General features: G+C 40.3%; 92 protein-coding genes and 3 pseudogenes. 47 read left to right on the top strand and 48 right to left on the bottom strand.

What is annotated here, in order from left to right:
* The 3 genes from ACTJJQ_RS16610 to ACTJJQ_RS16600 all read left to right on the top strand — a co-directional run.
* The coding region (locus ACTJJQ_RS16610) for a BclA C-terminal domain-containing protein (RefSeq protein WP_440600414.1) at window positions 1-811 on the top strand (811 nt) is incomplete at its 5' end.
* A gap of 245 nt (window positions 812-1,056) precedes the next feature.
* Window positions 1,057-2,169 (top strand): tetratricopeptide repeat protein, encoded by a 1,113-nt coding sequence (locus ACTJJQ_RS16605; RefSeq protein WP_008343950.1) that lies wholly within the window; start codon window positions 1,057-1,059, stop codon window positions 2,167-2,169.
* Window positions 2,170-2,631: 462 nt separating this feature from the next.
* A complete protein-coding gene (locus ACTJJQ_RS16600) occupies window positions 2,632-2,853 on the top strand; it encodes a hypothetical protein (protein WP_008343948.1) in 222 nt (73 codons plus the stop codon).
* Between the two features lie 39 nt (window positions 2,854-2,892).
* Here the strand turns inward: ACTJJQ_RS16600 and ACTJJQ_RS16595 are convergent, their stop codons facing one another.
* Both ACTJJQ_RS16595 and ACTJJQ_RS16590 read right to left on the bottom strand, forming a co-directional pair.
* The gene (locus ACTJJQ_RS16595) at window positions 2,893-3,588 is read right to left on the bottom strand and encodes a YoaK family protein (RefSeq protein WP_008343947.1); all 696 of its coding nucleotides are present in this window, start codon (window positions 3,586-3,588) and stop codon (window positions 2,893-2,895) included.
* A 34-nt stretch (window positions 3,589-3,622) separates the two neighbouring features.
* A complete protein-coding gene (locus ACTJJQ_RS16590; protein ID WP_008343946.1) occupies window positions 3,623-5,488 on the bottom strand; it encodes a DNA ligase D in 1,866 nt (621 codons plus the stop codon).
* 115 nt (window positions 5,489-5,603) lie between these two features.
* Between ACTJJQ_RS16590 and ku the strand changes: the two genes are divergently transcribed.
* Window positions 5,604-6,452 (top strand): non-homologous end joining protein Ku, encoded by an 849-nt coding sequence (gene ku / locus ACTJJQ_RS16585; protein ID WP_242730464.1) that lies wholly within the window; start codon window positions 5,604-5,606, stop codon window positions 6,450-6,452.
* A gap of 28 nt (window positions 6,453-6,480) precedes the next feature.
* Here ku and ACTJJQ_RS16580 read toward each other — a convergent pair whose 3' ends face one another.
* Window positions 6,481-6,924 (bottom strand): DUF2188 domain-containing protein, encoded by a 444-nt coding sequence (locus ACTJJQ_RS16580; RefSeq protein WP_007499382.1) that lies wholly within the window; start codon window positions 6,922-6,924, stop codon window positions 6,481-6,483.
* A gap of 159 nt (window positions 6,925-7,083) precedes the next feature.
* Here ACTJJQ_RS16580 and ACTJJQ_RS16575 point away from each other — a divergent pair, with 159 nt between their 5' ends.
* The 8 genes from ACTJJQ_RS16575 (at window position 7,084) to ACTJJQ_RS16540 (ending at window position 14,998) form a co-directional block, all read left to right on the top strand.
* Window positions 7,084-7,557: a VOC family protein gene (locus tag ACTJJQ_RS16575; RefSeq protein WP_366968809.1), complete on the top strand. Its 474-nt coding sequence runs from the start codon at window positions 7,084-7,086 to the stop codon at window positions 7,555-7,557.
* A gap of 48 nt (window positions 7,558-7,605) precedes the next feature.
* Window positions 7,606-8,019: an Rrf2 family transcriptional regulator gene (locus tag ACTJJQ_RS16570; protein WP_008343943.1), complete on the top strand. Its 414-nt coding sequence runs from the start codon at window positions 7,606-7,608 to the stop codon at window positions 8,017-8,019.
* 135 nt (window positions 8,020-8,154) lie between these two features.
* On the top strand, window positions 8,155-9,006 hold the full coding sequence (locus tag ACTJJQ_RS16565; RefSeq protein ID WP_440600413.1) for an SDR family oxidoreductase: 852 nt from the start codon (window positions 8,155-8,157) through the stop codon (window positions 9,004-9,006).
* Between the two features lie 223 nt (window positions 9,007-9,229).
* Window positions 9,230-10,828 (top strand): M48 family metalloprotease, encoded by a 1,599-nt coding sequence (locus ACTJJQ_RS16560; RefSeq protein ID WP_440600412.1) that lies wholly within the window; start codon window positions 9,230-9,232, stop codon window positions 10,826-10,828.
* Window positions 10,829-11,075: 247 nt separating this feature from the next.
* Window positions 11,076-11,792: a (Fe-S)-binding protein gene (locus tag ACTJJQ_RS16555; RefSeq protein ID WP_007499377.1), complete on the top strand. Its 717-nt coding sequence runs from the start codon at window positions 11,076-11,078 to the stop codon at window positions 11,790-11,792.
* Between the two features lie 21 nt (window positions 11,793-11,813).
* On the top strand, window positions 11,814-13,238 hold the full coding sequence (locus ACTJJQ_RS16550) for a LutB/LldF family L-lactate oxidation iron-sulfur protein (RefSeq protein WP_440600411.1): 1,425 nt from the start codon (window positions 11,814-11,816) through the stop codon (window positions 13,236-13,238).
* Complete coding sequence (locus ACTJJQ_RS16545) at window positions 13,235-13,957, top strand: LutC/YkgG family protein (protein WP_242730469.1); 723 nt, start codon at window positions 13,235-13,237, stop codon at window positions 13,955-13,957. Before ACTJJQ_RS16550 ends, ACTJJQ_RS16545 begins: the two co-directional genes overlap by 4 nt.
* 132 nt (window positions 13,958-14,089) lie before the next feature.
* Window positions 14,090-14,998: a DMT family transporter gene (locus ACTJJQ_RS16540; RefSeq protein WP_081114949.1), complete on the top strand. Its 909-nt coding sequence runs from the start codon at window positions 14,090-14,092 to the stop codon at window positions 14,996-14,998.
* Between the two features lie 13 nt (window positions 14,999-15,011).
* On the opposite strand, the gene ACTJJQ_RS16535 is transcribed toward ACTJJQ_RS16540, so the two are convergent.
* Entirely contained in the window at window positions 15,012-15,203 is a 192-nt protein-coding gene (locus ACTJJQ_RS16535; protein ID WP_081114950.1) for a hypothetical protein, read from the bottom strand.
* A 112-nt stretch (window positions 15,204-15,315) separates the two neighbouring features.
* On the opposite strand from ACTJJQ_RS16535, the gene ACTJJQ_RS16530 reads away from it, so the two are divergent.
* From ACTJJQ_RS16530 to ACTJJQ_RS16495, 8 genes are all read left to right on the top strand, one after another.
* A complete protein-coding gene (locus tag ACTJJQ_RS16530) occupies window positions 15,316-17,532 on the top strand; it encodes an RNA ligase (protein WP_440600410.1) in 2,217 nt (738 codons plus the stop codon).
* 64 nt (window positions 17,533-17,596) lie between these two features.
* The gene (locus ACTJJQ_RS16525) at window positions 17,597-18,307 is read left to right on the top strand and encodes a DUF421 domain-containing protein (RefSeq protein WP_017359590.1); all 711 of its coding nucleotides are present in this window, start codon (window positions 17,597-17,599) and stop codon (window positions 18,305-18,307) included.
* A 228-nt stretch (window positions 18,308-18,535) separates the two neighbouring features.
* Entirely contained in the window at window positions 18,536-19,117 is a 582-nt protein-coding gene (locus ACTJJQ_RS16520) for a TetR/AcrR family transcriptional regulator (protein ID WP_017359589.1), read from the top strand.
* Between the two features lie 21 nt (window positions 19,118-19,138).
* A complete protein-coding gene (locus tag ACTJJQ_RS16515) occupies window positions 19,139-22,282 on the top strand; it encodes a bifunctional cytochrome P450/NADPH--P450 reductase (protein ID WP_440600409.1) in 3,144 nt (1,047 codons plus the stop codon).
* A gap of 244 nt (window positions 22,283-22,526) precedes the next feature.
* Window positions 22,527-23,435, top strand: a complete 909-nt coding sequence (locus ACTJJQ_RS16510) for a trypsin-like serine peptidase (protein ID WP_017359587.1) — start codon at window positions 22,527-22,529, stop codon at window positions 23,433-23,435.
* A 146-nt stretch (window positions 23,436-23,581) separates the two neighbouring features.
* Entirely contained in the window at window positions 23,582-25,576 is a 1,995-nt protein-coding gene (locus ACTJJQ_RS16505; protein WP_440600408.1) for a glycosyltransferase family 39 protein, read from the top strand.
* A 227-nt stretch (window positions 25,577-25,803) separates the two neighbouring features.
* Window positions 25,804-26,184: a NucA/NucB deoxyribonuclease domain-containing protein gene (locus tag ACTJJQ_RS16500; protein ID WP_224559893.1), complete on the top strand. Its 381-nt coding sequence runs from the start codon at window positions 25,804-25,806 to the stop codon at window positions 26,182-26,184.
* Window positions 26,185-26,327: 143 nt separating this feature from the next.
* Window positions 26,328-27,176 (top strand): STAS domain-containing protein, encoded by an 849-nt coding sequence (locus ACTJJQ_RS16495; protein ID WP_008343823.1) that lies wholly within the window; start codon window positions 26,328-26,330, stop codon window positions 27,174-27,176.
* 34 nt (window positions 27,177-27,210) lie between these two features.
* On the opposite strand, the gene ACTJJQ_RS16490 is transcribed toward ACTJJQ_RS16495, so the two are convergent.
* Window positions 27,211-27,753 (bottom strand): IseA DL-endopeptidase inhibitor family protein, encoded by a 543-nt coding sequence (locus tag ACTJJQ_RS16490; RefSeq protein WP_008343822.1) that lies wholly within the window; start codon window positions 27,751-27,753, stop codon window positions 27,211-27,213.
* Between the two features lie 296 nt (window positions 27,754-28,049).
* On the opposite strand from ACTJJQ_RS16490, the gene ACTJJQ_RS16485 reads away from it, so the two are divergent.
* Complete coding sequence (locus ACTJJQ_RS16485; protein WP_008343821.1) at window positions 28,050-28,493, top strand: hypothetical protein; 444 nt, start codon at window positions 28,050-28,052, stop codon at window positions 28,491-28,493.
* Between the two features lie 48 nt (window positions 28,494-28,541).
* On the opposite strand, the gene lexA is transcribed toward ACTJJQ_RS16485, so the two are convergent.
* Window positions 28,542-29,162: a transcriptional repressor LexA gene (lexA, locus tag ACTJJQ_RS16480; RefSeq protein ID WP_007499350.1), complete on the bottom strand. Its 621-nt coding sequence runs from the start codon at window positions 29,160-29,162 to the stop codon at window positions 28,542-28,544.
* Between the two features lie 159 nt (window positions 29,163-29,321).
* Between lexA and yneA the strand changes: the two genes are divergently transcribed.
* The 6 genes from yneA (at window position 29,322) to ACTJJQ_RS16450 (ending at window position 33,738) form a co-directional block, all read left to right on the top strand.
* Window positions 29,322-29,633: a cell division suppressor protein YneA gene (yneA, locus tag ACTJJQ_RS16475; RefSeq protein ID WP_007499348.1), complete on the top strand. Its 312-nt coding sequence runs from the start codon at window positions 29,322-29,324 to the stop codon at window positions 29,631-29,633.
* Window positions 29,634-29,650: 17 nt separating this feature from the next.
* Entirely contained in the window at window positions 29,651-30,298 is a 648-nt protein-coding gene (locus tag ACTJJQ_RS16470) for a YneB family resolvase-like protein (protein ID WP_019744126.1), read from the top strand.
* Window positions 30,299-30,367: 69 nt separating this feature from the next.
* Complete coding sequence (locus ACTJJQ_RS16465; RefSeq protein ID WP_008343816.1) at window positions 30,368-30,598, top strand: DUF896 domain-containing protein; 231 nt, start codon at window positions 30,368-30,370, stop codon at window positions 30,596-30,598.
* A gap of 188 nt (window positions 30,599-30,786) precedes the next feature.
* Window positions 30,787-32,790 carry a transketolase gene (tkt, locus tag ACTJJQ_RS16460; RefSeq protein WP_440600407.1) on the top strand — a complete coding sequence of 668 codons (2,004 nt, stop codon included), beginning with the start codon at window positions 30,787-30,789 and terminating at the stop codon, window positions 32,788-32,790.
* A gap of 198 nt (window positions 32,791-32,988) precedes the next feature.
* A complete protein-coding gene (gene sirA, locus ACTJJQ_RS16455) occupies window positions 32,989-33,435 on the top strand; it encodes a sporulation inhibitor of replication protein SirA (RefSeq protein ID WP_007499339.1) in 447 nt (148 codons plus the stop codon).
* Between the two features lie 84 nt (window positions 33,436-33,519).
* A complete protein-coding gene (locus ACTJJQ_RS16450) occupies window positions 33,520-33,738 on the top strand; it encodes a YneF family protein (RefSeq protein ID WP_003212379.1) in 219 nt (72 codons plus the stop codon).
* Window positions 33,739-34,006: 268 nt separating this feature from the next.
* Here the strand turns inward: ACTJJQ_RS16450 and ACTJJQ_RS16445 are convergent, their stop codons facing one another.
* Window positions 34,007-34,180, bottom strand: a complete 174-nt coding sequence (locus tag ACTJJQ_RS16445; RefSeq protein WP_369810454.1) for an aspartyl-phosphate phosphatase Spo0E family protein — start codon at window positions 34,178-34,180, stop codon at window positions 34,007-34,009.
* Between the two features lie 208 nt (window positions 34,181-34,388).
* Between ACTJJQ_RS16445 and ACTJJQ_RS16440 the strand changes: the two genes are divergently transcribed.
* Together ACTJJQ_RS16440 and ACTJJQ_RS16435 are read left to right on the top strand one after the other, a co-directional pair.
* The gene (locus ACTJJQ_RS16440) at window positions 34,389-35,096 is read left to right on the top strand and encodes a cytochrome c biogenesis CcdA family protein (protein ID WP_008343813.1); all 708 of its coding nucleotides are present in this window, start codon (window positions 34,389-34,391) and stop codon (window positions 35,094-35,096) included.
* A 94-nt stretch (window positions 35,097-35,190) separates the two neighbouring features.
* Window positions 35,191-35,673 carry a CcdC family protein gene (locus ACTJJQ_RS16435; protein ID WP_007499337.1) on the top strand — a complete coding sequence of 161 codons (483 nt, stop codon included), beginning with the start codon at window positions 35,191-35,193 and terminating at the stop codon, window positions 35,671-35,673.
* A 21-nt stretch (window positions 35,674-35,694) separates the two neighbouring features.
* Here ACTJJQ_RS16435 and ACTJJQ_RS16430 read toward each other — a convergent pair whose 3' ends face one another.
* From ACTJJQ_RS16430 to sspO, 4 genes are all read right to left on the bottom strand, one after another.
* On the bottom strand, window positions 35,695-36,123 hold the full coding sequence (locus ACTJJQ_RS16430) for a DUF2621 domain-containing protein (RefSeq protein ID WP_007499335.1): 429 nt from the start codon (window positions 36,121-36,123) through the stop codon (window positions 35,695-35,697).
* Window positions 36,124-36,382: 259 nt separating this feature from the next.
* Window positions 36,383-36,772 (bottom strand): Hsp20/alpha crystallin family protein, encoded by a 390-nt coding sequence (locus tag ACTJJQ_RS16425; RefSeq protein ID WP_024719083.1) that lies wholly within the window; start codon window positions 36,770-36,772, stop codon window positions 36,383-36,385.
* Between the two features lie 102 nt (window positions 36,773-36,874).
* A complete protein-coding gene (locus tag ACTJJQ_RS16420; RefSeq protein WP_003211331.1) occupies window positions 36,875-37,021 on the bottom strand; it encodes a small acid-soluble spore protein P in 147 nt (48 codons plus the stop codon).
* A gap of 17 nt (window positions 37,022-37,038) precedes the next feature.
* Window positions 37,039-37,185: a small acid-soluble spore protein O gene (sspO, locus tag ACTJJQ_RS16415; RefSeq protein ID WP_008343809.1), complete on the bottom strand. Its 147-nt coding sequence runs from the start codon at window positions 37,183-37,185 to the stop codon at window positions 37,039-37,041.
* A gap of 220 nt (window positions 37,186-37,405) precedes the next feature.
* On the opposite strand from sspO, the gene acnA reads away from it, so the two are divergent.
* The 7 genes from acnA to ACTJJQ_RS16380 all read left to right on the top strand — a co-directional run bounded on the left by acnA (window position 37,406) and on the right by ACTJJQ_RS16380 (window position 42,197).
* Window positions 37,406-40,135, top strand: a complete 2,730-nt coding sequence (gene acnA, locus ACTJJQ_RS16410) for an aconitate hydratase AcnA (RefSeq protein ID WP_008343808.1) — start codon at window positions 37,406-37,408, stop codon at window positions 40,133-40,135.
* Between the two features lie 66 nt (window positions 40,136-40,201).
* Window positions 40,202-40,705: a TlpA family protein disulfide reductase gene (locus ACTJJQ_RS16405; protein ID WP_008343807.1), complete on the top strand. Its 504-nt coding sequence runs from the start codon at window positions 40,202-40,204 to the stop codon at window positions 40,703-40,705.
* A 75-nt stretch (window positions 40,706-40,780) separates the two neighbouring features.
* A complete protein-coding gene (locus ACTJJQ_RS16400) occupies window positions 40,781-40,906 on the top strand; it encodes an FbpB family small basic protein (protein ID WP_003211002.1) in 126 nt (41 codons plus the stop codon).
* Window positions 40,907-40,957: 51 nt separating this feature from the next.
* Window positions 40,958-41,101, top strand: coding sequence for an acid-soluble spore protein N (locus ACTJJQ_RS16395; RefSeq protein WP_008357830.1), 144 nt, complete (start codon window positions 40,958-40,960; stop codon window positions 41,099-41,101).
* 15 nt (window positions 41,102-41,116) lie between these two features.
* Entirely contained in the window at window positions 41,117-41,359 is a 243-nt protein-coding gene (gene tlp, locus ACTJJQ_RS16390; RefSeq protein WP_017359579.1) for a small acid-soluble spore protein Tlp, read from the top strand.
* Between the two features lie 103 nt (window positions 41,360-41,462).
* Window positions 41,463-41,885 (top strand): acyl-CoA thioesterase, encoded by a 423-nt coding sequence (locus tag ACTJJQ_RS16385; protein WP_178930214.1) that lies wholly within the window; start codon window positions 41,463-41,465, stop codon window positions 41,883-41,885.
* 3 nt (window positions 41,886-41,888) lie between these two features.
* Entirely contained in the window at window positions 41,889-42,197 is a 309-nt protein-coding gene (locus ACTJJQ_RS16380) for a hypothetical protein (RefSeq protein WP_024719080.1), read from the top strand.
* Window positions 42,198-42,238: 41 nt separating this feature from the next.
* Here the strand turns inward: ACTJJQ_RS16380 and ACTJJQ_RS16375 are convergent, their stop codons facing one another.
* Together ACTJJQ_RS16375 and plsY are read right to left on the bottom strand one after the other, a co-directional pair.
* Window positions 42,239-42,526: a HesB/YadR/YfhF family protein gene (locus ACTJJQ_RS16375; RefSeq protein WP_008343795.1), complete on the bottom strand. Its 288-nt coding sequence runs from the start codon at window positions 42,524-42,526 to the stop codon at window positions 42,239-42,241.
* Window positions 42,527-42,622: 96 nt separating this feature from the next.
* Window positions 42,623-43,204 carry a glycerol-3-phosphate 1-O-acyltransferase PlsY gene (gene plsY, locus ACTJJQ_RS16370; protein ID WP_008343794.1) on the bottom strand — a complete coding sequence of 194 codons (582 nt, stop codon included), beginning with the start codon at window positions 43,202-43,204 and terminating at the stop codon, window positions 42,623-42,625.
* 154 nt (window positions 43,205-43,358) lie between these two features.
* Between plsY and ACTJJQ_RS16365 the strand changes: the two genes are divergently transcribed.
* The 3 genes from ACTJJQ_RS16365 (at window position 43,359) to parC (ending at window position 48,599) form a co-directional block, all read left to right on the top strand.
* A complete protein-coding gene (locus ACTJJQ_RS16365; protein ID WP_440600406.1) occupies window positions 43,359-43,772 on the top strand; it encodes a CoA-binding protein in 414 nt (137 codons plus the stop codon).
* 415 nt (window positions 43,773-44,187) lie between these two features.
* The gene (gene parE, locus ACTJJQ_RS16360) at window positions 44,188-46,155 is read left to right on the top strand and encodes a DNA topoisomerase IV subunit B (protein WP_007499323.1); all 1,968 of its coding nucleotides are present in this window, start codon (window positions 44,188-44,190) and stop codon (window positions 46,153-46,155) included.
* A 2-nt stretch (window positions 46,156-46,157) separates the two neighbouring features.
* Window positions 46,158-48,599 carry a DNA topoisomerase IV subunit A gene (gene parC, locus ACTJJQ_RS16355; protein ID WP_322536410.1) on the top strand — a complete coding sequence of 814 codons (2,442 nt, stop codon included), beginning with the start codon at window positions 46,158-46,160 and terminating at the stop codon, window positions 48,597-48,599.
* Between the two features lie 53 nt (window positions 48,600-48,652).
* Here parC and ACTJJQ_RS16350 read toward each other — a convergent pair whose 3' ends face one another.
* The 3 genes from ACTJJQ_RS16350 to ACTJJQ_RS16340 all read right to left on the bottom strand — a co-directional run bounded on the left by ACTJJQ_RS16350 (window position 48,653) and on the right by ACTJJQ_RS16340 (window position 50,522).
* Window positions 48,653-48,778 carry a hypothetical protein gene (locus tag ACTJJQ_RS16350; protein ID WP_008343787.1) on the bottom strand — a complete coding sequence of 42 codons (126 nt, stop codon included), beginning with the start codon at window positions 48,776-48,778 and terminating at the stop codon, window positions 48,653-48,655.
* 28 nt (window positions 48,779-48,806) lie between these two features.
* On the bottom strand, window positions 48,807-49,154 hold the full coding sequence (locus ACTJJQ_RS16345; protein WP_008343786.1) for a hypothetical protein: 348 nt from the start codon (window positions 49,152-49,154) through the stop codon (window positions 48,807-48,809).
* 195 nt (window positions 49,155-49,349) lie between these two features.
* A complete protein-coding gene (locus tag ACTJJQ_RS16340; RefSeq protein WP_440600405.1) occupies window positions 49,350-50,522 on the bottom strand; it encodes an MFS transporter in 1,173 nt (390 codons plus the stop codon).
* 77 nt (window positions 50,523-50,599) lie between these two features.
* Between ACTJJQ_RS16340 and ACTJJQ_RS16335 the strand changes: the two genes are divergently transcribed.
* Both ACTJJQ_RS16335 and ACTJJQ_RS16330 read left to right on the top strand, forming a co-directional pair.
* Window positions 50,600-51,763, top strand: a complete 1,164-nt coding sequence (locus ACTJJQ_RS16335; protein WP_440600404.1) for an isocitrate/isopropylmalate dehydrogenase family protein — start codon at window positions 50,600-50,602, stop codon at window positions 51,761-51,763.
* A gap of 78 nt (window positions 51,764-51,841) precedes the next feature.
* Window positions 51,842-52,084 (top strand): annotated as a pseudogene (locus tag ACTJJQ_RS16330) (acetyltransferase); the annotation flags it as partial.
* Window positions 52,085-52,294: 210 nt separating this feature from the next.
* Here ACTJJQ_RS16330 and arsC read toward each other — a convergent pair.
* The 9 genes from arsC to ACTJJQ_RS16285 form a co-directional block, all read right to left on the bottom strand.
* Entirely contained in the window at window positions 52,295-52,714 is a 420-nt protein-coding gene (arsC, locus tag ACTJJQ_RS16325; protein ID WP_098680458.1) for an arsenate reductase (thioredoxin), read from the bottom strand.
* 14 nt (window positions 52,715-52,728) lie between these two features.
* Window positions 52,729-54,033 carry an arsenic transporter gene (locus tag ACTJJQ_RS16320; RefSeq protein ID WP_440600403.1) on the bottom strand — a complete coding sequence of 435 codons (1,305 nt, stop codon included), beginning with the start codon at window positions 54,031-54,033 and terminating at the stop codon, window positions 52,729-52,731.
* A gap of 6 nt (window positions 54,034-54,039) precedes the next feature.
* Window positions 54,040-54,387 (bottom strand): ArsR/SmtB family transcription factor, encoded by a 348-nt coding sequence (locus ACTJJQ_RS16315; protein ID WP_440600402.1) that lies wholly within the window; start codon window positions 54,385-54,387, stop codon window positions 54,040-54,042.
* A gap of 466 nt (window positions 54,388-54,853) precedes the next feature.
* Window positions 54,854-55,189: a hypothetical protein gene (locus tag ACTJJQ_RS16310; protein WP_227820632.1), complete on the bottom strand. Its 336-nt coding sequence runs from the start codon at window positions 55,187-55,189 to the stop codon at window positions 54,854-54,856.
* Window positions 55,190-55,316: 127 nt separating this feature from the next.
* Window positions 55,317-56,420 (bottom strand): threonine synthase, encoded by a 1,104-nt coding sequence (locus ACTJJQ_RS16305; RefSeq protein WP_058213721.1) that lies wholly within the window; start codon window positions 56,418-56,420, stop codon window positions 55,317-55,319.
* 72 nt (window positions 56,421-56,492) lie between these two features.
* On the bottom strand, window positions 56,493-56,867 hold the full coding sequence (locus ACTJJQ_RS16300) for a RidA family protein (RefSeq protein ID WP_058213720.1): 375 nt from the start codon (window positions 56,865-56,867) through the stop codon (window positions 56,493-56,495).
* A gap of 11 nt (window positions 56,868-56,878) precedes the next feature.
* Window positions 56,879-57,529 carry a helix-turn-helix transcriptional regulator gene (locus ACTJJQ_RS16295; protein ID WP_017359563.1) on the bottom strand — a complete coding sequence of 217 codons (651 nt, stop codon included), beginning with the start codon at window positions 57,527-57,529 and terminating at the stop codon, window positions 56,879-56,881.
* Between the two features lie 162 nt (window positions 57,530-57,691).
* A complete protein-coding gene (locus tag ACTJJQ_RS16290; protein ID WP_440600416.1) occupies window positions 57,692-58,351 on the bottom strand; it encodes a TetR/AcrR family transcriptional regulator in 660 nt (219 codons plus the stop codon).
* Window positions 58,352-58,414: 63 nt separating this feature from the next.
* Window positions 58,415-59,584: an FAD-dependent oxidoreductase gene (locus tag ACTJJQ_RS16285; protein WP_440600401.1), complete on the bottom strand. Its 1,170-nt coding sequence runs from the start codon at window positions 59,582-59,584 to the stop codon at window positions 58,415-58,417.
* A gap of 257 nt (window positions 59,585-59,841) precedes the next feature.
* Here ACTJJQ_RS16285 and ACTJJQ_RS16280 point away from each other — a divergent pair, with 257 nt between their 5' ends.
* Window positions 59,842-60,039, top strand: a complete 198-nt coding sequence (locus tag ACTJJQ_RS16280; protein WP_440600400.1) for a hypothetical protein — start codon at window positions 59,842-59,844, stop codon at window positions 60,037-60,039.
* A gap of 62 nt (window positions 60,040-60,101) precedes the next feature.
* On the opposite strand, the gene ACTJJQ_RS16275 is transcribed toward ACTJJQ_RS16280, so the two are convergent.
* The 3 genes and pseudogenes from ACTJJQ_RS16275 to ACTJJQ_RS16265 form a co-directional block, all read right to left on the bottom strand.
* Entirely contained in the window at window positions 60,102-60,449 is a 348-nt protein-coding gene (locus tag ACTJJQ_RS16275; RefSeq protein ID WP_058337222.1) for a DoxX family protein, read from the bottom strand.
* 155 nt (window positions 60,450-60,604) lie between these two features.
* The gene (locus ACTJJQ_RS16270; protein WP_061407997.1) at window positions 60,605-61,030 is read right to left on the bottom strand and encodes a MarR family winged helix-turn-helix transcriptional regulator; all 426 of its coding nucleotides are present in this window, start codon (window positions 61,028-61,030) and stop codon (window positions 60,605-60,607) included.
* A 72-nt stretch (window positions 61,031-61,102) separates the two neighbouring features.
* Window positions 61,103-61,672: pseudogene (locus ACTJJQ_RS16265) on the bottom strand (TetR/AcrR family transcriptional regulator).
* 183 nt (window positions 61,673-61,855) lie between these two features.
* Between ACTJJQ_RS16265 and ACTJJQ_RS16260 the strand changes: the two are divergent.
* The 3 genes from ACTJJQ_RS16260 to ACTJJQ_RS16250 all read left to right on the top strand — a co-directional run bounded on the left by ACTJJQ_RS16260 (window position 61,856) and on the right by ACTJJQ_RS16250 (window position 64,127).
* Window positions 61,856-62,779: a DsbA family protein gene (locus tag ACTJJQ_RS16260; protein ID WP_440600399.1), complete on the top strand. Its 924-nt coding sequence runs from the start codon at window positions 61,856-61,858 to the stop codon at window positions 62,777-62,779.
* Window positions 62,780-62,790: 11 nt separating this feature from the next.
* Window positions 62,791-63,102, top strand: coding sequence for a monooxygenase (locus ACTJJQ_RS16255; RefSeq protein WP_440600398.1), 312 nt, complete (start codon window positions 62,791-62,793; stop codon window positions 63,100-63,102).
* A gap of 257 nt (window positions 63,103-63,359) precedes the next feature.
* Complete coding sequence (locus tag ACTJJQ_RS16250; RefSeq protein ID WP_440600397.1) at window positions 63,360-64,127, top strand: pentapeptide repeat-containing protein; 768 nt, start codon at window positions 63,360-63,362, stop codon at window positions 64,125-64,127.
* Window positions 64,128-64,170: 43 nt separating this feature from the next.
* Here ACTJJQ_RS16250 and ACTJJQ_RS16245 read toward each other — a convergent pair.
* From ACTJJQ_RS16245 to ACTJJQ_RS16235, 3 genes and pseudogenes are all read right to left on the bottom strand, one after another.
* Window positions 64,171-64,594, bottom strand: a pseudogene (locus ACTJJQ_RS16245) (cytidine deaminase).
* Window positions 64,595-64,817: 223 nt separating this feature from the next.
* The gene (locus ACTJJQ_RS16240) at window positions 64,818-65,744 is read right to left on the bottom strand and encodes an alpha/beta hydrolase fold domain-containing protein (protein ID WP_440600396.1); all 927 of its coding nucleotides are present in this window, start codon (window positions 65,742-65,744) and stop codon (window positions 64,818-64,820) included.
* Window positions 65,745-65,770: 26 nt separating this feature from the next.
* Window positions 65,771-66,172 carry a MerR family transcriptional regulator gene (locus tag ACTJJQ_RS16235; RefSeq protein ID WP_017367349.1) on the bottom strand — a complete coding sequence of 134 codons (402 nt, stop codon included), beginning with the start codon at window positions 66,170-66,172 and terminating at the stop codon, window positions 65,771-65,773.
* A 384-nt stretch (window positions 66,173-66,556) separates the two neighbouring features.
* On the opposite strand from ACTJJQ_RS16235, the gene ACTJJQ_RS16230 reads away from it, so the two are divergent.
* Complete coding sequence (locus tag ACTJJQ_RS16230; RefSeq protein WP_058015632.1) at window positions 66,557-66,865, top strand: DUF4870 domain-containing protein; 309 nt, start codon at window positions 66,557-66,559, stop codon at window positions 66,863-66,865.
* Window positions 66,866-66,919: 54 nt separating this feature from the next.
* Here ACTJJQ_RS16230 and ACTJJQ_RS16225 read toward each other — a convergent pair whose 3' ends face one another.
* The 10 genes from ACTJJQ_RS16225 to ACTJJQ_RS16180 all read right to left on the bottom strand — a co-directional run bounded on the left by ACTJJQ_RS16225 (window position 66,920) and on the right by ACTJJQ_RS16180 (window position 79,747).
* On the bottom strand, window positions 66,920-68,323 hold the full coding sequence (locus ACTJJQ_RS16225) for a sensor histidine kinase (protein WP_181891097.1): 1,404 nt from the start codon (window positions 68,321-68,323) through the stop codon (window positions 66,920-66,922).
* Between the two features lie 2 nt (window positions 68,324-68,325).
* Window positions 68,326-69,033 (bottom strand): response regulator transcription factor, encoded by a 708-nt coding sequence (locus ACTJJQ_RS16220; protein ID WP_008343743.1) that lies wholly within the window; start codon window positions 69,031-69,033, stop codon window positions 68,326-68,328.
* A gap of 131 nt (window positions 69,034-69,164) precedes the next feature.
* Window positions 69,165-70,433, bottom strand: a complete 1,269-nt coding sequence (locus ACTJJQ_RS16215; RefSeq protein ID WP_026050098.1) for a glycoside hydrolase family 30 beta sandwich domain-containing protein — start codon at window positions 70,431-70,433, stop codon at window positions 69,165-69,167.
* 41 nt (window positions 70,434-70,474) lie between these two features.
* Window positions 70,475-72,019 (bottom strand): glycoside hydrolase family 43 protein, encoded by a 1,545-nt coding sequence (locus ACTJJQ_RS16210; protein ID WP_035391887.1) that lies wholly within the window; start codon window positions 72,017-72,019, stop codon window positions 70,475-70,477.
* Between the two features lie 223 nt (window positions 72,020-72,242).
* Window positions 72,243-73,703 carry a CoA-acylating methylmalonate-semialdehyde dehydrogenase gene (locus ACTJJQ_RS16205; protein WP_025207429.1) on the bottom strand — a complete coding sequence of 487 codons (1,461 nt, stop codon included), beginning with the start codon at window positions 73,701-73,703 and terminating at the stop codon, window positions 72,243-72,245.
* Between the two features lie 373 nt (window positions 73,704-74,076).
* Window positions 74,077-75,408: an alpha-glucosidase/alpha-galactosidase gene (locus ACTJJQ_RS16200; protein WP_007499268.1), complete on the bottom strand. Its 1,332-nt coding sequence runs from the start codon at window positions 75,406-75,408 to the stop codon at window positions 74,077-74,079.
* A 31-nt stretch (window positions 75,409-75,439) separates the two neighbouring features.
* On the bottom strand, window positions 75,440-76,270 hold the full coding sequence (locus ACTJJQ_RS16195; RefSeq protein WP_440600395.1) for a carbohydrate ABC transporter permease: 831 nt from the start codon (window positions 76,268-76,270) through the stop codon (window positions 75,440-75,442).
* Entirely contained in the window at window positions 76,270-77,202 is a 933-nt protein-coding gene (locus tag ACTJJQ_RS16190) for a carbohydrate ABC transporter permease (RefSeq protein WP_407968818.1), read from the bottom strand. Before ACTJJQ_RS16190 ends, ACTJJQ_RS16195 begins: the two co-directional genes overlap by 1 nt.
* A gap of 30 nt (window positions 77,203-77,232) precedes the next feature.
* Window positions 77,233-78,489 carry an ABC transporter substrate-binding protein gene (locus ACTJJQ_RS16185; RefSeq protein WP_281201423.1) on the bottom strand — a complete coding sequence of 419 codons (1,257 nt, stop codon included), beginning with the start codon at window positions 78,487-78,489 and terminating at the stop codon, window positions 77,233-77,235.
* 217 nt (window positions 78,490-78,706) lie between these two features.
* Window positions 78,707-79,747 (bottom strand): LacI family DNA-binding transcriptional regulator, encoded by a 1,041-nt coding sequence (locus tag ACTJJQ_RS16180; protein ID WP_342462598.1) that lies wholly within the window; start codon window positions 79,745-79,747, stop codon window positions 78,707-78,709.
* Between the two features lie 276 nt (window positions 79,748-80,023).
* Between ACTJJQ_RS16180 and ACTJJQ_RS16175 the strand changes: the two genes are divergently transcribed.
* Window positions 80,024-81,376, top strand: coding sequence for an IS1182 family transposase (locus ACTJJQ_RS16175; RefSeq protein ID WP_249670023.1), 1,353 nt, complete (start codon window positions 80,024-80,026; stop codon window positions 81,374-81,376).
* Window positions 81,377-81,503: 127 nt separating this feature from the next.
* Here ACTJJQ_RS16175 and alsE read toward each other — a convergent pair whose 3' ends face one another.
* The 7 genes from alsE to ACTJJQ_RS16140 form a co-directional block, all read right to left on the bottom strand.
* Window positions 81,504-82,196 carry a D-allulose 6-phosphate 3-epimerase gene (gene alsE / locus ACTJJQ_RS16170; RefSeq protein WP_039167812.1) on the bottom strand — a complete coding sequence of 231 codons (693 nt, stop codon included), beginning with the start codon at window positions 82,194-82,196 and terminating at the stop codon, window positions 81,504-81,506.
* Window positions 82,197-82,213: 17 nt separating this feature from the next.
* Entirely contained in the window at window positions 82,214-83,476 is a 1,263-nt protein-coding gene (locus tag ACTJJQ_RS16165; RefSeq protein WP_046527326.1) for a PTS ascorbate transporter subunit IIC, read from the bottom strand.
* Window positions 83,477-83,502: 26 nt separating this feature from the next.
* Window positions 83,503-83,769 carry a PTS sugar transporter subunit IIB gene (locus ACTJJQ_RS16160; RefSeq protein ID WP_017359544.1) on the bottom strand — a complete coding sequence of 89 codons (267 nt, stop codon included), beginning with the start codon at window positions 83,767-83,769 and terminating at the stop codon, window positions 83,503-83,505.
* A 15-nt stretch (window positions 83,770-83,784) separates the two neighbouring features.
* The gene (locus ACTJJQ_RS16155) at window positions 83,785-85,857 is read right to left on the bottom strand and encodes a BglG family transcription antiterminator (protein WP_440600415.1); all 2,073 of its coding nucleotides are present in this window, start codon (window positions 85,855-85,857) and stop codon (window positions 83,785-83,787) included.
* A 397-nt stretch (window positions 85,858-86,254) separates the two neighbouring features.
* The gene (locus ACTJJQ_RS16150) at window positions 86,255-86,554 is read right to left on the bottom strand and encodes a contact-dependent growth inhibition system immunity protein (protein ID WP_396467039.1); all 300 of its coding nucleotides are present in this window, start codon (window positions 86,552-86,554) and stop codon (window positions 86,255-86,257) included.
* Between the two features lie 160 nt (window positions 86,555-86,714).
* Window positions 86,715-87,179 (bottom strand): hypothetical protein, encoded by a 465-nt coding sequence (locus ACTJJQ_RS16145; protein WP_440600394.1) that lies wholly within the window; start codon window positions 87,177-87,179, stop codon window positions 86,715-86,717.
* 6 nt (window positions 87,180-87,185) lie between these two features.
* Window positions 87,186-87,963, bottom strand: a 778-nt coding sequence (locus ACTJJQ_RS16140) for a pre-toxin TG domain-containing protein (protein ID WP_440600393.1), incomplete at its 5' end; no start/stop codon positions are given.

Below are 87,963 nucleotides of genomic sequence, written 5' to 3'. Positions count from 1 at the left end.
TTCAACCGGAATAACTGGTCCAACCGGAGCTACGGGTTCAACCGGAGTAACCGGTCCAACCGGGGCCACAGGTTCAACAGGAATAACTGGTCCAACGGGAGCCACGGGTTCAACAGGAATAACCGGCCCGACTGGAGCCACGGGTTCAACCGGTGCAACGGGTTCAACCGGAGTAACTGGCCCAACGGGAGCCACGGGTCCAACGGGAGTAACTGGCCCAACGGGAGCCACGGGTTCAACCGGAGTCACGGGTCCAACGGGAGCCACGGGTTCAACAGGAATAACCGGCCCGACTGGAGCCACGGGTTCAACCGGTGCAACGGGCACAACTGGTGCCACAGGTCCAACGGGAGTAACTGGTTCAACCGGAGCCACAGGTGACACAGGTCCAACCGGTACTAGTTTAACAACTAACTCGATGTACGCATCCAATACGTCGGGAAGTACGGTGCTGGTTGTTTTAGGCGGAACGGCAGTGACGCTGCCTAATAACCAAAGTTTAGATGGATTTACTGTAAGTGGTGGGAATACGGTGTTTACTGTACCTGTTTCAGGGAGGTATTTCATCACGTATCAAATAAACACAAACGCTTCACTGCTTGCAGGAGCAAGGGTAATTAACAACGGAACACCCATAGCAGGGTCTATTTTATCACCCGCTTTATCTACATCTACCTACAACGTATCTCTCATTACAACACTTGCAGCAGGGAATCAAATTTCTCTTCAAATATTCGGTTTAGTCGCAACCGTAGTATTACTTGGCGGGGGATCTGTTGGAGCGGCATTAACCATTATCAGATTGGAATAAATCCAAAAAGCCCAATAAGGGCTTTTTTTTCAATTCAACCGTGTCCTTTAATAGAAAAAAGACGGAATTTTTAGTGTATGCATCATTGACTAGGAGAAAGAAACGCAATAACGAAGGAATCGGTTATTGAAGATTCAAGTGATTCATATTAAAATGATGTCAAATGGACTAATTAGCAATTGCTAATAGAAGTTCCATATTTAGTGAAATCATGTGGTGTAGCTGAAGGTGATTGGGGGTGTAGAATGAGCAAAGTTCCTGTGGCGGAATTGGCATCACTATTAAATGACTGGAACATGGAAATCAAAAAAGATCATGCAGATGAGGCAGAACGGCTATTTGCTAAAGCGAAACAGGCAGTAGAGGAAATTGATGATGCTGACATCCTCATGTATTATTCTCTTCTAGAGAAAAGGCATCATATTCTGATGTACAATTTAAGAGGGCAAAAAGGCAATGTTTCAACGAAAAGTATAGAAGGCCATTATGGGAAAAAAGATGATGATTTGTCTAATCGCCTTGCTTATTATTTTGATTTTTATGAGGGTGTGTATGAACAGCATCAGGGGAATTATGAGGTTGCATTACAGATGTATCAAAGTGCGGAAAAGCTCTTAGATAAAATTCCGAGTGAAATTGAACGCGCTGATTTCGATTTTAAGGTCGCGTGGCTTTACTATCGCCTGAGTCATATTATGCTTTCATTAAGTTATATTCGCAGGGCTCTACACGTCTATAAACGTCACAAGCAATATGAAAGAAGAACTGCACTTTCATATTCTCTTATTGCAGCCAACCTTACAGAGATTGGCAGGTACGAAGAAGCGCTTGAGAATTATCGTTTGGCGGAAGAGGTGTTGACGAGCGAACAGGATGATTTTATGCTGGCTCAGCACCATCATAATGTGGCCATTTTATATTCATTTTGGAATAAACCGAAAGAATCCATCAGCCATCTTGAAAAAGCATTGTCTCATCAAGAGTATTATGATTCAGATTTCTTTTTCCATTCTACGTATCTGATCAGCCGGGAACTCTGTGTGATTGGTGAAAAGCAGCGCGCAAGCCAGTATATAGAGGCTGCATATGCACGAATAAAAGATGCTTCTCATGAAGTGTTTCAGCTCAAAATAGGCATCGTACATGATCTTTACTTAACGAATGTGCCACAAAGATTTCAGCAAATTAATGAGAAATTAAGAAAGTTAGAAGAAAAGAATGAATATCATGAAGTGAAAGAGCTTTCTCACTTTGCTGCAAAGTATTGTGAAAAGCAAGCACTTTATGAGCAGTCTGTTTTTTACTTGAATAAAAGTTTAGAAGCGGATTTACATATGAAAAGAATGGGGTTGATATAAGATGAAAACAGGATTAAAAGTATTATTCGTTGTGGGTTTAGCGGTCGCTGCGGCTGTTTTAACTGAAAATGTAGCGGGTTCTTTCGAAGTAGCAGAAAAAATCATTGGTGGTTAATCACCCAATCATATCTCGCCCTTGTTGATGATCATCAGCAAGGGTTTTTTATATGGGTGAAAATAGGCTCTTCTTATTAAACGCTGCAAGAACGTTTAATAAGAAGAATTCGCAACAAAGGGGGTGTGCAAATTTGTTACCTGCTCCATTATTCTAAATAAACATAGGGCAGAGCAACAAGTTAAAAAGGTCACCTTTCTTTGCTTAATTTAATTTTTTGCAGGACTTTTCATTCAAATTTCATCAAATTGGTCTATAGTACATAGAAATTGTTACAAAAGAGGGAACACCGCTCCATTTGTCACGCATATGATGAGATGAAGTGTAAGTTGAAGGCAGGTGATTGTATGGATCCACGGGTGTATGGAGGCTTTCATGGCGGCGGTTTTAGCGGCGGAGCAGTGGGACCTCATATTGGCTTTGGCGGGTATTATGTGAGCCCTGGCGTGTTCTCGGGCTTAGGAGGTTACCCTGGATATGGAGGGTTCGGGACGTTTTCTGGATATTCTCCATATGGCTCCACATTCATTATGGGGCGTCCTCCTGGTTTTTATGTAAGAAGTTATTAATGTTTCATCACAGTGATTGAAATAGCCATCTAAGATTGGCTATTTCAATTGGTGAAAGTGCTTAAATGTAGCTGTGATCACAATAACCCCTAGGATGCAAATAGGCAGCCAAATGATGATAAACGGATCGTAAGCATCTGTATACGCAGCTAAAGCAGCACCTAGGCAGTAAAAGACAATAGAACCGATTCGCAGCAAGCTCACATGCTGAATAGGGGCTTTTCTTTTTTCCCGATTTGATAAGCGTTGCGCCAAATCTTCAAATAAGTTAGCAAGTGTACTCGTTAAAACTGTTGTAGAAATGCCAGCGACATTTAATTTGCGTGCGGCCGCCGTTTGCATGCCCATCGCCATACTTAAAAGGATAATCAGCATAAAATAAGCACCTTGCGTATAAGGAAAAATGGTCATAAGAGCAAATAGAAGCAAGATGATGACTTCTATGATAAAGATGCGTGTAACGGCTTTTGGCCAAAATGTTTTTTCTTGTTTTCCACCTATGACAACAGCTAGTAAAACACCTAGAACAAATCCGCTAAGTGCCGTGATGGAATGAAGAGCGGTTAACTGCAATGAACTGCCTGCTGCAATGCCAAGCAGTACAATATTTCCCGTCATATTTGCTGTAAACACATGCCCCAGGCTTAAATAGCCAATAACATCCACTATTCCTGCGGTAAGACATAAGAACATCAGTGCAATGTTTCGTATTGAGTGTGCGGTCAAAATGGTCATCCCTTTCTTCCTCTCTAATGAATAAGTGTAACGCTTAATGACCGCGTGTGTCCATTTTATGAGCTGGTAATATGTCCTGCAGCTGATATAAAACTTGTCGAAAAGAATCATCATTCACATGGTGCCTCATTTTCCGGAATGGATCGCCTTTTTCCTTTAGACGTTTTATAACAGCCGGCATCGTAAATAAAGAAGGGTGACATTCTTCGCTATTTAATTCTTCCCATTCAATCGGTGTTGCAACAAGTCCGAGCTCGTTTCCTCTCGGGGAATACGGGGCGATGATTGTTTTTCCAGCATCATGTTGAAGGTAGTCTAAATATAAACGGTTGCCGCGGTTTTTCTTTAGACGCTCTAGCGTAAACAGCTCGGGTGCTTGTTCGCATAAAAATTGGCAGATGAACGCAGTGAATTGTCTAGTTTGTTCATATGTGAAGGCATTTTTCTTCAATGGGATATAAACTTGTAGCCCTTTCCCACCACTTGTTTTAATAAATGCGGTGAGAAAGAGTCCATCTAAAATGGCCTTGATTCGTTTGGCTGCTTCTATTGCTAGGTGAAACTCTTTAACAGAAGGCGGATCTAAATCAAATACAATTTCTACAGGCCGATCTGTATCTCTCGTTTCAAAAGGAATATGAAATTCCATCGCCAGCTGGTTACCAAGCCAAAGCAACGTATTAGGATCATTACAGATTGTGTAAGACATATCGTGCGCTTGATCTGTCTCAACAAAATCAGGCGCATAATCGGGCGTTGCCTTTTGATAAAAAGATTCTCCACCAGTGCCATGAGGAAAGCGTATTAACGTAAGACGTCTTTCACGTAAAAAAGGTAATAAACAGGAAGCGGCTTGCCTCAAATAAAGTAAGTAATCTGCCTTTGTGATATGAAGGGCAGGTACAACCGGTTTCTCTGGGTGGGTGATATCAATCATAGCTGGGAGTGGATAAAGTTGTTTGAGCATGTGTTGAAAGGTACACGTTGCTGGATCTGCATCGAATAAAAACGAAGAAAACCGGGGCTCTCGTAAGGCTGATCCATCAAAAGAGATACAGGCAATCTTTGCGACAATGGATGGTGGGATTTCATAATGTGATGCTTCAGTCATTTGACCTTTGGTTAGAAATAAGGTACGCAGGGTTTGTTCTTCTTCTTTAGAAAAACCATGCTTAAATTGGACAACCTCTATGAGATTCGTTTCTTGATAAAGACATCCTTGAAAATAGCCATTGTCTTTATCAAAACGAGTCACGATGACAGATACATACCGCCAATTTTTGATTTTGAGCCATTCTTTCGATCGGGTATGTTCCTGCCATTTACTCATCTTCTTTTTAGCAACTAATCCTTCCGCTAAATATGTCAGCATGATTTTTTTCATGTCATCAGGGCTGCTATCGGTTTGGATGATTTGAAGAAGAGAGGGGTGATTCAGCTGAACGGAGGGAGGAAGATTTGCTGCTTGGAACACCTCATGCAGCTCAGCTTTTCTTTCAATCAGCGGTAAATCAACGAGGGATTTCCCTTTGCATCTCAATAGATCAAATGCAATCAAATGACATGGAAACCGCTTAGCCTGGCGTTGAATGGTTTCTGTGTTTTTCAGGCGGCCTCTTTGCTGAACCTTTGTAAAGTCGCTTTCTTGTTCACTCAGTAAAAAGACCAATTCTCCATCTAGGGTCAGCGGTAAAAAAGGTGCAAGCTGCTTTGTTAGTTGCTGGCACTGATCAATGACTTCAGGAAATTGTTTGTTTAATCGTTTTCCCGCTCTGCTCTCTAAATGGATGGTGTCTATTTCCCAAATAAGAATGGCCCTAAAGCCGTCATATTTTAATTCATACAGCCAGTCTGCTCCAACAGGAATATCATGTGCAGACGTTAAACGCATCGGTTTCATTGTGTTTTTCACTTCCTTACATCATGTGTTCTTATGGTGGGATGAAATTTTCATAAACATACATAACTCTGATGAAAACATTACATAGTAAGGAGAAAAGAACGGAGGCGTTACGATGCATACAGTATGGAAGGGCGGCATTAGCTTCGGACTGGTGAATATTCCAGTCAAGCTGTTTACCGCTACAGAAAACAAAGATATTAAATTAAGACAGCTTCATAAGGAATGCCATACGCCGATTAACTACAAAAAGGTTTGTGCTAACTGCGGCGAGGAGGTAGCGCCAGAGCAAATTGTAAAATCGTACGAGTATGCCAAAAATAAATTCATTGAATTGGATGAGGAAGAACTCGAAAGGCTGAGAAAAGAAAATGAAGAAAAAGCCGTCGAAATTATTGATTTTGTGAAGATAGAAGAAATCGACCCCATCTATTATGAAAGAAGTTATTTTCTATCTCCAGATACCGGCGGAGCAAAGGCTTATTCTTTATTAAGAAAAGCGTTGCAAGAATCAGGGAAAATCGGTGTAGCCAAGATCATGATTCGCTCAAAGGAGCAATTAGCGATTGTTAGGTGCTACGAACATATTTTACTAATGGAAACCATTCATTTCCCTGACGAAATTAGACAAGTATCAGACGTCCCGAATATCCCGCAAGAGGAAAACATCGTGAAGAAAGAGTTAGACACAGCACTCCTTTTAATTGAGCAGCTGACCACCACATTCGATCCAGCCGCTTATCGCGATGAATACAGAGAGCAGCTGATGAATGTCATTGGAGACAAAATCTCTGGAGAACATACCGTTCAACCAGCAACGACAGGTAAAAAAGAGGCTTCATCCAATGTCACCGATTTAATGGCCGCTTTGCAGGCTTCTATCGATCGATCAAAACCAGAAAAAACGAAAAAAGCAGCACCTAAGAAAAGAAAAGCACCCGCTAAAAAAGAAAAGAATGCATAAAGAAAAGACCGCTCGCCAAAGGGCGGTCTTATTTTGGCTTCACTACATCCTGAATCGTCCCGTCTGTTCGGTGGATGACAACTGCTGTTCCTTTTTTAGATGAAATCTCTTTCGCGCGGTCGATGGCTTCCTGTTTCGTTTCTTTTACCTCACTTGCACGCTTCGCTTTTTCAGTTTGAACCGCCCAGCCTTCATCATGTTTCACGACATGCTGCGCATGATCCATGAGCTCAGGTCGTGCAGAGCTGCTTTTCTTAGAAGGAGTCACAGAACCATGAGAGTGAAAGTCCTCCATTTCTTTTTCCGTCGCATTCTTTTTCCACTCTTTCGCTTGATTGATCGCAATTGGAATCGCTCTACCTTCTTCATAGCCTTCCTGCACCATTTTGTTGGCAATCTCAAGTGCTTTTTTTCGAATGACTTTGTCTAGTGATTGGAATGAAGCTGGATAATCTTCCATTGTCCAAGGCATATTGAACGCTCCTTTCTTTTATTTGAACACCTTCCCCCATATGCAATGGATCAAACATTTAACCATCTCAATCCAATGGCTTGGTTGAAATACATCGTTTTGCTGAGGAAGAATGTTTTCAATTCCTGCACAATAGAAGATAGTAAAGGAGTGATTGAAATGATGATGAAAGGCTTGTATGAAGCACATTTACCTGTGAGTGATTTGAAGGCATCCATTTCTTTTTTTGAAAAATTGGAATTAACGCTTGCTCATGAAAATGAACGAGTGGCCTTTTTATGGATTGAGAAAGGAAAGAGCTGGCTTGGTCTTTGGAAGGTTGATATGTCCACTGTTCCATATCATCCAGCGACGCGACATGTCGCCTTCCAAATAGAAACATCCAGCATTGACCAGATCAAAGAATGGCTGATAGAAAAAGGGATCGGCATTCATCCGATGTTTGGTTTTTCGGAAGAGCAGCAGCCTTTAGTTCTTGATAATCCACCACAATTTCATGCTGCCATTTACTTTCTTGACCCAGATGGCAATTTGCTTGAATGCATAGCACCGCTTGAAATTGATGCAGGAGAACATCATGAGATGATGACATTTGAAGATTGGGAAAGAAAGAAACATCCGTTTATTGATTGACAAAACCGCTTATTGTAACTATATTGATTACAACGGTGGTGAAGGAATGTGAAACAAATTAGCAGCAGGTATACCATTGCTGTTCATATCTTGTCTTTTATTGCGGGTGTTTCAAAAGAGTGCACAGGGGATTTTATTGCAGAAAGTGTTAATTCAAATCCAGTCATTATCAGAAAAATGATGGCTATGCTCAAAAAGGCGGATCTCATTGAGATTCGCCGAGGAGTTGGCGGTGCTTCCTTAAAAAGGCCGGCAGAGGACATTACTCTACTAGATGTGTACCGGGCTGTGGATGTAAGCGCAGATGAAGAGTTATTTAACTTTCATCAACCAGTCATTGCATGTCCAATTGGTCAAGCCATGGATACGAGACTGCGGCAAGAACTTAAAGAAGCACAGTCCGCACTTGAGCATCACCTTAAACAAGTGACAATTAAGCAATTATTAATCGAGGCGGAGTAGAAAAAGCTCATACATAGAGCTTTTTTTACCCCTTCGTTGTAACCATTTCGATTATAACGAATGATCTGATGCAAGAAACTAGCTGCTTCATACATGAAACATCACCGTTGAACGAAAAATGAGGAGGTCAAATCAATGACATTATTAGTGACAGGTGCAACAGGACAACTTGGATCGCTCGTCGTCAAACATTTGCTCGCGAAAGTGCCAGCTGAACAAATTGCGGTCAGTGTTCGAGATCCGCAAAAAGCAGTTCATCTAAAGGAAGCTGGGGTGGATGTGCGCAAGGGAGACTTCACACAGCCGGATACACTTCAATCAGCGTTTCAAGGGATTGATCGCCTTTTGATCATTTCGTCTGGGGATGGAGACCGCGTGAAGCAGCATATCAATGCCATCCAAGCAGCGAAAGCAGCGAATGTGTCATTTATTGCTTATACAAGTGTTGTCAATGCAAGAGAAAGTCAGCTTAACCTAGCACATGACCATGCAAAAACAGAAGAAGCAATTTTGGCCTCTGGCATACCTCATGTTTTTCTAAGAAACAATTGGTATGTGGAAAATGAAAAAGATACGATTCTGGCATCAGTGAACGGAGCGCCGTTTATCAGCCCAATTGGTGAAGGTAAAGTCGGCTGGGCAACAAGAGATGACTATGCAGAAGCAGCAGCAAATGCGTTAACAATGCCGGCACATGATCAGGAAATCTATGAATTGTCAGGTCCGCTTCGCACACACACTGAACTTGCACAAATGGTCAGCAACGTGAGCGGGAAAGAAATCAAAGTAGAGCACATGGATATAGACGCATTTGGAGAATTTTTAGCGTCAAATGGTGTGCCAAAAGAAGTCGTTCCATTTTTCAAAGCGATGCAAAGCGGAATTCGTGATGGTGCGTTAACAGTCGAAAGCAATGATTTCGAAAAATTATTAGGCCGTTCTTTAACACCTATTGAAGATAGAATACGAGAAATGATATCAAACTAAACAATTAAAAACGCCCTGTAAAAGGGCGTTTTTTCTATCCTTGTTGATCCGTTATTTTGAAAAAATAGGTGTAATGTCCATTTTGTCGTACATATTCTTGTATGTAGATGTTAGAATTTTATGAGATGATTCCAGCAAATGAATGACGCTTACTTTATTATGAAATACATTATTCAAGATATTCATTTTGTTTTAGTCCTATTAAACAGCAGGATGTGATGACATGTTACGCAAAGCCTTCCTCTCTTATTTGACTGCCAGTATGATCACAATCATCGTCATTATGATTGAACTCGGCTTTCGTTCAGCCGTTGTTTCACCATTTGTTTTACTTGATTCGAACGAAGAAAGCAACCCAAAAGTATTCGTCGCTCATTCGCTATATCAGGGTGACGTTTTATTAACCTATCAAGACGGTTCTTTCAATGGCCCTTCAGAAGCATCCCTTCAATTAAGTGGAAAGAACATAAATCTCACACAGATCCCATCTACGAATGGAATCAGTATGATTGAAACAGACAAAATAATGAATGATAAGGCATTGGTTTTTCTAAGAAAAGGTTTTGTACCTATCCATGATGAGACGATCATGATGGAACAGGTAACGCAAAATCCCTTCTTTTCTACATACAATCTAACAAATCTAACAGAAACAACTAAGATCAACACAAACTTTAAGTATAGCATCACATTTGTTACATTCATGACTCTAATGGGAATTCTTTTGCCCGCTTTGTTATTTTTCCTTTTTAACCTTCATGAATCGATGAAAAACCTATTCACATTATTCATTCCCTTTGTTCTAGCCATTTTTCTTCCCTTGGGATTAAATTATTATTTTTTAATGGGATACGTGCTATCAGTTACAGGATCTTATGTGTTGAGTATGATTCTCTCTATACTTGTGCCTAGTTTCCTGTCAGTCTTATTGACAGCTTATTCATTTGAGTATGTGACAAAAAATTCTTCTGATGTATTAGGAGAAAATGAAGACACTTTAGGAAATTCATTCTTTCTAAACGTTAGGGAGCAAGCCGTTTTATTTGGTGCTATCACATTATCCTTGATATATTTCGGCTCTTATTTAGTCATGCCTTTGTCGTTTCAAGCGAAGGTTATGAATCATCTTTTTCTATTTTGTGCTTGGTATTTCGCCCTAGTAATCTTATTTATCATGGGTCACTCATTCATTCAAAAAATGATAAATAAGTATGAAGTCTTACGGACGGACGAATTCATAAATATTTGCAAAGATATTGAGCATCAAACGAACCAAAAGGTAAAAATATGGGTAAAAAAAGACTCACAACATGATGTGAATGCATGGATATATTCATTTCAACTTCCATTTAGAAGAAAAGTCAATCTATATGTGACGGAAGGGTTATTAGATAAGTTTGATACAGAGGAAATTCGTGCGATCTTATTCCATGAAATGGGACATGTAAAATTAAAACATGCGCATTTCACCATTTACCTCACTGTGATTGTCACTTTACTTATGGGAATCAGTATGTATTATGCCAGACAGGTGATGCTTGCCAATGGTTGGTGGCAATATATTTTGTTGTTCCCAGTAGGGGTATTAATCATAATATTTATGACGGAGTGGTTGCCAAAGAAAATGAGTCGGTTATTTGAGATTCAGGCGGATCGCTTTGCTGTTCACCATCTTGAGAATCAAACTCTATATCTCAATACTTTGATAAAATTAAGTCATTTGATTGAAGAAGATGGAGATGACGGAAGAAAATCTGAATGGCGTGAAAGTCATCCTTCTTTTGAAAAACGAATTCATCACATAAAGAAAATCATGAAGTGAAGGCGGTTTGTGTGAAAGACGACACTTCCTTCGGTAGTATGAAGAAATAAAAACATGAATGTTCTCAAACGCCCTGTAAAAAGGGCGTTTTTTTCATGTACCTTCACAAGCACAATATCCAAACTTTAAACAAATCCGTTCGTTGAAATTTCAGAAATTTGGGATTAAAATGAAATGAAGGTCCATTATTTAGTCATCAGATGACCAGACATAAATCAAGGTGCAGCAAAAGAAAGGAAGTTCGCCGATGAGAGTCAGTTTATTTGTCACCTGTTTAATTGACACGATGCAGCCACATGTAGGAAAGGCGACTGTTGAGGTATTAGAGCGGCTCGGTGTTGAAGTAGAATTCCCTGAGGCACAAGTGTGCTGCGGGCAGCCCGCCTTTAACAGCGGCTATACAAAAGAAACAATCAAAGCGGCCAAAAATATGATGAAAGCCTTTGAATCAGCTGAATATGTCGTCACACCATCAGGTTCTTGTAAGGCCATGTTTTTAGAATATCCGCACCTTTTTAAAGAAGACCGAGCGTGGTTCGCCCGTGCTCAGGCACTTGCTGCGAAAACATATGAATTAACGGAATTTATTGTTGATATATTACATGTAACAGATGTAGGAGCGAGTTTGAAAGGAAAAGCCACCTATCATACCTCCTGCCATATGACGAGACTGCTTAGAATTAAAGAAGCGCCTTTCACACTGTTGTCAAATGTCAAAGATTTGGTGATGGAACCATTGCCTCGCGCTGAAAATTGCTGCGGATTTGGAGGAACTTTTTCAATCAAAATGACACCCATTTCTGAGCAGATGGTTGATGAAAAAGTACAAAGCATAGAGGAGGCAGGCGCTGAATATATCATCGGTGCTGACTGTGGATGTCTGCTCAATATCGGAGGAAGGCTGAATCGTCTTCATAAGCCAGTTAAAGTGATGCATATCGCAGAAGTGTTGAATAGCCGCTGAAGCTAAGAGGGGGAACGGCACATGAGTATGAAAATTGGAGAGAAGGCTTTTAAAGAGCGGATCGGCGAAGGATTAGAAGACGCTGTGATGAGAGGAGCTGTTTCCTCAGCACAGGAGCGTCTGTATAAAAGGCGGATGACCGCAAGTGAAGAGCTTGGAAACTGGGAAAAGTGGCGTGAACTTGGAGAGGACATCAGGCAGCATACACTTGCCCATCTTGATGACTACTTATATCAATTAAGTGAGAACGTGAGTAGACGTGGAGGTCATGTGTTTTTTGCAAAAACAAAGGAAGAGGCATCGGCGTACATTCAAGATGTAGCACAAAAAAAAGCAGCAAAAAAAATCGTGAAATCAAAATCAATGGTCACAGAAGAAATTGAAATGAATGAAGCGCTAGAAGAGATTGGCTGCGAGGTAGTTGAAAGCGATCTTGGAGAATATATTCTTCAAGTTGATGACCATGAACCACCTTCACATATCGTGGCACCAGCCCTTCATATGACGAAAGAACAAATACGGGAAGTTTTTCACGAAAAGCTTGGATATGATATGTCAGAGACTCCTGAAGAAATGACCAAATTTGTAAGAGCTTTGTTACGAGAAAAATTTCTTGAAGCAGATATTGGTGTGACGGGCTGTAACTTTGCTGTGGCTGACACAGGATCGATTTGTCTTGTGACGAATGAAGGGAATGCGGATCTTGTCACGTCCATTCCAAAGACACATATCGCAGTCATGGGAATGGAGCGGCTTGTACCAACGATGGAGGAGCTCGATGTCCTTGTCGGTCTATTGTGCAGAAGCGCAGTCGGTCAAAAGTTAACAAGCTATATCTCTGTCGTGGGACCAAAAGGAGAAGGAGAGGTCGATGGACCAGAAGAGTTTCATTTGGTCATTGTGGATAACGGACGGTCAAATATATTAGGGACGGAATTTCAGCCAGTTTTGCAATGTATTCGGTGTGCAGCCTGTATTAATGTGTGCCCCGTTTACCGGCATGTTGGCGGTCATTCGTACGGATCAATTTACCCGGGTCCGATTGGCGCTGTTCTTTCGCCGCTACTTGGAGGATATGACGACTACCAAGAGCTTCCTTTCGCCTCAAGTTTATGCGCAGCCTGTACAGATGCTTGTCCAGTGAAAATTCCACTTCACGAATTATTAATCAAACATCGACAAGCCATCGTTGAAAAAAAGGGGAGAGCGCCTAAAGCGGAAATGATGGCAATGAAAATGTTCGGAATGGGCGCATCCACTCCTAGAATGTATCGATTTGGAACAAAAGCAGCCCCTGTGCTCTTGAAACATATGGCTTCAAACGGACAGATTTCAAAAGGTGCGGGTCCTTTAAAGAATTGGACAGAAATTCGTGACCTCCCAGCGCCAAGCAAAGAAAGGTTTCGGGATTGGTTTAAAAAGAAACAAAAGGAGGAGCGGCAATGAAAGGAACCATTTCTCATCGAGATCCATTTTTAGCACATATCCAGCAACAATTAGGCAAAAGCTCCTCCAAGCCTGCATCTATTCGGCGTCCGGCTTGGAAGAATCGAGTCAATTGGGAAACAAATGAAGGTCTGTCGAAAGAAGAATTGATAGAGCAATTGAAGGTGCAATGTCAGCAAATTCATACGAGAGTGGTAGAAACAACGCCAAAAGAAGCACCCTCAACGTTACGATTATTGATGAAAGAGTATGGAGAAGGTCCTGTGATGACTTCGAGCGATAGACGTTTTGCACAATATGAATGTCATCCTATGTTTCAAGCTTTGCAGAAAGAAGGAATCTCAGTCACTAGCTGGAATGCAGATACATCAAGAGAAGAAAATATAAGGCAGGCAGAACAAGCGAAATATGCAGTGGTATTCAGTGATTACACACTTGCAGAATCCGGAACGGTTGTTCTTTCCTCCCATCAAGGTCAAGGGAGAGCACTTCATTTTTTACCGATGATGTATATCGTATGTATTGAAAAAAGCACAATTGTCCCGCGGATGATTCATGCTGTTTCAGCTCTTCATCGCTTAGTAGAAGAAGGAGAGCAGACGAAAGGCGCCATTCATTTTATATCAGGTCCAAGTAATTCTGCCGATATTGAAATGAATTTAGTGGTTGGTGTTCATGGGCCGGTGCGGGCTGTTTATGTATTAATAGATGATGAATGAGGCTTTCGTGAAGAAAGCCTTTTTTATGTAAACATTCTTAAAATTCATCTTGCCTCTAGGCGAATAGTCATAGTAAGATGACGTCATATAAGATGAGAAGCTCATCTACTGCTGATGTAAAGGAAGCTGCTAATGGAAATGAAGACAAATGCTCCAAAGAAGTCGATTGCGGTGCCGCTTGTGATCTCCATCATTGCGATTTCGTTTTCGGCCATTATTGTGAAGTGGTCAAGTGCGCCTGCTGCTATTTTAAGTATGTATCGAATGATATTTGCGGCGGTTTTGATGCTTCCCTTTATTCTGCCGCGTCAAAAAGAGCTTGTCTCGTTAAAGCGGAGAGACTGGTTTTTCTTATGTATGTCAGGTTTCTTTTTAGGGCTCCATTTTGTTTTGTGGTTCGGCTCATTGAAGCTCACCACAGTGGCGAGCTCTACAATCATCATTGCACTTCAGCCGATGGTGTCATTATTAGGCGGATTTCTCATTTTTCGTGAACGAACAACGAAGTCAGCCATTTTCACAATGTGTGCGGCGATTGTTGGTGCGCTCATGATTGGATGGGGGGATATCGGACATAACCAAGACGCCATTATAGGAGACATTTTATCCTTTTTCAGTGTAATCGCTGTTGTTTGTTATTTATTAATCGGTCAACAAGCTGTGAGAAAGATATCTCATTGGATTTATAGTTTTTGTGTATTTGGTTTTGCCGGCCTTTTTTTAATTTTATTTAACCTTATACAGCAAACGCCTTTTGTAGGCTATTCGGGTAAAGAATGGGGGATTTTCTTACTGCTCGCCATTATCCCTACCATGTCCCATGTGATTAATAACTGGCTGTTAACCTATGTGAATGCGACAACTATTTCAATGAGTATTCTAGGCGAACCTGTTGGGGCAACGATACTCGCTGTTTTACTGCTTGGAGAGAAAGTCACGCTGCTACAAATGTTCGGTGGTCTTCTTGTCCTTTTAGGTGTCTTTTTCTTTTTGATGCAGCAGCGACAAGGGATCGTGATGAAAACAAAAAAATCCGGTTAACTCCCGGATTTTTTTACTCTTTTAAATGATTTTTTTCAATTACTTTGTTTAATCTAGCCTCGACTTTCTTCAATTCCACTTGTTTTCTTCTTATCATTCGAATCGCGATGACAACGATGGTCACGATCAATGCGATGAATAGAAGAGAAAATACTTGAAATACAATATCCCCAATATTGAATGCAGCCCTCTCTTCATTAGACATATGTAACCCCTCCCTTTCGATATCTATATATTACCATATTCAATAAAAGATTGAGATTTATCCATAATTTATCTATAATAGGTAAAATATCACTCATTAAAGGAGAACCATTATGAGAACTTTAGTCCTTTTACGAGGTCTCCCAGGTGCAGGTAAATCAACTTGGATCAAAGAACAAGGCTTAGAACCATATACATTATCAGCGGATCAGATCCGTCTGTTAACCCAGCCTCCGCAGTTATCAGTCAATGGGAAACCAGAAATTTCAAGCAAACATGATCATAAAGTCTGGTCTTTATTATTTGAACTCCTCACAGCCCGAATGGAACGAGGAGACTTTACTGTCATTGATGCAACACATGTCACAAGTAAGTCCATTTCGCAGTATAAATCATTAGCTACTTCATACCGCTATAGAGTGTATGTCGTCGATTTTACGCAAGTGCCTCTTGAAACAGCCCTGCTGCAAAATCGCGGTCGAGAGCCGCACAAAGTAGTGAAGGAATCTGTGTTATATCAAATGAATGAACGGTTAAAGACAGAGAAGGTGCCTTCATGGGTAACCGTTTTGACGCCTGAGGAATATCCAGTCATTATGACGTATCAGCCCAGGTCTTTTGATCAGTATGAGGCCATTCACGTCTTCGGTGATATTCACGGCTGTTACACAGCTCTAAATACTTATTTGCAAGGAGACTTGAAAGAAAACGAGCTTTATATCTTTGCAGGTGATTTGCTTGATAGAGGAATAGAAAACAAGGAAGTTTTAGAATGGATGCTGGCACATAGAGAATGCCGCAATGTGATCGTCATTGAAGGAAATCATGATCAGCATCTTTACAAATATGCACATGAAGAAAAAGTGAGAAGTAATATGTTTAACCGTCATACTGCGCCTGAAATTGCGGAAGCAGGTTTTGACCTAAAAGAATTAAGGAAGTTTGTCAGAACATTTCATCAGCTCACCTATTTTACGTATCATGGTCAGACATTTCTTGTCACCCATGGTGGGCTTGCCCATTTGCCAGAAGAGCTTCTGCATGTCTCAACGCAGCAGCTTATTCACGGAGTAGGTGAATATTCAGATGACATTGACCACTTATTTGTGCAAAATACTTCTGGATTAGATATCATTCAAATTCACGGTCATCGCAATTTATATAGACTGCCTATCCAAGCGGCGGAAAGATCTTATAACCTCGAAGGTCAGGTTGAATTTGGTGGACAGTTGCGTGTGTTAAAAATTACAGCAGGCGGGATTGAGACACATGAAATTGACAATCCTGTCTACAGAGCTTCTGAAAACAAGCAACCGGTCTTTGTTCAGCCCAATTTGACGCTGGGTGATTTTTTAGCCCATTTAGATCAGCATGAATATGTACAGGAATTAAAGCTGCCACACGATATTTCATCTTTTAATTTCACGAAAAAAGCATTTAGTGAAAGACAATGGGATGAAATAAATGTCAAAGCAAGAGGGTTGTTTATCAATATGACTTCAAAGCAGATTGTGTCTAGAAGTTATAATAAGTTCTTTAATATTGATGAACGTCCTGAAACAAGAATGCAGCATTTAGTGAATCATCTTCAATTTCCTGTGACGGTCTATGATAAAGCAAATGGATACTTAGGCACGGTTGGGTTTAACGACATAAAAGATGAGCTGGTGTTTACGTCCAAATCGTATACGTCACATGTGAAGCAAAATCAGCATGCTGCTTGGGTCGAAGAGCTATTTTATGCGACCTTTGACGATGTGCAGGTCGACTACATCAAATCATACGTACGCGACAACCATGTATCCCTTGTATTTGAAGTCATTTTGCCAGAGAAAGATCCGCATATTATCACATATGATCATGATCAACTCATTTTACTTGATATCGTGAAGCGTCAGCTGAGCTATCAAAAAGAACCATTTGCTGAAGTGAAAAGGCTCAGTGAACAGCTTGGCATGCGGTGCAAACAGCAAGTGGCAGTGTTTCATGATTGGACCTCTTTCTATAAATGGTATCAATCTGTATCACATGATGACACAATCAAAGAAGAAGGCTATGTCATTGAGGATAATAGCGGCTTTATGACCAAGTTAAAGCTTCCTTATTATCAATTTTGGAAGCAAATGCGATCCATTAAACAGCGTGTTGCAGATAAGCGCTCCACCCAAAAATATATGCAGGCTTTGCAAACAGCAGAGCAAGCAAGATTTTATACATGGCTACTCGAGCAAGATCCAGTAAACGTGAGAAACAGCTCAATCATTGAGCTGCGTTCACAATTTGAGCAAACGGAAGCGGGCCATTTGAATAATGACGGAATAAATGCATAGTCTAACAAAGAGTCTTTTCTAGAGAAAAGGCTTTTTTTCATGAAATCGAAAGGTGGAAGCTGAAATGCCAGATCATATTGAAGTCATACTTCGAACCATATTTGCTTTTGCTATTTTATTCGGCGGTGCCCGTCTTCTTGGAAAGCAAACCATTGCACAAATGAATATTTTTGATTTCATTGCGGCGATCAGTCTAGGTTCAATTGCGGCGAACTTGGCGTTTAATACTACGCTTCCGCTTCATCACACAACCATTTCTTTTGTGACACTTGTGATCATTATTTATGTGATTTCTTTACTTGCTTTAAGAAGCCGGAAGGTGAGAGGTTTTATGGCCGGTAAACCAACGCTTGTGATTCAAAATGGCAAAATCCTTGAAGAGAATATGAAAGGAATGAGGTATACACTTGATTATTTAAATCAACAGCTCAGAGAAAAGAATGTGTTTGACATTAGTGAAGTTGAATTTGCAATGATTGAAACAGATGGGCATATGTCGGTGAAAAAATACCCTTCATTTGATTATGTCACGCGAAAAGATCTTAACCTATGGATGCAGGCAGAGCGTTACATGCCCATTGAAGTCATTATGGACGGAAAGCTCATTTTGAAAAACCTTCATGAAAACCAATTAACGGAGCAGTGGATATATGAAGAAATTCAAAAAAGGCAGCTGTCTTTAAAAGACATTGTTTATGCGGTTCGTTCAAGTAATGGCAGTTTATATATTGATACATATGACGATCACATCCATTCTCCAATTGACCAAGAATGAACATATAGTTCAGTCGACACCCGCGCGTCACAGAACTGCCAATATTTATAAGTCGTTTGGATGTCATCTATCTAGGTATCATTTCTCAATTATTATTATTTTCAAAAAATGTAGTGACGGAGAAAAATAAGTATGTTTAAGTATAAATAGAAGAATTTAAAATATTAATATAATATACACCAAGCGGAATGAATATTCATTCCTGATAAAACGAAAGGAGAGGATGAAATGCCCGCAGCAACTACTGATAAACAGGAGCAGATTATGAAGGCTTCTCTGGACTTATTTATTGAACGGGGTTTTGACGGTACAACGATGCCGATGATTTCGAAAAGAGCCAATGTTGGAGCAGGAACCATTTATCGTTATTTTGATAGTAAAGAGGCTCTTGTGAACATTTTATACCAGCGAAGCCTGACTGCATTTATCGACAAGGTGAATACAAACAGTCCAGACCCTAAAGCAAGCATTAGGGCTTATTTCAAACATGTCTTTTATTGCTTAGTGCTCTTTACAAAAGAGAATCCAAGTGGTCTGTACTTCTTAGAAATTGACAAACGCTCACACTATTTAGATGAGAAAAGTAAAGAGAAGATGCAGCAGCTATTAAATGAGCTATTTCATATTTTTGAAGAAGGCAAAAAGGATGGAATTCATCCAAATCTTTCAGGGAGAACGATTTTATCCATTGTATTTGGAGCGTTCGTTCAGCTTCATAAACAGATTCTAGCAGAGGAAATTGAACCAACGATTGAATTTTTAGAAGATATTGAGCAATGCTTATGGCGTGCCATTAGCGTTGCATCATAAAGAAATAAAGGGAGTGGGCACATGCAACAAACATCAATCATTCCAAAACCAAAAACATACGGACCTTTAAAAAATATTCCTCATATCAAAAAAGGAGAGCTTTCTCAAACTTTTTGGCGGCTGGCAGATGAATTAGGGCCGATCTTTCAGTTTGAATTTTCAAAAGCAACAAGTATTTTTGTTTCCAGCCATGAACTTGCCAAAGAAGTATTTGATGAGAGGCGTTTTGATAAATTCATTGGAAGCAGTCTCAATAAAGTGAGAACATTTTCAGGGGATGGGTTATTTACAAGTTGGACAGAAGAGCCGAATTGGAGAAAGGCTCATCACATCTTGATGCCGGCGTTTAGCCAGCAGGCCATGAAGGGCTATCATGAGATGATGCTCGATATTGCCACACAGCTTGTACAAAAATGGCAAAGAACGGGCCGTGATGAAGAAATTGAAGTAGCAGAGGATATGACAAAGCTCACTTTAGATACGATCGGGCTATGCGGTTTTGATTTTCGATTTAACAGCTTTTATAAAGAAAATCAACATCCATTTATTGAAAGCATGCTGAATGGTTTAAATGAAGCGATGGATCAAGCAAGCAGATTGCCGGTCGCAGATAAATTAATGATCAAAAGAAGAAAAGAATTTGAACAAGATGTTGATTTTATGAAGCAATTAGTAGATGACATTATTCAAGAACGGAAAAAACAAGATAAAACGGGCAATGATTTACTATCTCTCATGCTACATGCAAAGGATCCTGAAACAGGTGAACGCCTGTCGGATGAAAATATCCGTTATCAAATCATTACCTTCTTAATAGCAGGTCATGAAACAACAAGTGGATTGTTGTCATTTGCGATTTATTTTTTACTAAAGAATCCAGACAAATTAAAAAAAGCCGTACAAGAAGCAGACAACGTGCTACAAGGCGGACTGCCGACATTTAAGCAGGTTCAAAAACTAAGTTATACGCGTATGGTCTTAAATGAAGCACTTCGCCTCTGGCCGACGGCGCCTACGTTCTCTCTTTATGCGAAAGAGGATACAGTCATTGGAGGAAAATATCCGATCCAAAAAAACCAAAGTGTCAATGTGCTGCTTCCTAAATTACATCGGGATCAAGCGGTTTGGGGGGAGGATGCAGAAGAATTCAAGCCTGAACGTTTTATGCATCCTGAAAAGATTCCACAGCATGCCTATAAACCGTTCGGAAATGGCCAGCGTGCATGTATTGGGATGCAATTTGCCCTTCACGAAGCCACGATGGTTCTGGCGATGGTTCTGCACAACCTTGAATTGATTGACCATACGTCGTATGAACTGGATTTAAAAGAATCCCTGACGATTAAGCCGAATGATTTTAAAATCAAAGTGCGGCCAAGAAAGCAGCAATTCTTTATGGCGCCTCCGAAAGAAGAACCAACAAAAAGCACGGCATCTGCTGAAGTGAAAATAGCAAGTCATGGAACACCGCTATTGGTCTTGTACGGATCAAATCTGGGCACAGCAAAGCAGATGGCAAACGAATTTGCTGAAGACGGGAAAGCAAAAGGGTTTGACGTGACAACGGCACCGCTTGATGATTATACTCGAAAGTTACCAGAGTCAGGCGCAGTTTTAATTGTAACGGCTTCATACAACGGTCATCCGCCTGATCATGCGAAACAGTTTGTGGATTGGGTAACGCAGGATGAGGAGCAGGATCTATCAAATGTGACATTTGCAGTCTTTGGGTGCGGGGATCGAAATTGGGCGAGCACGTATCAGCGTATTCCTCGTCTGATTGATGAAGCACTTGAAAGAAAAGGGGCGAAGCGTGTAACGGATATTGGTGAAGGCGATGCGGGCGGTGATATGGATGAAGATAAAGAAACATTCCAGAAGACAGTCTTCAATGAGCTTGCAAAAGAATTCAAATTAACCTTGCAGGAGAAACGTCAAGAAAAGCCAAACCTATCCATTGCATATACGAATGAGCTAGTGGAACGTCCTGTTGCTAAAACATACGGTGCCTTTTCAGCTGTTGTATTGAAAAATCAAGAATTACAATCTGAAAAAAGTACCCGCCAAACAAGGCATATCGAACTTCAATTACCTGAAGGCAAGCACTATAAAGAAGGAGATCATATCGGAATCGTGCCAAAAAATAGTGCAACACTCGTTCAGCGAGTGACCGATCGTTTTAAGCTGGATCCAGAGCAGCACATGATACTCTCTTCGGAAAAAGAAGCAAGTCATTTACCATTAAATCAGCCAATTCAAGTCGGAGAATTGCTGGCGTCACATGTAGAGCTACAAGAGCCTGTGACACGTACTCAGCTAAGAGATCTTGCAAAATATACGGTATGCCCACCTCATCGTATTGAACTTGAACAAATGGCGGGAGAAATTTATCAAGAAGCTGTATTAAAGAAGCGTGTGACCATGCTTGATTTACTAGAACAGTACGAAGCATGTGAACTGCCATTTGATCATTTCTTAGCCCTTTTACCAGGATTGAAGCCTCGTTATTACTCGATCTCCAGTTCGCCAAAGATAGATGAAAAGAGGCTTAGTATCACAGTAGCTGTTGTGAAAGGAAAATCATGGAGCGGACGCGGTGAATATGCAGGCGTCGCATCAAACTATTTATGCGGACTGCAAGAAGGAGATGAAGTGGCCTGCTTCCTTCATGAAGCTCAAGCAGGATTCGAATTGCCGCCTTCTCCTGAAATACCAATGATCATGATTGGACCAGGAACAGGTATCGCCCCGTTTAGAGGGTTCATTCAGGCAAGGGAAGCATGGCAAAATGAAGGGAAGTCGTTAGGTGAAGCCCATCTTTATTTTGGCTGCCGCCACCCGCATGAAGATGATCTGTATTATGACGAAATGCAGCTTGCACAAGAAAAAGGAGTCGTCACCATCCACCGTGCTTACTCTCGCTACGAGGAGCAAAAAGTGTATGTCCAGCACTTCATTAAAAATGATGGAGCCAAGCTCATTGAATTGCTCGACAAAGGCGCCTATCTGTATATTTGCGGGGATGGAAAGGTCATGGCACCAGATGTCGAGGCAACACTTATTGAATTGTATCAGGCTGAGAAACAGTGTGCGAAAGAAACAGCTGAACAATGGCTGACATCTTTAGCCAATGACAACAGATATGTAAAAGATGTATGGAGCTGATCACGCTGAAAAGAAGACAAAGGGCTAAAATAAAGTTCATTTTAGCCCTTTGTCAACAATCTTAAAACCGCCAAATTGGCGGTTTTTCTTTTTTCATAGAGAGATCGCTAGAATAAATATTTGGAAGATACGAAACACCTAATTTACAAATGAAATATTTTGTAAAAAATAAGAATATTCTCTCATTTACTCCAATATGAAACAATCGTATCATTTTTGATATAGGACATAAAGGAGGAATATGATGAAAAAGATGAAAAAATTAATCCCTTCTCTACTCGTTTTTGGTGCTTTAAGTGTGCCTAGTTTTGCCCATGCAGCATCTGATTCAGTACTTACGTCTGATTATGACATGGTGACTTCTGACGGAAAGGTGATTTCTTCAGCTGACTTCCACAACGATATGAAAACCCCCTCATCCTTTGACAAAGTGGATGATCTCTCTTCTACTATTGGCGAAAAAGTAAAACCACTCACAACATATTTAAAAGACTTTCAAACAAAAGTAGTCATTGGAGACGATGGTAGAACAAAAGTGACGAATACAAGAGTAGCACCCTACAACTCTATTGCTTATATTACATTTGGTGGATCTAGTTGCACCGGAACACTTATTGCTCCAAACAAAATATTGACAAACGGACACTGCGTCTACAATACAGCTACAAGAAGCTATAGTGCAAAAGGGTCTGTCTACCCAGGCATGAATGACAGCACTGCCGTGAACGGCTCAGCAAACATGACCGAATTCTATGTACCAAGCGGATATATCAACACGGGGGCGAGTCAATATGATTTTGCCGTCATTAAAACAGATACGAACATTGGAAATACGGTCGGCTATCGCTCTATTCGTCAAGTGACAAATCTAACAGGTACAACGATTAAAATTTCTGGATATCCAGGTGATAAAATGAGATCGACTGGCAAAGTGTCACAATGGGAAATGTCAGGTCCAGTCACGAGAGAAGATACGAATCTCGCATACTATACGATCGATACATTTAGCGGAAACTCTGGCTCTGCGATGCTAGATCAGAACCAACAAATCGTCGGGGTCCATAATGCGGGTTATTCAAACGGAACGATCAACGGCGGACCAAAAGCGACTGCTGCTTTTGTTGAATTTATCAACTATGCGAAGGCGCAATAAAAAATAGGGCATTCAGCTTGTTTCCTTTACAGGGGACAGGCTTTTTTTATCGTCAAATGCAGAAAAGTTTCTTTTTTTGTTCATCACTATTTCATATTTACAAGCTATGCTGAATGAAATAAATGAAAAAGAAAGAAGAGATATGAGTGAAAAATAAAAAAATAGATATGATATTGTTGTTGATTTTATTGATTTCAGCTATTCTCTACACTTATCAAATTTGGCAGAATGACAGTGCCAATCAATATTATTTAGCTGCAGTCAAAAGTATGTCCAAAAGCTTCCATCACTTTTTTTATGCCTCATTTGATGCAACTGGATTCGTATCAATTGATAAACCACCCGTCGTTTTATGGATTCAAACCATCAGTGCACTTATTTTTGGCTTTCATACATGGAGTGTGATATTGCCGCAGGCACTTGCTGGAGTGGGGTCTGTTCTTCTTCTTTATCTCATGATAAAACCGGCTTTCGGTCAAGGTGCTGCAAGGGTGTCAGCGGCCGTTATGGCTCTCACACCAATTGCCGCAGCTGTGAGCAGAACGAACAATATCGACAGTATGCTCGTCTTCACATTACTTGCGGGTACGTATTTCTTGATGCGTGCTGTAAAAAGAGGGAAGTTGCGCTGGCTTCTTATTGCCTTCGCTTTGGTAGCGGTAGGATTTAATATGAAGATGCTGCAAGCGTTTATGGTCGTTCCAGCATTTATTTTCTACTATTTCATTGCTGCTCGCGTACCGTTAAAAAAGAAAATTTTCTCTCTCTTATGCTCGATCGTCGTATTAGTCTGCTTATCTCTATCGTGGGCAGTTGCTGTAGATATGACAGCTGAAAGTGAGCGCCCTTATGTGGGAAGCAGCCAAACAAATTCAGTGTTAGAACTTGCCTTTGGGTATAACGGCACGGAACGGCTGCTTGGTCAGACGACAGGGAAATCTTTTGGTGACATGAACCAGCAAGCAGGTATGGTGATGCCAGACAATTCTGGATTAGGGAATTCGTCAGAGAATCAGTCAAACAGAAATCAGCCGCCTCCATCCCAAAATCAAATGATGCCACCTCAACATGGTCCAGGTGGTGGTTCTCCGCCTGGAAGTGCTGTAGGTCAACAAAGTATGAATATGTATGGCACGGGGAATCCCGGTATATTTCGTTTATTTCAATCTGCATTGTCAGGTCAAATCAGCTGGATGCTGCCGTTTGCTTTGTTTGGGCTTTTAGGGATGATCATCAGTTGGTGGAAGGAGAGAAAAGCTCAATTAAATGAATGGAAACAAACGATGTTTTGGACAGCATGGCTGATTCCTGCTGCCGGATTCTTTAGTATTGCGGGTTTCTTTCACCATTACTATCTCATTATGCTTGCCCCGCCTATTGCAGCACTATGCGGCATAGGAGCTAAGAAGATGGGAGAGTTATTTAAGGCAAACAAAGGAGTATCTGCGTATTTGCTTCCAGCAGCAATCGCTGTTACAGCCATCTTCCAAGGGTATATTTTGAGTAACTATACGACTCAAATCAGTAGTATTTGGATGTATGCCATTGCGATTGCGGGAACAAGTATCGCTATCCTATTGCTGATGTACAGAGAAAAACAATTGATCATGAAACGACTGCTCATCACTGCTTTGACAACGCTGTTACTGTTTCCAGGTTTTTGGTCCGCCACCCCAATCATATATGGTGGAAATGCTGTTCTTCCAGAAGCAGGTGTACAGCTGGCTAGTTCACGAGGAGGGAACATGTTTACATCTAGTGTCGATCAAGGCTTACTCACTTATTTAAAGGCTCATCAAACAGGTGAAACGTATTTATTTGCAACGCTTACGACTGTTACCGCAGCGCCATATATCATTGATGAAGATGAGAATGTCATGGCATTAGGTGGTTTTAATGGGACAGATCCTATTTTGACTGTCAACAAATTAAAAGCACTTATTCAACAAGGAAAGGTGAAATACTTTTTATTACCAGACAATCAGTCATCAGCTAACAGCAAATTGGTTAGCTGGATTAAATCACATGGTACAGTCATCTCATCTGAAGAATATAAACGATCCTCATCAGCTGAAGAGGGGATGCCGTCCGAGATGTCTTTACAAAACGAAACATTATATAGAGTAGATGAAATATCTTAATTAGAACAAGGCGAATGATGAAGAGATCATTCGTTTTTTCTTATGGATCAGTATCTAGGAAGATTCAGCTCATGTTTTTCACATGTCATCACTCAGCCACTCATACATTAAAAATGACTCATTCCCTAGAAGTCAACATCATTTCATCAAAAGTATGAGGAGGTCACGAGCTTTTGAAGATGAGAAAAGGCTGGATCGCTGCTGTCGTTCTTTGTTTTGTCATTTGGATGGGTGCGTTATTAGGTGGTTTTGGAGAGGATCGTTCCGCAAAAGGGGCAGATCGTTATGATCATGTGATTCAATTTCCTAAGGAACGGTATCCTGAAACAGGCAGTCATATTCAAGAAGCTATTCGAAAAGGACACTCAGACGTGTGTACCATTGACCGAAATGGGGCAGATGCTCGCAGGCAAGAATCATTAAAAGGAATTCCCACAAAACCTGGTTTTGACCGGGATGAATGGCCGATGGCGGTGTGTCTTGAAGGAGGAAAGGGGGCGAGCGTTCAATATGTCAGTCCATCAGATAATAGAGGCGCTGGTTCATGGGTCGGGCATCAAATCAGTGGGTATCCTGACGGGAAACGAATTTTATTTATTGTCAAATAAACATAGACAAGAGGCTCCTTGAGAGGGGCTCTTTTTGTTCAACAGGAGCGTATTCGAGCTAGCAGGTACAAAAGATTCAGTGGTACAATCAATCCATCAGGTACAAAGACTGACAAGTAGAAAATGTGAAGGGACATATGCTTATGGAAAAGAACCGTGCATTATACGATTTTTTCATGCAACATGCAGAGAAACTGACTGAAACATGGTATGAATCAATTGAGGATGATGATCCAGAATCCATTTATCGTTCAACAGATTCCAGCATCATAGCAGAGCTAAAACGGCAAAATCAAGATTATTATCAGCATTTTATACGCGCACTTATTGAAGACAAGACGTATTTACATACGAAATTTAAAAAATGGTCTGAAGACTTAGCAAGTGATCCGAAGCACTTGAACACGCCATTAGATTACGTCGTGAGAGAATATATGTCCAATCAAAGAGTAGTTCTTCATTACTTAAAAGAGTTTATAAAACAGCATCAAGGTGATATTGACATTGACCGAATATTTTATTGGTATGATTTGATATCTGAGGCATTTAACATTTCAATTCATGTCTTTATTCAGCAATATGTGAAAAATACCACCAAAAAACTCGTTGCACAAAGAGACATGATTTATGAGTTGAGTTCCCCAGTCATTGTGTTAAAAAGTCATGTTGCCTTATTGCCTTTAGTTGGAGATATTGACACTGCGCGAGCAAAGATTATCTTAGAAAATACATTAAAACAGTGTTCGCAAAAAGGTGTTCAACATTTATGTATTGATTTATCGGGTGTCGTCATCATTGATACGATGGTAGCACATCAAATCTTTGATCTTGTCACGTCACTTCGGTTAATCGGGGTTGATACGACCATTTCAGGTATTAGACCAGAAATTGCTCAAACGGCTGTACAGCTTGGACTTCCTTTTAATGAATTTCAAACGGCTTCATCACTTGCTCACGCTTTAGATCGTATGACTGAATTTTCACCAATATAAAAAACCAGGCCTAGTAAACGGCCTGGTTTTTTATTTAGATCACAGCGTCAATTTTTGTTACTTTCCAATCCTTTTGTACTTTCTCGAAAGTGACAGTACGTTTTACTTTGCGTCCATCAAGTGTTGGGACTGTGAATTCGTATGTGCGGATTGTATTTTTCTTAGAGACGAGTTTAGGTGTTGCCTTATCCCAATTAAGCATATTGTCTCCGTCACCAACTGGCACAGCCATTTTTCCTTTATGAACGATGAACTGATAGTCTTTTAAACCGTGAGTAATGGCATCTTTTGTGAACACTTGAGATAGATAGCTGTTTAGTTTTTTCTTTGTATCAAATGTGTTAGACAGGTAGTTGTAAGTCATGTCTTTATAAGTAAATGATTTTAATTTGTAATCTGAATGCTCTTTAATGTTGTAGCCTGACATAGCACTCCAAAAGTGTTCTCTTGCATCAAGGGCAATATGTAACGCTTCTTTATTTGTCAAAGCGGCTGATTTTTTGGAAGCGGCCAGTGTTGTTGTTTGTAATGAGATCATAAGCATAATAGCGGTTAATAAAACAAATAATTTTTTCAAGGCGATTGCCTCCTTTTCTCAATGAAAACTTCTTATGTTACAAATGTTACAATAGTTACAGAGATATTACAAGTATTAAATCTAAATGTTTTTTATTTCTTTTCTTTCTATCTATATAACGTTTGAGGGAGACAAAAAGTTTTCATTTTTTTATTTTTTTCTTCCTCATTAGTATTTAACCGTTCTAAAGAAGAATAAAACGTCTTTTGGAAAGATTTCTATTTGTCTCCTCAACACTCTTTTTTTATGTATGACATATACTGTCGTGATGAATGTCTAAGAAAGTGGTGTTTAGTATGTATAATCCATATGAAGGTACGTGGAATGGGTACTTGTACGATCGGCAGGTACAAAGCATGCCGGCGTTTCCTATTTCTCAAGTTGGAGGATTTCCCGGCTTGCCATTCGGAGGGACTGGGCAAGGGCAAGGTGCAGGAGGACAATCGGTCCCGCCAGCCCCGCCGCAGCATATCATCTCGCAATATCAACAAGCAGTCTCTCAGCCTCAAAGTATGCAGCCGCTCATTGCAGGGCAGAGTGTAGGCGGAAGCCAGCAAACGGTTCAATTTGCAGCTGGATGTAATAGAAGGTGGACTATTGTGTTCCTTAGAAACGGTCAAGTATTTCTCATGTATGTTCTTTCGTCGCAGCCTTTTGGCCGTACAACAGGTTTCATATGGCCGAACTTTACATTCGGCTCGTTTCCAAGCTCCAGTATTCTTGCATATTCTTGTTCATAAAAGAAAAAGCCGGCTCTCATCAGCAGTTGATGAAATACCGGCTTTTTTTTAATGAATATTTCTAAATACGCCAATCACTTTACCTAGTATACTCACATTCTGTAAAATAATCGGTTCCATTGATGGATTCTCGGGCTGTAATCTAAAGTGTGTATCTTCCTTATAAAAACGTTTCACTGTTGCTTCATCTTCTTCTGTCATAGCCACCACGATATCTCCATTGTTGGCAGTGCTTTGCTGACGCACAATGACGTAGTCTTTGTCCAAAATACCTGCATCAATCATACTTTCTCCCATAATTTCAAGCATAAATACTTGTTCATCTGGCGCTGCAAAAGTTTCTGGAAGTGGGAAATATTCTTCTACATTCTCAACAGCCGTGATAGGCAAGCCTGCTGTGACTTTTCCGATGACTGGAACATTCATTACAGCGCTCTTTGGAATATTCATTTCCTCTTCATCTAGTACTTCGATCGCTCTAGGTTTTGTTGGGTCTCTTCTAATTAAACCTTTCGTTTCTAGTCTAGCTAAATGTCCATGGACAGTTGAACTTGATGCTAGACCGACAGCTTCGCCAATTTCACGAACGGATGGGGGATAACCCTTGCTTTTTACTTCTTCTTTTATGAATTTCAGGATATCGAGTTGTCTTTTTGATAGCTTCGTCATCTTTTGCACCTCAAAACGTCAATTTTAAAGAAATTATAGCATGTTTTTCCTAACAGTACAAACATAGGTTCGAAAAAAACGTTTGACAGAAACGTTTGTTCGTATTTATAATGAGTGACAGAAAGAACGAACACACATTCTATTAGGAGAGATGACATTATGAGGTTAAAGGAATCTATTATTTTTATTGGGCTATTCTCATTCATCGTTGGCATATTTCTCTCACTTATTGCAGTCACTAGCCATAATGATCCAAATCAATATGTTAAAATAGAGGTTCAATCAGGTGATACTCTTTGGGGATTAGCTGACCAAGTAAACGACAGTAAATCAATCGATAAAAATGCTTTTATTGACTGGGTAACTGAACACAATGATCTCGCTTCAACTGACATCCAGCCTGGAGATATCCTTGTAATTCCAGTTAAAAAAGAGCATCCAGTCGTATATCAACTTGCAACAGTACAGTAGAAAGGTCGATTGAAGACATGAATGCAATCATTTATGCGAGAGTAAGTACTGCCAAAGAAGAGCAAGAAACCTCGCTTACAAGACAAGAAGAAGAACTGCTTGCTTTAGCCGCAGCGCACAAGATGAATGTAGTCAAAGTGATTAAAGAAAAAGCGAGTGGATACGATCTTGATCGTGACGGTGTTTTTGACATGCTGGCTGCGCTGAAAGAGGAAGAAATCGATGCTGTTCTCATTCAAGATGAGACACGCCTTGGAAGAGGGCAGGCGAAAATCGCTCTTCTTCATTGTCTTTTTAAAGAAAAAGTCAAGGTGTACAGCGTATTTCATAGAGGAGAGCTTGAGCTTTCAGAAGCAGACGAGATGGTCATTGAAATTGTAGGCGTTGTAGAAGAGTATCAGCGGAAAATTCATAATTTGAAAATTAAGCGTGGGATGAAAAAAGCTGTTGAGCGAGGGTATCAACCCGAACTGAATTTAAAACACCAAGAACAGGCGCCTGGCCGCGAACGTATTGAAGTACCGATTTCTGAAATTGTTCGATTAAGAAAAAACAACATGACATTCGCTGAAATTGCAGTGACATTGCAGGCACTTGGTTTTGACATTTCAAAAGCAACCGTCCATAGAAGGTACCAAGAATATGAAAAAGGGCTTGCGACTTAAAGCGTGATTTGTTGTAAAAATGACTGATATTTAGTAGTATGTAGAGAAAATGTTTTAAAGGAGTTTGTCATGATTTCTAAAGAACAGCTTGCAAGAATCAATGAGCTTTCAAAAAAGTCGAAAGAGGCCGGTTTGTCGGACGCTGAGAAAACAGAACAGAAGCAATTAAGAGAGGAATATTTAAAGGCTTTTCGTTCTTCTATGAAAAATACACTCAAAACCGTGAAAATCGTCGATCCAGAAGGAAACGATGTCACACCAGAAAAATTAAAAAGAGAAAGAGACCAGAATCTTCATTAAAGGTCATCATTTCTTTATTTTTGAAAAGATGGGAGGAATATTCTCATCTTTTTTCATATTTGCATAAGTTTTTAGGTGATCGATAAACTAAATGTGACAAAATCCTTCTTTTTCGGCGTGAAATAGTTGTGAAAAAAGGACAGTAGATTTATGATAATGGTGTACACAAGATACGGAAGGGGATTTATATGGAAACGATTGAATTGAAATCTATTGCAACAATACGTACTCTCTCCATAGACGCAATTGAAAAAGCGAATTCCGGTCACCCTGGAATGCCGATGGGCGCTGCACCAATGGCATACGCTTTATGGACGAATCACTTAAACGTAAGTCCGCAAAATCCAAATTGGTTTAACAGAGACCGTTTTGTGTTATCTGCGGGACATGGCTCTATGCTTTTATATAGCATGCTTCATTTAAGCGGATACAATCTGAGCATCGAAGATTTAAAACAATTCCGCCAATGGGGAAGCAAAACACCTGGACATCCTGAGTTTGGACATACAGAGGGCGTAGATGCGACAACAGGTCCTTTAGGACAAGGGATTGCGATGGCTGTTGGAATGGCACTTGCAGAAAGACATCTTGCAGAAACGTATAACAAAGACAATTTTAATGTTGTGGATCACTATACATACAGCATTTGCGGAGATGGAGACTTAATGGAGGGCATTTCCTCTGAAGCTGCTTCACTTGCTGGTCATTTAGGCTTAGGCCGTTTAATTGTTCTTTATGATTCAAACGACATTTCTTTAGATGGCGACCTCGATCGTTCTTTCTCTGAAAATGTGAAGAATCGTTTTGAAGCGATGAATTGGGAAGTTCTTTATGTAAAAGACGGCAATAACATTGACGAAGTGACGGCTGCCATTGAAAAAGCCAAACAAAGTACAGACAAACCTACACTTATTGAAGTGAAGACGACAATCGGTTTCGGATCTCCAAACCGTGCGGGAACGTCTGGGGTGCACGGTGCACCGCTTGGCAGTGAGGAAGCGAAGCTAACGAAGGAAGCTTATTCTTGGACGTTTGAAGAAGATTTCCATGTACCTTCTGAAGTGTACGATCATTTCAAAACAGCTGTTAAAGACGCTGGACAGAAAAAAGAATCAGCGTGGAATGAACTGTTTGAGCAATATGAAAAAGAATATCCAGAACTGGCAGCTCAGCTGAAGCTTGCGATTGAAGGGAAACTTCCTGAGAATTGGGATCAAGAGGTTCCTGTTTATGAAGCAGGTTCAAGCCTTGCCTCTCGTGCTTCTTCTGGAGAAGTATTAAATGGTATTGCAAAACAAGTACCATTCTTTATTGGCGGGTCTGCTGACCTTGCTGGATCAAATAAAACAACCATTAAAGATACAACTGACTTTGGCAGAGAGAATTACGCTGGCAGAAACATTTGGTTTGGTGTGAGAGAATTCGCAATGGGTGCAGCATTAAACGGTATGGCACTTCACGGCGGACTTCGTGTATTCGGCGGAACATTCTTTGTTTTCTCTGACTACTTAAGACCTGCCATTCGTCTTGCTGCATTGATGGGACTTCCTGTCACTTATGTATTTACGCATGACAGCATTGCGGTTGGGGAAGATGGACCAACGCATGAGCCAGTTGAACAGCTCGCTTCATTACGTGCGATGCCTAACCTTTCTGTTATTCGTCCAGCTGATGGAAACGAAACAGCTGCAGCATGGAAAATTGCTGTATCTTCAACGAATAAACCGACAGCGCTTGTTCTTACTCGTCAAAACCTTCCAACGATTGATCAATCACCAGAGAAGGCGTATGAAGGCGTAGAAAAAGGTGGATATGTCGTCGTTGAAGCAGCTGATGCACAGCCTGAAGCTCTTCTACTTGCTTCAGGATCTGAAGTAGGTTTAGCCATTGAAGCGCAAAAAGCACTTGAAAAAGAAGGCATTCGCGTTTCTGTCGTGAGCTTACCTGCATGGGATCGCTTTGATGAGCAGTCAGACGAATACAAAGAGTCCGTTCTTCCTAAAGCAGTGAGAGCACGTGTTGCAATCGAAATGGGTGCTTCACTTGGCTGGGAACGTTACACTGGCCTTGATGGCGATGTGATTGCGATTGATAAATTTGGCGCTTCTGCACCAGGCGAAACCATTATTGAAAAATACGGTTTCACTGTCAGCAACGTGGTGAGCCGCGTAAAAGCAAAGCTGAATAAATAATCAGTCTCCAAGCATCATGCTTTTTTGCAGTCGGTTTGCAGAGCTTTTCACTATGCTCTGCAAACTTTTTTCTTTTTTCTTGTTTTTTTGACAAAACTAGTTTCTTCTTGCTTCATATATAGACAATTCTTTCTTTCACATTTTTGTATAATACAAGCAATAAGCGAGATTGACGAAATGTGAAAGGAAGGGATAGACATGGAACGCCATTATTATATTTATTGGATTGAGGATGAGTTTGCTCATCATTATTTTGGTAGAGAATCTATTTTGTTTCATTTGTTTGAATCGTTACACTGGACGAACCGCAGTGATGACGAATTAGTCATGCTTGTTAAGCAAGTGGATTATGTAACGAAACGAATCCCTGCTTTTCATATGCACCAGCGTTTAATGAACAATTTAACCAACATTCACTATACACAAATAGGCTCAATATACAGTGCATCGCTGCCAGATGGAAAAGGCACAGCCGCATTCATTATAAAAGACCGTTACATTCAAATGTCTGCCACAGGCAGTTATGAGGCAGAAGCGGTGTTTTTTGAAGTACTCAGAAAAATTAGTCCTTGTTTCCTGGCTATGGACTTTGGATCAAAGAAGCACGGGTGGCTCAATCCGGTAAAAGTAAGGAATTTTGTTTAAAAAAATAAAATTGAACGTGAAATGTTGTATAATAGCCTTTTGTTTAGTACACTTTATACGAGACAACATGAAGGAGGAAGAATTATGGATTTATGGGTTGTCATCCTTGTAGGCGTTGTTGCACTGCTTGCAGGAGTTGCACTCGGATTCTTTATTGCTCGTAAGTATATGATGAGCTACTTGAAAAAGAATCCACCAATTAATGAACAAATGCTTCGAATGATGATGATGCAAATGGGCATGAAACCGTCCCAAAAGAAAATCAATCAAATGATGAAAGCCATGAACAACCAAGCGAAATAATACGTACGTTATTATGATCATAGATGGAACATGGTCCCTAAAGATTGGACAAGCGATGTCCTTTCTTTATTGAAGTCACCTTCATCAGACGCATAAAACCACTGTACTTGCATGAATAAAGCAGGGAAAGTGGTTTTTATTTTGCCGTGAACCGTCCGTTAAAGACAAAACAAAAAACCCCTGTGAGCAGAGGTTTTCGTTTCTTTTATTGTCACACATATCAACTTTTCTAAAATCGTGCGGCATTTGTTTCTATCTTGAGATATCATTAGTTGGCTGAGTTTGAGTGTAAGTGTCGTTGATATTGTAAGAGGAGATGATCTAGCTGCTGGCTATGTTCGATGGTCACTGTTGATGTCATCCCATTATGCAAGACAACTTTCATCAGCTCTTCTCTTTTTTCTTCAATTTGAGTTAATAATGATGTTTTTACCAAAGTCATGTTCCTTTCATGCAAATCTTGATAAAAAGAATCGATTCTATTATATCCATTTTAAGGTTTATTTTCAAATTTAAAGGGTTTGGTATCTTGATGTCAAATTAAATTATATAAGGTTTTAAGAGATTAGACCATCTTTATTGAGATGATGTAAAAAAAATGAAATGAATTTGTCATCTCTTATTGTATATTGTAAGAAGGGGGTGTTCTTTTGTCAGATTTGAATTACTTTTTAGCGTTTGGAGCAGGGTTTCTTTCTTTTATCTCACCGTGCTGTCTGCCACTTTATCCAGCCTTTTTATCCTATATTACGGGCGTTAGTATAGATGAAGTGAAATCTGAGAAGGTGATGCTGAGAAGGAGAAGTCTTCTTCATACATTATTCTTTTTAATTGGATTCTCTCTCATTTTTATTGCCATTGGATTTGGGACATCGTTTGTTGGGAAGTTTTTCATTGAATATCAAGATGCGATTCGTCAAATTGGTGCCATTCTCATTATTTTCTTTGGCTTTATGATTCTTGGTGTATTTCAGCCTTCTTTTTTAATGGGAGAAAAGAGGTTGCAGTTTAAGAATCGTCCAGCCGGTTTTTTTGGATCGATTCTCATCGGAATGGGTTTTGCTGCTGGTTGGACACCATGTACCGGCCCGATTTTATCAGCTGTCATCACACTTGCCAGCAACAAGCCAGAGTCCGCTGTGACTTACATGATTGCGTATGTATTAGGTTTTGCTATCCCATTTTTTGTTCTTTCCTTTTTCATCACAAAAATGGCTTGGATCAGAAAGCGTCAGCAGCTCATCATGAAAACTGGCGGAATTATTATGATCGTAGTAGGGATCTTGCTGTTCTTTGATCTTCTGACATGGATCATTATTATGTTCTCATCATTATTTGGAGGATTTACGGGTTTTTGAAATCGTTTTCTACAGTCGCGGCGAATGGTTTTTTTTCGTCAATTGGAGTATATTATACATAGGCTGACCTTAAAGAATAAAGGAATGATTTGATATGATGATCATAATTTCTTCTATAGTGGCGGTATGTATGGCGGTAGCCGTCATGTTTATTCGCATTAAATCATCTGCAAAACCTGCAACCGCGAAAAAAATTATTTTACCTCCTATCTTTATGAGCACTGGTGCACTGATGTTTTTTGTGCCAATGTTTCAAGTAACTGGAGCTGAATTTTTAGAGGCGATTACTGTAGGGATGTTTTTCTCTATCTTTTTAATTAAAACATCGAAATTTGAAATTAGAGGTAATGAAATCTATTTGAAGCGTTCAAAAGCATTTGTGTTTATTCTCATTGGGCTTCTTGTCCTTCGTATCGGAATGAAGACGATTTTAAGCTCTTCCATTGATTATGGTGCGCTTAGCGGGATGTTTTGGATTCTAGCCTTTGGCATGATTGTCCCTTGGCGTGTTGCGATGTATTTGTCGTTTAGAAAGATGTCTAAACAATTAGATCTGCAGCAGGCCCAAATAAATTAAACCTCCTTTTTAAAAAGGAGGTTATTTTAATAAAGATTCATATGGTGAATGGTCGATCTTTTTTTCTTGAAGGCGCTTTAGTAGAAATTTATGATCCCGCTTCGGTGTAGCGATAATATAGCCGCGAATGATTAAGTCTAAATTAATGCTGGCCGCTTGTTCTTTAAGTGCCAGCTCGCCAATTTTACCGGCGATTTTTTCTTTGGCGACATCTCTAAAAAGTTCTGGAACCGGTAATACTAGCTCATTTAATAGCTGTTTGTCTTCATCACGCCATAGGTGCAGGCTCTTTTGAATATATTCATCCTGCCAATCAAGCTCTGATTTCCCGTCTTCTTTCGGCAATCGTTTTAAAAACTTGCGAAACATAAAAAAGCCACCGATTGCTAGTAATCCAATCATCACTGTACCCCAAAATAAAATGAACCACAAAAACCAGCCGCTTAACATGTTCTCACTCCCTATATCCCTTCTCTCTCTATTCTATTTTACATGAAGGGAAGGTAGAAGAAAATAACAAAAATGTATGTGTTTTTTCTATAAACGCCTTTTTTGATCAAGAGGCGCCCATTTACTAGAATGACCCAAACGATTTAGTAGAAAAGGAATACATTATTGTATAGCGACTCTACTATTTGGCCATGGTGGTTCGCACAAGGTATTGACTTGAAACGAACGGAAGAGAGCCCGCCTGTATACAGGCGGGCTCTTAATGTTTGAAGTGTGGCATTTGAAAGGAAAATGCTCCGTCTTGACGATGGGCATCCTTTTTGATTTTGATTGATATGATTCGGTTTTCGTAATCTGTATCAATGTCTTTGTCATTCAAATAAAAAGGGAGCATGACACTTTTTTCAATCGGCTGTTCTCTTTCATCAATCAAATAAGCGAGGATGAGCTCACATCCGGAAAAGGTCAGTTTTAAATCAGTGATCGATAGGGTGGAGAGGTCGATCTCAATAATATAATCACGGCTCGTTTCATAAAGATCTATTGGGAGCTGTTCGTCATACCATGCAAAAGGATCGTCCATTAATACACTCAGCCAATCATCTATTTCAAGAAAATCAGAGGAATTCACTTGCTTTTCATTCTCCATAAACACTCCTCCATCACATCTCATAATAAATCATATGATGAAAGTTGAAATGTGTGAAAGACCTAAAACATCCCGTTTGGTTACGGGCTTAAGAGAAAATGTTTACATATCATGATGTGAATTGTGCTTTTGTCTTGTATGGTTGCGGTTTTTCACTTTTTTACTGCCTGATAGTGGCTCAGGCTGCCCGCCTTGATGCTCTTTAGGAGAGTTTTGACGTATGTCTTTCCCGGTGTTTTTGTTCGTCATCATTACTCACTCCTTTCTTATTGGTTTTTTTTACGCTTTTTATTGTTTTGCTTTTGTTCTTCTGTTAAAACGAGCTGATCATTTTCTATATAGCCTGCACCATTTCCTTGGCTTTTGGCTGCGTTCATGCCTTCAATTACATGATTTGCTTTTCTTTTTGTCATGTTCTATCACCTCAGCATTAGTATGAACCCGTGCTGCTCAGTTTATGAAGAGTAATCATTTCCTTATGATAAGCTAAACTTATTGAATTTAATAAAAGCATTGTTATTTACTTATGTATGAATTTGTTTTAAGATGAAATTGTGAGAAAATTGTGGTGAAATACGACGATTTTTCTGAGAATTGAAATTGATCTTGATCATCAAAAGGGGGATTTTGGACATGTCGAAACAGCAGCAAGTCGCTAAACAAGACGCTTTTCAATCTAGAAAAACGTTTTCGACAAATGGGAAAACGTATCACTATTATTCGTTAGAAGCACTAGAGAAACAAGGAATCGGAAATGTTTCTAAGCTGCCTTATTCCATTAAGGTACTTTTAGAATCAGTGCTTCGCCAAGTAGACGGTAGAGTGATCAAAAAGGAACACGTTGAAAACTTGGCAAAATGGGGAACTGCCGAGGTAAAAGAAATTGATGTTCCATTTAAACCTTCTCGTGTTATTTTACAAGACTTCACGGGTGTGCCAGCTGTCGTTGACCTTGCTTCTTTAAGAAAAGCAATGGCAGATGTGGGAGGAGACCCAGATAAAATCAACCCTGAAATTCCAGTTGACCTGGTCATTGACCACTCTGTACAAGTCGATAAAGCTGGAACTGAAGATGCATTAAACATTAACATGGATTTAGAATTCGAACGTAACGCAGAGCGTTATAACTTCCTTAGCTGGGCAAAGAAAGCGTTTAACAATTATCAAGCTGTTCCGCCTGCAACAGGGATCGTTCACCAAGTGAACTTAGAGTATCTTGCAAGTGTTGTTCATGCAATCGAAGAAGATGGCGAGATCATCACTTACCCAGATACATTAGTTGGTACTGACTCACATACAACAATGATTAACGGTATCGGTGTACTTGGATGGGGCGTTGGCGGTATCGAAGCAGAAGCTGGTATGCTTGGTCAGCCTTCATACTTCCCAGTACCAGAAGTTATTGGTGCTAAATTAGTTGGAGAGCTTCCAAACGGAACAACTGCAACTGACCTTGCATTAAAAGTGACACAAGTTCTTCGTGAAAAAGGCGTAGTGAACAAGTTCGTCGAGTTCTTCGGACCTGGTGTTGCACAATTGCCGTTAGCAGATCGTGCAACAATTGCAAACATGGCGCCTGAATACGGTGCTACTTGCGGATTCTTCCCAGTAGATGAGGAAGCTCTTGCTTACCTTCGCCTTACTGGACGTGATGAAGAGCAAATTAATATCGTTGAAGAATATTCTCGCGCAAATGGCTTATTCTATACGCCAGATGCAGAAGAGCCAATCTTTACTGATGTTGTGGAAATTGATCTTTCTCAAATTGAGTCAAACTTATCTGGTCCTAAACGTCCACAAGATTTGATTCCACTTTCTCAAATGAAAGAGACGTTCCATAAACACATCGAAAGCCCAGCTGGTAACCAAGGGTTTGGCTTAGAAAAATCAGAGCTAGACAAACAAATCGAATTTGATCTAGCAAATGGTGAAAAAGCTGTGATGAAGACAGGTGCGATTGCCATTGCAGCGATTACGAGCTGTACGAATACATCGAACCCATACGTCTTAATCGGAGCAGGTCTTGTTGCGAAGAAAGCAAGTGAGCTTGGCATGAAGGTGCCAAACTACGTGAAAACGTCACTAGCGCCAGGTTCTAAGGTTGTAACAGGATACCTCGTGAACTCAGGACTTCTTCCATACTTAAGAGACCTCGGATTTAACATTGTTGGGTATGGCTGTACAACATGTATCGGAAACTCAGGACCGCTGGAAAAAGAAATTGAAGATGCTGTCTCTGAAAATGATCTGCTGATCACTTCTGTTTTATCAGGTAACCGTAACTTCGAAGGTCGTATCCACCCGCTTGTAAAAGGAAACTACCTTGCATCTCCACCATTAGTTGTGGCGTATGCACTTGCTGGTACGGTGAATATTGATTTAACAAAAGATCCGATCGGTGTCGATAAAAATGGCGAGAACGTTTATTTCAATGACATTTGGCCATCAATGGATGAAATCAACAGCGTCGTGAAAAGCACTGTCACACCTGAGCTATTCCGTTCAGAGTATGAAACTGTTTTTGACAACAATGACCGCTGGAATGAAATTAAAACGACGGACGATGCATTGTATAAATGGGATGAAAATTCCACATACATTGATAACCCGCCATTCTTCGAAAACTTATCAGTTGAACCTGGTAAAGTTGAACCACTTAAAGGATTGCGCGTAGTGGCGAAGTTCGGTGATTCTGTCACAACGGACCATATTTCTCCTGCTGGAGCGATTGGTAAAGACACACCTGCAGGTAAATACTTGCAAGAAAGAGGCGTATCGCCTAGAGACTTTAACTCATACGGATCTCGCCGTGGTAACCACCATGTTATGATGAGAGGTACTTTTGCAAACATCCGTATTAAAAACCAAATCGCACCAGGAACAGAAGGCGGGTATACAACGTACTGGCCAACTGGTGAAGTAACATCCATTTATGATGCATGCATGCGTTATAAAGAAGATGGAACTGGTCTTGCGATCTTAGCAGGTAAAGATTACGGAATGGGTTCTTCTCGTGACTGGGCTGCAAAAGGAACAAATCTTCTTGGAATTAAATTCGTTCTAGCGGAAAGCTTTGAGCGTATCCACAGAAGTAACCTTGTCTTCATGGGTGTACTTCCTTTACAGTTTAAAGATGGAGAAAGTGCAGAAACTTATGGACTAACAGGAACAGAAACATTCGAAGTAGATGTTGATGAAACAGTTCGTCCGCGTGATCTTGTCACTGTAAAAGCAATTGATACAGATGGCAACGAGAAAACATTTGAAGTAATTGTTCGCTTTGACAGTGAAGTCGAAATTGACTATTACCGTCATGGTGGTATCCTTCAAATGGTATTGCGTGAAAAATTGGCAAGCAACTAATAAAGCAAAGAAGAGAAGGCGCTTAGACAGCTTTCTCTTCTTTTTTAACATAGTGGAGGATCAATCATGTGGAAAAAAGGAATGGCAAGCGCTGTTTTACTTGTGTTGATTGGTTTACTTGCATGGAATGTATTCGGACCAAAAGAACCTGCCATCGGTCTTGAAACAGGGGACAAAGCCCCTGATTTTGAGCTCAAAACCCTTGATGGCAAAACGGCATCGTTATCTGATTATCGAGGGAAAAAAGTACTCCTCAATTTTTGGGCGACATGGTGTAAGCCTTGCCGAACAGAAATGCCAGATCTAGATGCAATTAGAAGTGAAAATGACCAAGTTGAGGTACTAGCGGTGAATTTGACGAACACTGAAAAGAGTGTGGATCACGTCGCCTCATTTATTGATGAACTTAAGGTCAGTTTTCCTGTTTTATTAGATCAAAAAGGTATTCAAGCGAGATATCAGGTACTTTCCTATCCGACGACATACATACTAGATGAAAAAGGGCGTATCCTGTCTGTAAAGCATCAAATGCTCACAAAAAAAGAAATTGAAAAAGAGCTGGATCTATAATGATTCAGCTCTTTTTGCTTATTTTCTAAATGTTTTGGCGAAAATGGTATGAACAGAGTGGAGGTGGTGATAGACATGAGAAGAAGAAAGCGCCGTACATTTGAAGAACTTGTGCTTGAAAATAAAAAAGAATTATTAAGCAATGAGGAATTTTTAAACCAGCTTGAAGAAAAGTTGGAAGAGCGATTTAGACAGAAATAAGTTATGATTTGTCCTTTTTCGTTCATCCTAAAGAAGAGGGAGGGATGAATGATGGGTAGAGAGCATGATAAACAAGCGCAGTTTACACCAGACCATTTAGGGACAAAACCTGTAGCATACAAACGAAATAAAGGCAAAAAGATGCATAATAAATCGAATGAACAGCCTGATGTGATACAGACGAAGGGCGAATAATAGGAGGGAAGCATGATGAATGACAAGTCATATCAATCCAATCCAGATGATCGTTCTGACAATGTTGAGAAGCTGCAGGATATGATTGAAAACACACTTGAAAATATTGATGAATCTGAAGCAGCAATGGGTCTTTCAACAGAGGAAGAAAAGCAGATGATCAAGCAAAAAAATGAAAACCGTAGAACAAGTATTGACGCAATGCGTTCTGAAATAAAGGACGAGGAAGCAGCAAGAAAGAGCGGTTACACTGAATAAACCAGGGATTCCTGGTTTATTTTATTGCCTCTTTTTAGAAGAACCATTTGGAATGTGGTAAAATGTCAGAGACGTTAGGTTTTGATAGGAGAGCGATGAAAACGTGTATGTATCTAGAAAAGAAATAGAAGTCCGTTATGCAGAAACAGATCAAATGGGCATTGTGTATCATGCCAACTATTTAATTTGGATGGAAGTCGGTAGAACAGCGTTAATTAAAGAATTAGGCTTTTCCTATGCCCAGTTAGAGGCAGACGGTGTCCTTGCACCTGTTGTCGATCTTCAGGTTCAATATAAGAAACCACTACTGTACGGTGAAACGGCTACAGTTCACACATGGATTGAAGAATATAACGGCGTGAAAACAGTGTATGGCTATGAAATACAAAAACCTGATGGACAAACGGCTATTACAGGGACCACCTCACATATTTGTGTGGACAAAGAAACCTTTAGACCGATTCAATTTAGAAAAGCTTTCCCTGCATGGCACAGCGTATACGAACAGTCCAAGAAGCAGGTTTGATTCATGGCATTTGGTATTAAAAGAAAGGATCTAAATGCTTGGAAATCAGCTGTTCGGCAAGGGAATGTGGCCTTTTTGACACACTATTGGCTTGATGACCGTTTTCCGCATGCGAATACTGTCACAAAGGCAGCCTGTCAGGATATGGAGCAATTAATCGCTTGGGGACAAAAGCATGGATTAAAGAAAGAGTGGATTCATGTTCGTGAAGGTTTTCCTCATTTTGATCTCATCGGTGATTCGCAAAAACGGATTTTGCAAAAAGAGCGGTCATTAGGAAACATTCAGGAGTATGGACTTTATATTGAGTGATAAACAAAAAAGATACCCGAGGGATGAGGTATCTTTTTTGTTTATTCATAATGAAATTCTGGTTCTTTCACGGACTCGTTATAATCAATATGCAGATCATGGTTGTCAAAATACCAAATATCACTTTCTTCTACGAAGAAAGTAATGCCTTCTACTTCAGCGGTTGCGCCGGCATTTTGAGGTTCATCTTTTGCGACGCCGAGAGAAAAGCCTTTTTGAACATTACTGCACCCGCCATATCTGACAAAAAAGCGAACATGATCACCTTTTTCTAAATCTAGTTCATTCTTGTACCAATTGAGTGCATCATCTTTTATCGTTAATTTCAATGTGATCGCCCCTTTTTGAAGTCATGCTGTTTTTAAATGCAGGATGCAAAAACAGCTTTTCTTTACTTTTACCACATATTTAAATTGATGAAACGGCTAAAGCCATTTGATTTTCGGTTCAGTTTTGTTGAGAATTCGTTTGAGGTTGGCGATGTGTCTGAAGATCACAAAGCCAGCAAGAACAGCAACAACAATAATTAAAAATAGATCTTGGGTGAATATGCTGTAAATGAATGTGTAGATCCCAGTCAGCATAGATGATAATGAAACATATTTACTAATGTATAAAAATAAGAAAAAAGCAGCGATCATCGTGATAAATAAGAACGGGGCATAAAATAACAGCACGCCGCCTGATGTAGCGACCGCTTTTCCCCCTTTAAATTTTGCAAAGACAGGAAAGCTGTGACCGATAACAGCAGCAACTCCTGCTAATAAGGGATGAATGTCCAGTTGCATGAAAAACGGTAAAGCCGAAGCAAGAGTCCCCTTTAAAATATCAGCTGTGATAACGATGGACCCTGCTTTAACACCCAGTGTACGGAATGCATTCGTCGCACCTAGGTTCCCGCTGCCATGTTCACGGATATCGATTCCCTTTGCAGCTTTCCCGACAATGAGACCTGATGGAATACTGCCGAGAAGATAAGCCAAAATAAACATCAAAGCAATTAACATCTGCATAACTCCTTTATATTCTCCCTCTTGTCTTACATTTTAACATGATCTTATGAAAAACATGGCGATCTTTTTTTGAAAAAAACGATGGCCGATGAATTCAGCTTTGTTTTTAACAAGAAATTCGCTAAAATAGAAGAAAAGGAGTGTCTGGATGAATCATCCTTCAAAACAAGAAATTGGGCGTATATTAAAAAGCAGTAAGCGAATTGCGGTTGTTGGTTTGTCAGATCAGCCGCACCGAACGTCTTATATGGTTTCAAAAGCCATGCAGGATGCCGGTTATGACATCATTCCTGTCAATCCAACGATTGATGAAGCACTTGGGGTAAAAGCGGTCGACTCTTTAAAAGACATAGAAGGGCCTGTTGATATCGTCAATGTCTTTAGACGTTCCGAGTTTTTGCCTGAGTTGGCGAAAGAATTTCTTGAAATAAATGCACCTGTTTTTTGGGCACAGCAAGGCGTATATCATGAAGATGCGAAAAGGCTGATTGAGGAAAATGGCAAGGTCGCCATCATGGATTTATGTATCAAAGTGGCTCATGCGATGACAAAAACTCATTAAATCGTCAAAAATCCTTGAAAAACCAAGGATTTTTGCTTTTTTGTTGCAGAAATATATTTGCGATTCTAGAAGAAAGCGATAAAATAAGGCGACAGGGACATATCGGTGACCTTGCATATCGAGAAAAAGAGCGATAAGATAAATATAGAACATTTGTTCTGTTTTGCTAAAACCATCATATGATTGCATTTGGCTTATGAAACAGTCTTGTTTATAATGGACTTCTAGTTCTGATTGCAGAATGTAGAACATTCTCATAACCGTGCAAAAGAGCATGTATCGCTGAATCACACATGCATGGTGATGATGCAGCTTATTAAAGTGGACAGTAATGAGCAGCATGATCATCATTAAAATCTAGAGAGATCATTGATGATTAGCCGGTTATGTTTGTTAGTGAAAGGGGATTAAGCATTTGGTTAAAAAGCAGCAAGTAGATTATAACGATGATTCTATTCAGGTGCTAGAGGGGCTTGAAGCGGTCCGTAAACGTCCAGGGATGTATATTGGATCGACGGATTCACGCGGTCTTCATCACCTTGTCTATGAGATCGTAGACAACTCTGTCGATGAAGTGCTCGCTGGCCATGGAGATCATATCATTGTCAAAATACATAAAGATAACAGCATTTCCGTCCAAGATAAAGGGCGCGGAATGCCTACTGGTATGCATAAGCTTGGAAAACCGACACCAGAGATCATTTTAACGGTCCTGCACGCAGGCGGAAAATTTGGTCAAGGCGGTTATAAAACAAGTGGTGGACTTCACGGGGTTGGGGCGTCCGTTGTGAACGCACTTTCAGAGTGGCTCACCGTGACGATAGAACGCGATGGATTTATTTATCACCAGCGCTTTGAACATGGCGGAAAGCCAGTCACATCACTTGAAAAAATCGGGAAAACGAAAAAGACCGGTACACTGATTCATTTTAAGCCAGATCCAACGATGTTCAGTGTCACCACCTATAATTTTGATACATTATCAGAGCGTTTAAGAGAATCAGCCTTTTTATTAAAAGGGCTAAAAATAGAGCTGATTGATGAGCGCCATGATGTGCAGGAAACCTTTTATTATGAGACAGGTATTGAAGCGTTCGTTGCTTATTTAAACGAGGAAAAGGATGTACTTAGTGAAGTCGTTTCGTTTGAAGGGGAACATCAGTCCATTGAAGTCGATTTTGCCTTTCAATTTAACGACGGCTATTCAGAAAATATTCTGTCGTTCGTCAATAACGTAAGAACCAAAGATGGCGGTACGCATGAGTCTGGTGCAAAAACGGCCATGACGAGAGCCTTTAATGAATATGCACGCAAAGTGACCCTTTTAAAAGAAAAAGATAAAAATTTAGAAGGTACGGATATTCGTGAAGGCCTGTCAGCTGTTATTTCTGTCAGAATTCCTGAAGAACTTCTTCAATTTGAAGGACAAACAAAAGGAAAGCTTGGAACGAGTGAGGCAAGGTCAGCTGTAGACGCTGTGATCTCTGAAAAATTGGCTTATTTCCTTGAAGAAAACCGCGAAACGGCAACGCTGCTTGTGAAAAAGGCAATTAAAGCGCAGCAGGCAAGAGAAGCGGCTAGAAAAGCAAGAGAAGAAGCAAGGAGCGGCAAGAAACGGAAAAAATCTGAAGCGACACTAAGCGGAAAATTAACACCTGCTCAATCTAGAAACCCGGCAAGAAATGAACTGTATCTAGTAGAGGGCGACTCAGCGGGTGGATCAGCCAAGCAAGGTCGTGATCGAAAATTCCAAGCGGTGCTGCCGCTTCGAGGGAAGGTCATTAATACAGAGAAAGCAAAGCTTGCGGATATTTTCAAAAACGAAGAAATCAATACCATTATCCATGCCATTGGCGGCGGGGTTGGTGTCGATTTTAATGTAGAAGACATCAATTATGACAAAATTGTCATTATGACAGATGCTGATACAGATGGCGCGCATATTCAGGTTCTATTGCTTACATTCTTCTACCGCTATATGAAGCCGCTGATTGAGCATGGCAAAGTATTCATTGCCCTTCCGCCTTTATATAAAGTCAGCAAAGGCTCAGGGAAGAAAGAAGTCATTGAATATGCTTGGTCTGATGAAGAAATGGATGACGTACTAAAGAAAGTTGGAAAAGGATATACGATTCAGCGCTATAAAGGTTTAGGTGAAATGAATGCCGACCAGCTATGGGAAACGACAATGAATCCAGAGTCGAGAACGCTTGTCAGGGTGAAGATCGATGATGCTGCACGGGTGGAACGCCGCGTCACGACACTGATGGGTGACAAAGTAGAACCACGCCGTAAATGGATTGAAAAGAATGTCGCCTTTGGACTTGATGAGGAAAGCAACATTCTTGAAAATGAAAACTTGTCGCTAGCTGAGGAGGTTTAAACATGGCACAACAAGAACGATTTCATGATTTACCGTTAGAAGAAGTGATTGGGGACCGTTTTGGTCGCTATAGTAAATATATTATCCAAGATCGTGCACTTCCAGATGCACGTGATGGATTAAAGCCTGTACAACGAAGAATTTTATATGCGATGTATGCAGAAGGAAATACACAAGATAAAAACTTCCGTAAAGCTGCCAAAACAGTCGGTAACGTCATTGGTAACTATCATCCTCATGGTGATTCTTCTGTTTATGAAGCCATGGTGAGAATGAGCCAGGAATGGAAAGTGCGAAATGTGCTAATTGAGATGCATGGAAATAACGGGAGTATCGACGGAGATCCTCCTGCTGCCATGCGTTATACGGAAGCAAGGCTTTCTGCCATTGCATCAGAGCTTTTAAAGGACCTCGACAAGGAGACAGTCGAATTTGTCTCGAACTTTGATGATACAAGCAAAGAGCCTGTTGTTTTACCAGCGATGTTTCCCAACCTTCTTGTGAACGGTTCAACAGGGATTTCAGCCGGTTATGCGACTGATATTCCGCCGCACCACCTAGGAGAAGTGATTGATGGCGTGATCAAGCGAATTGAACAGCCGCATTGTACGGTTGAAGATTTAATGACAGTCATCAAAGGGCCAGATTTCCCAACAGGCGGGATCATTCAAGGTGTGGATGGTATTAAGAAGGCATATGAAACAGGAAAAGGAAAGATTATGATTCGCGGAAAAGCGGAGATTGAAACCATCCGCGGTGGACGCCAGCAAATCGTGATCACAGAAATTCCTTATGAAGTGAATAAGGCCAATCTTGTCAAAAAGATGGACGAGTTCCGCATTGAAAGAAAAGTAGAAGGAATTTCTGAAGTTCGGGATGAGACGGATCGTACCGGCCTTCGGATTGTTGTAGAGCTGAAAAAAGAAGCAGATGCGAATGGTGTCTTGAATTTCTTATATAAAAATTCTGATCTGCAAATCCCATATAACTTTAATATGGTCGCGATACATAACAGAAGACCGACTTTAATGACGCTTACAACTGTACTAGACGCTTACATTGCTCATCAAAAAGAAGTGGTGACGAACCGCTCAGCATACGAGCTTCGAAAAGCAAAAGAACGTCATCATATTGTAGATGGGTTAATTAAAGCTCTTTCCATTTTAGATGAAGTCATTGCGACGATTCGTTCGTCTAATGATAAGCGTGATGCGAAAAACAATTTGATGGAGAAATATGATTTTACAGAAGCTCAATCAGAAGCGATTGTTTCTCTCCAGTTATATCGTTTAACAAATACAGATATCACCCAACTAAGAGACGAAGCAAGAGAGCTTGACGTGCGAATTGCAGAGCTTGAAGACATTTTAGCGAATGAGAAGAAGCTGTTTAAAGTCATTACGAACAACTTGAAGAAGTTGAAAAAGACGTATGCTGATGAAAGACGATCCGTCATTGAGGAAAAAATTGAAGAAATTAAGATTAACCTTGAAGTGATGATCGCATCAGAGGACGTGTACGTCACAGTCACAAAAGATGGATACATCAAACGGACAAGCCAGCGTTCCTATGCTGCATCAAACGGTAAGGACTTCGGTATGAAGGATACAGACCGACTGATTCACCAGTTTGAAATGAATACAACAGATGTTCTTCTGCTATTTACGAATAAAGGGAGCTACATTTACTGTCCAGTTCATCAGTTGCCAGATATACGCTGGAAAGACATGGGGCAGCATATTACGAATATTATTTCGATTGATCGGGATGAATCCATTCAAAAAGCGATCCCAATTAAAGAATTCGATGAATCATCGTATCTCTTGTTCTTTACAAAAGGCGGTATGGTGAAGAAAACAGAGCTTCTCCAATATAAAGCGCAGCGTTATTCAAAACCGCTTGTCGCCTTGAATTTAAAAGGTGATGATGAACTTGTAGATGTTCATGTCACAACAGGTCAGCAAGAATTGTTTATTGCAACGAAAAATGGCTATGGATTATGGTTTGATGAAGAAGAAGTGAGTGTGGTCGGTCCGAGAGCGGCTGGTGTGAAAGGCATCAATTTGAAGGACGGAGACGAGGTGGTCTCTGGACAAATGATTGATCCGAAGAACAATGTGCTTGTTCTCACGACACAAAGAGGTGCTGTGAAGCGGATGAACCTCTCTGAATTTGATAAGACATCAAGAGCAAAACGTGGAGTGATCATGCTAAGAGAATTAAAGAAAAACCCTCACAGAATTGTTGCTGTGATTGCTGCTTCACTGCACGATACACTTGAGATTGATACGGAAAAGGGTGCCACGATCCCGCTCGATATTTCCACACTAAGGGCAAATGATCGTTATAGCAATGGATCGTTTATTTTAGATGAGGAAGAGCAGGGAGAAGTAACTCAAGTTCTTTTATCACCTGCTGCATCTGACCAAGATGACAATAAATAAGCATAACGAAAACCCCCTGCGTAAGGCAGGGGGTTTTTTATGATGAGGTCAATTTAACTCTCGTGATTGCCAAACATGCTTGTAATGGCATGCACTACTTCAATTCCTTGGTAAACGAAAAGAGAAAGTGAAGTGACAGAGAACAGACCTAGAATGAATACTCTTAAGAAAAATAACATCGTGTAAAACCTCCCAATTTTGTTTGATTTAAATGGTTGGGTTAACACGAGCTACTCGGAAATTCGAAGACTGGTAGAACACTGCAAGTAAATGCTTCTTTTTCCGGTCAAATCGATCAGTATAAGTGATGCGTGCAAATCCAGCTGCCATACTGCCAATGACTAGCAGTGCTGTAAATGCCGCAAATACTGCGTTCACATGTTTTTGTTTCTTTTCATCGCCTGCTGTCTGAACGATTTTCATTTCATGTGATTCTTGATCAGCAACCACCTTTGCATGATGGTATACCTGAACGGAATGAGGCATTGAGAACAAATGAAAACTTGCAAGTGCTATGAATAAGACTGCTAATTTTAACAGCATATTTTTTTTCATTTTTCTCACCCCTTCCTGTTTATTTTCATGATCTTACCACGTTTTCAGTTATTTGAAAAGTCTTATTTTTTTACTTTCCCTCTTTAAAAAAGCGCTAAACATCAAGACATCTATAGGACTGTTTCACTTCATGAAAGGTTTCAATTTTATTTTTTAAATTTAAAAAAAGTACCGAGATCAAAGATCTGGCACTTTTCAAAAAGAATGTATTGATGTCGGTTTTGCAACAGCTTTTGTGAAGATTCCTGCAATACAAATGGCAAACAGAACAAAAATAAACGCATGAAGCAGTCCGACTTGATTGGCGAGCAGTCCTAAAACAGGGGGCCCTGATAGAGAGGCTGTATACCCAGATAAAGTGACGATACTGACACGTTTGACAGCATAGCGGCTATCATCACCAGCTGCTGAAATGGTCAGCGGGAAGCCTAAGGACGCGCCAAGTCCCCATAAAAAGATAGATATCATACACACGACGAGTGAAATCTTTAAAATCACCAATAATAGTCCGGCGGCAGCAGATAAGATCGCGATTCTTAGCAATAGCACCCTGCCAAAGCGATCAATGAAACGTCCGCTCAGTAGTCTGCCACTAATCATCCCGCACAAAAATAATGCGTAGATGACCGTACTCATTGAATGAGAAACCTGATAGCCATCAACCATTGCTAGTGGAATCCAATCATTTGCAGAACCTTCTACAAATGCGAGACATAAGGCAATCATCGCTAATGAGATCGTTCGTTTGTTCAGCCATGATGTTTGAGAAGCCTCAACGGATTCTGTCTGCGTCTCATCCGGATCTTTTCCTGTCCCGTGCGGAATAAACCGTGTACAAATCAGGATACTGAGAAAGAAAAGGAGTGCAATGGTGAGAAGGTGAATGAGGACAGACACACCTAAATAAATAAAGAGAATTCCGGCACCTGCACCAATTAACGTTCCAATACTGAAAGAAGCATGCAAAATCGGCAGGATCGTTCTCTTGATCTGATACTCAATCTCCGTTCCTTCTAAGTTCATGGCTACATTGCACATACCTGAGCCTGAACCAAAAAGAAAAAGACCAGCAGTGACAATTAGCGTAGAAGAGAGGGCGGCGCCGATTGCAAGGGTTGAGAATCCAATAAACATCAAAAAAGCGCTGACCACAATCGCCACTCGGCCGCCTTTTTTGCGAACGAATACATTGGAAAGAATCAGCCCGACAATGGAACCTACAGATAGGCCGAGTAAAATGAGTCCCATTGTGCCTGTATCTGCTTGCAACAAATCTCTCACTTCTGGTGTTCTTGAAAACCAAGTGGAGATGGAGATCCCAGACATCGTAAAAATAACAATAATCGCTTTATACCACTTTAATTTCATCTAATCCCTCATATCTATGTAGTCATACAGAACAAATCTACTCGATTATAAAGGAGACTTCTTGATTCGTAAATAACATGAGGGAGGATCATCATGAAGAAAATATTCCAACTTCATCATTCTTTGATAGAATAAAGACAAAAGGGGCGATACATATGTCATATCGAATAGGTGTTTTAAAGGGAGACGGGATTGGACCGGAAATTGTTAATTCTAGTATGCGTATTTTAAAGACAGCGCTGTCACAGTTCAATGAACCATTTGTGGAATTTGTAGAGTGTCCTATCGGTGCTGAAGCCATTCATTCTCATCAAGATTCAGTGCCAGCTTCTACGATAGCCGCCTTGAAAAAATGCCATGGCTGGATATTAGGACCTCATGATTCAGCTTCATATCCTGATCAATTGAAAGAAAGAAGAAATCCAAGTGGAGAACTGCGTCATACATTTGATTTATTTGCAAATATTCGTCCATCGCAATCGCTACCAGGTGTGAAAAGCGTTGCCAGTGGCGTCGACCTTGTCATTTTTCGAGAAAATACAGAAGGCTTTTATCCAGACCGGAATATGTATCAGGGGACAGGAGAGTGTATGATTACACCAGATGTCGCCATATCTACAGGTGTGTTTACAAAAAAAGCAATTACCCGTATTGCCCACGCGGCCTTTCAACGTGCAGTGGAGAGGAGGGGGAAAGTCACCATTGTTCATAAAGCGAACGTGATCAAATTAGGATCTGGCTTGTTTTTACGAACATGTCAAGAGGTAGCGAAAGCATATCCACAAGTGGAGGTTGAGGATATTCATATTGATGCGATGGCTGCCCATTTAGTGAGACGTGCAGGTGATTTTGATGTGATTGTGACAGAAAATATGTTTGGCGACATTTTATCTGATCTTGCAGGAGAACTAGTCGGCAGTTTAGGAATGGCACCCTCATTAAATTGTAACGAAAATCAAGCGATGGCACAGGCGGCACATGGTTCAGCACCTGATATAGCTGGTCAAAATATCGCCAATCCAATGGGCATGATTCTTTCTACAGTAATGCTTTGTAACTGGCTACATGTGAAATATCAAGATGAAAGATTAAAACAGACAGCTAGTCTGATCGAACATACTCTTTATGAGACCTTAAAAAAGAACTTGAAAACGAAGGATTTAGGAGGAAATGAGACGACGACACAATTCACCGAGGCATTCATTCAAACGATGAATGAATTTTCAATAAAAGGGAGATGAACATGAAAACAGAAAAAGAAAAGATGATCAATACTATCACCCAAATGACCACACATTGATGGCAGATCGAGCAAAAGCGCGACAAATGTACATATATATACAGCTGGACATCCGTTAAATCCAGAAGAACGTCAAAAACAGGTATTGAATTCGGCAAATCAGTCACAATTGGACATCATGTATGGATTGGCGGCGGTGCCATTATCAATCCAGGTGTGACAATCTGTCATTGCATCAGGATCCGTTGTGACAAAAGATGTTCCGGCAAATGTGATTGTTGGCAGGAATCTTGCAAAAATCTTAAAACATTTAGAGGAATGAAAATCTAACAAATCAACCGTTGGATTTTCATTTTTCGTTTTATCTCAATAAGATAAGTATACTTAATAATGAGACAAAGAAAATTCAATTGTTATTTAACTTCCTAGAATATATATTATGTAAACTAGATATTAATTAATGCAAAAAGAGAACCTTTGACTTGATCCTCTTTATTATTAGATTTTATATTCAATCGACTCAAACGCAGCACTACTTTCCAGTCTCAGCAAACTGTTTCAATCGATCTCCAATTTCATCTCTTACCCTTTGGAAAAATGACCACTTCTCTTCTTCTGTTCCTTCTGCTTTTGCTGGATCATCAAAGCCCCAATGGACACGCTCGACATGAGGAGGAGTCATCGGGCATTTATCAGCTGCGTCCCCGCATAGTGTTACGACTAAGTCAGCGTGATGCAATATTTTCGGATCAATCAGGTCAGACGTTTGATGAGAAATATCAATCGCTATTTCTTTCATTGCTTTTACAGCATTCGGATTTAATCCATGAGCTTCAATACCAGCGCTATAGACCTTCCACTCATCTCCAAGATATTTTTTAGCCCAACCTTCAGCCATTTGACTGCGGCAAGAATTACCGGTACATAAAAAGTATATTGTTTTCTTTGACATGTTGATCGTCTCCTTTAATGTATAATCATTAGCCAGAAATACAATGCTAAAAGTGTGATGAATAGCGTTGGTACAGTTAAAATAACCCCTATTTTGAAATATGTCCCCCAGGAAATCTTCACACCTTTTTGAGAAAGGACATGAAGCCATAGTAGTGTTGCTAAGGAGCCAATGGGCGTAATTTTTGGTCCTAAATCAGAACCAATGACATTTGCGTATATTAACGCTTCTCTCATCATTCCTTGTGTATCGGTGCCGGATATGGCTAATGCATCGATCATGACCGTCGGCATATTATTCATGACAGATGAAAGAATCGCTGCGATAAATCCCATACCAAGAGTCCCTGCCAATAAACCTTGATCTGCTACAGCTTGAATTATGCTTGAAAGAGCATCAGTAAGTCCTGCATTTCGCATGCCATAGACAACAACGTACATACCTACGGAAAAGAAAACGATCGCCCAGGGAGCTTCTTTTAGAACGCTTTTTGTTTGAACAGAAGGGCTTTTTTGTGCAATGACCAAGAATAAAATGGCAATCACACCAGCTATGACCGATACAGGTATAGATAAAAATTCGCTTGCAAAATAACCAATCAATAAAAAAGCTAATATATACCAAGATAATCTAAACATCTTTGGATCTTTTATTGCTTCACTAGGTTGCTTTAACTCATTCATATCATAGCGTTTAGGTATACTCTTTCTAAAGAAAAGGTACAGTACAGTGATACTCGCAAGCAACGAAAAAAGGTTTGGAACAACCATTCTGGATGCATATTCAATAAATGTAATGTTGAAATAGTCGGCTGTTACAATGTTCACCAAATTACTTACGACAAGTGGAAGCGATGTTGTATCTGCAATAAACCCACTCGCGATAATAAAAGGGAATACTATTTTTTCATTGAAGTGTAATGCTCTGACCATGGCTAAAACAATGGGTGTCAAAATAAGTGCTGCACCATCGTTTGCAAATAGAGCAGCGACGATTGCACCAAGGATGGTCACATACACAAACATACGTAGCCCACTGCCTTTTGCAGCCTTTGCCATATGCAATGCTGCCCATTCAAAAAAGCCGATTCGATCAAGGATGAGTGAAATGACGATAATGGCGACAAAAGCTAAAGTCGCATTCCAAACGATGCCTGTCACGGTGATCACATCGTCAACATTCACAACACCTACGATTAATGCTAAAATGGCCCCTCCACATGCGGACCACCCTATGGATAAATTTCTTGGCTGCCAGATAACCAGTACCAAAGTTAACAAAAATATGATTAATGATAAAACGGCAAAACTCAAACCCATCCCTCCTTACGAACAAGAAATGTTTGTTGCTTTATGTTGTATACTTTTTAAAAGGTCATCTTCTTTATTAATTTGATTTAAGATGATCCGAATCGTCTCAAATTCTGGAGACAGTGTATTGATTGAATAATAACGCCACTGCCCTTTTCTGTTCTCATGAACAAATCCAGCTTTTTTTAATTTTCGTAGATGCTGACTAATCGCTGGCTGACTCATTTCGAACATATCTACCAGTTCACACACGCAATATTCTTTCTCCAAAAACAATTTCATCATGATTAGTCTTGTTTGATCACTGAGTGTTTTTAAACAATTCGACATATTTGTCACACCAATTGAAACATCTGCAGTCACAATGATTCCCCCCCTTTTCAAAAGTGACGGTCCTTGTTATCAACTCCTTCAACATTATATAACCGAAAACTTATATAATCAATTGATTATATGAATTTAAACAAAAATTTATTCTTAGTTATGCTCCCCTTTCATTTCACCTTAAGGAAATTCTATTTTTGGATCATAATAGCTATCATTTTTGTGCCAGCATGCTGTTGGATTTATGCTATCATGAGTCATTAGGGGGTTTTCAGTACCAGTACCAACATTTTTTTACAAACCAATTTTCTGCTTATGCTTTGGTTATTGTGTAATGTCGAGCTGTTTGAATATGTTCTAATATCGCTTTCGCACTTTATTGCAAGCAAAAAACCATGTCACTTAATACATGGTTTTACGTCATGAACACAAATGAAAAACTTTATCCTTGACCTCTATTTTATTGAGGGAAAGAATCAATTGATCCGTAAAGATTCTCTTTACTTTATATAAATCCCAAAGGCTCATTTTGTTGATGTGCCAGTTCCATTCCCTCTGCTAGATGGAGAGCGTTCATTTTATCCATATCATCATCTGGCCAATTGCGGATCAGTTGACGCAATCTAACTGCAACAGTTTGACAAACCTCTGGCATTAAGTAACTATCAGAATCCGAAAGATCCAGCAAAAGAATGATGTCATCTGTAAAATTTTCAAAGGGTATGTCCCCGCCAAATCCCTCCATTTCATCTAAATTCATACCGATACATGCCGCTAACCTGCATCTAAAATCATGGAAGTCGGTGTAAGACCAATGTGCTTCGCAATGAGTAAAATCCATTCCCACGAATCATTCCTCCGTTTTCAAATTGTAATGGTCGTTTCAACACTCGCTAATATCACTCCTGATTGATCATATAATAGGTCAACGAGCACGCAACTCTCTATTCTATCTGGGTTTCTAAGGTTTATGTTGATTTAATTCCTGCACCACAAAGAGGAATGATGACGCTTTCTGCTGATTCCTTTTGATATTTCATGTAGCCAGCAAAATTGATGGCAGATGTCACCTCTACATAAAATCCTTTCTCACTTAGTTTAGAGCGTGCATGGAGAATTTCTTCTTCTTCAATATCAATAAACGTACCATTCGTCTTGTATACAGCTTCTAAAATTTGTTTGGAGCGCGCCGGGGCAGCAATAGCTATTCCTTCTGCTACAGTCCCTTTATTTGTGACAGGCATTGCTGATTCCTCCGCATGTTGAAAAGCTTTCACAAGTGGTGCGCAGTTCTTTGCTTGTACGGCAATAATTTTCGGTATTTTATGAATGAGACCATTTTCGAATAACTCTTCAAAGCCATAATACGCACCGAGCAGCAGAGTACCGTTTCCAACCGGAATGATTAAAGCATCCGGTGCCCCTTTTAATTGTTCATAGATTTCATAGGCGTATGTTTTTGTACCTTCGAAAAAATAAGGGTTATAGACATGGCTTGCATAAAAAACGTTTTCCTCGTCTACTGCCTTTTGGGCCGCAGTTGCAATGTCTTCTCGTGTACCATGAATTTCTTTAATCGTTGCTCCGTGGGCTTTGATTTGAGCGACTTTTTTAGGTGATGTTTGATCACTTAGATAGATGTCACAGGCAATACCACAACGCGCCGCATACGCAGCAATTGCCGTTCCTGCATTCCCGCTGCTATCAGCAATGACTTTTGTTACCCCTAATTCCTTAGCTTTTGTCATTAACACAGCTGCTCCACGGTCTTTAAATGATAGTGTAGGCATCATATAATCAACTTTTACATAAGTGTTTGGCTCATTAGGATCTAGAACGATTAAAGGAGATTGGCCCTCGCCCATTGTCACAGTTTCCCACGTCTTAGAACCTTTTGGAAATGGCATGGTTTCAACATAACGCCATAATGAATTTGGATAGTGATCCCAAGCTGTGACGTCTATTTTCGGGGTATCTTTCACTAGATTGAATACTCCACCACAATCACATTTCCATAGAGTTGGTGTCATCTCATATTTTTCCCCGCAATGGTTACAAATTAATTGATTCATCAATCATCAACCCCTATAAATATTTTTTTATACGAAATATAATTTTTTATATGGAATAGGCAAAAAAATATATTAAACATATGCAATGGCATCCATTTCAATTTTGAATCCAAAATGTAATGCATTCGTTGGCACAACCGTACGAGCTGGTTTATGTTCACCGAAAAATTCGGTATAAACCGTATCTACTTTGTCCCATAATTCAATATCTGAAATGTATAATGTCATGCGCAAAATCTTTTCTTTTTTACTTCCTGCAGCTTCTACAATCATCTCCACATTCTTAAGCGCTTGTAATGTTTCTTCTTCAATGGGGCCGAACTCTTTTTCTGTCGTTTCGGGATTGATAGCAAATTGTCCCGAAACATAGACCGTGTTTTGATGAATGGTTGCGAATGCATAGTGTCCGTTTGATTTTAGATTTCCTACCTCGAGTACGCTTTCCATTTTGACACTCCTTACCTCGATTTATTTTTGATTTCATCCAAATAGCTATAGACGGTTACTTTGGAAATGCCTAACATAGATGCGACCTTCTCAACAGATCCTTTCATTAAAAAAATGCCCTTTTCATCCATGAATTTGATTAGTTCAATTTTTTCATGACGTTTCATGACTGGATGAACACTGTTTTGAATGATTTGTTGAATCAATTGATCGACGATTTCTTCCACATTTTCAAGATCATCATTTGATGTTGTTTCTTTTTCTTGAGCTTCCACTTGTGTAGAAAGAAATGTGTCCATAAATTGCTGCATTTGATTTAGTGCTTCAACATCAAAATTGATACAAAAAGCTCCGATCACTTTTTGCTTTGAATCACGTATTAATGAAGTCGAAGAACGAATCGTACGCTTATCTTCTGTTACAAATGTATAACCAGCCAAATAATCTTCTTTAAAATCTTCTGATTGTAATACAGTCTTTACGAGATGATCAAATGATTGGCCGATTTCTCTTCCTGTCACATGGTTATTTACTGTAAACATGACAGATGCTTGAGGGTTCGTTAAATCATGAATCACCACTTCACAATTTGGTCCAAACATTTTTGCAGTAGATTTTGCTAAAGGAATATAACTCTCTAATAACTTTTTAATATGTTCCATGCCTAAGCACCTCATTTTTTTATTCCACTAGATTATATAATTTTTTATATATAAAAACAATATATAGATTTATTTATATGTTGTAATGCTCACAAGATCACAAATATGAAAATCACCACATAAAAAAAGCAGCCATTGACTGCTTTTTGCTTATGCTCCTTTCTAATTGTCTTCCTGCTGGATTCCATACAAAATGACGTCAATTCCCCATCGGAACCGTTCCATTGATACGGTATCACCTGCAAACATTTCTTCTTTTACACGATGAATGAGAGGAAACTGCGTTTTGTCTGCTTGAAGAAATGCTTTTTTTGTGTCTGAAATCTGTGAAGAGCCTTGTTTCTTCCAAGAGACCTTTTCGTAAGCTACGGAAGATACATATAACAGCAATAGGTCTACTCCCCATGCTGCGGATGTAGATTTGATCCCGCCTTCATGCAATGCAGCGAGAAGATGTTCGGTCAACTGAAGAAAGTTCGTTCCTTGTGGAATGGTGGAAAGAGAAATTTCAGCGAGACCAGGTTTTTCGAACAGCAGTAGGAAATAAGTATGCAATATGTCGAATAACTGTTCTTTCCATGTGCCATCCTCTGACTCTGGATAAACCATTTGTCCGAGACCATAATCCAATACGTAAGCACTGAGTTCTTGAACATTGTTCACGTAGACATACAAGGATGCAGGTCCCGTATCGAGTGCTTTAGCCACCTTACGCATACTCATGCCCTCTATTCCTTGCTCCTTAAGAAGCTCATAGGCCGTTTTCACAATAAGCTCACGGCTTAAGGGTTCTTTAGCCGGCCGAGACCGGCGACTTATCATACGACGATTTGAATTGTTCATACTCTCTTTATAACATGTCAAAGTAAAATAGTAAATTGAGCATCAATCATCATCCTTTTGAAAAGAATTCATCATATCTGCAAGCTTGACCGCAGCGTCTTTTGAAAAACACAGTTTTAAACTATTCTCCGATTCATGAGCTTTTTCCGATGAATATTCGTACATCATGTCTTCGTATTCTTCAATCGCCTTTTCAATATGATGAGGATGTCGGACAATAGCAAGTGCTAGCTCCCTTGCATCAAACATCGCCATGTTCACACCCTCGCCTGCGAATGGCGACATGACGTGAGCTGCATCACCGATAAGCGTTACTCCTTTATGACGATTCCATTTAAAACTGGTAGGAAGCGTATAAATCCGCCTTGTAATGATGGCATCTTCTGCATAACGAATATAGTTTTTCAGCTGATCATCCCAATCACTAAATAACGCTAATAATTGTTCTTTTGCTTCTTTCGCTTGATGAAACGGTATACCACAAGTCTCGATCCAGTTGCGTTCTACCATAAGGCTTGCATACACTTTGATTCGGCCATCTCCGTTTAACTGCCCAATCAGTCCTTTGTGGTCTGCCAAAGCAAACATCTTACCTCGTTTATTAAATTCAGCTAAATCAGGATGGTTCTCCTCTACGCTTAAGACATTCAGTTCTAGCATCGTGAGCCCAGAGTATTCAATCTCAATATCTGTTAACAGAGGACGCACACGAGAAAAAGCACCATCAGCCCCAATCAAAAGGTCAACTGTTTCGACAACTCCGTTTTCAAAATGAAGCTCTGTCATACCACTTTCTAATGAAACGCATCTTTCTAGTTTATACCCATATTTGATGGTTTCAGCATCAATTTGTTCTAACAGTAGTTCACATAACACACCACGATCAATTTCCGGGCGAGTACCTTTTTGATCTGATTCCGTTTCTTCATCTAAATAAATTCTTCCTGATTTATCAAGTAATCGGAAATCTTCCCCTTCATAGCGGGCCTTCTTTTGAAATTTCTCATAAACTCCTGCTTCTTTTAAAGCTTTTTGACCTGTTTCTTCGTGAATATCCAGTGAGCCGCCTCGTTCAAGGCTCTTGTCATGCATCTCTCGTTCATAAATGGTTGTTTGTATACCGTAATTTTGCAAAATTAAGGCAAGTGTTAGTCCCCCAGGTCCTCCTCCAATGATAGCGATTTGCTTTTGATCCTTAGATAATGATGTCATCTTCTGCATCTCCTCATCCCTTTGTGGAAATCGTTTTAAATTCCATTTCATTTATATTATAACGAACATCGTTCGTAAAGAACACTGTTCGTTTAAGATCGTTTGTTGTACGATTGTGTTTTCATGAAAAGAAACCCATAAGCCCACCATCATATGATACACTCCATTTAGGACAGTTAAAGGTTGTCGAATCATAACAATGATACTTAGATCAGTAGGTCTCCATTGTCCTCACTCTAAGTGTAAGAGGTGTTTCTATGAATAAATTATTGGCCATGTTGATATTAGGATTGAGCTTTAGTGGTGCTGCGCTTATTCTTTCAGCCCCTTTGTTATTCAAACCCAAACCAGAACAATTTGAGCTGGTGTTTGCTGCTGGATCGGCGGGCGCTTTCGCAGTATTCGCTGTCTCATGCCTAGTTCTTCGAAAACGATTCAATCGCAAAAAAACCTAAACAAAATCCACCGTCATGAACAGTGGAGATGTGTTTAGGTTGTTGTGGTTTTTAATATGAATTTAAAGAATGTGGTATAAGCTGACACCGATACTGAGAGCGAATAAAACAAGTGCAGGGATTGCTTTTTTAAAGGGATCTTTGGCCAATACGATCAGAGTAAATGCAGCTGCCAGCATCGTACCTCCTAACAATAAGCCTGATAATAATGCTAATGTTGGGATCCATATGCCGGCTAGCATTCCAGCAGCGCCTATTAACTCAAGAGCCCCCGTTAAAACATTAAAAAAAGCAGGTAAACCAAATCGTTTGAACTCTTCTGCCATTTTTCCAGATATGATTTTCGTTCCTGTGAGGAAAAAGAAAACGGCCAATACAATTTGTAGAATAAGAATGAAAATAGTAATCACATCTTTCTAAGTTATTTGACCAGAAAGGGTCGCTTAATGGACACCAGTTTCTGGGGCCATCTTGATAAAATCTCACTTCCACATTGAATGGATGAAATTTATATGTCATAGCATATATCATACAAAAATAGAGGTTGTTTCTACCTTATAAATTTTCAAGATGGATAGTCTGAATAGAATAATTTGTTTAAAAGTAATTTTAATTGTTCAATCTCTTCATCACTTAATTGATTTGTCACAGTTCGATGTGCATCCATGACGACAGGAAGAATCGCCTTTTTGATCTCGTCCCCTTTTTCTGTTAAAAACAGGTGATGCGAGCGCCGGTCTTGTTCATTATAGATTTTTTTGACAAGCCCTTTTCGTTCCATTGACTGGATCATTCTTACGACAGTGGTTTGATTTTTATCAATGCCTTCTGCCAATTCTTTTTGAGTCGCGCCTTTTTCACGGCTAAGAATACTAATAATACTCCACTGCTCTGGTGTAACACCGTATGGCTTTAACCTATTCGTAAAATAATTCGTCATTTTCACATCAGTGCGATGAACGAGATAACCTATTAAATCATGTAACTTCATGTAAATACCCTCTAATCATTTTATATGCTATAGCATTTATATTAGTGGAGCGGTTAAACATTGTCAAATTGTCTACATGCTATGCTTAAAATCAATTCCTGACATGATATACGGCAATGCTGATTTGATAAATTCTTCTGAAGATATGTGCAAACTATTTTTTCTCCACTCAACAGAAGCTCCGTGAATTCCCCAGCTTAAAAAAACAGCCGTGACCTTCAACACTTGCTTTTCGACATTTGTATATTGATTCACTAACAACTGATAAAAAATAATTTCAAGCTGTTCTCGAACAATTGGAGCAAGTTCAGTTTCATATTCTACTTGGCAGCGGTTATGAAGAGATTGTTGGAAACTGGCTAGCGCTTTAAAAATATTCATCATTGTATCTTCATCTAGTTTACTGTTGTTAAAATTGATACTTTCTAAATTAATTGACAATACTTCTGAGAGTGTTTTATCTAATAAATCGTATTTATCCTCAAAATGATAATAAAACGTGGCTCAGTTAATCATGGCTTCTGCTGTCACATCTTTCACCGTAATATCCTTAAATTCCTTTTTCGATGAAAGCTTCATGAAAGACTCCATGATTAATTTGCGCGTTCTTAATACACGCGGATCTGTCTTTGGCTGCGTCATCTTCTTCCCCCCCCTTCTTTTTAAACACAAGCTTGAATCTGTCGGATAAACAACAAATTGAAGAAATTATTGGTGTTGATCTCACTCATTCTGTCTTAAGATTCAATTGTAAAGCAAATGATGACTTGATTCAAACAACTGATCAGGACATATTTTTTCCTGAAAAATTAAGGAGGAAACAACTTGAAAAACAATGACATGTTTTGTGATTTAGAAACTGGTGTATGCGGTGTAGGTGAAGAAGATATTCAGGTCATTGACTTTCACCAACCTAAAAAAAACATTACGCTCTACTATGTAACAGATCCGATTTGTTCTCATTGTTGGGCAATTGAACCTGTCCTGCGCCGATTTAAAGAGCAATACGGAAATTATTTTCATTTCCAGACTGTGTTAGGTGGACTGCTAGAGAAATGGCATGATGGTCCAATTGATCCTGCAAACGGAATTTATAAGCCTGCTGATGTTGCGGGTCACTGGAGAGAAGTCGGAGAACATTCTCGCATGCCAATTGATGGGTCCTTAATGATTGACAATCCTGTTCAATCCTCCTACCCGTCCTCTCGTGTGTTCAAAGTGATTCAAAAACATCACGGTGATGAACAAGCCTATACGTTTTTACGCCGTGCAAGAGAAGCGCTATTTGCATTCAATCAAAATATATCGGATATTGCAGTTTTGATTGATATCGTCAACAACCTTGGATTGAACGGAGATGTTATTTTACATGAAGCGGAGCTCCATAGCGGACAAGACTTATTAAATCAAGATTTTGCTCTTGTTCGAGACCTCGGTGCAAGAGGTTTTCCGACCATCATCTTCGTCAATGAAGAAAATAAAGGAGTTAAAATCACGGGTGGTCGACCATTAGACGTCTATGTGGATGGATTAAAGCAAGCTTTAAACACAGAAGAGCTTCAACCGAAAAAGCTACCACCGGTTTCTGCCTTACTCGAAAAAGAAAAATGTCTATTCTCTAAAGAGATTGAAGTGATGTACGATATTGATCAATTGGGTGTGCAGACTTTTATGGAGAAAGAACTTTCACAAGTACCGTTTCATATGAAAGAAGCTCTAGGAGAACAGTATTTCACAACTTCAACATAAGGAGAATGGCGATGGCTTACGTATTACAAGTGGATTTTAAGATGAATGGCCCTTTCGGAGATGAATTGGCAAAAGAGTTTTCTGATTTAGCGAGAAGTATTAATGAAGAGGATGGGTTCATATGGAAGATATGGACGGAGAATCCTGAGAAAAATGAGGCTGGCGGAATTTATTTATTTGAAACAAAAGAAGAAGCTCAAACATATCTCGATATGCATGCTAAAAGAATCACTAGCTTTGGCATAACAGACATCAATGCGAAAATCTTTGACATAAATTCTAAGCTGACGCATATCACAAAAGGTCCATTAAAAACGTATTAAGATTAACACACGAAAAAAGAGCGGCTGTTGACTGCTCTTATTTCGTGTGAATGAAGTAAGATATTCAACTTTAAACCGATTCATTAAAAGGTTATGATCAGCAGTTTCCCCTAGCTCAAATGAATATCGGTTCTTTGCTGGCTGAGTATCGTTTTGTGATATAATCTTGAATCAAAGACAAGAGCTGATAGAAAATGAACTGGCTGAAGGGACATCATGATTGTGAAAAATTTTGAAGAAATGATAGGGTGATAGCGATGAGAAGAATTGAGTCTGGTATATCAGGAGACAACGAAACATTTTCTGATGTTGCCAGGTATGAAAACGAAACAATCAGCAGAACGACGATCATCAACTCAAATGTTCGTTCTCCTATTTTTTGGAGCTGTCACTTGGATCATCTTGTATTTGATACGTGTGATCTGACGAATGCGAGATTTTTTGCCGGTAGTACGATTGATCATTGTACTTTTAGTCATTCAGACTTGCGCTCTGTGGGCATTGGCAAAAACGAAGCCGTCTTCACCAATTGCGAATTTTCTTCCTGCGATATGAGGGGAATGACATTGGAGAATGCTACGTTTATCGATTGTACTTTCTCTAATTGTAGATTCAATGACCGTGTTTTACAGGCAGCGAACATCGTCAATTGTACCTTTGCTGGTAAGCTAATAGATATAACGTTTGAGGGAAATGGTAAACAAAAGCTGATCGCCAATTTTGAAAACTGCACCCTTGATGGTGTTCGTTTTATAGGCTGTGACCTAGCGGCATGTATTCCGCCAGCATCCAAACACCATTTATATGTTGAACATGTATCTGCACGTGTGAAAAAGGCCTTAGAGAAGATAGATGATGATCCTACTCTGTCTGACCATGATCGGAAAATAATAGTGCGGAGTCTGCGGAAGCTTGAACAAATGGAACAGTATATTTTTAACACGAAATATATGGAGAAGATACATGGGGCCGCTTTTGTTGACCGCTTTTTCAGTCATCTTGGATGTAGCAAGGATCACATGTAACGTTTGCTACATCCCTTTTCCTATTTTATCTTTATGTGGTACATCAGTTTCGAGTATATTTGAGCGGAATGAGTTCTTCGATTTTCACCTTGACTAGCTCCCCATCCATATCAAGGATGACAAAACACGTTGGTCCAAAGTCTGAAATGAGCTCTCGGCAGATGCCGCAAGGGCTGACTACCCTGATTCTTCTATCTTCTTCATCTGAATAAGGGTGTCTCACTGCAACAATTGTATCAAAATCTTTGTATCCATTCGATAAAGCGCTACCAATCGCAATGGCTTCTGCACAAACAGTTACCCGTCCGATATAGGCTTCTATATGGACAGCTGATATGATTTCTCCTGTTTTAAATGCGGATCGCTGCCCCTACATGATGCTTGTCATCTTCATAAAGACTGATAATCTTCTTTTTTGCTTCGTCTATTAATTCGATATCTTCTTGTGATAGATCAAACGTTTTCATCGCGTTTCCCCTTTCCTTACTGCTCGTATGTATTATACCAAACATGAGGTGATGAACTGGACTTTACTCTCCTTTACAAACCAGCCAAAAGACCGTTTAATCTGTAGTGAATTGCCATTCTGAATGTATTTCATATTCAATTGAAAAAGGCTGCTTTCAAGTAAGCAGCCTTTTCGCCTATTTACACCAGAACATGTACCCTTTCTAAGTGTGAACTGAATCCCTAACGATTGATCACTTGAATGATTTTCTTCAGAGCATCTGCCGCTTCTGGAATTGGCATGACAACAAACACATGCAGCATTTCAGGATAAACAAAGGTTTTGATGTCCATTCCTTGTTCTGATAGTTTTTCATCAAGTTTTATGGCATCTGGATATAACATATCATGTGTTCCGATAAAATGAGTGATCTTCCCGAGCCCTTTAAAGTCACCGTAAATGGGACTAATCAATGGGTCTGTGAGACTTTGATCAGCTGCCCACATTTTTGTGATGACTTCCATTCCTTCATGACCTAGAATCGGATCCTTTTTTGCGTATTCAAATATGAGAGGGTTGCTCATGCTCATATCCACACACGCAGATAGTAACACGATATCCTTCGGCTGCGGCAGATCCTCTTTCTTTAAAAGGTGCGCAAGACCAAGTGAGATGTTTCCTCCAGCTGAATCTCCCATGATCGTCAATTGATTGGCACTTCCGGCAGTTTTCAAAAGGTCTTTATATAGGTTAAGCATTTTCGGATACGTATCCTGGTTGCTATAATGAGGTACTTTTGGGTAAATAGGAGCGACTACTTTCGCACCTAGTGATTGCGCCATTTTATCCATGAACCACCAATGGACATTCAAAGGCTGATTTGTCCATGCGCCACCATGTAGATAGAGAATGACTTTTTGATTTTGTGATGCTTGTTCATTCAATGTGAAAACTTGCATGCCTTCGAATGTCTGATCTTGTACCTCACTGATTAACTTCACATCATCCCCAATGGCATAAGGCTGCGTATTTTCAATTCCTTTTTGCTCAAGAAATTTTTTTGTCTGTTCGATACTAGAAAAACTCTCTTTATTACTTTGCGAAGCGAATAATGTTTCAAATTGAATACTTTCTTTAGAACGTTCACCATGATACATTTCTACACTCATTTTTTTCTCTCCTTCACCCAATAGGTTTATTGATCATCCTGCTTCGGAACACGAAATGATTCCAGGTAGACTTGTACTTTCTTTTCAGGGGTTTTTAATAAGTTAGATAAAAGGTCTTGAATGAGACGAAGGCTTTTAATTTTCTTTTCAATTTCTTCATGTTTAAGATGGACAATTTGTCTTAGGGTATCAAGGTCTATGTCTTGACTTAGCATATCCATAATTTCAGCTATTTCCTTTAATGAATAACCGAGCGTTTTTGCATCTTTGATCAATTGAATTTTCACAACATAGTCGTCTGTATAGAATCTGTAACCGTTTGAACGTCGTCTTGGAGCAGGTAATATGTTGTGCTCTTCATAGTAACGAATTGCGGCAGGACTCACTCCTGTTTTTTTGGCAAGTTCTCCTCTAGTCATCAACTCCATCGTTACTCCTTTTTTATTATTTTGTTTTACTATATGTACATTATAAAGGTTGAACTATACTTCAAGGTCAAGGTGAAACATTTTTCGGCTAACTTTTGTTATCAAATGATTGTAGCAAAGAGATCGCTAGCTTGAACATCCGGGTAGAACATCTTCAAATGGTTCGACTTTACTGATTGTAGATTCAGAGGGTGTGAAGTCAACTTTTTTTCTGAAAAAATAAATTGAAATATCGATCATCATTTTATGGTTTAACATATTTAAGATTGCTGTAAGGTTCGGATTAATACGAGTTAAGGTTGAGGTTGTACAATGGGTTTGTAAGGAATTGAGGGATGAGTCAAATGGTCCCCTCTTCTAAATCAATCATAGAGGTGAAAAGTTTTGAGAGAAAATAAAATTTTGTCTTCATTATGTTACTTCAGTATCTTTTTTGCACCATTTCTATTTCCGATTATCGTTTATTTCTTAGGAAAAGACGAAGTGAAATACCATGCGAAAAAATCACTATGGACGCATGTTATTCCTTATCTGATTTTCGGTATTGGGATTGCCGGTTCAGGTTTACTTGGCATGAACGATATCAGTCATGCTGGTCCGTTCTTAATTGCAACATATGCTGTGACATTCCTTGTGGCGATCTACTTCTTCATTTGGAACATTGTGAAAGGCATAAAAGTGTTTTCAGAATAAGAGTTAGAAAAAACGGTTCTGTGATTGAGCAGAACCGTTTTTTTGTATGTCCGTTTAAGCGGGTAATTGGATATCAATCGTTGTTCCTTCTCCTATCATACTTTGTATTGTAATATCTCCCCCATGTTTTTGGATGATATCTTTTGCAATCGCCATTCCAAGGCCTGAGCCTGCATGTGTCCCTCCAGTATTCGTCCCTCTATAGTAGCGATCAAACACTTTTTCTAGCTCTGCCTCTTCAATTCCTTTGCCGTTGTCTTGAATGGTGATGTGGGTATGTTCTTTTTGTTCAAGCTGTACAATGATTTTCACATCAGCATCATTGTGAACAAGGGCATTTAAAATGAGATTGGTGACCGCTCTTCGTATGAGGATCGTATCAATATTCAGCATGAGCTTGTCTACATTCGTTTGTAGCTCAATGGTCTGATCTGCATATCTCGAATCGTTGAGGATATCAATTAACGTTTCACGCAGCAATGGCACAATGTTCACAAGCTCTTTATGCAACATCACGTCGTTATTTTTCAGCCTTGTTGTTAAATTGAGATCCTCCATCACATCTTTGATGTACAATGATTTATTCTCAATGATGTCAGCGTAATGTCTGATATCTTGTGCTGAAAGAGGATAATTTGGATCTTTCATGATTTCTGCATAGCCTTGAATAGAGGATAATGGTGTTTTAATATCATGAGAAATATGACTGATCCACTCTTCTCGCATTTGCTCTAATTTGTCTTTTTCTTTTTGGCTTGAAGCGAGCTGCTCGGATAAGTGATTGACATTATAGAACACATCTTTATATATCCCCTTCGTTGGCAACTTCGTCGTATAATCTCCGTTTGCGAGCCTCTGGATGCCATGAATGGCACGGCCGAGCGGTTTGATGAGTTGCCGGCTGAATAAGTATCCAATGAATAAGGCAATGATGGCATCAATCGATAATAAAATCATCGTCCCGATATTGAATTGCGATATTAATTCTTTCGTATCAAAAGAAAATAAATATTTTCCGATGGAAGGGTCCTTAAATCCGATGAAATAGCTGTATTCCTTACCCTTTCCATTTTTTCCTCCAGCATAGATCGTCGACATCAATTGCTTATCTTTATATTTATGTAAGTTAACGACTTCTATAGGTGTGTATTTGCTCTTTAAGCCTTTAGGTGCTAGTGCATGATAGACGTCTTGTCCATTTTCGTCTAATATTTGAATCCACGCATTTTGTTGTTTTAAAGCTTGCTGTCCTTCTTTACTCACAGTGATATCTTGATCAGACAAGGTGATGTATTGTTCAAATGTTCTTGTAAAGGTTTCCGGCGTATTTTCTTCGTTTTGCTGACTGCTTGCTTGTAGTACAAGCCATATCATGAATCCAAATAAGTTAATAAAGACCGTGATAATGGTCACGATAATGACAGAGACCATGTATCTGCCTGTTAATCGCCATTTCATCTTTACGCATCCTTTACAACAAATTTATAGCCAAGCCCTTTGACCGTCACGAGAAATTCTGGTGTAGATGGGGAATGTTCTATTTTTTCCCGCAGTCTTCGTATATGAACCATTACCGTATTATCAGAACCAAAGAAATCCTCTCCCCAAACCGTTTGATAAAGCGTTTCTTTACTGATTACGCGATTCGGATGCTGCAAGAAATAAGTCATCAACATAAGTTCTTTCGGAGTGAGTTCAATTGCCGCTCCGTTTTTCGTCAGTTCGGCTTGCTGCTCGTTTAACTCAAATGGGCCTTTTTTGATCACGGGCTCCGCTTGAGAAGGCTGTAAGTAGGATGACCGTCTTAGCTGGGCTTTTACCCGGTAGGCGACTTCTTTTGGACTGAACGGCTTTGTAATATAATCATCACCGCCAATGGCAAGTCCTACAATTTTGTCTGATTCCTCTCCTTTTGCTGATAAAAAGATAATCGGAACATGTGAGACATCTCTGATTTGTTTGCAAATATCGTAGCCTTCACCGTCTGGAAGCATAATATCCAATATGACGAGATCTGGTTGTTCTTGATGAAATTGCGTGAGCCCATCACGGGCAGTTGAAGCTGTTAACACCTGGTCAATGCCTTCTCTTGTTAATACGGTATGGATTAATTCTAAAATTTCTTTTTCGTCATCTATAATCAATACTTTGCTTTGAACCTTCGGCATAATGATCACTCTCCTGAAGTCATTGTTATTATTATACCCAAAGTGTTGACGTCGTGAAAAATCAACTTACTATTTACACAGAAAAAAGCCAATTTTCTTTTTGAATGAGAAAATTGGCTTTTCGTGTTTCTCTAGCGTTTGACCACAAATGTTGTCACACTTTGAGCAGGGAGATGAGCCCAAAATTGATTTCCTGATATGTTTAAGTCAGTTCCAGGCTGAAGGTTGCTGCTGCCGCTCGTCACCCATCTAGACGCCTGAGAAACGGAGCCATTTTGCACGACGAAGTGTTGATTGACCCCTGCATTGTTTTTATTAATCGCCACAATGACGACCTGATTGTTTCCTTTGTAGGCTGAGACGAAAACATTCGGTTCAGGGCTTTTCGTTGCATCAATTCTGACGTACCCTGGACGCACAAACTTGGAGAAATGCGCCATGTTGTATCCACGTTTGCTAATCATTCCATCTTCCTTCATAGGACCGTATGATCTCCTAATGTACCACCACACATACGCCTGAAAGTCCCCTTCCACCATTGAATGGTGAATATGCTCTGATACCCCTAATGCCTCAGGCCAGCGGTCCGCTGAATTGTTATCACTATTCGGGTAGTAGACCTCTGTCATCCATAGCTCTTTTCCCCCTCCTTTTTGTTTGAAAAGAGGATACGGAAGCTGACTGATTTGGGTCCCGTATAGATGAGCGCCGAGAATGTCCATATTTCTAAGCGCCTGCGGATCGTTTAAGATAGGATCTGAGATATTCTTAAGGTATTGAAAGGATTCTGGTGCAATCACACGTGCATTAATGGAGCCGGCATTTTCTCTCATGAAACGCAGGATTTCCTGAGGCGTCCACCATGTCCATTCGTGTGCATAATCGGGCTCGTTTTGAACAGAAATCGCATAAAGATTGACTCCGTTGTTCTTCATGTAAGTGACAAAATCATTCAGATGCTGAGCATATGCTGCGTATTGATTGTATTTAAGCCGCTTGGCAGGTGATCCATTCCGGTTAAATGTTTCAACCATACTGCTTGGAGGATTCCAAGGGGAAGCGATGACTAAAGCACCATGCTCGATCGCTCGTTTGGCCGTCGCGACTTCTCTGCTCCAATTGTTTCTGTTTTCGTCTACATATATTCTAAGAATGGAAAACCCTAACTGATTTTGTCCATTGCCAAAGGCGGTTTCCCTTTGTGGCGCTGTCAAGTCACCAATCCAAGCTGGGTGGTTCATTCCGCCAAAACCACGAATCACTTGTCTTTCTGCGTTAAGGTTAATGTTTGCGTCACTGGCTGCTGATACCTCAGCTGCTCCGGGTCCAATGAACATGACAGACAGCATGGTGAAACACACCAATAAAGCAAGCATTGGTTTTTTTATACATGACATCAAATTCCCCACTCCTCTATCAAACATTTAAGCACCTTTATTCTCTACCTTTGAGTAAACTGCCAAGAATCAAATTGGAATAGATTTCCCCCGCCTGTTCCGGTAAAGACAAAAAATACGTTGTGCACACCGGATGCGCCGTTAATCGCTGTTTCTATTTCCCGCCAGTTTTGTGTTCCACCGGTGGAAGGAACATCAAGTGTACCGACCAGTCTGCCGTTTGCGCTGCCAAGGCGTACTTCTATTTTCCCGCCTACTGTCGATGCGACATTGGCTTTAAATGTTCTAGCGCCATTTGAACCAAAGTCTACATTCCCTAAAGCCACCCAATCGCCGTTTTGAATGTTGGTGACATGCTGGTTATTCACTGGTCCTCCTGGTGCTGACGAGGCTTCGGTCAAAATGCGTCCATTCCAAGCGAATGTTTCAGCTTCAACACGTTGATATGGATTCAGATTAGATAGCTGTTTCACTCCTTCATAATTGGCTGCTACTTCTCGAAGGGAGCCATCTGCATTATGCACAAGCTTATTAATATGTGGAGAGCGGTAACCCTTGCCGGCCCCGTATAAAGCAGAGCTAACGGTTTGCGTATGATACACCACATACCACTCATTTTTAAAATTGAACACCGCATGATGGTTGTTACCGCCGCCACCAAAAAAAGCACCCGGATTTTTTAGAAAGTGTCCTTTATACGTGAAGGGTCCCATCGGACTTGAGCTCGTCATATAGCCGATTTCACCAGGTGGTTTATCAGCAGGATGTGAGCCGCCAAAATTGATGCAATAGGAATAGTAATAGGTTCCGTTATATTTATGCATCCCTGAATCTTCAAACATAAAAGGAGCATCAATGGTGGATGCGCTACTGGCCACACTTGTCATATCAGCACCTAGCTTCAGGACTCTTGCTGTTTTAGGATTTGCCCATTGTCCCTGCGTTGGATTGGAACCGCCTGGAACGCCTCCGCCGGCATATAGATAGCCAGTACCGTCATCATCTACAAATACGGCCGGATCAAAAAGCCATACAACTCCGGACATGCCAGGTGTACTTGGCGTAACGAGCGCTTTCCCAATTGGATCAGTCCATGGGCCAATCGGGCTGTCTGCTGTAAGGACACCTATCCCTCCGCCGCTGTTAGCGAAATAAAGGAAAAATTTATCCTTTCCATTGATCTTCTTTACAGCAGCGGCTGGAGCCCAAGAAGCGCCTGCCCATTTGGCAATGCCTCTGCCGCCATTTGCCCCATTTGCCCCAGCTACTGGAATCGCTCCGTGATCGGTCCAGTTGACCATATCCGCCGAAGAGATGACGAATACTCTATTCAGATTCGCAAATGAATTGTCCTTAATCGTTCCGTTGCTTTGATATTCATAGTCATCACTCGACATATAAAGGTACACTCTTCCGTTATAGGTAAGCGCAAACGGATCTGCTCCTAAGTGATGGTCAATGAGCGGGTTTGCATTTCCTACTTGCTTGGCAATAGGAGTGCTTGCCGCATTCGCTTCATATACCGGCAAACAACTCAGTACCAAAGTGAAAATCAATAAACAAACGCTGCACTTCATCCTCGTCCTCATCGTGTCATTTCCTCCTGTTTTCATCTTCCTGATATTGGGGTTTAGGCCCAATTTCAAATTATGTTGATGTTTCGTGATGAAGAATGAATACAAAGAATGATTTCTCCCTGTGAATCCCTGTAAAGAGTGCGATGAAAACCCTTACTTTTTAACTAGAAGACAACAAAAAAATGCAGTCTCCATGACGGAGCTGCATTCTTCCTCAATGTTCAATAAATGTAGGCTACATATAACGAGCGGTCACCATTTTCTTTCTCGTGTAAAACTCTACTCCATCTGTCCCATTGGCGTGCAAGTCTCCGTAGAAGGAGTCTTTCCAGCCGGAAAATGGGAAGAAAGCCATTGGAGCAGGGACACCAATGTTAATGCCTAACATGCCGGCTTCGATGTTTTCACGAAATTCTCTTATGCTTGAAGCGCTGTCTGTGTATAGGCAGGCACCGTTTGCGAATTTTGATTGATTGGACAGGTCGATTGCTTCTGCGAGTGATGAGACACGGACAATGGATAAGACTGGGGCAAAAATCTCGTCCTGCCAGATTTTCATTTGATTTGTGACATGATCAAAGATCGTTGGTCCGACAAAATACCCTTCTCCATTTGTTTCGTTATCTTGTCTGCCATCACGAATCAGGCTTGCGCCTTCTTCAATTCCTGATTGAATATATTGAAGAGTTCGTTCTTTATGCTCTTTCCGAATGACTGGTCCGAGAAAGACATCTTTATTTATTCCGTTTCCGATGACAAGCTGGTTGGATTCATCGACCAATTGTTGAATCAAGTCGTCCGCCACGTCTTCTTCCACTGCGACAACGGCTGCTGCCATGCAGCGTTCACCTGCTGATCCAAAAGCAGCGCCAATGATTTGTTTTGTGGCTGATTCTAAATCAGCATCTTTCAAGACGATAGAGTGATTTTTTGCACCGGCAAGTGCTTGTACACGTTTACCATGTGATGTCCCTTTTTTATAGACGTATTCTGCGACTGGCTGAGAGCCGACAAACGAAATGGCTTTTACCTTTTCATGTTCAAGAAGACCGTTTACTACATCGTGAGCGCCATTGACAATGTTGAGCACACCTTTTGGAAGTCCCGCTTCTTCAAATAGTTCTGCTAACCGTGCAGCAAGGATTGGCGTCCGTTCTGAAGGCTTTAAAACAAATGTATTTCCGCAAGCGATGGCAAGCGGGAACATCCAGCATGGGACCATCATCGGAAAGTTAAACGGGGTAATGCCGCCGATGACGCCAATTGGGTAGCGGTACATGCCAGACTCTAGACCAGTCGCAATATCAGGTAGTTGTTTCCCCATCATTAAGGTTGGTGCACCAGCGGCAAATTCCACACATTCAATTCCTCGCTGCACCTCTCCTTTTGCTTCTGTTACACTTTTTCCGTTTTCCAGCGTGACGAGTTCAGCTAACTCATCCCATTTCTCAACGAGTAACTGTTGGTATTTAAATAAGATACGTGCGCGCCGGGGAACAGCTGTTTTAGACCAAGTGGTGAACGCTTCTTGTGCAGCTTGGACTGCATGTTCTACATCCGTTTTTGTTGAAAGTGGTACTTCTGCGATGACTTCGCCAGTAGCTGGATTATAAACAGCTTCCGTTTGGTTCGTTTCGGCGTCCACCCATTGTCCGCCAATATAATTTTTCAACGTTTGTACATCTGTTTTGGTCATGTTCCCTCTCTCCTCTTTGTTTGGATTGTGATGCAGTCGTGTGTTGATTTATCGTCATTGTCTCATCTAAGGGGTCTTCATCTGTATACACTCTTTGTCAAATGAAACCACAGTTTTGCTTTACGTTCTGATAAAACATGTGAAGTCTATACCTTTCAGCTTCTTTGGTTCCGCAGATCTGTCCCCCTTTTAGGTCGTTTTGTCTGTGTGTCATGTGGCATGATCATGTTAATTAATTGATGATATGTTTTTGGTTAACTGTTGGTTAACTTTAGAAAAATCATAATATTAAAAACGCTTTCAGTCAATGATCAGTTTGTTGATTTAAAAAAACCTGATGCCAGGTGCATCAGGCTAAGACCGTTTATTTTAGTTATTTAGAAGAAATTGCGTATTGACTCGGCTCTGTATAAGCCGGGAGCATCTCCCCGTGTGCTTCAATTAATTCATTACATAGTTTGATGGTGTCATCAATTGATAATTCAGCACTTGTATGCGGGTCTAATAATGCCGCTTGGTAAATGTGTTCTTTTTTGCCGCTGATTGCAGCTTCAATCGTCATGAGCTGTGAGCTGATATTGGTCCGGTTGAGTCCTGCCAATTGTTCAGGTATCTCTCCGATATAACATGGCATGATACCGCTCCGGTCGGCGACACACGGTACTTCTACACAGGCTTTTTCAGGAAGATTGTGAATGAGTCCACCTGTGTTCAGTACATTTCCACCAAATTTAAAGGGAACGTTCGTTTCAATCGCTTCAATGATACGTGAACCATATTCTTTAGAGCGCGTATGTGTGATCTGTGTGTTTCCCACAAGGTCATGCTTCATCGTATTCCAATTGTTGATTTGTTCCTCGCAGCGTCTTGGATATTCATCGAGCGGAATGTTAAACTGTCCAATCAGTTCTGGATAACGAGATTTGATAAAATACGGATGATATTCTGCATTGTGCTCTGAGGATTCGGTGACATAGTAGCCGAATTTATCCATTAGTTCAAAACGAACCATATCTGGATGCCGTGTTTTTTGTTTTTCTTTTGCTCTTGCTTTGATTTCTGGATACAAGTCTTGACCGTCCCGTTTCACTTCTAATAACCATGCCATGTGATTAATGCCGGCAATTTTTTCTTCAATGCCTTCATGGTCCATTTCAAGTGATTGAAATAAATCTTTCGTACACACCTGTACGCTATGGCAAAGACCAACCGTTTGAACCCGAGTATAACGCAGCATAGCGCCAGTCAGTGTGGCCATTGGATTCGTGTAATTTAATAATAAGGCGTGTGGACATACTTCTTCCATATCCTTTGCGAAGTCCAGCATCACGGGAATGGTTCGAAGTGAACGGAAAATACCGCCGATGCCAACCGTATCCGCAATCGTTTGTCTTAATCCATATTTTTTTGGAATCTCAAAATCAATAACAGTGCTTGGCTGATAGCCTCCCACCTGGATGGCATTGATGACATATTTCGCATTCTTTAAGGCTTCTTTCCGGTTGTGATACGACTGAATTGTCACATGTGCACCGTAGTTCTCTTTTAAGTGACGCAGCATTGTTTCTGATTCTTTCAGCCGGTTATGGTCGATATCATATAACGCAAATTCAAAGCCGGCAAGTGCGGGAACGAACAGACAATCTCCTAATATATTTTTAGCAAACACGGTACTTCCTGCACCGATAAATGTAATTTTAGACATAGACGACACTCCTTTTTACATCAAGGTTGGATTACCCTTTAACAGAGCCTTGAGACAGCCCTGCGATAAAGTATTTTTGCAAAAGTAAAAACATCGTGACCATTGGCAGCATCGCAATAAGAGCAGCGGCGCCAACTAGCTGGAGCTGGTGTTGATTTTGACCAAAGAAATTGGATAAGGCGACTGTCAGTGTATGCATCTCTTTATCTTGCAAGAAGAAGATGGCAAATTGATAGTCGTTCCAAATATACACACAGGCAATGATTAAAACAGAAGCGGTAATCGGCTTCAGCAGCGGAAAAACGACGGTGAAAAAGACTCTAAGTGTTCCCGCGCCATCAATACGAGCGGCTTCTTCAAGCTCCTTTGGAATCGTCGACCGGATAAAACCGGCATATAGAAAAATCGTCAGTGGCAAAAAAGCAGCAACATTGTTTAAAATAGCGATTTGATAAGTATTCATCATGCCAATTTGTACAACCATTTTGTATAAAGGGACAAGGGCTGTGAGCGGCGGTATGACCATAATGGCAATGAATAAGAGATACACCGATTGATTCAGCTTTGTTCCTCTTCTTGCGAGCGGATAGGCGGCAAGTGATCCAAAGATGATGAGTAGGGCAGCCGAGCTGAACGTAATGATCACTGTATTCAAAAAGGACTGGCCAAGCTGAGCATCTGTCCATGCCATCAGAAAGTTTTCAAAATGAAGCGTTGATGGGAACAACCATTTTGAGCTAAAATCTCCTATACCCTTTAGAGATGTCGTGACTAAAATATAAAATGGAATCAGGTGAAGCAATGTAATCGAAAGGGCGAGTAAGGAGTACCATCTTTTCTTTCGTTTATAGGCGTTATCCATCACACCTCGGTCTCCTTTCGTTTGAAATAAATGAGCGCTGCGACACTAACGACAAGGATGATGACAGCCATGAAGACACCTTGCGTCGCTGCATAGCCTGCATCCTGCCGTTTGAAATACAGATCGTACATAAAAGTCGACATCGATTGCGAGGAATCTCCGGGTCCTCCGCCAGTGAGCGCGACAATGACATCAAATAATTTAAGTCCACCGATCACATTGAGCACAACATTGATGGTGATAGATGGCATTAAAAGCGGTAATGTGATGCGCCAAAATTGCTGAAGACCTGAAGCGCCATCGAGTTGTGCTGCTTCATAATAATCTTTAGGAATGCTTTGGAGTCCTGCTAAATAAATGATCATGGCAATCCCGACGAATTGATACGTATTCACAAACACGATGATCCAAGTGTTTAGCTGCGGATTACCAAGTGCGTTCATTGGATCAAATCCAAAAAGGGTGACAATGTCGTTTAATGCGCCGCCTTGGTACGCAAAGACAAAATACCAGATATAGCCCATAGCAATCGGGCTGATCATGACGGGTAAATAGATCACCGTTCTTGTGATGGCTCTCATCTTTAAACTTTGATTTAATAAGAGTGCATATCCAAGTCCAATCATATTTTGTAAGATGGTGCTCCCGATGCCGTAAAGAAGGGTATTTTTCACAACAAGCCATGTGGTTGGATCTTGCAGTAGTCGTTTGTATTGATCCAGCCCAATCCACTCATACTGTTGTGAAAAACCGTTCCAATTTGTAAAAGAGAGCTGAATCCCGTTAAAAAAGGGATAAATGATAAAGGCACTGACAACGAGAACAGCAGGCAAGTACATCCACCAAAGTGAAGAATTTTGGCTATTTTTCATCTTCTGTTTTGGAAAAGAGGTAAATGTCGCCGCCTGTTTTTCTTTTGTGATGTCACTCATTGGCTTCACTCCTGTTTCAGCATGAGCCTGCTATTGTTTTTTCAGACGCTTATATTCCTCTTCCATTTTCTTCGATAGTTGTTCCGGTGTGATGGAGCCTGCTAATAATTCTTGACCGGTCGTTGCCATGACAGCCCACATGCCGCTCGGTAAGTATTTCCGATCAAAATATGGTTCAATCTTAATATCTTCATATTGCTCGTAAAATGTAGAATAATAGTTTTTGGCTTTGACTTCTTTTAAAGCCGTTTCAGAGGAAGTGCCCTCTGCGATTTTTTTTGCGTTTTCAGGCTTTGCTAAAAAGTCAATGAATTGTTTTGCTTCTTTTAGATGCTTTGAGTCTTTCCATGCCGCAACAGTAAAGCGTTCTCCACCAATCCAGCTTTGCTCATCTCCTTCATGAATAGCTGGTACGGGCATGGTGCCTACTTTGATCGATTGATTGAGTTCAGTCGCCTCAGGTCCTAAAGATCCTCCCACAAAGGTGAAAGCGATTTTGTTTTGTGCCATCAGCTCAGGTGCTTGGGATAGTTTCGCCGTGAGCACATCTTTGTTTAAAAGCTCTTCATCTTTCAGCTCCTTCATAAACTGTGCAAGCGGTGTATAGTGAGACCAATCAAATGATCCATTTTCAAGGTCTTTTCCGTATTGATGTTTTTGATCGGTAATGAGTAAAGGCGTTGCCAGCTCATCAAAGACTTGGGCAATATTTGAATTGTCGCCTCCTGGAATCCAGAGTGGCACCACTTCCCCGTTACTTTTTTCTTTGACAGTCTGTAAAGCACTTTTCAGTTCATCCAGTGTTTTAGGAACTTTCATGCCATATTCTTTTAATAGGTTGGCATTAAAACTAAGTCCGTCTTTTGCTTGGTTCAGCGGATAGGCATAGACTTTGCCATCTTTGTCTTTTAAAATTTGATCGAGTGAAGGATCGAGTTGTTTTACCCAGTCCATCTCCTTTAGATCAGCCACGTATTCGCTATATCGCAGCTTGGCCCATCCGTGTGTATCAAATAGGTCTGGCATATCGTTTGCGCCCATTTTGACGCGTATCATATCTTCATAGCTGTTGCCAGGGAAGTTGGCATCAATTCGGATGTTTTGATGTTCTTTTTCAAAGTCACGGATCACTTCTTCAAATGCCTTTCTCTCCCCGCTGTTACTCATTGTGGAGAATAGGGTCAAGGTCACTTTCCCGTTTGCTTCAGACGCACCGTTATTGCCGCAAGCAGACAAGATCATCGACAAAACTAGAGCTACACACAGCATCAGAATTTTTTTACTCATCGTTTCCTCCTTTTGATCACTGAAAATTCAGACGATTATCGGTAGAATTCATGCAGTTGCGGAAACAAAAGAAGTCCATTATACTGGAATTCTATTCTTTTCAAAGAGATAAGAGAGCAATTGGGTAAACTGCGTTGTTTTCAGCATGATCTGGCCATCATGCTCAGCAGCTTCCTTCCTGCTTTTTTGTCTCTTTTTTGTTTACTGAAATGCTTATTCACCCCCTTTCATGGATTGGGCATGTGCTACCTCTTTGCATGAGCTTTGTTGGCACGACGACTTTTAGGGGAAGCTTTCTTCCTTCTATCCGCTCAAGCAAAAGCTTTAGACCCACTTCCCCCATTTCTTCTGTATATACTTTGACCGTTGTGAGCGGCGGGCTTGAAAAGGAAGCGGCTTCGATATCATTAAACCCCACGATTGAGACATCTTGAGGTACACGACGACCGGCTTCATGTAGCGCACGCATAGCGCCTATTGCCATAGAGTCACTTCCGATAAAAAAGGCTTCTGGAAGATTTCCTTTCTGAATGGCTTTTTGCATAAGCGAGTAGCCTTCTTGCATCGAATATTCGCCTATGTGGATGTCATTCATATGAAGAGTTCCCGCTTCTTGCATTCTTTTGATAAAAGTTGTTTGTCTTTCGTCCTCAATCACAGCATTTCCTTCGAAATAATGCTCCCTCTCTTTCCCGCCAATATAGCCTAGATGTGTATAGCCGAGAGATTGCAGATGACGAATGGCACGATCTGCCGCCCTGACAAAATCCACATGTACACAATCATACAAATCTTCATCCGCATAATGATTGATGAAAACGATATGTTCCATTCGGTTTGTCATCTTTTCAACCGTATCAGGGCTGATTCGTCCAATGACAATCAAACCGTCAATATCCTTTAGTATCGCCCCTTTATCCATGTTTCTTAGGCGAAAGGTATGGAGAGTAGACAGACCTTGTTTGGCATATTCTTTTTCAATTCCTTTTCGAATCGATGAAAAAAAGGGATCATTTAATTCTTCGTCAATGGATTGGGCGACAACGACACCGATGACTGGGGATGCGGGTGGGCTTTTTACTTCTGCTTGGTCGGCTTTTCTTGCTCTGACTGGGGTATAGTTTAATTTCTTGGCTATGTCGAGGATGTTTTGTCTTGTTGCGTGTGAAACGGCAAGCGTTTGATCGCCATTTAACACACGGGATACAGTAGAGACGGATACTTTTGCATCATGAGCAATATCTTTGAGTGTAGTCATAGGCAAACTCCTCATCATTTTTGACTAAATGTTTACTAAAGATATTTGAAGAATAACACATAAATAAAGCGCTTTCAATTATAAATTTGTGCTTTTATGAAGTTTTTGAGTATGTTTTGATAAGGAGATAGTTTGTTTAGTAAAATTGCGTAAAAAAGAGGATGGTTTCATCCTCAGGCTGTCGAGAAAATCTCGACAGCTTTATTTTTTCCCTTAAATTTTCCACTATCCCATTTTATAATAGAGAAAAGCATACTAAAGGAAGGTGTTTTTCTCATGTTCCACACTAGAAATTCTTCTCAGCACGAAGCCGAATTTGTTTTGCTAGATCAATTGGTCGAAGAGGATCACCTACTTCGTAAAATTGATCAGTACATTGATTTTTCATTTATCATAGACAAAGTAAAACCATATTATAGTGAGAATAAAGGTCGTCCCTCACTTGATCCACTTATTTTGTTTAAAATGATGTTTATCGGATACCTGTACGGTATCCGTTCTGAAAGACAACTTGAAAAAGAAATTTACTATAACATGGCGTATAGATGGTTTTTAGGTTTAAACATCAATGACCCCGTTCCCCATCACTCGACCATTAGCTGGAATCGTCGTACTCGATTTAAGGATACAACCATTTTTCAAGACATTTTCGATGAAATTGTTCTTCAAGCCATCAATCACGATATGGTTGGAGGGCGCGTTCTTTTTACTGACTCCACTCATCTTAAAGCCAATGCCAATAAACATAAATATACAAGAAAAACGATTGAACAAGATACCCAGAACTATATAAATGAATTAGAAGAAGCGATCCAAGAAGATCGGGTGGCACACGGAAAAAAGCCCTTAAAGGTAAAAGAGGAGGTGAAAACGGAAAAAGACATTCGTCAAAGTACGACTGATCCTGAAAGTGGCTATCTTTATCGTGAAAACAAACCAGAAGGCTTTTTCTACCTAGACCATCGTACAACGGATATGAAGTACAATATCATCACAGATGCTCATGTCACGCCTGGCAATGTCCATGATTCCGTTCCGTATCTTGAACGATTGGATCACCAAATCGCACGATTTGGTTTTCAAGTAGACGCAGTTGCCCTTGATTCTGGTTATTTGACCAGCCCAATCTGTAAAGGTTTATCTGATCGCCATATTTTTGGTGTCATCGCACATAGACGTTTTCATCCAACAAGAGGATTATTCGAGAAGTGGAAATTCCAGTATGATTCTGAACACGATCAATACATATGCCCGAATGGTGAAAAGCTTTTATATACCACGACTGATCGAAAAGGTTATAGGTTCTACAAATCAGATCCTAAAAAATGCATATCGTGTCCTTTCCTTGAAAACTGCACAAGATCTAAAAATCATCAAAAGGTCATCTCAAGACATGTGTGGGAGGAACATAAAGAAAAGATCAGGCAAAATCGTCTGTCTGCCGCTGGAAAAGAGCTATATAAAAAAAGAAAAGAAAAAATAGAGCGAAGCTTTGCAGATTCAAAACAACTGCATGGGCTTCGCTACTGCCGGTTGAGGGGAAAACAAAATGTGAGTGAGCAAGTGCTTCTCACAGCTGCCTGCCAGAACATGAAGAAGATTGCCACACACCTAGCAAAGCTAGGCTAGGTGTGTGGGAGGTCTTTTTCATGTTTTTCCTTCAATCTCATCTATCATAATGATGGTGAAAATAAAAAAGATTGTAGAAAAACATGAGTTTCTCTACAATCTGAGGATGGTTTCATCCTCCTTTTTACTAAGGTGATTTCATTGTGGCTGTTTCTTTTGCGAACAATTGCTTCATTATTTCCCATGCTTTATCTAATTCTTCATGAAGGCCAAATAAACCTGAGGTGCCGATGATGTAAATTTCATTTCCTGCCTCAGCAAGCAGCCGGAACGTACTTTCATTACAAGAGCCGTCTACCTCAATTGAAAATGAGTATCCCCCCTTCTCTTTGATTTCTTTCACCTCTTTCATTTTCGGAAGCATTTCTTTGATAAAAGGCTGACCCGCAAACCCTGGATCAATTGTCATGATCGTCACCCGGTCTATTAAATGAATAAAAGCATCTAATGCTGCAACTGGTGTGGCGGGATTGAGAACAAAGCCGACCTCACACTTTCTTTCGTGGATATGCCGAATGATTCGAAAAACGTCTCTTTGCACCACTTCTGGATGTAAACAAATCATCGTTGCGCCTGCATCAATACATGCATCAATTAAAAATTCCTGAGGCTGTTCGGCCATTAGATGAACATCAATCGGAACGTCTGTCAGTTTCCGAAGTTGTTCAATGAAAAAGGGTGATAAGGTCATATTTTTTACATAATGACCATCCATGACGTCGACATGATAACGGTCTGCCCTTGTGTTCAGAAGCTGAATTTGTTCACGGAAGTGCGTTAAATCCATGCACATCAGTGAAGGTGAGAAAATGGCTGTCATCCCCCAATGCCTCCTTTTTAAAGATGAAATAAAAATTTTATCAATCCAATCAAGATTCCGATGATACCGAAGTCTGTATCTCCAAATGTTGTCCCTTCAAAGCCAAGAGTGCCTAACACAGGAAGTAAACAAGCTGGTAAAAATGAAAGGAGTATTCCATTCACAAAGGAACCGGCGACTGCACCTCTCACTCCCCCCGTTGCATTGCCATATACGCCCGCTGTCGCACCGCAGAAAAAGTGCGGCACAAGTCCAGGAACAATGACAGTTAAACCAAACAAAGGAAGAAGGAAAATAGACACGATGCCTCCTGCAAAACTGCATAAAAAACCGATGATCACCGCATTTGGAGCAAATGGGAAAACAGTTGGCGCATCAAGTGCCGGCTTTGCCCCTTTGACGAAACGATCGGCAATCCCTTTGAAAGCCGGCACAATTTCCCCGATTGCCATCCGTACACCTGCTAAAATAATGTACACCCCAGCAGCAAAGGTAATGGCCTGAATGAGAATGAAGACAGCAAAGTTCGTACCACCACTAATGTTTTCTATGAATGAAATTCCCGCAAACGGTGCAATCGCAAAGAAAAGCAAAGCCATCGTAATGGAGATGGCCACGGATGTATCTCTTAGAAAACCGAGTGATTTAGGCACTTGAATGGTTTCCGTTGATTTCTCTGGGCGCCCGACCCATTTGCCGATCATTCCCGCTGTAAAATAGCCGAACGTACTAAAATGACCGAGTGCCAGATCATCACTTCCAGTGACTTTCCTTGTAAACGGCTGAAGGATTGCGGGAGCAATGACCATCGCTGCACCTAATACGATTGAACCAGTGGTGATCAGCAGCGTTCCTTGCATGCCGGCTGTTGACAGAACGACTGCAAGCATAGCCGCCATATATAGCGTATGATGCCCAGTTAAAAAGACGTATTTAAAGGGTGTGAATTTTGCCAAAAGCAAATTGACCACCATACCAAAAATCATAATGAGCGCTGTCTGTGTACCGAATTCCTTTTGGGCAATGGCCGCCATGGCATCTGTATTTGGGACAACCCCTTGAATGTGAAAGGCTGCTTCAAACATCTTCCTGAAAACCCCAAGTGAATCAGATACGACTGTGGCGCCCGCTCCTAATATTAAAAAACCCATTGTTGTTTTTAAGGTGCCTGATACAGTATCGGCAGCTGACTTTTTCTGCAAAAGTAAACCAGCTAGTGCAAACAAACCGATGAGAATTGCGGGTGTGCCCAATATATCGTTCATGATCAGTTCTATCATGATGTGAATCCCCCTTTTTCTGTCGATTATATGTGTTTACGAAGGACGTCTTTAATGGCTTCCTGGTCTAACAAGTTATTTAATCCAGCGACCTTTCTTGTGCCGTCATCCAGCTGATCGATAATATCTGTTGCGCCAATATAGAGGTCTGCTTGTTCATTTTTGCTTGTACTGAGATCGGTGTGATCCACTTCCGCTAAAAGTCCTAATTCTTCTAATGCTTTTTTGACATTCATTTCAACAATAAAACTGCTTCCTAAACCGTTTCCGCATACAACTAGAATTTTTTTCATCCTCTTTTTCCTCCTTTATACTTGTGAAAATCGATTGATTAGTTGTTGAATGGCTGCTAATTCCTCTGCTTCAATCAATTGTCTCACCCGTTTTTCTTCACTTAACAGCATCGTCAGCTGTTTGAGTGCTTTCAGGTGGGTCATACTGTCAATGGCAGCTAATACAATGATGAGCCGAACTTGCTTTTTTCCATCCTCTGAAAAGAAAACGGGCTGATGACATGACATAAGTGACATGCTTAATTTGTTCACGCCATCCTCTGGTCTGGCATGCGGAATCGCCACTTGTGGCGCAATCACAATATAAGGGCCATTTTGATGAACAGACTGGATCATCGCTTTCACATAACTTTCCTGAATCGCTTGTTGATCAAGCAAAGGCTGCGCTGCTTTTGTAATGGCCTCCTGCCATGTGTCTGCTGTTTGCTGGAGCTGAATGGTTTCTTCTGTTAATAAATCGTTTAACACTGGTTTCCACCCTTTCTGATGTGATACATATGTGGAATGAAGCAGCTCCTTCAAGTCATGAAGCAATGCTTTTTCATTTTGAACGATGGTATGCTGCTGAATGATATTGAATAAAGCATTCACATGGTGCTCATCAAGCTTAGGTTCTGAGCCTTCTCCATATTGAAGCAATGTTTTTTTCTCATAAGCAGTGAGAATAGGGTGAACGAGATGAACAGGTTTTCCTTTAAACGAAATAGGTGTCGTTGATACAACAAAGTCGGCATCAATGGTTGTTAATTCTTCATATGAACGTTTTGATAACAGTCCGCGTATGTCGGTGTAGCCGATTAATTCAAGAAGCTGCGTTTTCAGCATGTGACTGGTGCCAATTCCTTCTCCGCAGACAATGTAAACAGAACGTTTCGCAATCGACGAAATCCCTTCTCTTCTCATCCAGCCGCCAAAATGCATCGCCACATAGGCAATTTCATGATCGCTCATCTTTGAACAGGTCGCCTTCTCTAAATGGCAAGCAACCTTTTTCGTGATGTCAAACACCTCTGGCTGTGCATGTTTCATGGAATCTGTTAATTCATTGATGATATCAATGTGATAGATGAGCCTATAATAGGCCGGAATTAAATGCATGGTTAAGTTTTGTTCCAAGACTTCTACTTCCTGGAAGGAAATACACGCATAACGCTGAAAGTCAATGATCATTTGTCTCGCAATGGTTCGAATGAGATGTTCTTCTGGTTTTTGACTTGTTGGAAGTTTTTGTTTTTTGGCACTGAGCCATAGCGTACTAAGAAAATAGATTTCATCATCATGAACCAAAAGACTGGTTTCTTTTTGAATTTGCGCCATGAAACGAATAGCAGCCAAGCATTCATCTGTTTCCTGCAGTGTCCGTTTTTCTTCTGTTGAAATGTGTACAGCACGTCCTAGCTTCATCCGTTTAAAGTAGAAAAAGAGATCCATAGACAGCTGATCCAGCATGTCATCTGCAAACTCAAGCTTCAGATCTTGTTCGGACTGTTGAAGGAGAGCATGTATTCTCTTATATGAGATAGGACCCTTTAACCAAACCGATGGAAATGTTTTTTCATTTTTTATCATGTTGCGAATGAAATGAATATAAGGTTTCAGTGCCAACCGAATTGTTCTTTCTTCTCCTGAAATTAAATAGCCACTGGCCGCCTGATAATGAAGTGTAAGCTGCTGTTTTGAAAGTGCTTCTTTTAGTTGTTTCATATCTTCAAGCAGTGTATTGCGGCTTACCTTCGTCATCTCCATAAAATCATCAATTTTTAGATGCTTCTCACTGCATGCAATGGATAGGAGCAAGATGGCACGTCTTTCTTTTACACATGGTTCATAGTCATGACCGACAAGAACGGTGTCAGCTTTTTCGATAATGACTTCTTTCTCGTGTGGATTTAAATAGTAGCCTCGTTGATCTTTTCGCTGGACGCCACTAAGCTGATGGGTTTCCAGCCAACTATTCATTCGTTTGATTTCAGCGTAGACCGTTCGAGTAGAGACATTCAGTCGATTCTGTAAATCTTCAATTGATAGATAAGTGGTCGTGTGAAGCAGCATCGATAATAAAGTCGTGCCCCTCTTGGTTAAGTGCAGTTGTAATTCCTCCCTTCTTCCCTTTGGTTATAAGTCTAATCAACTCACATGCGCCAAAGAAGTCCAAATGTCTTCAGTAAATGCTGTGCAGGTTTTGGGTGCTGTTTTTTCGTCAAAAAAGCACACCCGTATGAGTGTGCTTTTAAACTTATATCCAAAGAGTTCTTTGTCTTCTTTTATTATGAAAGGAATGAGGTCATGAATGTCCTGGTAAATCTTTTTGAATGCTATATTTTAATATTTCTCAATGCCTTTCGCGTTCTTGATTCACCCATATATACTGCATAAAACGGACATTCATCACAGGGCCAATATCCTTTGTTTCGGTTTTATTCGGTTTGATGCGCAACAAACCCAAAAACCTTAAAAGGCATAAAGACAATCAAGATTCATTTTGTTACTTCATTTTCACTGCTTCTTTCATTTCCTCTATTACTTTATCAAACCACTGTAGAGGATTTAATGAGATCGCCGGAAAGTAGATTTCTGCATTATTTTCGATAAAGCTTTCTTTTTCCTGGATTGTTAAAGGACTATTCGAAAAATCCTGACAATCCTTTATAGTGGACAGCAGACATTCTTTGCTAGCATCATGGATAAACTCATCTAACGCTTCCTCTGGTGACACGATATCCTGATGAAATGTCCCTCCTAAAAAATCTTCTAACTTTTTTAAATAACTAGAGCTCTCATTCATTGAATCACCTATCATAATTAAAATTATCAGTTTAAATAGTCGAGTTTAAAAACCTTCATCTCATAGAAAACAATGTAGTGGTGTTTGCTAACCTAATTAATGTCAAATGAGAGCTTTCAGGTTGTGGCTCTGCTCTTTGATCCATTAATCTTGCTTACAATTACATTGCGCAGTTTCCAATATGAAGTTCAAAGTGTTTTTCTTCTGAAAATATTTGAGCAATTTTACCTGTTATTTTATCTGCTACAATGATGCTATGATTCTCTGAAAATAGCCAAATTTCTTCAATTGCCTTATCGAAATCTAAAGCTTTTACATTTGCCCAAACAGGAAAAGGGTCATTTTCAATTAAAATAAACCATTCTTTTTTCTCTTTGAGAAAATCTAATGAATTTTTTAACCAAGTCATAATCGAGTCTTTGTCTGTATTTGTTAATATTTCGGAAGGTGTTGAATCTATTTGACGAAATTGTTTTAATACTGTTTCACATAATTTTAGCCATTGAGAAGCATCATCTTCAAAATCAATTACCTCAATATATGCTAATTGTTGTATTCTCTTTTTAGCATTCATCAAAGCAATTTTTTTCTGTATTTTTTCATTTTTATATACCATTTTTTTCATTCCTCGTTATTCATTATAATAGATATGGTGATCACCATTTGGTCCATATATATTTGAATATCTTTCTTTTTTAAAATCATAATTAAATGGATCGGCACCCTCTTTTGGTTTCCCTGCATGAGTGTGTAATTTTCCATCATTAGTATGTTGTACTATAACTCTTTTTCCTTTTGGGGCATCAAATTCATAGTACCGACCATGGTGAGTATGGTTAGAACTGTACTCATAATTACGATGTTCTTGCCCTTTCTTAAAAACATTATCTCCTACTTGCCATTGACGAGTAGGTTGTTGAGATCTAGGTATCCCCCCTAAATCCTTAGCGTGTCGCAAAGCCCTTTTTCGATTAAATCCTTCTGGACTTTGAGAACTTAACCCTATCTTCGCATGAAACCCTTTTGCCCCAAACGGCAAAAGCATCCCCAGAGCCGCATTCATACTCGCTTCCTGCTGTTCTTTCGAGATCTTATTCCCAAACATATCTCTACCAGTAATCGCTTCGCTGAAGCCGTTGGTGGCGGTGAGGCCATATAAGCCTTTTTGAGATATTTTTAAGGCATCAAAGGACTTTTGGGACGTCTTGTAGATGTCGACTGCCCTAACTGCGGCAGACGTGGCTTGAGTCGTTTTATAGACGGCTTTACCGCCTTTGAAAATGCGTCCTGCCCAGCCGACGATTGGGATATATCCTGCTGCTGCCATGCCGCCTGCGGCGACTCGCTGTCCTGCGGTGAGTTCTTCACCTGTGATCGGATCGACACCTGTTGCGGCACGTTTTGCATCG

The organism is Bacillus sp. 22483 (genome assembly GCF_052044605.1).
GTDB lineage: Bacteria > Bacillota > Bacilli > Bacillales > Bacillaceae > Bacillus > Bacillus altitudinis.
The sequence above is the reverse complement of the archived record's forward strand: the minus strand, read 5'-3'. Positions and strand labels throughout refer to the sequence as shown.

Excerpts from the sequence above, each read along its gene's own strand:
- ACTJJQ_RS16605 (WP_008343950.1), top strand. The coding sequence starts at position 1,057 with ATGAGCAAAGTTCCTGTGGCGGAATTGGCATCACTATTAAATGACTGG.
- ACTJJQ_RS16600 (WP_008343948.1), top strand. The coding sequence starts at position 2,632 with ATGGATCCACGGGTGTATGGAGGCTTTCATGGCGGCGGTTTTAGCGGC.
- ACTJJQ_RS16595 (WP_008343947.1), bottom strand. The coding sequence starts at position 3,588 with ATGACCATTTTGACCGCACACTCAATACGAAACATTGCACTGATGTTC.
- ACTJJQ_RS16590 (WP_008343946.1), bottom strand. The coding sequence starts at position 5,488 with ATGAAACCGATGCGTTTAACGTCTGCACATGATATTCCTGTTGGAGCA.
- ku (WP_242730464.1), top strand. The coding sequence starts at position 5,604 with ATGCATACAGTATGGAAGGGCGGCATTAGCTTCGGACTGGTGAATATT.
- ACTJJQ_RS16580 (WP_007499382.1), bottom strand. The coding sequence starts at position 6,924 with ATGCCTTGGACAATGGAAGATTATCCAGCTTCATTCCAATCACTAGAC.
- ACTJJQ_RS16575 (WP_366968809.1), top strand. The coding sequence starts at position 7,084 with ATGATGATGAAAGGCTTGTATGAAGCACATTTACCTGTGAGTGATTTG.
- ACTJJQ_RS16565 (WP_440600413.1), top strand. The coding sequence starts at position 8,155 with ATGACATTATTAGTGACAGGTGCAACAGGACAACTTGGATCGCTCGTC.
- ACTJJQ_RS16560 (WP_440600412.1), top strand. The coding sequence starts at position 9,230 with ATGTTACGCAAAGCCTTCCTCTCTTATTTGACTGCCAGTATGATCACA.
- ACTJJQ_RS16555 (WP_007499377.1), top strand. The coding sequence starts at position 11,076 with ATGAGAGTCAGTTTATTTGTCACCTGTTTAATTGACACGATGCAGCCA.
- ACTJJQ_RS16550 (WP_440600411.1), top strand. The coding sequence starts at position 11,814 with ATGAGTATGAAAATTGGAGAGAAGGCTTTTAAAGAGCGGATCGGCGAA.
- ACTJJQ_RS16545 (WP_242730469.1), top strand. The coding sequence starts at position 13,235 with ATGAAAGGAACCATTTCTCATCGAGATCCATTTTTAGCACATATCCAG.
- ACTJJQ_RS16540 (WP_081114949.1), top strand. The coding sequence starts at position 14,090 with ATGGAAATGAAGACAAATGCTCCAAAGAAGTCGATTGCGGTGCCGCTT.
- ACTJJQ_RS16535 (WP_081114950.1), bottom strand. The coding sequence starts at position 15,203 with ATGTCTAATGAAGAGAGGGCTGCATTCAATATTGGGGATATTGTATTT.
- ACTJJQ_RS16530 (WP_440600410.1), top strand. The coding sequence starts at position 15,316 with ATGAGAACTTTAGTCCTTTTACGAGGTCTCCCAGGTGCAGGTAAATCA.
- ACTJJQ_RS16525 (WP_017359590.1), top strand. The coding sequence starts at position 17,597 with ATGCCAGATCATATTGAAGTCATACTTCGAACCATATTTGCTTTTGCT.
- ACTJJQ_RS16520 (WP_017359589.1), top strand. The coding sequence starts at position 18,536 with ATGCCCGCAGCAACTACTGATAAACAGGAGCAGATTATGAAGGCTTCT.
- ACTJJQ_RS16515 (WP_440600409.1), top strand. The coding sequence starts at position 19,139 with ATGCAACAAACATCAATCATTCCAAAACCAAAAACATACGGACCTTTA.
- ACTJJQ_RS16510 (WP_017359587.1), top strand. The coding sequence starts at position 22,527 with ATGAAAAAGATGAAAAAATTAATCCCTTCTCTACTCGTTTTTGGTGCT.
- ACTJJQ_RS16500 (WP_224559893.1), top strand. The coding sequence starts at position 25,804 with ATGGGTGCGTTATTAGGTGGTTTTGGAGAGGATCGTTCCGCAAAAGGG.
- ACTJJQ_RS16495 (WP_008343823.1), top strand. The coding sequence starts at position 26,328 with ATGGAAAAGAACCGTGCATTATACGATTTTTTCATGCAACATGCAGAG.
- ACTJJQ_RS16485 (WP_008343821.1), top strand. The coding sequence starts at position 28,050 with ATGTATAATCCATATGAAGGTACGTGGAATGGGTACTTGTACGATCGG.
- lexA (WP_007499350.1), bottom strand. The coding sequence starts at position 29,162 with ATGACGAAGCTATCAAAAAGACAACTCGATATCCTGAAATTCATAAAA.
- yneA (WP_007499348.1), top strand. The coding sequence starts at position 29,322 with ATGAGGTTAAAGGAATCTATTATTTTTATTGGGCTATTCTCATTCATC.
- ACTJJQ_RS16470 (WP_019744126.1), top strand. The coding sequence starts at position 29,651 with ATGAATGCAATCATTTATGCGAGAGTAAGTACTGCCAAAGAAGAGCAA.
- ACTJJQ_RS16465 (WP_008343816.1), top strand. The coding sequence starts at position 30,368 with ATGATTTCTAAAGAACAGCTTGCAAGAATCAATGAGCTTTCAAAAAAG.
- tkt (WP_440600407.1), top strand. The coding sequence starts at position 30,787 with ATGGAAACGATTGAATTGAAATCTATTGCAACAATACGTACTCTCTCC.
- sirA (WP_007499339.1), top strand. The coding sequence starts at position 32,989 with ATGGAACGCCATTATTATATTTATTGGATTGAGGATGAGTTTGCTCAT.
- ACTJJQ_RS16450 (WP_003212379.1), top strand. The coding sequence starts at position 33,520 with ATGGATTTATGGGTTGTCATCCTTGTAGGCGTTGTTGCACTGCTTGCA.
- ACTJJQ_RS16445 (WP_369810454.1), bottom strand. The coding sequence starts at position 34,180 with ATGACTTTGGTAAAAACATCATTATTAACTCAAATTGAAGAAAAAAGA.
- ACTJJQ_RS16435 (WP_007499337.1), top strand. The coding sequence starts at position 35,191 with ATGATGATCATAATTTCTTCTATAGTGGCGGTATGTATGGCGGTAGCC.
- ACTJJQ_RS16430 (WP_007499335.1), bottom strand. The coding sequence starts at position 36,123 with ATGTTAAGCGGCTGGTTTTTGTGGTTCATTTTATTTTGGGGTACAGTG.
- ACTJJQ_RS16425 (WP_024719083.1), bottom strand. The coding sequence starts at position 36,772 with ATGGAGAATGAAAAGCAAGTGAATTCCTCTGATTTTCTTGAAATAGAT.
- ACTJJQ_RS16420 (WP_003211331.1), bottom strand. The coding sequence starts at position 37,021 with ATGACGAACAAAAACACCGGGAAAGACATACGTCAAAACTCTCCTAAA.
- sspO (WP_008343809.1), bottom strand. The coding sequence starts at position 37,185 with ATGACAAAAAGAAAAGCAAATCATGTAATTGAAGGCATGAACGCAGCC.
- acnA (WP_008343808.1), top strand. The coding sequence starts at position 37,406 with ATGTCGAAACAGCAGCAAGTCGCTAAACAAGACGCTTTTCAATCTAGA.
- ACTJJQ_RS16405 (WP_008343807.1), top strand. The coding sequence starts at position 40,202 with ATGTGGAAAAAAGGAATGGCAAGCGCTGTTTTACTTGTGTTGATTGGT.
- ACTJJQ_RS16400 (WP_003211002.1), top strand. The coding sequence starts at position 40,781 with ATGAGAAGAAGAAAGCGCCGTACATTTGAAGAACTTGTGCTTGAAAAT.
- ACTJJQ_RS16395 (WP_008357830.1), top strand. The coding sequence starts at position 40,958 with ATGGGTAGAGAGCATGATAAACAAGCGCAGTTTACACCAGACCATTTA.
- tlp (WP_017359579.1), top strand. The coding sequence starts at position 41,117 with ATGAATGACAAGTCATATCAATCCAATCCAGATGATCGTTCTGACAAT.
- ACTJJQ_RS16380 (WP_024719080.1), top strand. The coding sequence starts at position 41,889 with ATGGCATTTGGTATTAAAAGAAAGGATCTAAATGCTTGGAAATCAGCT.
- plsY (WP_008343794.1), bottom strand. The coding sequence starts at position 43,204 with ATGTTAATTGCTTTGATGTTTATTTTGGCTTATCTTCTCGGCAGTATT.
- ACTJJQ_RS16365 (WP_440600406.1), top strand. The coding sequence starts at position 43,359 with ATGAATCATCCTTCAAAACAAGAAATTGGGCGTATATTAAAAAGCAGT.
- parC (WP_322536410.1), top strand. The coding sequence starts at position 46,158 with ATGGCACAACAAGAACGATTTCATGATTTACCGTTAGAAGAAGTGATT.
- ACTJJQ_RS16350 (WP_008343787.1), bottom strand. The coding sequence starts at position 48,778 with ATGTTATTTTTCTTAAGAGTATTCATTCTAGGTCTGTTCTCTGTCACT.
- ACTJJQ_RS16345 (WP_008343786.1), bottom strand. The coding sequence starts at position 49,154 with ATGAAAAAAAATATGCTGTTAAAATTAGCAGTCTTATTCATAGCACTT.
- ACTJJQ_RS16340 (WP_440600405.1), bottom strand. The coding sequence starts at position 50,522 with ATGAAATTAAAGTGGTATAAAGCGATTATTGTTATTTTTACGATGTCT.
- ACTJJQ_RS16335 (WP_440600404.1), top strand. The coding sequence starts at position 50,600 with ATGAGGGAGGATCATCATGAAGAAAATATTCCAACTTCATCATTCTTT.
- arsC (WP_098680458.1), bottom strand. The coding sequence starts at position 52,714 with ATGTCAAAGAAAACAATATACTTTTTATGTACCGGTAATTCTTGCCGC.
- ACTJJQ_RS16320 (WP_440600403.1), bottom strand. The coding sequence starts at position 54,033 with ATGGGTTTGAGTTTTGCCGTTTTATCATTAATCATATTTTTGTTAACT.
- ACTJJQ_RS16310 (WP_227820632.1), bottom strand. The coding sequence starts at position 55,189 with ATGGATTTTACTCATTGCGAAGCACATTGGTCTTACACCGACTTCCAT.
- ACTJJQ_RS16305 (WP_058213721.1), bottom strand. The coding sequence starts at position 56,420 with ATGAATCAATTAATTTGTAACCATTGCGGGGAAAAATATGAGATGACA.
- ACTJJQ_RS16300 (WP_058213720.1), bottom strand. The coding sequence starts at position 56,867 with ATGGAAAGCGTACTCGAGGTAGGAAATCTAAAATCAAACGGACACTAT.
- ACTJJQ_RS16295 (WP_017359563.1), bottom strand. The coding sequence starts at position 57,529 with ATGGAACATATTAAAAAGTTATTAGAGAGTTATATTCCTTTAGCAAAA.
- ACTJJQ_RS16290 (WP_440600416.1), bottom strand. The coding sequence starts at position 58,351 with ATGATAAGTCGCCGGTCTCGGCCGGCTAAAGAACCCTTAAGCCGTGAG.
- ACTJJQ_RS16285 (WP_440600401.1), bottom strand. The coding sequence starts at position 59,584 with ATGACATCATTATCTAAGGATCAAAAGCAAATCGCTATCATTGGAGGA.
- ACTJJQ_RS16280 (WP_440600400.1), top strand. The coding sequence starts at position 59,842 with ATGAATAAATTATTGGCCATGTTGATATTAGGATTGAGCTTTAGTGGT.
- ACTJJQ_RS16270 (WP_061407997.1), bottom strand. The coding sequence starts at position 61,030 with ATGAAGTTACATGATTTAATAGGTTATCTCGTTCATCGCACTGATGTG.
- ACTJJQ_RS16255 (WP_440600398.1), top strand. The coding sequence starts at position 62,791 with ATGGCTTACGTATTACAAGTGGATTTTAAGATGAATGGCCCTTTCGGA.
- ACTJJQ_RS16250 (WP_440600397.1), top strand. The coding sequence starts at position 63,360 with ATGAGAAGAATTGAGTCTGGTATATCAGGAGACAACGAAACATTTTCT.
- ACTJJQ_RS16240 (WP_440600396.1), bottom strand. The coding sequence starts at position 65,744 with ATGAGTGTAGAAATGTATCATGGTGAACGTTCTAAAGAAAGTATTCAA.
- ACTJJQ_RS16235 (WP_017367349.1), bottom strand. The coding sequence starts at position 66,172 with ATGGAGTTGATGACTAGAGGAGAACTTGCCAAAAAAACAGGAGTGAGT.
- ACTJJQ_RS16225 (WP_181891097.1), bottom strand. The coding sequence starts at position 68,323 with ATGAAATGGCGATTAACAGGCAGATACATGGTCTCTGTCATTATCGTG.
- ACTJJQ_RS16220 (WP_008343743.1), bottom strand. The coding sequence starts at position 69,033 with ATGCCGAAGGTTCAAAGCAAAGTATTGATTATAGATGACGAAAAAGAA.
- ACTJJQ_RS16210 (WP_035391887.1), bottom strand. The coding sequence starts at position 72,019 with ATGAGGACGAGGATGAAGTGCAGCGTTTGTTTATTGATTTTCACTTTG.
- ACTJJQ_RS16205 (WP_025207429.1), bottom strand. The coding sequence starts at position 73,703 with ATGACCAAAACAGATGTACAAACGTTGAAAAATTATATTGGCGGACAA.
- ACTJJQ_RS16200 (WP_007499268.1), bottom strand. The coding sequence starts at position 75,408 with ATGTCTAAAATTACATTTATCGGTGCAGGAAGTACCGTGTTTGCTAAA.
- ACTJJQ_RS16195 (WP_440600395.1), bottom strand. The coding sequence starts at position 76,270 with ATGGATAACGCCTATAAACGAAAGAAAAGATGGTACTCCTTACTCGCC.
- ACTJJQ_RS16190 (WP_407968818.1), bottom strand. The coding sequence starts at position 77,202 with ATGAGTGACATCACAAAAGAAAAACAGGCGGCGACATTTACCTCTTTT.
- ACTJJQ_RS16185 (WP_281201423.1), bottom strand. The coding sequence starts at position 78,489 with ATGAGTAAAAAAATTCTGATGCTGTGTGTAGCTCTAGTTTTGTCGATG.
- ACTJJQ_RS16180 (WP_342462598.1), bottom strand. The coding sequence starts at position 79,747 with ATGACTACACTCAAAGATATTGCTCATGATGCAAAAGTATCCGTCTCT.
- ACTJJQ_RS16175 (WP_249670023.1), top strand. The coding sequence starts at position 80,024 with ATGTTCCACACTAGAAATTCTTCTCAGCACGAAGCCGAATTTGTTTTG.
- alsE (WP_039167812.1), bottom strand. The coding sequence starts at position 82,196 with ATGACAGCCATTTTCTCACCTTCACTGATGTGCATGGATTTAACGCAC.
- ACTJJQ_RS16165 (WP_046527326.1), bottom strand. The coding sequence starts at position 83,476 with ATGATAGAACTGATCATGAACGATATATTGGGCACACCCGCAATTCTC.
- ACTJJQ_RS16160 (WP_017359544.1), bottom strand. The coding sequence starts at position 83,769 with ATGAAAAAAATTCTAGTTGTATGCGGAAACGGTTTAGGAAGCAGTTTT.
- ACTJJQ_RS16150 (WP_396467039.1), bottom strand. The coding sequence starts at position 86,554 with ATGAATGAGAGCTCTAGTTATTTAAAAAAGTTAGAAGATTTTTTAGGA.
- ACTJJQ_RS16145 (WP_440600394.1), bottom strand. The coding sequence starts at position 87,179 with ATGAAAAAAATGGTATATAAAAATGAAAAAATACAGAAAAAAATTGCT.